Below are 113572 nucleotides of genomic sequence, written 5' to 3' on the forward strand. Positions count from 1 at the left end.
GCCGCGGCGCGGCTGAAGTTGCCCAGGCGCGAGGCCGCCTCGAAGGCTTGCAGGCAGAACAACGGGGGCAGGCGGTCTCGCATCGTGCGCAATCGGCAAAGGGGGTGTGCCAAGGCCTCGCTGGCGCCACGGGCGCGCGGGACCGACAGTGCGCACCTTACCGGAGACCCAGGAGGAACCGTCGATGCCACCGCTGCACCTGAACCACGCCGGCGCCTCGGTGATGTCCGCCGCCGCGCTGGCCGCGCTGCACGATCACCTGGCGCTGGAGTCGCGGCTGGGGCCGATGGCGGCGGCCGAGCAGGCGGCGCCGGCGCTGCAGCAGCTGCGCGTGGACGCCGCCCGGCTGCTGAACGCGAAGGTGGGCGAAGTGGCGATCCTGGGCAGCGGCTCGGCCGCCTTCGGCGCCGCGTGGTCGGCCTTCGTCCACGCGGCGCCGCTGCGCGCGGGCGATCGCATCCTGGTCGGGCGCCAGGAATGGGGTGGCAACCTGGCCAGCTACCGGCTGGCCGCGGCACGCGCCGGCGCCAGCGTCGAGGTGCTGCCCTGCCGCGACGATGGCAGCGTGGACGTCACGGCCAGCGCCGCGCTGATCGATGCGCGCGTGCGCTGGATCTCGCTCACCTGGCTGCCGGCCAATGGCGGGCTCATCAACGACGCGGCCGCGCTGGGCCGGCTGGCGCGGGCTGCCGGCGTGCCCTACTTCATCGACGCCGGGCAGGCCGTGGGCCAGCTGCCGGTGGACGTGCAGGCGCTGGGCTGCGACGTGCTGAAGAGCGCCGGCCGCAAGCACCTGCGCGGGCCGCGCGGCACCGCGCTGCTGTACGTGCGCCAGGACTTCGTCGACCGGCTGGAGCCGCCCTGGGTCGACGTGCAGTCCGCGCCCTGGGCCGGCGGCCTGCGTGCCGATGCGCGGCGCCTGGAAACCGCCGAGCAGCCGGTGGCGCTGCACCTGGCGCTGCAGGTGGCCGTGGCCGAGGCGCTGGCGCGGGGGCTCGAATCGATCGCGGCGCGCGTGCAGGCGCTGGCCCGCCTGGCGCGCGAGCGCCTGGCCGATCTGCCGAAGGTGCGCCTGCACGACCTGGGCGCGGGGCCGCGTTCCGGCCTGGTGAGCTTCACGGTCGACGGCGAGGCGCCTACGGCGACGCGGGCCCGGCTTGCGGCGCAGGACATCCACGTGGGCGCCAATGGCGTGCCCTACACGCCGCTGGACATGCAGGCCCGCGGGCTGGAAGCCATCGTGCGGGCCTCGTTCTCGTGCCTGAACGACGAGGCCGACGTCGAGCGGCTGGCCGCGGCCCTGCGCACCTGAGCCGCGGGCCGCGTGGCCCTATGGCGCCCGGCTCGCGGCGCGCGCAGCGGCGGGCTGCACGTCCGCCGCGACGGTGAAATAGAAGACCATCGCGTGGTGATCGCCGGCATGCACCGTGGTCACCGCCTCGTGCTGCTCGCCGCCGCTGGCCGCGCGCACCGTGTAGCGACCCGCCGCCAGGTCGACCATCAGCCACGGCCCGTCGAGCGCGCGATCGAACACCACGCGCTGGCGTGCATCGACGATCGTCAGCTGCACGTCCGACAGGTAAGCGCCGCTGCCCTTGGCCGCAGTCGTGACCCACAGGCTGTAGCGGGCGCGTTCGGCCTGCAGCGCATTCGCCTCGTCCTGGCCGATGCCACCGCTGACATAGGGGCGCTCGTCGCCGGTGCGGCCACGCTCCAGGGCCAGGGCCCCCATCGAGGCCATGAGCAGCACGAGGCCCAGCCCTGCTGCCGACAGGCGGGATGGCTTCATCGCGATCTCCATCCAGGGTGATGGCAGCACTCTAGGCCCCGCGCGTGGGCCGGCGTTGCGCCAGCGCAATGCCCGCCTCGGCGGTGCTGGCAATCTTGGCCAACGGACGCTGCGGCATAACGTCTGAAAGACGTGTCCTGCGGGGTCGTCCGCAGGTTCTGGATCTGCGGCCCGGGAGAGCACGATGAGCAAGAGGGCGGTTCGAATGGCGGCATGGCTGCTGGCGCTGGCGCCGCTCGCCGGTCTTGCGGCCGACGACGCCGAGCGTCGTGCCGGCGACGTGCTGAGCTATGCGCTGCCGCTGGGCACGCTGGGGGCCGAGCTGTGGCGCGGCGACCGCAGCGGCGCGCTGCAGCTGGCCCGCTCGTTCGCGGTGACGGTGGCCGCCAGCGAACTGCTCAAGCGCAGCACGCATGTCGAGCGACCCGACCACACCAACGACGAATCCTTTCCGTCGGGCCACGCCTCGCGCGCATTCGCCGCGGCGGCCTACGTGCACCGGCGCCATGGCATCGGCGAGGCCTGGCCCTTGTACGCGCTGGCCACCTATGTCGGCTACACCCGCGTGCAGGCGGGGCGCCATCGCTGGGCGGACGTCGCGGGCTCTGCCGGTCTGGCGCTGGCATCGAGCTGGTGGCTGGTGAGCCCGCAGCAGACCGGCCTGCAGGTGTCGGCCCACCGGGCCCGCGGGTTCTCGATCGGCTGGTCGGTGGCCTTGCCCTGAACCCGCCGGCCGCGTCTGCAGCGCTCAGCGCCGCGCCACCAGGCCGATCAGCGCGGAGCGGCCATGATGGCCCGCGCCTTCGTTCAAGTCGGCCTCGTAGCTGTCCAGCGCCAGGATCTCCAGGTCGGAGAACGCGCTGCGCAGCAGTTCCTCGGTGTACAGGTGCGCCGCGAAGGGCGGCCCGCCGGTCTTGTATTCCAGCTGCTTGGGCGTATAGCCCTGCAGCACCAGCACGCCGCCTGGCTTCAGGCTGGCGACCATGCGCTGGAACAGGCGGCTGCGCAGCGCCGGGTCGGCGAACTGGATGAAGATGGCGGCCACACCGTCGAAGGCGGCCTGCGGCCAGGCGTAGTCGTCACAGCCGGCCACCGTGTACCGCACCTCGACGCCGGCCTGGGCGGCCAGTTGGCGCGCCTTGGCCACGCCGGCCTCGGCGATGTCGAAGGCCTCGACGGCCAGGCCCTGGCGGGCCAGCCACACGCTGTTGCGGCCCTCGCCGTCGGCAACGCACAGCACGCGGCCGCCGCGCGGCCATACCGCCGCATGCTGCGCGAGCCAGCCATTGGGCTCGGTGCCGAACAGGTAGCCTTCGGCCGTGAAGCGGCGATTCCACACCGCGGCGGCATCGTCGAAGGGCGGCGAGCTGGGGTTCGTCATCGGCGGGTCGGTTGAACGCCTCTGGCGGAAGCGGTGAGATTCGAACTCACGGACGGGATGAACCGTCGCCGGTTTTCAAGACCGGTGCCTTAAACCGCTCGGCCACGCTTCCAGAAGGCGGTTGTCATTCTCTCAGATGCGCGCCTCGGCTCAGCTGAAGCCGATGCCGTGTTCCGCCAGGCCGGTCAGGCCGATGTTGGCGGCGTTCAGGTCGGTCTCGGCGGCCAGGATGCCGAGGCCGGCCTGGGTGACGGTGCCGCTGGTGATCAGGCCGACGAAGTAGTCGCGGTCGGCCGCGCCGGGCTGCACGCCGACGACGTTGCCGTACAGCAGGTTCACCACCGACACGTTGCTCGGGTTGGGGCCCAGGCGGGCCTCCAGCGCCAGCTGCATCAGGGCCGGGTAGCTCATGCCGGCGTCCAGCAGGTCGAGGCCGATGCCGACATAGGCCTCGTTGGCGACCGAGCTCTTGCCGAACACCGCGCCCAGGATCTTGGCGGTGGTGCCGGCGTTCCCGTCGATGTCGAGCGCCACGTGGCGGTCGGCGAAGTCCACGCGCTCCACGCCGTACAGCAGGTCGCGGCCTTCATTGCCGGCCAGCGCGGTGACGACCCAGCCGCCATCGACCGCGCCGATGGTGTAGGCCGCCTTGTTGCCGCTGAACACCGCGGTGTCCAGGCCGTCGTCGCCTTCGAGGATGTCGTCGCCCGCGCCGCCCCTGAGCCTGTCGTCGCCGTTGCCGCCGACCAAGGTGTCGCGGCCGCCGGTGCCGGTGAGCGTGTCCGCTGCGTTGGTGCCCGGGATCACCGTGCGGGTGAAGGCGGTGAGTTCGTAGCGGCCGGCGCCGACGTCGAAGTCAGACGCCGCCAGGTAGTAGTTGCCGGTGCTGGGCGCGGTGAAGGTGATCTGGGCGTTCAGGTCGCCGCCGGTGTCGTCGTCGTAGTCCAGCGGCTGGCCGGCGGCATCCAGCAGCACGAGGTAGGGGTCGTCCAATGCGCTGTCGGCGCCGCCCACGCGCTGGAGGTCGAAGGTGTACTGCCAGCCCGCGGTGAGCGAGACGCGGAACATGTCGATGTCGCTCGGCACGTTGATCGTGCCGCTGGTGCCGGCCTGGTTCACCGCCACCGTGCCCGAGGTGGCGGTGGCGCCGAGGAAGTCGTCGCTCTCGACGACGGCCTGCAGCGTGTAGCCGCCGGTGGCCTCGGCATAGTCGAAGGCGGCCAGATAGTACTCGCCATTGGCCGAGGGCGTGAAGTACAGCCGGGCGTCGTAGGGCAGCGGGCCGCTGTCGTCGTCGGAGCCGATCAGTATCACGTCCGGCTTGGGGCCGTACAGCGCCAGGAAGGGGTCCACCGCCTCGTCCTGCGGGGCCACCATGTCGAAGCGGTAGGTCACGCCGGCGGCCAGCGTCACCTTGAACAGGTCGCCGTCGTTGGGCCGGTCGATGCGGGCATGCACCAGCGGACCGTTCGGCGAGACCACGCCGGTGGTGCTGGTGGACAGCGGGTAGTCGTCGGTCACCGCCGGCAGCGCGGTGTGGAAGTTCCACGCGGTGTTGCTGGTGATGCCGGCGTAGGCGTTGCCAGAGGCATCGCGGAACGCATCGGCGTCGATGTGCACGACGATCTCGGTGTCGTCGGGCAGGTTGGCGCCGGGATTGATGGTGACCTTGCTGCCGTCGATGGTGACCGCGCTGGTGTCGTTGGCGCGGATCTCGCGGATCACCTGGTTGCTGGCATTGAGCAGCTGGATGCGGCCGTTGCCGGCGACGACGGTCTCGCTGAAAGTCATCACCAGGTCGGCGGCCGCGTTCACCTGCGTGGTGTCGTCGGCCGGCGAGCGTGTCAGCAGCGTCGGCGCCTGGGTGTCCTGCGTGGTGGCGCTGAGGGTGTAGCCGCCCTGGCCGAGCTCGGAATAGTCCAGCGCGGCGAGGTAGTGCGTGCCGCTGACTGCTGCGGTGAAGCTGATGCGCGAATTGCCGTTGCCGGCGCTGTCGTCGTCGTCGGCCACCAGGGCCAGCGAAGGGTTGAACAGCGCCAGGTAGGGGTCGGTCAGGCCGCCGGCGGTGCGCTGCAGCGTGAAGGTGTAGTGCACCCCGGCGACGAGTTCGACGCGGAACAGGTCCTGGTCGCCGGCCACCTCGATGCGGCCGCTGGCCGCCGGCCCGTTGACGACCACGATGCCCGGCGTCGACGGATCGAGCGGGTAGTCGTCGGTGCCCGCCGCGGCGGTGGTGAAGTTCCAGGCGGTACTGCCCAGCACGCCGGCGAAGTTGTTGCCCGCCGCGTCGCGGAAGGCGCCGGCATCCACCGTGACGCTGTAGCTGCCGTTGGCGCCCAGGTCGCTGCTGGGGTTGATGCGGACCTGGCTGCCGTCGATCGAGACCTGCGTGGTGTCGGTCACCGCGATGGTCCGCACCACCTGGCCACCGGAACGGATGACGATGCTGCCGCTGCCGACGCTGACGTTCTCGTTGAACGTCAGCACCAGGTCGGCACCAACGGCCACGGCGGTGGCGTCGTCGGCCGGCGAGAGTGCCAGCAGCTGCGGCGGCGTGGTGTCGCTGGTGGCGGTGTTGAAGTTCCAGGCGGCGTTGCCGGCGAGGCCCGCGAAGGCATTGCCGGCCAGGTCCACCAGCGCGCCGGGCTCGACGGTGACGTAGTAGCCGCGGCCGGCCAGCAGGTTGACGCTGGGGTCCACCGTCGCGCTGTTGCCGCTGAAGCGCACCTGCGCGGCGTCGTTGGCCGCGATGCTGCGGAACAGCGTGCCGTCGCTGTTGAAGATGTCGATGCTGCCGGCGCCGGCCTTGATCGGCTCGTTGAAGGTCAGCACCAGGTTCGCGCCGATCGGCGCATTGCCGCTGTTGTCCGACGGGCTCAGCGACTGCAGCTGCGGCGGGCTGGCGTCGGTGCCGGGCGAGAGCTGGCCGAGGGTGCGGCTGAGGTCGGCGAACTGGAAGTTCTCGACCCCGGTGATCGTGTCGGTGCCGCTGGCGTTGCCGCTGAGGGTGATGGTGCCGCCGTTGACGCTGATGGTGTAGCTGGCGAAGCTGCCTTCGAACACCGCGGTGTCGGTGCCGTCGCCACCGTCGAGCCGGTCATTGCCGGGGCCGCCGACCAAGGTGTCGTCGCCGGCGCTGCCGTAGAGCTCGTCGCTGCCGGCACCACCTTCGAGCCGGTTGGCGCCGTCGTTGCCGATGATCACGTCGTTGCCGCCGCCGCCGATGGCGTTCTCGATCGTCGTGTTGTAGGCGATCGCGATGTTGTTGGTCATGTCGTTGACCGACGAGAACGCGCCCGCATGCAGGTCGATGCGGCTGGGCGTGGACCAGCCGCTGACGTTGAGCGTGTCGGTGCCGCCCGAATCGAAGATCGTCAGGATCGGGTTGCGGTTGACCGTGAAGTCGTAGATCTGGCCGGTGGCACCGCCCACGGTCGACGAGAAGCCGTACACCGTGTTGTCCAGGCGCGTGGTGGTGGAGGCACCGTAGATCGTCTGGATCGCCATGATGTCGTTGAGCATCGGCGTCTGCGGCGAATGCGTCGTGCCACCGGCGTCCACCCAGTCGGCCTGCATCACCTCGGCCGAGTAGTTCGGCGCGGCATAGCGCGGGCCGAAGTAGGACATGATCGACAGCACCACGCTGTCCTGGAACGACGAGGGCGCCCAGTTGCCGTCGCCGTTGTAGTCACCCATGTGGTTCAGGCCCAGGGCATGGCCGATCTCGTGGATGAAGGTCTGGAAGCCGTATTCGCCGACGCTGGTGCGCACCAGCGTGTCCTCGGTCGCGTTGAACCAGGCGCTGCCGGTGGTGGGGTAGTAGGCGTGCGCGTAGCCGATGTTGGTGCTGGTGTAGCCGAACTCGATGTCGGTCTGGCCCGGCGTGCCCGGCACCATCGTTTGCGGGATCAGGTCGTCCCAGGTGGCCAGCGCCAGCGTCATCCACTGCTGCTGCGTGGCGTTCACCGCCCGGAAGCCGGTGGCTTCACCTTGCGAGAACAGCCCGCTGGCAGTGCCCGGGAACGCGTAGCTGATGGTGTTGCCGGACCACTTCTGGCCGCTGTCGAGCTGGTTCAGTACCTGGGCTTGGGTCCAGTTCGCGGCCATGGCGGGGTCCTCCGGTGGGGTCGTGGTGTGGTGTTCGGTGTGTCGAACCGGATTCAATCACCCATGGCGGTGCCGCGGTAGGCCCAAAAGAGCCATCCGGAGCCACGGCCCGGCACGGATCAGGCGGGCGCCTGGGCCTGTGCGCAGGCCACCTGCACCAGCTCGCGCCGGCCGCCGTCCACCCGCACCGCGCTGAGGTGGCCGCCCCAGACGCAGCCGGTGTCCAGCGCCAGCAGCGTGGGCTCGAGCCGCAGGCCCAGCGTGGACCAGTGGCCGAACGCGATCGGGGTGTCGCGGGTGCGGCGGCCGGGCGCCTCGAACCAGGGGAAGTGGCCGGGCGGCGCGGCGTCGGCGCCGTCCTTGGTCTTGAAGTCGAGCCGGCCTTCGGCGTCGCAGAAGCGGATGCGCGTGAGCACGTTGATCACGAAGCGCCAGCGGTCGGCGCCCTGCAGCGCGGGGTGCCACTGCGCGGGTTCGTTGCCGTACATCACGCGCAGGAAGCCGGCGAGGTCGGGGCCCGCCAGCAGCGCGTGCACCTCGTCGGCCAGCGCCAGCGTCTGCGCGGCGTCCCATTGCGGCACCACGCCGGCATGCACCAGCAGCCAGCCATGCGCCGTGTCGGCCAGCTTGCAGCGCTGGCGCAGCCAGTCCAGCCAGGCCTCGCGCTCGGGGCTGGCCAGGATCTCGCCCAGCGTGTCGCTGCGGTGCGGCGGGCGGATGCCCTCGGCCACCGCCAGCAGGTGCAGGTCGTGGTTGCCGAGCAGGCACTGCGCGGCATTGCCCAGGCCCTGCAGCCGCTGCAGCGTGCGCAGCGAGTCCGGGCCGCGGTTCACCAGGTCGCCCAGCACGTGCAGGCTGTCGCGCGAAGGGGAGAAGCCGATCTCGGCCAGCAGGCGGTCGAAGGCGTCGCAGCAGCCCTGCAGGTCGCCGATCAGGTAATGCACGGGCTGGGAGGAGGGCGGGACATGACCCGATTCTGCTACGCTCGCCGCCTCGTTATTCGCAGGGGGCGCCGCACGCGCGCGCCGCCACATGGACGTCGCGCTGCTGGTTTTTCTGATTGTCGTCAACGGGCTGTTCGCCATGTCCGAAATGGCCCTGACGGCCGCTCGCAAGGCCCGCCTGGCCGTGATGGTGGAAGCCGGCGAAGCCGGCGCCAGCGTGGCGATGGACCTGCACGAGCATCCCACGAAGTTCCTCTCGACGGTGCAGATCGGCATCACCTCGATCGGCGTGCTCAACGGCATCGTCGGCGATGCGGCCTTCTCGCAGCCGCTGGCGGCCTGGCTGATCGAGGCCTTCCACCTGCACGAAAAGGCGGCGCACATCACCGCCACCGCGCTGGTGGTGGTGATCATCACCTTCCTGACCATCATCTTCGGCGAGCTGGTGCCCAAGCGCCTGGGCCAGATGTACCCGGAGAACGTCGCTCGCCTGGCGGCGCGGCCGATGGAATGGCTGTCCACCGCCACGCGGCCCTTCGTCTGGCTGCTGTCGGCCTGCACCGAGGCCACGCTGCGCCTGCTGGGCATCCGCGAGGCGCCTTCGCGCACCGTGACCGAGGAGGAGATCGCCGCCAGCCTGGAAGAGGGCGTCGATGCCGGCGTGATCGAGGCGCAGGAGCACCAGATGGTGCGCAACGTGTTCCGGCTCGACGACCGGCAGATCGGCTCGATGATGATTCCGCGCGCCGAGATCGTCTGGCTCGACCTGAACGCGCCGCTGCCCGAGCTGCTGCAGCAGATGGCCGAGCACGGCCGCTCGCGCTACCCGGTGTGCCGCGGCGGGCTGGACGACGTGGTGGGCGTGGTCGAGGCGCAGACCATGCTGCAGGCGCTGGCCCGCGGCGGCCAGCCCGACATTGCCGCGCTGATGCTGCCGCCGGTGTTCGTGCCCGAGACACTGTCGGGCATGGAACTGCTCGACCACTTCCGCGGCACCAGCGCGGAGCTGGTCTTCGTCGTCGACGAGTACGGCGCGGTGCAGGGCGTGATCACGGTGCGCGACGTGCTGGAAGCCATCACCGGCGAGTTCAGCCCGCCCAGCGCCGACGATGCCTGGGCCGTGCGCCGCGCCGACGGCAGCTGGTTGATGGACGGGCTGATTCCGGTGCCCGAGCTGAAGGACCGGCTGGAGCTGAAGGCGCTGCCGGAGGAAGACCGTGGCCGCTACAACACGCTGGCCGGCATGGTGATGCTGCTGCTGGGCCGGCTGCCGCGCACGGCCGATGTGGTGGAATGGGAGGCTTGGCGTTTCGAGGTGGTGGACCTCGACGGCAAACGTGTCGACAAGGTGCTGGTGTCCCGCATCCCGACTTCCGAATCTGAAAGACAAGACGCATGATCAACGAAAGCCTCCACAAGAAGCCTGTCGCGCTGGACCGCCAGATGCACCGCGACCTGAGGCTCGACCGCAACGCGCGCGACATGACGCGCAACAAGTCCCTCAACGCCTTCTTCATCGCCGCCGGCGAGTTCGCCGATGCCTGCAAGGACTTTCCGGTGGTGTGGGTGCCGGCCGGCCAGGACGAGCAGGGCAAGCCGCAGGTGGCGCCGATCGCGGTGTTCGGCCTGCAGCAGGGCATCAACCTGTGCATCGACGCGGCCGACCGCTGGCGCGTGCGCTACGTGCCGGTGATGCTGCGCAGCTACCCGTTCGCCATGGCGCGCACCTCGGCCACCGAGATGGTGCTGTGCGTCGACGAAAGCTGGATCGGCTTCTCCAAGGAGACCGGCGAGCGCCTGTTCAACGACGATGGCACGCCGACCGAGCTGACCCTGGGCGTGCAGCGCCAGCTCGAGCAGCTGGAAATGGACGTCGAGCGCAGCCGGCTCTACGGCGCCAAGCTGCTGGAGCTGAACCTGCTGCGCGACATGCAGTTCGAAGCCACGCTGCCCGACGGCAGCAAGTTGCAGGTCAACGGCTTCCTGACCGTGGACGAGGACAAGCTCAACGCGCTGCCCGATGCGGCGATGCTGGACCTGGCGCGCAGCGGCCTGCTGGGCCTGATCCATGCGCACCAGATCTCGCTGTCCAACATGGCGCGCCTGGCCGAATGGCATGCCGAGCGTCTGGCCGCCGGCGGCGAGGCCGCCAACAGCTGATCGCGCCTGCCACCCGGCGGACCCGCAGCGGTCCGACCTGCAGCACAACGGGGCCTTCGGGCCCCGTTGGCGTTTCCGGGTTGCGGGTAAACCCTTGACTTCGACCGAGATCGGGAAGACAGAATACGTGCTGTATACATAGATCCTGGAAATCCTCACCATGGCCACCTTCCCGCTGAACGCTTGGTACGCCGCCGCCTACGATGTCGAGCTCGGCCGCAGCCTGCTGCCGCGCACCATCTGCAACCAGAAGATCGTGTTCTACCGCAGGGAAGACGGCACGCCCGTGGCGCTGGAAGACGCCTGCTGGCACCGTCTGCTGCCGCTGTCCATGGGCCGGCTGGAAGGCGACGAGGTGGTGTGCGGCTACCACGGTCTTGTATTCAATGGATCGGGTCGCTGCACGCACATGCCCTCGCAGGAGTCGGTCAACCCTTCGGCCTGCGTGCGCGCCTACCCGGTGCTGCAGAAGCACCGCTTCGTCTGGGTCTGGCCCGGTGACCCCGCGCTGGCCGACCCGGCGCTGGTGCCAGACCTGCACTGGAACGACTCACCCGGCTGGACCGGCGACGGCAAGCTGATCCACGTGAACTGCGACTACCGCCTGGTGATCGACAACCTGATGGACCTGACGCACGAGACCTTCGTGCACGGCGGCAGCATCGGCGACCGCGCGGTGGCCGAGGCGCCGTTCGTCGCGACGCACGGCGATCGCTTTGCCACCGTCACGCGCTGGATGGAAGGCATCCAGCCGCCGCCGTTCTGGGCCGGGCAGATCCGCCATGCGCGCGGCTACAGCGGTGCGGTGGACCGCTGGCAGATCATCCGCTTCGAGGCGCCGTGCACGGTGACCATCGACGTCGGCGTGGCCGAGGCCGGCACCGGCGCGCGCGGCAGCGAGGGCGTGCCCGGCGACCGCAGCCGCGGCGTCAACGGCTTCGTGCTGAACACCATCACGCCCGAGACCGACAAGACCTGCCACTACTTCTGGGCCTTCGCACGCAACTACTGCCTGCACGAGCAGCGCGTCACGCACGAGCTGCGCGAGGGCGTGGCGCGCATCTTCCGCGAGGACGAGTCGGTGCTCGAGGCGCAGCAGCGCGCGATCGACGACCATCCCGGCTACACCTTCTACAACCTCAACATCGATGCCGGCGCGATGTGGGCGCGCCGGTTGATCGACCGCCGCATCGCGGCCGAAGCCTCGCCTGCCGCGGCCGGCCGCGCGATCCCGATCCGCCCGGCCGCCTGATGGCCACCGCCGCCCTGCCGCGCGAGCCGGAGTCCGACGACAGCGGCGGCTCGCAGACGCTGCGCGCGCAGCTGCGCCTGCGCGAGCTGATCGTCAATGGCGAGATAACGCCCAATGTACGCATCCCGGAGCTGGCGCTGGTGGAGCGCCTGGGCGTCTCGCGCACGCCGGTGCGCGCCGCGCTGCACAAGCTGCAGGAAGAGGGCCTGCTGGAGGCGCTGCCCGGCGGCGGCTTCGTGGTGCGCGAGTTCGGCGAGACCGACATCCACGACGCGATCGAGCTGCGCGGCACGCTCGAAGGCCTGGCCGCGCGCCTGGCGGCCGAGCGCGGTGCCGGTGCGCTGGTGATGGCCGGCCTGCGCGACTGCCTGGCCCGCATCGATGAGCTGCTGCAGCCGCAGTCGCTCGATGACGCGTCCTTCAGCGCCTATGTCGAGCAGAACGGCCGCTTCCACCGCCTGCTGGCCGAAGCCTCCGGCAGCGCGCTGGTGCAGCGCCAGATCGAGCGCGCGGTGACGCTGCCCTTCGCCTCGCCCAACGGCTTCGTGCTGCTGCGCGCCAGCGGCCCGCATGCGCGCGACACGCTGGTGGTGGCGCAGCAGCAGCACCACTGCGTGGTCGAAGCCATCCAGCAGCGCGAAGGCGCGCGCGCCGAGAGCGTGATGCGCGAGCACGCCCGCATCGCCCACCGCAACCTGCGCGAGGCGCTGCAGTCCCACCAGGGCCTGCAGCAGCTGCCCGGCGCGCGGCTGATCCGCCGCGCCGACCGCTGAGCTTCCATTCATCTTCCGAGAAGGTTCCCGCCATGCGGCATTCGAACGACTGGACCGCGGCCGCCGTGCGCCGCGTCACCGCCCTGAGCCCCACCGTCCGCGAGATCGAACTCGAACCCGAGGGCGGCGCGCCGTCGTGGACCCCGGGCAGCCACCTGCAGGTGCGGGTGCGGCTGCAGGACGGCCGCATCGACACGCGCCACTACTCGCTGGTGGGTCGGCCCGATGGCCGCGGCTGCCGCATTGCCGTGAAGCGCACCGAGGCCAGCCGCGGCGGCTCGCGGTTCATGACCGGGCTGCAGGCGGGCGACCGCATCGAGGTGCTGCCACCGAACAACCACTTCGAGCTGCCGGCCGGCGCGGCCCCGACCCTGCTGCTGGCCGGCGGCATCGGCATCACGCCACTGGTGGGCATGGCGCAGGTGCTGGCCGAGCGCGGTGCCTGGCTGCGCCTGGCCTATGCCGCGCGCAGCACGGCCGAGCTGGTGTATGCCGACGAACTGCGCGCGCTGCTCGGCGACCGCCTCGCCACCTTCGCGGGCGATGCCGGCCAGCGCATCGACCTGGCGGCCGAAATCGCCGCGCTGCCGGCCGATGCGCAGGCGCTGGTCTGCGGGCCGCTGCCGCTGATGCAGGCCGCGCAGGCCGCCTGGGCCGCGGCCGGGCGCGCGGCCGAGCGGCTGCGCTTCGAAACCTTCGGCGCCGGCGGCGCGTTGCCGGCGCAGGCCTTCACCGCGCGGCTGCCGCGCCACGGGCTCGAGATCCAGGTGCCGGCCGACCGCTCGCTGCTGGAGGTGCTGGAGGCCAACGGCATCGAACTGCTGTCCGACTGCCGGCGCGGCGAATGCGGGCTGTGCGCGATCGACGTGCTGGCGGTGGAAGCCGGCCAGATCGACCACCGCGACGTGTTCTTCGACGCGCAGCAGCGCAGCGCGGGCCGCCAGCTCTGCGCCTGCGTTTCGCGCCTGTGCGGCCCGGGCGCGACGGTGGTGCTGGACAGCGCCTACCGGCCGGATTGATTTAGAACCTTAACCAATGCCACGGCGCGATAGCTGCTATGGGCCAGCAATGCCGCAGCCTGGGGCTATCGCGGGGGCGCCGGTGGAGGGGGCCATCGCACAATCAGCGCCATTCCAAACCCGGAGACTCGGCATGCTGAATCGTCGATTGCACCTGATGGCCCTTGCCGCTGCCACCCTGGCCGCCGGCGCGGCCCAGGCCCAGAGCGATACCGTGAAGATCGGCGTCATCCTGCCGATGACCGGCCCCTCTGCTTCCACCGGCAAGCAGATCGATGCGGCGATCAAGCTCTTCATGGCGCAGAGCGGTGGCAAGGCCGGCGGCAAGAAGGTCGAGGTGATCGTCAAGGACGACAACGGCACCGCCAACCTCACCGCGCGCATGGCGCAGGAGCTGATCGTCAACGACAAGGTCGTGGCCATTGCCGGCTTCGGCCTGACGCCGCTGGCGCTGACCGCCGCGCCGATCGCCACGCAGGGCAAGACGCCGATGGTGGTGATGGCCGCGGCCACCTCGGCCATCACCGAGGCTTCGCCCTACATCGTGCGCACCAGCTTCACGCTGCCGCAGGCCGCGGTGAGCATCGCCGAATGGGCGCCCAAGCACGGCATCAAGAAGGTGGCCACGCTGGTGGCCGACTACGGCCCCGGGAACGATGCCGAGAAGTTCTTCGTCGACCGCTTCCTGCTCAACGGTGGCCAGGTGCTCGAGAAGCTGCGCACCCCGCTGCGCGGTGCCGATTTCGCGCCGGTGCTCCAGAAGGTGCGCGACGCCAAGCCCGATGCGCTGTTCGTCTTCCTGCCCTCGGGCCAGGGCGCGCAGTTCATGAAGCAGTTCGGCGAGCGCGGCCTGGACAAGGCCGGCATCAAGCTGATCGCCACCGGCGACGTGACCGACGACGACCAGCTCAACGACATGGGCGACGTGGCGCTGGGCGTGGTGAACTCGCACCACTACTCCGCGGCCCACCCGAGCGCGATGAACAAGAAGTTCGTCGCCGACTTCGAGGCGATGAACAAGTTCCGGCCCAACTTCATGGCCGTCGGCGGCTATGACGGCATGCGCCTGATCTTCAAGGGCCTGGACGCCACCAAGGGCGCCGGCGGCGATGCGCTGCTCGCGGCGATGAAGGGCCAGCTCTTCGAAAGCCCGCGCGGCCAGATCCTGATCGATGCGCAGACGCGCGACATCGTGCAGGACATCTACATCCGCAAGGTCGAGAAGAAGGACGGCCAGCTCTGGAACATCGAGTTCGACGTCCAGAAGGCGGTCAAGGACCCCGGCAAGACGAAGTGATCCTCAGGCGATGCTGACGCTGCTTTTCGACGGCATCGCCTACGGCATGCTTCTGTTCGTGCTGGCCCTGGGGCTGGCCGTGACGATGGGCTTGATGAACTTCATCAACCTCGCGCACGGCGCGTTCGCGATGGTCGGCGGCTACCTGCTGATCGTGCTGATGCAGAAGGCGGGCTGGCCTTTCCTGGCCTGCCTGCCGGCGGCCTTCGTCGTCACCGCGCTGCTGGGCGCGCTGCTCGAACGCACGGTGTACCGGCCGATGTACGGCAAGCCGCACCTGGACCAGGTGCTGTTCTCGATCGGCCTCACGTTCATGGCGGTGGCCGCGGTCGACTATGTGATGGGCAGCTCGCAGTACAACATCCAGCTGCCCGACTGGCTGCGCCAGCGCTTCGAGTTCGGCTCCGGCGCGTGGACGCTGGGCATGGGTGCGTACCGCCTGTTCATCGTCGTCAGCTGCGTGGCGCTGGCCTTGGGGCTGCAGGCCGTGTTGGCCAGGACCCGCTTCGGTAGCCGCCTGCGCGCGGCGGTGGACGACTCGCGCGTCGCCGCCGGCCTGGGCATTCCGGTCAACCGCGTGTTCCTGCTGACCTTCGCGGTGGGCTCGGGCATGGCCGGCCTCGGTGGGGCGCTGGGCGCCGACATCCTCGGCATGGACCCGCAGTTCCCGCTGAAGATGATGGTGTATTTCCTGATCGTCTGCGCCGTCGGCGGCACCAGCTCGATCACCGGTCCGCTGGTCGCGGCGCTGGTGCTGGGCATCGCCGACGTGTTCGGCAAGTACTACGTGCCCAAGCTCGGCGCCTTCATCGTCTACGTGCTGATGATCGCCATCCTGCTGTGGCGCCCGCAGGGCCTGTTCACCCGCGAGGGCAAGGCATGAGCGGCGCGCCGGATCCGACGCCGCATGCGACGCCGACCGCCGCCGCCGCGCGCCTGCTCGCGCCGTCGAAGTGGCGTGCCTGGGAGCTGGTGGCCTGGGCGCTGATCTGGGCGGTGCCGCTGGTGTTCGGCCAGCATGCGGCGCTGATCAACGAGGTCGCGATCTTCGCGCTGTTCGCGCTGTCGCTGGACCTGATCCTGGGCTATGCCGGCATCGTCTCGCTGGGCCACGCGGCCTTCTTCGGCACCGGCGCCTACGTGGCCGGGCTGTTCGCCAAGCATGTGATGCCCGATCCGCTGGTGGGCCTGCTGGTCTCGGCCGCGGCCGGCGCGCTGCTGGGCGCCGTCACCAGCCCGATGATCGTGCGCGGCACCGACCTCACGCGGCTGATGGTGACGATGGGCGTGGCCCTGGTGCTGCTGGAGCTGGGCAACAAGTTCGACAGCATCACCGGCGGCACCGACGGCATGCAGGGCGTGATGATGGGTCCGCTGCTCGGGGCCTTCACCTTCGACCTCACCGCGCGCGTCGCGTCGTTCTACTCGCTGGCGGTGCTGTTCCTGGTCTTCCTGCTGCTGCGGCGCGTCGTGCACTCGCCGCTGGGCCTGTCGCTGCAGGCGCTGCGCGATAACCGCCTGCGGCTGATGGCCATCGGCCTGTCGGTGCAGGGCCGGCTGGCGGTGGTGTACACGCTGTCGGGGGCCATCGCCGCCGTGGCCGGCGCGCTGCTGACGCAGACCACCGGCTTCGTCTCGCTCGACGTGTTCGAATTCCACCGCTCGGCCGACCTGATGCTGGCGCTGGTGATCGGCGGCACCGGCTGGCTGTGGGGCGGGCCGATCGGCGCCATCGCCTTCAGCGTGATGCGCGACTGGCTCTCGGGCATCACCACGCAGTACTGGACCTTCTGGATCGGCCTGTTCCTGGTGGTGCTGATGCTGGTCGGCCGCGAACGCCTGTTCAAGCCCTGGACCTGGTTCCGCAAGGGGGCTGCATCGTGAGCCCGGTCGTGCTCGAGACCCAGGGCCTGGTGAAGCGCTTCGGCGGCATCACCGCCACCAACAACGTGTCGCTGAAGGTCACGCGTGGCGCCCGCCATGCGCTGATCGGGCCCAACGGCGCCGGCAAGACCACGTTGATCAACCAGCTCACCGGCGTGATGGCCCCCACCGAAGGCCGCGTGCTGCTGCGCGGCGAGGACATCACCACGCTGGCGCCGCACAAGCGCGTCGGCCTGGGACTGGTGCGCACCTTCCAGATCAACCAGCTGTTCGCCTCGCTCACGCCGCTGCAGAGCCTGGCGCTGGCGGTGTCCGGCCGGCTCGATGCGGCGCGCCGCTGGTGGCGGCCCGTCGGCAGCGACGGCGCCATTGCCGCCGAATGCGAACAGCTGCTGGCGCAGTTCCGCCTGACCGAGCATGCCGACCGGCCCACGCGCGAGCTGCCCTACGGCAAGCGGCGGCTGTTGGAGATCGGCCTGGCGGTGGCGCAGAAGCCCAGCGTGCTGCTGCTGGACGAGCCGGCGGCGGGCGTGCCGGCCGCCGAGCGGCAGGACATCCTGGACACCGTGGCGGCGCTGCCCGAGGATGTCTCGGTGGTGCTGATCGAACACGACATGGACCTGGTCTTCAGCTTCGCGAAATACCTCACCGTGCTGGTCAACGGCACCGTGCTGACCGAAGGCACGCCGCAGGCGATTGCCGCCGACCCGCAGGTGAGGGCCGTCTATCTCGGCGAAACGCAGGTGATGCATGGCTGACGCGCTGCTGCAAGTCGACGGCCTGCGCTGCGGCTACGGCGAAGCCGTGGTGCTGAGCGACGTGAGCTTCACGATCCCCGAAGGCCGCTCACTGGCCTTGTTAGGCCGCAACGGCACCGGCAAGACCACCTTGCTGGACACGCTGGTCGGCGTGACGCGGCGGCATGCCGGCACCATCGCGCTGAACGGGCGCGAGATCTCCCGGCTGCCGGTGTATGAGCGGGCCGGTGCCGCGAACTGGCAGGGATTGGGTTGGGTGCCGCAGGAGCGCAACATCTTCAAGTCGCTCACGGTGCACGAGAACCTCACCGCGGTGGCCCGGCCTGGCGCCTGGACGCCGAAGCGCGTGTACGAGCTGTTCCCCCGCCTGGCCGAGCGCCAGCGCAACCTGGGCCAGCAGCTCTCCGGGGGCGAGCAGCAGATGCTGGCCTTCGGCCGCGCGCTGGTGCTGAACCCCAAGTTGCTGCTGCTGGACGAGCCGCTCGAAGGGCTGGCGCCGATCATCGTCGAAGAGCTGCTGCGCGCGATCCGCCGCGTCGCGCGCGAAGAGGGCCTGAGCTCGATCGTCGTCGAACAGCATCCGCACATGGTGCTGGGCGTGACCGACGATGCCATCGTGCTCGACCGCGGCGGCATTGCGTACCGGGCGACCAGCGAAGCGCTGATCGCCGATCCCACGCCACTGGACACCTGGCTCGGCGTGGCCCAACACTGATCGCAGGAGATCCCGATGACCGTTCGCACCACCCCGCCATTCCGCGCCGACCACGTCGGCAGCTTCCTGCGCCCGAAATACCTGCTCGACGCGCGCGAGCAGTTCTTCGTGAAGAAGGAAATCACCGCCGAGCAGCTGCGCGCGGTGGAGGACCAGGCGATCACCGAGATCGTCAAGTTCCAGCAGGACGTGGGGCTGCAGAGCATCACCGACGGCGAGTTCCGCCGCACCTACTTCCACATCGATTTCCTCGAGCAGCTGGGCGGCGTGAAGACCGACATCCCGGTCACCATCCGCAAGCCCGACGGCACCGAGGAACTGGCGCCGCCGGTGATGCGCGTGATCGACAAGGTGCGCCATGCCAAGGACATCCAGCGCGCCGACTTCGAGTACCTGAAGTCGCAGGTCGCCGCGGGCCGCACGCCGAAGGTGACGATCCCGAGTCCGACGATGCTGCACTTCCGGGGCGGCCGCGCCGGCATCAGCAAGGAGGCCTACCCCGAGCTGGAGCCGGACTTCTACGACGACGTCGCCAAGGCCTATGGCGACGAGCTGCGCTCGCTGGCGGCGGCCGGCTGCACCTACGTGCAGATGGACGACACCAACATGGCCTACCTGTGCGACGAGAAGATGCGCGAGGCGGCGCGTCAGCGCGGTGACGACCCCAACGAGCTGCCGCACCGCTATGCCAAGTTCATCAACAAGGTGGTGGCGCACAAGCCCGCCGGCATGACGCTGGCCATGCACCTGTGCCGCGGCAACTTCAAGAGCACGCATGCCGCGGCCGGCAACTACGAGCCGGTGGCCGAGGCGCTGCTGTCGGAGATGAACCTGGACGCGTATTTCATGGAGTATGACGACGACCGTTCCGGCGACTTCCGCCCGCTGCGCTTCCTGCCCAAGGGCAAGATCGTCGTGCTGGGCCTGGTGACCACCAAGTTCGGCGAGATGGAGAGCAAGGACACGCTCAAGCGCCGCATCGACGAGGCCGCCAAGTACGCGCCGCTCGAGCAGTTGTGCCTGAGCCCGCAGTGCGGCTTCTCCAGCACCGTGCACGGCAACAACATCGCGGTGGAGGCGCAGCGCGCAAAGCTGCGGCTGGTGGTGGAAACGGCGCAAGAGGTCTGGGGGTAAGCCCCCCTGATCAACGCAGCGCGTCGACGATGCCGGCCACCAGCCGGTCGGTGTCCCAGGCGATGTGCTTCGCGCTGCGTTCCTGCGACGCGTCGAAGCGCACGATCACCAGGCGCTGCGAGGGGATCACGATGACGAACTGGCCGAAGAAGCCGCGCGCGAAGAAGGTGTCGCGCGGCGCGCTCGGCAGGCCCCAGGCCACGTGCACCTCGCCATGGCCCCAGCCCGGCACATTGCGGTCCACGGTGTTGAGGTACCAGCCGGCGCCGTAGCCGGTGTCCAGCGTCGGCGTCGTCGAGTAGCGCACCCAGCCCGCGGGCAGGATGCGGCGCGGGCCGGCCATGCCGTCGTCGAGGAACAGCTGGCCGAAGCGCGCCCAGTCGCGCGCGGTGGCGTAGGCATGCACCGCGCCGATCGGCGAGCCGCTGGGATCGATCTCCATCACCGCGCTGCGCATGCCCAGCGGGCCGAAGAACGATTCGCGCAGGAAGCGGCGCACCGCCAGCGCATCGGCGTCGGGCCGGTGCGGACCGGGCCCGGTGACCGCGTCGCGGATCACGCGGCCCACCAGCAGGTAGTTCGGGTCGGTGTAGTGCCACTGCGTGCCGGGCGGCACGGCCAGCGGCGTGCTGGCGATCGCGGCGGCCTTGTCCTGCGCGCTGTACAGGATCTGCGTGCTGCGGTCGAAGCCCGAGGTGTCGTAGTCCAGGTCCAGGCCCGAGGCCTGGCGCAGCAGGTGGTCCAGCGTGATCGCGTGGCGCGGGTCCTGCGGGTCCTGCCAGGCGGGGATCGGGGCTGGCTGGTGCACGTCGAGCCGGCCCTGCTGCACCAGCGCGCCGACCAGTGCGCTGCTCAGCGACTTGGTGGCCGAGAAGCCGTGCAGCGGCGTCTGCGCGGTGATGCCGGGGGCGTAGCGCTCGGCGATCAGCCGGCCATCGCGCAGCACGGCCACCGCCAAGGTGTGCTGGTCGGGGTCGCCGGAGGGCGGCACGAACGCGCGCTCGATCGCCGCGGCCAGCTGCGGGTTTGGTGCCGGCGCCGGGCTGACTGGCGCGGGCAGGATGTCGGGCTGGCTGGGCACGGGCCAGTCTTCGGTGTCCGGCACGCTGGCCGGGCTCCCTTTGGCATCGGGCTCGACCAGCGAGCAGCCGAGCCGGTCGCGGTAGACCGCGCGGCTCCTGAAGCCACCGGCGATCGAGCTGCGCACCTCGCGGTGCTCGCGGTCCACCTCGTAGTGCAGCGCCCAGTTCACCAGGCCCATGCCGGGCAGCGGGCGCAGCAGTTCGTCGCGGCTGATGGCGGCGTCGCGGCCGGAGATGAACACGCCGGCGCAGAGCCAGTGGCTGGTGGTGCTGCTGGCCACCTGCGCGGCCTTGTCGACGCGCCAGGCGGCGCAACCGGACAGCGCGGCGGCCGCCAGCGCAAGGGCGGCGAGGGTGGCAAGGGCGAGGGGTCGGCGCACGGTGGGGCTTTCGGTATGGTGGGGATGGGTGGCACGATGCCGGGTGGCCGCCGGTCCGTCCCGTCGGCTTCGAAGCGGGCTCGTCGATTTCGAAATCGGCGAAGATCGACGCTGGTTTTCGCAGGAGACACCCATGTCCGAACCCCTGGTGCTGGTGGCCACCCAAGGCCCGGTGCGCACGCTGACGCTGAACCGCCCGGCCGCGCTGAACAGCTTCACCGCCGCGATGCATGCAGAACTGCGCGCCGCGCTGGATGCCGCGGCGGCCGACGCCGCCGTGCGCTGCGTGGTGATCACCGGCGCCGGCCGCGGTTTCTGTGCCGGCCAGGACCTGAACGACGAGGCGATGGCCGGCGATGTCGGCGGCGTGGTCGAGCGGCTGTACAAGCCGCTGGCGCTGCAGATCCGCAGCTTCCCGGTGCCGGTGCTGGCGATGGTGAACGGCGTGGCCGCCGGCGCCGGCGCGAACCTGGCGCTGGGCTGCGACATGGTGATCGCGGCGCGCTCGGCCAGCTTCATCCAGGCCTTCAGCAAGATCGCGCTGGTGCCGGATTGCGGTGGCACCTGGCTGCTGCCGCGTCTGGTGGGCCGGGCGCGTGCCATCGGGCTGGCGATGACCGGCGACAAGCTCGGCGCCGAGGAGGCCGAGCGCATCGGCATGATCTGGCGCTGCGTGGACGATGCCGCGCTGCTGGACAGCACGATGGCGCTGGCCAACAAGCTGGCCGCGATGCCGGCGCGCGCGCTGGCGCAGACGCGCCAGATCATCGACGCCGCGATGCCGATGGACTATGCCGCGGCGCTGGGCCAGGAAGCGGTGGTGCAGGGCGAGATGGCGCGCGCGGGGGATTTCGCCGAAGGCGTGCAGGCCTTCCTGCAGAAGCGCGCGCCGGTGTTCAAGGACCGCTGACGCGGGCCCGCGTCAGCCCTCGGCCACCGGCAGCTTCAGCGCCGGCCCGATCTTGAAGATGCCGCTCACCCGCAGGCAGGGCACGCCGTCGGCCGTGGCGGTGCCCTGCGCGAACACCAGGCTGCGGGTCACGCGCAGCACCTCGCCTTCGCCCTGCACCCAGGCCCCCAGCGGCACCGCGGCCAGGTAGTCCAGCTGCAGGCTGATGGTGGGCAGGAAGCGCAGGCCCACCTCGGCGCTCTTGCGGTGCACGCTGATCGGCAGCAGCATGTCCGCGAAGCTGGCCAGCATGCCGCCGTGGCAGATCTCCAGCGGGTTGGTGTGGCGCGGCTCGACGCGGAAGCCCACCTGCACCAGCGGCCCTTCATGGCGCACGTACAGCGGGCCGACGTTGCTCATGAACGGGCCGCCCATCGGCAGCGGGTGGAAGCCGGCGGGGATGTCGGGAGCGGAGTCGGTCGTCATCGGGTCGAGGTCTCGCGCACCACGTCGGCCTGGAAGTCGGCCTGGCCGATGCCGTTGCGGTCCATCATGGCCGGCGGGTACAGGCGCTGGAAGTCGTCGGTCATCTGCTGCAGCGGCATCTCGTTGAAGCTGCCGCGCTGGTGCACGTATTCCATGTGGCGGTTGCCGGCGCGGTCGAACGGGTGGTAGATGGAATCGTCGCGGCCGTTGAACTCCAGCGGCAGCAGGCCGAAGCGTTCGCACAGCGAGAGGTTGAAGGCCGGCGTGGCCTTGCGCCATGCGCCCGCCAGCCACAGTTCGGTGTAGCCGTGCCAGTAGAACAGGTCGGTCTGCATCGTCTCGCGCATGCGGGCGGTGCTGAGGTGGTTGCGCACGTCGGCAAAGCCCAGACGCGCCGGGATGCCGATGCTGCGCGCCGCCGCGGCCAGCAGCGCGGCCTTGGTCACGCACCAGCCATGGCCGGCGGCCAGCACGCTGCTGGCGCGCATGCCCTCGGGCCGCAGGTCGAGCCGGTAGGGGTCGTAGCGGAAGCCGTCGCGCACCGCGTAGTACAGCGCGACGGCGCGGGCCGTGTCGTCGGCGCCCCGCCCCTGTTCGGCGGCGAAGGCCTGCACGGCGGGGTGGTCGCTGTCGACCAGCGGGGTGGGCTGCAGCGTGGCGGGCTCGGGTGTTTCCAGTCTCATCGGCGACTCCAGGCTTCGGAGTTTGCGGCTACGCTGGTCGACTTGCTGTCACCGGGGCGCCACCTTGATCGACTTGTACTACTGGCCCACGCCGAACGGCTGGAAGCTGACGATCGCGCTGGAGGAACTGGACCTGCCGTACACCGTGAAGCCGGTGAACATCGGCCGCGGCGAGCAGTACACGCCCGAGTTCCTGGCGATCAGCCCGAACAACCGCATCCCGGCCCTGGTGGACCATGACCCGCCCGGCGGCGGCGCGCCGCTGGTGAGCTTCGAGAGCGGCGCGATGCTGATCTACCTGGCCGAGAAGACCGGCCGGCTGATGCCCGCCGACCTGCAGGGCCGGCACGCGGTGCTGTCGTGGCTGATGTGGCAGATGGGCGGACTGGGCCCGATGCTCGGCCAGCATGGCCACTTCAAGCTCTACGCGACCGAGAAGATCCCCTACGCCATCGCGCGCTACGAGCAGGAGACGCGACGCCTGTACGGCGTGCTCGATGCGCAGCTGGCGCAGCACCGCTTCGTGGCCGGGGCCGAGTACAGCATCGCCGACATCGCGATCTTCCCGTGGACCATGACGCACAAGGCCCAGGGCCTGAGCCTGGACGACTGGCCGCAGGTCAAGCGCTGGTATGCCGAGTTGCGCGCGCGCGAGGCGTTGCAGCGTGGCCTGGCCGTCGGCAAGGAATGGCAGCGCAGCGGCCCGATGGACGAGCAGGCGCGCCGCGCGCTGTTCGGCGGCCGCGCGGCGGTGGCCGACGCGGCGGCGTCGAGCGAAGGAGCCCAACCGTGATCGAGTTCTTCTTCGACTGTTCCAGCCCCTGGACCTGGCTGGCCTTCCACAACATCCAGCCGATGATCGCCGAGCTGAAGGTGCCGGTGCAGTGGAAGCCGGTGCTGGTGGGCGGCATCTTCAACGCGGTGAACCCCAGCGTCTACGAGTTCCGCGAGAAGGGCGTGCCGGCCAAGCAGGCCTACCTGCGCAAGGACCTGCAGGACTGGGCGCGCCACTGCGGGCTGCACATCGTGTTTCCGCCGAAGGTGTTCCCGGTCAACAGCGTGAAGGCGATGCGCGGCTGCCTGTGGCTGGCGCCGCAGGGCCTGCTGGTGCCGTTCGCCAGCGCGGTGTTCGAGGCCTACTGGAGCCGCGAGCAGGACATCTCGCAGGACGCGGTGCTGGCACCGCTGGTGCGCGCGCTCGGCGTCGACGAGGCGGCGTTCTTCGCCGGCATCGCCCAACCCGAGATCAAGGCGCAGCTGAAGGCCAACACCGACGAGGTCATCGCCCGCGGCGGCTTCGGCTCGCCGACCATCTTCGTTGGCGGCGACGACATGTACTTCGGCAACGACCGCCTGCCGCTGGTGCGCGAGGCCGTCCTGCGGCGGATCGAGGCGGTCTGAGCCCCGGTCTGCGCGTCAGCGCATCGTGCGCAGGCCCGGCGGGATCGTCAGCTTGACGGTGGGCGCATCGGGCGGCGTGATGCTGGCGTACAGGCGCAGCTGGTCGGACATCGCGCGCAGCCGTTCGGACATGCGGTTGGACAGCGACACCATCAGCTTCGCGCCGGCCTTGGGGTGCCGCTCGATCAGCATCTCCAGCGCCTTGCGGGTCAGGCCGGCGGCCTGGATCGGGGTGGCGGCGGTGCAGGTGCTCGAGCGCGGCGAACCGTCCAGCAGGCCCATCTCGCCGATCATGTTGCCCGGGCCCAGCACCGACAGCGGCACGCCGTCGAGCACGCCGGCCTCCACCACCACCTCGCCGGTCAGCAGCAGCAGCATGTGGGCGTTGTCGGTCGTGTCGCCGTCGCGGAACACGATGGTGCCCTGCGGCATGTTCACCAGCTGCATGTAGCCGACCACGGTGCGGGTCTCGGCCTCGTCCATCGCCATCGGCGCGTTGGGCGTGCGCAGCAGCCTGCAGGCCAGATCGGCGAGCGCCGGGTTCTCGGTGAGGGGTCGGATGTTCATGGCCACACGCTACGCGCAGCCGCGCCCCGGGGCAAGTGGGAATTGCCGTTTTGCACCGGCCGGCCGCCCAGCCGAGGGGGGGCACGGAACCGGCGCGGCGCTTTCGTTACGCAGCGTGCTTCACACGCCATGGAAGCGGGCGAATTCCTCGAGCGGCGCGCGGCGCGATCGCAGGCCGTTCACCGGATGCGCCGGGTTGCGCAGCCCGATCGCCATGCCGCAGAACAGCATGCGCTCGGGCGGCAGCGCCAGCACCTCGCCGACGGTGCGCGCCATCGTCGCCCAGCATTCCTGCGCGCAGCTGTCGTAGCCCTCCGCCTGCAGCAGCAGCATCACCGTCTGCAGGAACATGCCCAGGTCGCTCCACTGCGGCGGGCCCATGCGCCGGTCCAGCGAGCAGAACAGCGCCATCGGCGCGCCGAAGAACTGGTAGTTGCGCGCGAACCAGCGCAGCCGCGCGGGCCTGTCCTCGCGCGCGATGCCCATCGTCGCGTACATGTCCTCGCCGACCTGGAAGCGCCAGTCGCGGTAGGGCGAGACCAGCTCCTTCGGGTAGATGCTGTAGTCCATCGGCTCGGGCGGGCGCTCGCCCCGTGCCTGCTGCGCCTGGCGCCCGGCCACCAGGTCCTTCAATGCCTGCAGCGGTTCGCCGGCCAGCACGTCGATGTGCCAGGGCTGCAGGTTGCCGCCCGAAGGCGCGCGCGCGGCGGTGGCCAGCACGCGGCGGATGACCTCGCCCGGCACCGGCGTGGGCAGGAAATCGCGGATCGACGATCGGCGCTCGACGGCCTCGGCCACGTTCATCAGACAGCTCCAGCGGATTGGGGATCGTGGCACGATAACCGCGAAGCCATGCCCGAGGCGGCGCGTCGGGATGCCGCGGTGGCCGGCGACGATCGCGTGGACGCGCTCATTTGGTGTTAGGTGCCGTGGCGCGTATCCTGCGCTGCCCCACGACACGAGGAGACCCCGACATGACCCCGACGCTCAAGGCAGTGGCCCTCATGGCCGTCATCACCTGGCTGGCGATCCTGCTGGCCAGCCTGATCCGTGCCAAGGCCTGGACGCCGTCCGGCCTGATGGTGGCCTTCGGCAACCGCGAAGGCCTGGCCGAAGCCTCCGGCTTTGCCGGCCGCGCGCAGCGGGCCGCGAACAACACGCTGGAGAACTTCGTGCTGTTCGCGGCGATTGCGCTGGTGGCCCATGCCAGCGGCAACACCAGCCCGAAGATCGCCGCCGGCGCCGAACTGTTCCTGTGGGCCCGCCTGGCCTACATCCCGATCTACTGGATCGGCATCCCGTTCCTGCGCACGGCGAGCTGGGCGGTGGGCATCGTCGGCATGGCGATGATGCTGCTGCCGCTGTTCTGAGGCCGCGCGCATGAGTTCCGGGCCGCTGCTGTTCCAGGCCGCCGGCTGCGTGGCGCGCGAGCTGCGCGAAGCCGACATACCCGCCCTGCAGGCCTTCTTCGAGGCCAACCCGCTGTACTTCGAGAAGGTCAACGGCCGGCCGCCGCGGCCCGACGAGGCTCGGGAGGAGTTCCACGACCTGCCGCCGCCGGGGCTGCCTTTCGAGCGTCGCTGGCTCGTCGGTTTCGACGATGCGGCCAGCGGCGCGCTGCTGGGCATGGCCTCGCTGCTGGGCGACTTCCTCGCGCCGCGGGTGTTCCACATCGGCCTGTTCATCGTCGCGAGCGATCGCCACGGCACGGGCCTCGCGGGCGCGCTGTACCAGGCGCTGGAGGAGTGGATGCGCGGCGAAGGGGCCGCCTGGATCCGGCTGGGCGCGGTGGTCGGCAACGAACGCGCCGAGGCCTTCTGGCCGAAGATGGGCTACCGCGACGTGCGGCTGCGCCACGATGTCGAGACCGGCCTGCGCCGCAGCACCCTGCATGTCATGGTCAAGTGCCTGACGAGCGAGGGCGTCGAGCCCTACCTGGCACGGGTGCCGCGCGACCGGCCCGATTCGGCGCTGCCCTGAAACCCGGCGCCGGCAGCGGCCACGGGTTCCCGTGTACCCTGTGCGCCCTGCGGCAGGGCTGCCGCACCGGGAGGCTGCGATGTGGACGATCGAGGCGATGCAGCAGTTGCTGGGCCCGCTGTTTCCGGGCCTGATGGGCGTGCGCATCACCGGGCTGGCACCCGACAAGGTGAGCGCCGAGCTCACCGTGCGCCCGGAGCTGTGCACCAGCGGCGGCATCCTGCATGGCGGCGCCTACATGGCCTTCGCCGACACGCTGGGCGCGGTGGGCACGGTGCTGAACCTGCCGCAGGGCAAGCGCACCACGACCACCGATTCGAGCACCAAGTTCATCGGCGGTGCCAAGGTCGGCAGCACCATCACCGCCGAGAGCATCGCGCTGCACCGGGGCCGCACGACGATGGTGTGGCAGACCAGCATCCATTCCGCCGAGGGCAAGCTGTGCGCGGTGGTCACGCAGACCCAGCTGGTGCTCGACTGATCCCGCTTCTCCTTCCTTCACCGGACGATCCATGCTCACGCTCTACTACGCTCCCAACACCTGCGCGCTGGCCTCGCACATCGCGCTCGAACAGGCCGGTGCCGACTACCGTGCCGTGCGCGTCGACTTCGCGCGCAACGAGCAGCGCTCGCCGGAGTACCTGAAGCTCAACCCCAAGGGCCGCGTGCCCGCGCTGGTGAGCGATCGCGGCGTCCTCACCGAGACGCCGGCCATCCTGCAGTACGTGGCGCAGACGCACCCTGCTGCCGCGCTGGCGCCGCTGGACGACGCCTTCGCGCTGGCGCAGTTGAACGCCTTCAACAGCTACCTGTGCTCGACCGTGCACGTGGCGCATGCGCACATGCGCCGCGGCTACCGGTGGGTCGACGATGAAGCCGCCATGGCCGCGATGAAGCAGAAGGTGCCGCAGAACATGGCCGACTGCTTCGCGCTGATCGAGCGCGACCACCTGCAGGGGCCCTGGGTGCTGGGCGAGCGCTACAGCATCGCCGACCCCTACCTGTTCACGATCGCGCAGTGGCTGGCTGGCGACGGCGTCGACATCGAGCGCTTCCCGAAGGTGGCCGCTCATCATCGGCGCATGCAGGCCGACGCCGCGGTGATGCGCGTGCTGGCTGTGGCACAGGCGCCGGCGTGAAGCGGCGCGCCTTCAACGCCGGCCTCGCGCCGGGCGCCGCACTGCCGCTGGTGGCGACCGCGCGGGCCCAGGCCCAGCCGCGGGCCGAGACCGGCTTCATCGACCACAGCCTGGTGCAGGGTGGCCAGACCTGGCGCTACCAGGTCTACGTGCCGGCCGACTACGCCAGCCGCAAGGACTGGCCGGTCACGCTGTTCCTGCATGGCTCGGGCGAGCGCGGCACCGATGGGCAACGCGCGTCGCTGGTCGGCCTGGGCGCGGCGATCCGCTGGAACCCGCAGCGGCACCCGGGGCTGGCGGTGTTTCCGCAGGCGCGGCCCGACACGTCCTGGAGCGGCGAGCAGGCCGAGATGGCGCTGGCCGCGCTGCGCCAGACCCTGGCCGACTACCACACCGACCCGCGCCGCGTGTACCTCACCGGCCTGTCGATGGGCGGCCACGGCAGCTGGTGGCTGGCCTACCGGCACCCACAGCTGTTCGCGGCGGTGCTGCCGGTGTGCGGCTGGCTGCTGCCGATGGCCGAGTGGCCCGCCCCGGTGGTGCCGCCGGCCGACGGGCCCGCGGCCGCCGCGGTGGCCCGGCGCCTGTCGGCGCTGCCGCTGTGGATCTTCCATGGCGAGATGGACGACGCGGTGCCGCCGGAGGACGATCGTGCCGCCTTCGCCGCGCTGCAGGCCGCCGGCGCCGCGGCGCGCTACACCGAGTACCTGGGCCTGGGCCACAACTGCTGGGACGCGACCTACGGCTCCGAGACCGTGCTGCGCTGGATGTTCGCGCAGCGGCGGCCGGCGTGATGGCCGCACCGGATGCAGGTTACTGTCCGGCGTCCAGCGCAAGCGGCAGCCAGGTGGCCATGGGCCCGAGGTCGGTGATCTGGTCGTTGAAGGCCGGGCCCAGCACGTACAGCCGGTCTCCGGCCGTGCCGATGTAGTTTTGCGTGGCCGGGTAGTAGCGGTAGTAGTAGGCCGCTGCGGTGCCGCTCGCCGCGTGGCCCGCGAACAGCTGCGGGTAGTAGCGCTCGGCGTAGTTGAACAGCCGGTCGCTGTCGGCGTTGGCGCCGGTCAGCGCGCCGCTGGTGCCACCGCCGCCCGGTGGGCGCGGCGCGCCGAGCCGGTCCTCGGCCGGCTGCAGCGCATGCGCCAGCGCCAGGCCGGCCAGCAGACTGCCGGCCCGCGGCCGCAAGGCCGTGACGATGCTGCTGGCCGCACGGCCCGGGCTGCTGATGTCGACTTCGCCACCGGCGATCGGCGAGGCGCTGGCGCCGCTGCCCGGCAGGCGCGAGCCGCTGCCTTCGGCCAGCACGCTGCAGCCACTGGTCGGCAGCGGGCTGCCGCCGTTCCACCAGACGTTGCCGTCCAGCACCGGCACGGCCGTGCCGTCGGCCGCGTTCAGCGGGCAGGGCACCACGCCGCCGGCGCCGCGCCCGAAGCTGCCGCCCTCGGCGCTGAACAGGTTGTTGATCACCGTGAGGTTCGCGCTGCGCAGCCCCTGGTTCACCGGCGCCGGCGCGTTGGCGCCGACGCCCCAGCAGGGGTCGACCGTCACGTAGTCCTGGGCCGCGGCATCCCACCACTGGCAGTCGCTGCCGGCGCCGTCGGCGGCGCCCAGCACGCGGCTGTCGTGCACGCGCAGGGCGTCGCCGCCGTAGATCACGCTGCCCTCGCTGGGCGCCTGGTAGCTGGCGGTGAAGACGATGCTGTTGTGCAGCGCCACGCAGTCGCGGCAGCCGGAGAATTCCAGCGCCGCCTCGCGCGCATCCACGATCAGGTTGTTGCGCGCCACCGTGCGCAGCGCCTCGTAGTCCCAGCGGCCGTCGGCCGAGAAGTAGTAGGTGGCGTCGGTGTCCTCGCCGCCGAGCTCGACCCGGCGCACGCGCCAGAAGGTGTTGCTGTCGTAGAGCACGTCGACCGAGCCGCCCTTGGCCTCGATGCCGAGCCCGCCGCCGGTCTGCGCCACCAGGTTGCGGCAGAAGGCCGCGCGGTGCACGCCGACGTTGTCGATGCCATGGCGCGTGGTCTGGCGCACGCGGCTGTCCAGCACCCACAGGTCCTCGACCTGGTTGAACTTCATGCCGTCCATGCTCTGGCTGTCGCTGCCTTCGGCATCGCGTTCCTGCCGGTCGAACAGGTTCTGCACCGTCACCCGCCGCACGACGATGTGGTGCGAAGGCTCATAACGGCCATAGACGGTGGCATCCAGCGCGCCGTTCTTCACGCCGCTGGCGCGGGCGTTCAGCGCCGCGCCGGCCACGTGGATGCCGGCCGCCGCCTGCAGCGGCTGCGGGTCGGCGTGGGTCGTGCCGTTCCAGGCCCCGACCTTTTCGGGGCCGATCGTCACGCCGTCGATCGCGATGTAGGAAACGCCCAGCAGGTTCAGGCCATGGTCCAGCACCGTGGCATTCGGCCGGCTGTCGGTGGCCACCAGCCACAGCGGGTTCGCGGCACCGCGCAGCAGCCGCTGCGCGTAGATCTCGGTGCCCAGCGTGTCGGCGTAGTGCCCGGGCGCCAGGCGGATGCGCACCGGCTGGCCGGCGTGCGCGCTCTGCGCCAGGCGCAACGCATCGCGGATGCCGCCGGTGCCCTGCGCCGGCTGCACGTCGAGGTTGACCCAGGCGGCCTCGGCGATCTGGTCGACGAACAGGGCGTCGTTGCAGCCCGCAGCACCGGCAGGTGCCGCCGCCAGGCCGGCCAGCGTGGCGGCGAGCAGGACCATCAAGGGGGCAAGGCGCATGGGGCACTCCGCGGGCGTGACGGGCGTCACCGGCTGCAACCGGGTGTAGCAGCCGGGCGCGAGCGCCCGCCGCATGTAAGCTCGGCGCTGCCGGCGCGCGCTGCGCGTGCCCATTGTCCAGGAAGGAGATCCCCTCATGTCAGCTCTCGATAACTACAGTCCCGCCGCCGTCTCGGTGGTGAAGATCTTTGCCTACTCCTTCCATGCGGCGCCCACGGCCGATATCGTGCTCTGGGGCCTGGGCAACTACAACGCCGGCATGTCGCAGGCGCAGTTGCTGAACACGCTGTACAACCTTGCGGTGCCGCAGTCGCCCTTCACGGTGTATGCCGGCGCCAGCACCAACACCGCGTTCCTGTCGGCCTTGGTCGACAACTTCTGCTACGGCACCGACATCAGCGCGGCCACGAAGACGGCCTGGGCCAATTCGCTGGTGTCGACCCTGGACGGCTCGGCCTCCCGCGGCGACTTCACGCTGGCGATCGCCGCGGCGGTCGAGTCCTACAGCGGCAACGATGCCGACCTGCTGACGCTGAAGGCGGCCATGGCCGGCCGCGCCGAGCAGGCCGCGGCCTTCGCCCAGTCGCCGGCCGGTGCGGTGTGGGACGGCAAGGGCTGGGCCCAGCTGCTGGCGCCGCTGGTGCCGGCGCCGGCGCCGACCTACGACCTGAGCACCGACGTCAGCGCGGTGGACGAGGGCGGCACCGTCACCTTCACGCTGCACACCACCCACGTCGACGCCGGCACCCAGTTCGCCTACACGCTCAGCGGCACGGGCCTCACGGCCGACGACGTGCTGGGCCTCACCGGCAATCCGCTGAGCGGTGTGATGACGGTGAACGCCCAGGGCGTGGCCACCGCGTCCGTCACGCTGCGCGCCGACCAGCTCACCGAAGGCGCCGAGACCTTGCGCATGGACCTGGCCAACAACCTGGCCCACGCGCAGGTGACGATCAACGACACCAGCATCACGCCGCCGCCGCAGGCCACCTACAAGCTGACGGCCGACGCCACGAGCCACGACGAAGGCACCACCGTCACCTACACGCTGACCACCACCAACCTGGCAGCCGGAACGCTGGTGAACTACACGCTCTCGGGCACCGGCATCACCACGGCGGACGTGGCCTCGGGCGTGCTGAGCGGCACCTTCATCACCAATGCCCAGGGCATTGCCACCGCCACCGTCGCGCTGGTGGCCGACGCGCTGACCGAGGGCAACGAGGTGATGCGCCTGTCGCTGGCCGGCGGCCTGGGCCAGCTGGACGTGACGATCAACGACACCAGCATCACGCCGCCGCCGGTGGGCTCGCCCGACACCGTGCTGGTGTCGGACACCATGAGCAACAGCAACGCCCACGCGCCGGGTTCGCCGGCCGAGGGCGAGATCCCGTTCGACACCTACCTGAACTTCGACCTGCTGAACCAGGCCGGCGTCGACGACGTGCGGATGTCCATCGCGGCGCTGAAGGCGACCAAGCCGACCGCGGGTGGCGTGCCCGACGACACCAACCAGAGCGCCGACCGCGCCAACATCCCGCAGGTCAGCAACCAGACGCTGTTCACCTTCGACCTCGGCCTGCAGACCGACCGCGTCGACTACAGCGCCGAGTCCGGCAAGATCGTCGCGGTGGTGAGCAACCAGGTGCCGTCGGACACGCAGTACGTGCTGGTCAACGACAACGGCACCGACAACGTCTTCAACAACGCCACCGACCGCATCGACCGCCTGATCAGCGTCGAGGAGGTGGTGGCCTCGGCCGGTGGCGGCGTGCTCGACCTGACCCCCTCGGGCCAGGACTGGGTGGTCACCTTCAGCCGCAATTTCAACCCCGACACCGACATCGGCACCAGCACCGACCGCGCGGTGCACCGCATCGAGCTGACGGACCCGGCCAGCGGCGCGCCCTACAGCCGCAGCTACTACGAGGTGCGCGACGGCGGCAAGGTGGCCGGCGTCACCCAGGTCACCGCGGCCTGGAGCAGCGTGCAGGGCAGCGACCACAACGAGACCCTCGTCTTCACCGGCTATGAATCGATGGACGCGCGCACCAACGTGCTGCGCGGCGGCACCAACGCCGTCAAGTTCAACGACCTGACCCGCAGCATCCTGGTCGACATCTCGATGACGCCCTGGGTGCCCAGCACCAACCTGGCGGACAACACCAACAGCACCGGCCAGATCGTCGCCACCACCACCTTCACCACGGGTGACGGCATCACGCCGCTGTCGGGCAACACCAACGTCATCAGCTCGAACACCCCGGACAACGGCGTGGCTTCCGGCATGCTGAAGTTCGCCGCCACGCAGGATGCCGAGGACACGGTCAGCTTCAACAGCACCACGGTGCCCAAGGTGCTGGTGATCGGCCAGACCGTCAACGGCAACGACTACGTCAGCGTGCGCCTGGGCTCGGCCAGCAGCCCCGATGCGATGCAGCTCAGCGGCTTCGAGTACCTGAAGGACAACGGGGCCACCGACGACCTGTACATCGCCGACAACATCTTCAAGGCCACGCAGGCGAACCCCAAGCTGGTCGACGGCGGCGGCAACGACCACGATGCCATCCGCATCGGCAACGAGGCCCAGGGCTCGGCCGCCGTGGGCGGCGCGATCGGTGCGGTCAGCCTGGTGGCGCTGAACACCGCGGCCCAGGGCTTCGCCTTCGACTTCGACGTGCTCGACCTGACCGCGATCGACATTACCTCGACGCTGCAGCTCACCGGCACGGCCGGCACCGACGACGAACTGGTGCTGGGCAAGCTGGCCACCGTGGGGCAGGTGACCGGCTTCGAATCGCTGGTGCTCACCAATGCGTCCACCGACAAGGGCAACAGCCTGACGCTGGACCTGGACAACGGCCTGGTGAAGGCCGGGTCCACCACGCTGTTCGCCTACGCCGGCTCGGTCATCAGCGGCGGCGGGCTGGTGTTCGGCACGCCGGGCCAGACCAGCCTGATCGCGCCGATGACCAGCGGCATGAACATCACGGTGGTCGATTCCACCGCCGGCGCCGGCGCCACGCTGTGGGGCGGCACCGCCGCCGACCTGTTCACCGGCGGCGCGGGCAACGACGTGTTCCGCGGCGGCGGCGGCAACGACACGCTCGACGGCGGCCGGCCCGCCACCGGCGGCTTTGCCGAGACCTGGACCTTCACGCTCGCCGGCGCGCTGGACAACAACGCCTTGCCGGCCAACCGCATCAGCATCGCGATGACGATCGACGGCAAGGCGCTGACGCTGACCGAAGCCGCCGCGCCCGACACCGACTACAGCGATGGCAACGGCGCGGTGGCGGATGGCGCACCGCTGGCCACCATCGGCTCGGCGATGGCCGCGCTGATCACCGCCAACATCGCCGGCATCAACGCCGGCCCCGGCACCGGCGTGCTGACCAGCGCCACCTACAACACCACCAGCAACCAGCTGACGCTGAACTTCGGCGCCGGCATCGATGCCAACGACGTCGTCACCTTCGTGCTCACCGGCAACAGCGATGCCGGCAACTTCACGCTGTCCTCGGGCGTCAACGTCAACGGCGGCAGCGGCGGCAGCGACACCTTCGTGTTCGAGAAGACCGCGGCGCTGAACGGCACCGACACGATCCTGAACTTCACGCCCGCCTCCGACAAGCTCGACGTCAAGGCCTTCGCCGGCGCACCGATCTCGGCCGCCTCGCCATCGATCAACGGGGCGGTGGGCGGCACGCTGGCCGGCGTGCCCACGACGGCCGAGTTCCTCTACAACAAGACCCAGGGCAGCCTGTCGCCGAGCGACTTCGATACCACCGCCGGTCCCGGCAAGCTGCTGCTGGCCGACGGCGGCCGCTGCGTGGTGGCGGTGACGATGGACCCCACCGGCGCGCGCGGCGACGCGGCCAACACGCAGGTGACGCTGTACTTCGTCGAGAACGGCGCCGCGCCCGGCCTGGCCGATCTCAGCGTCTCGCTGGTGGGCATCATCAGCGGCCCGGTGGAACTGACGATGGGCGACATCTACACCGCGCTCAGCTGATCGCCGCGGGCGCAGCGTGCCCTCATCAGGCCGCAGGGTGTTCGCCCCTGCGGCTTGATGCACACTGCGCGCACGGCGGCACCGTGCGCCGCACCCACCGAGCAACGCCTTCGATGCGCCAGGAACAGACACTGTCGCCCGCCGCCTGGCTGGCCCGCGGGCCGATGGCGGTCAATCCGGCCGAGGTGCTGCCGAACTTCCGCGTCGGCAGCGCGAAGGTGGTCCGCTTCATCGGTCCGCACCGCTTCTACCGCGCGGCCGGCTGGGATGCCACGCGCGTGCGCCTGGCCTCGGCCTTCGGCAGCTGGTGGGCCGACGAGCAGGCGCTGGTGGCCATCGGCAGCCGCATCGACCAGTTCGAAGGCTTCCTGCCACCCGAGCTGCTGCGCCGCGCCTGGCCCGCGCAGTACCGTGGCCTGGCGGCGTTGTGCGAGGACTGGAACGACATGCGCGAGATGTTCCGCCTGGACCTGCCGCCGCGCGAGGAGTTGACCGGCGTGGTCGGCCTGGCCAGCGAACAGCCGCTGCGTTCGACGCTGGACCCGCGCCAGCGCCGCACGCCGATGCTGCCCGGCGGCGGCGAGCAGGTGTACTTCAAGCGCACGCCCACGCTTAGCGCGATCAACCCGCTGTGGGTGCACGCCGAGCCGCCGTGGTGAGCCGCGGCTGGCGCATCGCCTGGCGGGTGCTGCTCGGCCTGGGGGTGCTGCTGCTGGCGCTTGCCGGCTGGGTGGCCTGGCAGGCGCACCGCCGGCCCAGCCTGGCGCCGTATGCCGCGCAGCAGCTGCCGGCGCTGCCGGCCTCGGCGGTGGCACAGGTGCCGGTGCGCATGATGTTCCTCGGCGTGGCCACCGTGCTGCTGGACGATGGCCGCACGCCGATCCTGATCGACGGCTTCTTCACCCGCCCGCCGCTGCGCCGCGTGGTGTTCGGCCGCATCGCGCCCGACCCGGCCCTGATCCGCCAGTCGCTGGCGCGCGCCGGCATCACGCGGCTGGCCGCGGTGATCACCGTGCACTCGCACTACGACCACGCGATGGACACGCCCGAGGTCGCCCGACAGACCGGCGCGCTGGTGGTCGGCAGCGCCTCCACGGCCAACATCGCGCGCGGCTGGGGCCTGGCCGAAGACCGCATCCGCACCGTGGCCGATGGCGACGAGCTGCAGTTCGGCGACTGGCGACTCACGGTGATCGGTTCGCGCCATGCGCCGACCGCGGTGACCGGCGGCACGATCGACGCGCCGCTGAAGCCCCCGGTGCGCGCCCCGCAGTACGCCGAGGGCGGCAGCCTGTCCCTGCTGCTGCGGCATGGCGACCATGCGCTGCTGGTGCAGGGCTCGGCCGGCTTCGTGCCCGGCAAGCTCGCCGGCCGCCGGGCCGAGGTGGTGCTGCTGGGCATTGGCGCGCTGGGCCAGCAGAGCGACGCCTACCTGGCCGACTACTGGCGCGAGCTGGTCAGCGGCACCGGCGCCCGTCGCGTCGTGCCGATCCACTGGGACGACTTCACGCTGCCGCTGGCCGAGCCCTTGCAGGCCGCCCCCGCGCTGATCGACGATGTCGACCACTCGATGCGCTGGCTGCTGGCCCGTGGCCAGGCCGATCGCGTCGACGTCAGGCTCGCGCCCGCCTGGGGCTGGGTCGATCCGTTCGCGGGCCTGTGAACGGCTGCCGATGAACACCTGGTTCTGGTCCACGGCGTTCTTTGCCATCACCGCGCTCGTCATCGCGCTGGTGGCCTGGCGCCTGCGCGCCGAGGCCCTGCGCGCGCGGCGCGAGCAGGCCATCCGCGGCCATGTGTTCAGCGGCAGCCTGTTCGACAAGCTCTGCGCCAGGCACCCGCAGCTGACCTTGAAGGACTGCCACCTGGTGGCCCGTGCGCTGCGCACCTTCTTCCTGGCCTACCTGAAGAGCGGCCGGCGCGGCAGCGTGGGCATGCCCTCGCGCGTGGTCGATGACCTGTGGCACGAGTTCATCCTCGACACCCGTGGCTACGCCCGTTTCTGCCAGCGGGCCTTCGGCCGCTATTTCCACCATGTGCCGGCGGCGAAGGGCGGGCGCGGCGGCACCGACGACGGCCTGCGCGCCACCTGGCGCTGGGCCTGCCTGGAAGAGAACATCAACCCGCAGCGGCCGACGCGCATGCCGCTGCTGTTCGCGCTGGACGACAAGCTGCGCATCGCCGGCGGCCAGCACTTCAGCCTGCCGCAGCAGGTGGCGCTGGCCGCGGGTGGGGCGCGTGAGTCGCACCACGGCGGCACCAGCAGCAGCAGCGACACGATCGTGGCCTGCTCGGGCGGCGGCCTGATCAGCGAAGCGGCCAGCAGCGGCCACGGCAGTCATGGCGGCCACGGCGGCCACGGCGGCCACGGTGGCCATGACGGCGGCGGCCACGCCAGCAGCGACAGCAGCAGCGATGGCGGCGGCAGTTCCTGCAGCGGCGGCAGCAGCTGCGGCGGGGGCTGTGGCGGCGGCGGCGGGGACTGATCCAGCCCCCTGAAACGGCGTCCCTCACTCGCGTGGCCACTCGGGGCTTTCCCCGGTCCACAGCGCGCCGATTAACCCGCAGCATCCGCGTTCGAGGCGGCCTTCTGCTGCAAAGGTGACCCCTTGGCCTTGGTCCAGTTGCTGATCTCCGGCGTTGCGCTGGGCTGCATCTATGCCTTGATCGCGCTTGGCTTCGTGCTGATCTACAAGGCCACCGAGACGGTCAACTTCGCGCAGGGCGAGCTGATGATGCTGGGCGCCTTCGGCGGCCTGGTGCTGATGCAGCTGGTCGGGTTGTCGTTCTGGCTGGCCGCGCCGCTGGCCGTGGTCGGCATGATGGCGCTGGGCTTCGCGCTCGAACGGCTGGTGATCCGGCCCATCCTCGGCCAGCCGCAGTTCACGATCGTGATGCTGACCATCGGCGTCGGCTACATGGCGCGCGGGCTGATCGCGATGGTGCCGGACATCGGCTCCACCACCTCGACCCTGCCGGTGCCCTACAAGGACCAGGTGTGGCAGCTGGGCGGCGCGGTGATCAGCGTCGAGCAGGTGGCGGTGATCGGCATGACGGCGTTGCTGTGCGGCGGGCTCTACCTGATGTTCCGCTACAGCAAGCTCGGCATCGCGATGCAGGCCGCGTCGCAGAACCAGCTGGCGGCCTACTACATGGGCATTCCGGTGCGGCGGCTGAACGGGCTGGTCTGGGGCCTGTCGGCCGGCGTCGCGGCCATGGCCGGTCTGCTGCTGGCGCCGATCACCTTCGTGCACGCGAACATGGGCTTCATCGGGCTGAAGGCGTTTCCGGCCGCGGTGGTCGGCGGCTTCGGCAGCCTGCCCGGCGCGGTGGTCGGCGGGCTGATCATCGGTTTGGTCGAGGCGCTGTCCGGCTTCTACCTGCCCGAGGGCTTCAAGGACATCGCGGCGTATGTGGTGGTGCTGGTGATGCTGGTGGTCAAGCCGACGGGGCTGTTCGGCGGTGCCATGCGCAAGAAGGTCTGAGCCCATGCGCTACATCTTCAAGACGCACTACGCGCAGGACATCCAGCTGGTGCGCCATGGCGGCCAGGTGTTCTGGTACAGCCTGCTGATGGCCGCGATGCTGGCCGCGCCGATGTGGTCCGGCGACTATGGCCTGTCGCAGCTGAGCTTCGTGCTGGTGTATGCCATCGCCGGGCTGGGGCTGATGGTGCTGGCGGGCTACACCGGGCTGGCCTCCATCGGGCATGCGGCCTTCCTCGGCGTCGGGGCCTATGTCGAGACCTGGTGCGCGGTGCGGGGCTGGCCGTTTCCGCTGTCGATGGGCTTTGCCGCAGCGCTGTCGGCCGCGGTGGGCGTGCTGGTCGGGCTGCCGGCGCTGCGGGTCAAGGGCATCTACCTGGCGATTGCCACGCTCTCGTTCGGCTTCATCGTCGAAGAGGTGCTGGCACGCTGGGAAAGCGTGACCGGCGGCAATGCCGGCGTCAACGTCAAGCCGCTGCAGTTCTTCGGCACCGAACTCGGTTCGGAGGAGGCCTTCTACTACGTGGCGCTAGTCACCTGCGTGCTGGTGACGCTGGGCGTGATGAACCTGCTGCGCTCGGCCACCGGTCGCGCCTTCATCGCGATCCGCGACTCGGAGATCTCGGCGCAGAGCATGGGCATCCACCTCGCAGGCTACAAGACGCTGGCCTTCGCGGTATCGGCCGCGATCGTCGGCATTGCGGGCGCGCTGTATGCGCACAAGCTGCGCTTCATCTCGCCGGACCAGTTCGGCATCGTGCAGTCGATCGACCTGCTGCTGATGGTGGTGGTCGGCGGGCTGGGCTCGATCCACGGCGCCTTCCTCGGCGCCATCTTCCTGATCACGATGCCGCAGCTGATCGCCATGGCGAAGGACTGGCTGCCGCCGGCCATCGGCCAGGCCACCGGCCTGCAGGCGGTGGTGTATGGCGCGGTGCTGATGGGCTTCGTGCTGTTCGAGCCGATGGGCCTGTACGGCCGCTGGCTGAAGGTGCGCACCTGGCTGGAGCTGTTCCCGTTCTACCGGCGCGGCATGTTCAAGCGGCAGAAGTCTTACACGCGATCGGAGCGGCTCAAGTGACGGGCTCTCAATGGATCGATGAACATGTCTTGGCGCGATTGTCTCCGCACGAACACTTGCTGGCCGTCGCCTGCGGAGGTTGGCGCGCGATCAGGCCGCCGGGGCGCTCCACTCCGCTCATGTCCCCCGGGGCGGGCTGCGCCCACCCCTCCTCCTTTACTTCGCTCCGTGAAGCGCCCCACTGTCCTGATCCGAACCACTGTTGGCATGCGCCTGCCAGAGCGCCACGCGAGCCAAGGGCGTCGGGTGTCCGGTGGAGCGAAGTAAAGGAGGAGGGCCAGGCGCAGCCTGGGCCGGGGGACATGAGCGGAACCGGACACCCGGCGGCCTTGGCCTGCTCGGTACATGCAAGCAGAGACCGCCACGGGCCGACAGCCGACCTGCGTTTGCCGCTGCGAGCGCCAGGACGGTTACCTTTTCCCACGAACCGCTGTTCAGCCCGGGAGTCGCTGAAGTGATGCTGGACGCCCAGACTCTGCTGATAGCGCGCGACCTGAGCGTCCAGTTCGGCGGCGTGCGAGCCGTCAACCAGGTGAGCTTCGAGGTCCGGCGCGGCGAGGTGTTCACGCTGATCGGCCCCAACGGCGCCGGCAAGACCACGGTGTTCAACCTGATCAGCCGCATCTACACGCCCACCGGCGGCGAGCTGGTGTTCGAAGGCCGGCGCCTGGCCGAGGTGCCGCCGCACGGCATCGCGCAGCTGGGCATCGCGCGCACCTTCCAGAACATCGAGCTGTTCGAGCATGCCACCGTGCTGCAGAACCTGCTGATCGGCCACCACATCCACCGCGGCGCCGGCTTCTGGAGCAACCTGTTCTTCACGCCGGCCTCGCGCCAGGCCGAACTGGCCGCGCGCCGCCGCGCCGAGGAGGTGATCGACTTCCTCGACCTGCAGCACCACCGCGACGCGATGGTGGCGGGGCTGCCCTACGGCGTGCGCAAGGTGGTGGAACTGGGCCGCGCGCTGTGCACCGGCCCGAAGCTGCTGCTGCTGGACGAGCCCTCGTCGGGCCTCAATGTCGAGGAGACCGAGGACATGGCGTTCTGGATCCAGGACATCCGCAACGAGCTCGGCATCACGGTGCTGATGGTCGAGCACGACATGAGCCTGGTCTCGCGCGTGTCCGACCGCGTCCTGGCGATGAACCAGGGCGAGGTGCTGGCGCTGGGCACGCCGGCAGAGGTGCAGGCGCACCCGGGCGTGATCGAGGCCTACCTGGGCTCGGTGGACGACGTGTCCTCGCTGCGGCGCCAGGCTGCCTGACGCACAAAGAGAGCGGCCATGAGCGACACCTTCCAGCTGATGCTCGCCAATGTCGAGAGCGCCTACGGCCCGATCAAGGCCATCCGCGGCGTGAGCCTGAAGGTGCGGCCGGGCGAGATCGTCACCGTGCTCGGCAGCAACGGCGCCGGCAAGAGCACGATCCTGAAGACCATCTCCGGCGTGCTCGACCCCACGCGCGGCAGCGTCACCTTCAAGGGCGAGGACATCACCGCGAAGGACCCGGCCGAGATCGTGCGCCGCGGCCTGGTGCACGTGCCCGAGGGGCGCGAGGTGTTCCCGCTGCTCTCGGTGCACGACAACCTGATGATGGGTGCCTACACCCGGCGCGACCGCGACGGCGTGGCGCGCGACCTGGAGCAGGTGTACCGCTACTTCCCGATCCTGCGCGAACGGCAGCGGCAGGATGCCGGGCTGCTCTCGGGCGGTCAGCAGCAGATGCTGGCGATCAGCCGCGCGCTGATGGGCGCGCCCGCGCTGATGCTGCTGGACGAGCCCAGCCTGGGCCTGAGCCCGAAGCTGACCAAGGAGATCTTCGAGATCGTCGTGCGCATCAACCGCGAGCGCGGCACGACGATCCTGCTGGTCGAGCAGAACGCCAACATGGCGCTGAACGCGGCCGACTATGGCTACGTGCTCGAGAACGGTCGCATCGTGATGGAAGACGCCTGCGACAAGCTGCGCGAGAAGGACGACATCCGCGAGTTCTACCTCGGCATGAAGGACGAGGGCGTGCGCGGTGAGCGGCGCTGGAAGAAGAAGAAGACCTGGAGGTGAGCGCGATGGATCAACCCGTCCGCGGCAGCGCGATCATCAAGACCCAGCGCCCTGGCTGGGAACCAGTGGCGCTGCCTTTCGACACCTTGCCCAAGATGTTCTGGCAGCGCGTGCGCGAGCAGGGCGACGCGGTGATGATGCGCCAGAAGGACTTGGGGCTCTGGCGCGCCTACAGCTGGCGCGAGGTGGCGCAGGTCGTGCGCGAGATCGGCGCCGGGCTGGTCTCGCTGGGCTTTGCGCCGGGCGAGGTGGTCTCGGTGCTGGCCAACACCTGCCGCGAATGGGTCTGGGCCGACCTGGCCGGCCTGAGCATGGGCGGCATCGTCAACGGCGTGTACCCCACCGATGCGGCCGCGCAGCTCGAATACTTGTGCAGCGATTCGGCCAGCGTGTTCCTGTTCGTCGAGGACGACGAGCAGCTCGACAAGTTCCTCGAGGTGCGCGAACGCCTGCCGTTGCTGCGCAAGGTGATCGTGTTCGACATGGAAGGCCTGTCGCGGCTGGACGATCCGCAGGTGATGAGCCTGGACGCGCTGCGCGCGCAGGGCCGCGAGTACCTGGCGCTGCACCCGCAGCTGCTGGACGAGCGCCTGGCCAGCCGCGGCCCGGCCGACGTGGCGGTGCTGGTCTACACCTCGGGCACCACCGGCAAGCCCAAGGGCGCGATGCTGACGCACCGCAACCTGCTGTCCACGCTGGCGGCGGCGCCGAACGGGCTGTTCGAGGGCCTGCCCGAGGGCGGCGAGCGCGTCGCCTTCCTGCCGCTGTGCCACATCGCCGAGCGCAATTTCGGCGAGTACCTGGCCATCCTGCGCCGCTCGGTCATCAACTTCGTCGAGAACCCCGAGACGGTGTTCGAAAACCTGCGCGAGGTGCAGCCGCATGCCTTCCTCGCGGTGCCGCGGGTCTGGGAGAAGCTGTACTCGGGCGTCGCGATCACCGTGAAGGAAGCCGGCCGGCTGCAGCAGCTGGCCTATGCCTGGGCCATCGGCACCGGGCTGAAGCGGGTGAAGCACGAGGAGGCCGGCACCCCACCGGGCCTGGGCCTGCGCCTGCAGTACCGCCTGGCGCGCTGGCTGGTGCTGAACAACGTGCGCCGCATGGTGGGCCTGAGCCGCGTGCAGCTGGCGCTGACCGGTGCGGCGCCGATCTCGCCCGAGCTGATCCGCTGGTACCGCGCGCTCGGCGTGCCGATGCGCGAGGTCTGGGGCATGACCGAGACCGCCGGCACCGGCACGATTGCGCCACGCAACGCGGTGAAGATCGGCAGCATCGGCCTGCCGGGGCCGGGCGTCGAGATGAAGATCTCGCCCGAAGGCGAGATCCTGCTGCGCTCGCCCAGCGTCTTCGCGGGTTATCTGAACCTGCCGCAGAAGACCGCCGAGGCCATCGACGACGAGGGCTGGCTGCACACCGGCGACGTCGGCCGCGTCGACGCCGACGGCTACTTCTACATCACCGACCGGATGAAGGACATCATCATCACCGCCGGCGGCAAGAACATCACGCCCTCGGAATGGGAGAACCAGCTGAAGTTCAGCCCCTACGTCACCGACGCGGTGGTGATCGGCGACAAGCGGCCGTTCCTGAGCTGCCTGGTGATGATCGACCAGGACAATGTCGAGCGCTGGGCGCTCGACCGCAACGTGGCTTTCTCCGACTACAGGAGCCTGACGCGCGCGCCCGAGGTCATCGCGCTGATCTCTTCGGAGATAGACAGGGTCAACCAGCAGTTCGCCCGCGTCGAGCAGATCAAGCAGTTCCGGCTGATCGAGAACCGCCTGACCGCCGAGGACGAGGAACTGACACCGACGATGAAGCTCAAGCGCGCGCTGGTCAACCGCAAGTACGCCGAGCTGATCGACAGCATGTACCGCAGCCAGGCTGCGGCCTGAGCCGGCGTCGCTGCCCGAGCGGCGCCGCGGGTCGTCGCCTGGGTGTCAGGCGCGGCGCGGGACCGGGCGGCACAATCGGTGCCCATGTCCCGCGCAGTTCCCACGCCCGATGGCCGTCCCGACACGGCACCGTCCGATGGCCCGTATGGCCTGAGCTACCCCTGCGGGGAGCCCCCGGCCCCGGGCGAGGCCAGGGAGGTGGCCCCTGGCGTGCTGTGGATCCGCATGCCGCTGCCCTTCGCGCTGAACCACATCAACCTGTGGGCGCTGGCCGACGAGGACGAGCAGGGTCCCGGCTGGGCCATCGTCGACACCGGCACCAAGACGCCCGAGGCGCTGGCCGCCTGGCGCCAGCTGACCGGGCCGGACGGGCCGCTGGCCACCAGCGCGCAGGGCGCCCGGCTGACCCGCATCTTCGTCACCCACATGCACCCGGACCATGTCGGCATGGCCGGCTGGCTGACGCGCAAGTTCCAGTGCCGTCTGTGGATGACCCGGCTCGAATACCTGACCTGCCGCACGCTGGCCGCCGACACCGGGCGCGAGGCGCCGGACGAGGCGATCCGCTTCTACCGCCACTGCGGCTGGCCCGAGGAGGCGCTGGACGTCTACCGAGCGCGCTTCGGCGGTTTCGGCAAGTTCCTGCACGCGCTGCCCGACAGCTTCCGCCGGCTCAGCGACAACGAAGTGCTGTCCATCGGCGGCCGCCGCTGGCGCGTGGTGGTCGGCCGCGGCCATTCGCCCGAGCATGCCTGCCTGGTCTGCGACGAGTCGGGCGTGATGATTTCGGGCGACCAGGTGCTGCCGCGCATCTCGTCGAATGTCTCGGTGTTCCCGACCGAGCCCGATGCCGATCCGCTGGGCGACTGGATCGCCTCGATCGAGAAGCTGCGCGCGGAGCTTGGCGACGACCTGCTGGTGCTGCCGGCCCATGGCGAGCCATTTCGCGGCCTGCATGCGCGGCTGGACCGCCTGGCGGGCGGCCACGAACGCGGGCTCGATCGCCTGCGCCGCAGCCTGGCCGAGCCGAAGCGGGCAATCGACGTGTTCGGCGCGCTGTTCGCGCGACCGATCGACAACCAGGGCGAACTGCTGGGCATGGCCACCGGCGAAAGCCTGGCGCACCTGAACCACCTGCTCGCACGCGGCGAGGCGGTCAAGCAGACCGACGCGGACGGCGTGTGGCGCTATCGCATGAAGTGAGCGTGACCCGATGAGTGATCTCCTCTTCGAAGTGCAGGACGGCGTCGCGACGCTGACGATGAACCGGCCGCAGGCGCGCAATGCCCTGTCGGCCGCGATGAAGGCGGCCTTTGCCGACGCGGTGCCGCGGATCGTGTCCGACGACGCGATCCGCGCGCTGGTGATCACCGGCGCCGGCGGTGCTTTTTGCGCCGGCGGCGACCTGCGCGGCATGGCCGAGGCCCGGCCGCAGATGGACCACGAGCGCTGGCGCCAGCGCATGCTGGAGGTCCAGCCCTGGATGACGCAGCTGATCGAATGCCCGAAGCCGGTGATCGCCGCCGTCGACGGCCCGGCCTTCGGTGCCGGCTTCGGCCTGGCGCTGACGGCCGATTTCGTGCTGGCCAGTCCGCGCGCGCGCTTCTGCCTGTCGTTCATGCGCGTCGGCCTGGGGCCGGACTTCGGGCTGGTCTACACCTTGCCGCGGGTGGTGGGCGTGCAGCGGGCAAAGGAACTGATGCTGTCGGCCCGCGAAGTGGCGGCCGACGAGGCGCTGCGCCTGGGCCTGGCGATGGAAGTGCTGCCAGCCGGCGCATTGCTGCCGCGCGCCCACGCCCTGGCGCGCAGCTTTGCCGGCGCCTCGGCGCTGGCCACTCGCCTGATCAAGGAGGACGTGGCCCTTTCCTTGCGCAGCGACCTGGCCGGGATGTTTGCCCGCGAGGCCGAGCACCAGGCCCAGTGCTTCGGCAGCGACTACCAGGCCGAGGCGGTGCAACGCTTCCTGGACAAGCAGCCCGCGGCGTTCCAGTGGCCGGCCGCGCCCGCGGGCGAGCAGCGTTAGCACAAACCCGCCCCGCCCCCGAGGGGAGGCCAGGGCGGATATCGAGAACTTTGCCGCTTTCGTTCACGAAGTTACAAGTCGATCGGGGCTATCATCGCCCACAGAGCTCTTCGGGCCCATTGCACCGGGGAGGCAAGGCGAACTTGAAATCCAGCACCCTCATTGCCGCATCGCTGATGTGGCGCCGCAATTCCGGCAGCATGCTGGTCGAGAGCCCGCGCATCGACCTGCTGCCCGACGGCGCCCCCGGCCCGCGGCGCTTCAAGATCAAGGTGGCCGACCAGAAGGGCCGGCGCGGCCTGGTCGACAGCCTGCTCAAGACCCGCTATGCCTGGCGCGGCTACACCGGCGCGGGCCTGCCCACCGATCCGGCGGTCCACAAGTTCACGCTGGCGGCGATGGAGAACGACCAGTCGATCGGCACCATCACGGTCTCGTTCGACAGCCCGCAGAAGCTGGCGAGCGACGATTCGTTCAGCGAAGAGGTCAACGCGCTGCGGGCCCAGGGCAAGCGCCTGTGCGAGTTCACGAAGCTGGCGGTCGACCCCACCACCGCCACCAAGCGCGTGCTGGCCGCGCTGTTCCACGTGGCCTTCATCGTGGCGCACCGCATCCGCGGCTACGACACGCTGCTGATCGAGGTCAATCCTCGGCACGTTCGCTACTACGAGCGCATGCTGGGCCTCAAGGTGATCGGCAGCGAGCGGCTCAATCGCTCGGTGCGCGCGCCGGCGGTGCTGCTGTCGGTCGATTTCTCCTACATCCTGCAGCAGATCGGCGAATTCGGCGGCCAGCCCGAGCGCGCGGCCTCCGAGCGCTCGCTGTTCCCGTTCGCGTTCTCGCTCAGCGAAGAGGCCAGCATCATGGCCCGCATGAAGTCGGTGCAGGAGATGCGCGACGCGCAGGACAGCAAGTCCGGCGAGCGCGAGGAAGAGCATCTCCCCTCGGACCTCATGCCAGGCTGACCTGGCAGGCGGCGCGGCGCGACATCAACGCGCCGTATCGACGATCGTCCGGCCGCGTACCTGGCCGGCCAGCAGCTTCGGCGCGTACGCCATCGCCTCGCTCAGGCCGATCTCGGTGCTCATCGCTTCGAGCTTGGCCAGGTCCAGGTGCTGCGCCATCAGTGCCCAGGCTTGCGTGCGCTGGTCGTTCGGCACCAGCACGCTGTTGATGCCGTACAGCGTCACGCCGCGCAGGATGAACGGCATCACCGTGCCCGGCAGGTCGCCGCCCTGGGCCAGGCCACAGGCGGCCACGGCGCCCCACTGGCGCGTCATCGCACAGGCGTTCACCAGCGTGTGGCTGCCCACCGTGTCGACCACGCCGGCCCAGGTCTCCTTCTGCAGCGGCTTGCCGGGTTGGGTGAACTCGTTGCGGTCGACGACGCGGGCGGCGCCCAGGTTCTTCAGGTAGTCGGCCTCCTGCGGGCGGCCGGTCGAGGCCACCACGCGGTAGCCCAGCGAGGCCAGCAGCACGACCGCGATCGAGCCCACGCCGCCAGCGGCACCGGTGACCAGCACTTCGCCGTCGCCTGGCTGCAGGCCATGGCGCTGCAGCGCACGCACGCACAGTGCGGCGGTGAAGCCGGCGGTACCCACCGCCATCGCGCTGCGCGGCGTGAACGGCGCCGGGATCTTCAGCAGCCAGCCGGCGTCGACGCGCTGGCGCTGCGTCAGGCCGCCCCAGAAGTTCTCGCCCAGGCCCCAGCCGGTGACGACCACCGCATCGCCGGGTTGCCAGTCCGGATGGCGGCTCTCGGCCACCGTGCCGGCCAGGTCGATGCCCGGCACCAGCGGCCAGCTGCGCACCACCGCGCCGCGGCCGGTGATCGCCAGCGCGTCCTTGAAGTTCAAGGTCGAGTGGCTCACGTTCACCGTCACGTCGCGGTCCGGCAGCCGGGCATCGTCCATCGTCACCAGTTCGGCCTGGGTCTTGCGGTCTTCGGTCTGGCTCAGCAGCAGGGCTTTGAAGGACATGGTCGGAACCTCGTGTCGGGTGGTGTTCGGAGGAAGGGGTTCACGCGGCGTGGCGCCGCGCCCAGCCGGCAATGATGCCTTGCAGTGCCGCCAGCCCGTCGGTCAGGGCCGCGGGGCCCGGCTGCAGGATCAGCGGCGACTTGATCTCGTGCAATTCACCGTGGCGCACCGCCGGCACGTCCTGCCAGCCGGGGCGGGCGGCGACGTGTTCGGGCCTGAACTTCTTGCCGCACCAGGAGCCGATGATGATGTCCGGCGCGGCGCGCGGCACCTCCAGCGGGTCGGCGATGATGCGGTCGCGGCCCAGGCCGGCCCGGGCGCGCTCGGGAAAGATGTCGTCGCCGCCCGCCAGCCCGATCAGTTCGCTGACCCAGCGGATCGCGCTGATCTGCGGCGTGTCCCATTCCTCGAAGTAGACGCGGGGCCGGCGCGGCAGCGCGGCGCTGGCGCGGCGCACCTCGTCGAGCCGCTGGCCGAGCGTCGCCGCATAGGCCGCGGCCGCATCGCCGGCGCCCACCAGCGCGCCCAGGCGCTGCACATAGCCCAGGATCTGCTCGACCGAGCGATGGTTGCTGATCCACACCTCGACGCCGGCCTTGATCAACGCGGCCGCGATGTCGGCCTGCATGTCGGAGAAGCCGATCGCGAGGTCGGGCTGCAGCGCCAGGATGCGGTCGAGCTTGGCGCTGGTGAACGCGCTGACGCGTGGCTTCTCCTGTCGCGCCTGGGGCGGCCGCACCGTGAAGCCGGAGATGCCGACGATGCGGTGCTGCTGCCCGAGGGCGTACAGCACCTCGGTGGGTTCCTCGGTGAGGCAGACGATGCGCTCGGGCAGGCTGGGCATGACGCGCGCATTCTGCCGATGCCCAGGTCGCACTTTTCCCATTGGGGGCACCGCGGTCCGCGGGTAGGATGGGTCAGGAGCCTTGTGCGTGACGCTGCCGCTGGTCTTGATCGTCGATGACAACCCCGAGAACCTGACGGTGATCGGCGAACTGCTGCAGCCCAGCCATGCGGTGCGCGCAGCCAACAGCGGTCCGCGGGCGCTGAAGCTGGCGGCCATGACGCCGCGGCCCGAGCTGATCCTGCTGGACGTGATGATGCCGGAGATGGACGGCTACGAGGTGCTCGAGCGCCTGCGCGCCGATCCCGCCACCGCGGACATCCCGGTGATGTTCCTGACCGCGCTGGACGACCAGGCCGACGAGGAGCGCGGCCTCAAGCTCGGCGCGGTCGACTACGTCACCAAGCCGATCCACCCGCCGATCCTGCTGGCGCGGGTGCACACCCAGCTCGAGCTGCAGCAGGCCCGCCAGCTGATGCGCGACCGCAATGCCTGGCTGGAAGCCGAGGTGGCGCGCCGCATGCGCGAGAACCAGCTGGTTCAGGACGTGAGCATCCACGCGCTGGCCCGCCTGGCCGAGATCCGAGATCCCGAGACCGGCAACCACCTGCTGCGGACCCAGGGCTACGTGCGCACGCTGGCGCGGCGGCTGCAGCAGCACCCGCGCTTCGCCGAGGCGCTGAACGACCAGGCGATCGAACTGCTGGCCAAGTCGGCACCGCTGCACGACATCGGCAAGGTCGGCATCCCCGACCACATCCTGCTCAAGCCCGGCAAGCTCGATGCGGCGGAGTGGGCGGTGATGCAGACGCATGCCAGCCTCGGTGCCGAAGCCATCGAGCATGCCGAGTCCGACGTCGCGCGGCCGGTGGCCTTTCTGGCCATGGCCAAGCAGATCGCGCGCAGTCACCACGAGCGCTGGGACGGCAAGGGCTACCCCGATGGGCTGGCCGGCGACGCGATTCCGATCCCGGCGCGGCTGATGGCGCTGGCCGACGTGTTCGACGCGCTGATCTCGCGCCGGGTCTACAAGCCCGCGTTCCCGCACGAGCAGGCCTACCAGATGATCGTCAAGGAGCGTGGCCTGCAGTTCGACCCGGACGTGGTGCAGGCCTTCATCGACGTCTACGGCGAACTGCGGGCGATCGCCGAGGCGCATGCCGATTCCGAAGCGCATGTCGCGGCCAAGGTGGCCAGCGTCGGTGGCCAGCGCACCGACCCTCGCCATGCAGGCTGAGTGGCAGGGCGCTCTGGTGCTCGGGCTGGTGGCGGCCTCCTCCGGACTGGGACTGCGCCAGTGGATGAGGCGCCGGGCGCGGCGCCAGCGCGATGCCGATGCCCGCGAGGCCGAGGCCGAGCGCCACACCTTCTTCTTCGAGCATTCGCGCGACGCGGTCTTCGTCGTCGACATGCAGGCGGCGGTGGTCGAGGCCAACCCGGCCTTCTGTGCCTTGCTGGGCTGCAGCCCGCAGGAAGCGACGACGCTGCACATCTGGGACTTCGACCTCGACCATCCGCAGCCGCATGCGCTGGACGCGGTGTCGCGCGAGCTCCCGAAGCTGCAGTCCTTCGAGGCGCGCTGGCAGCGGCGCGACGGCCGGCCGCTGCGGGTGGAGATCAGCATCAACCGCATCCAGATCGGCGGGCGGCGGCTGATCCTGTGCGGCGCACGCGACATCACCGCGCGCACCCAGGCCGAGCAGATGCTACGCAAGCTCTCGCTGGCGGTGGAGCAGAACCCGAGTGCCATCGTCGTGATGGACACCAGCGGCCGCATCGAATACGTCAACGCGGCGTACGAGCGCCTCAGCGGCTACCGCCGCGAGGACGTGCTCGGCCGCAACCCACGGCTGGATGCCGCGCGCGAGCGCGAGCCTGGTTTCCATGCCGCGATGCTCGGCCTGGCCGGCCGCGGCGAGGGCTGGACCGGCGAACGCATCGAGCGTCGCAAGGACGGCAGCCCGTATCACGAGCAGCTCACCGTGCTGCCGCTGCGCGAGCCCGACGGCAGCATCACGCACTTCGTCGCGATCGAGGAGGACATCAGCGAGCGCAAGCGCATCGAGGCCGAGCTGGTGCGGCACCGCGACCACCTCGAGGACGCGGTGGTCGAGCGCACGCAGGAGCTGCAGCAGGCGTTGCGCGCACACACCGAGAGCGAGCTGCGACTGCAGGCGCTGAACGACCAGCTGGTGGCCGCGCGCGACCGGGCCGAGGCCGCCAACCGTGCGAAGACCGCCTTTCTGGCCAACATGAGCCACGAGATCCGCACGCCGATGAACGCCATCCTCGGCCTGACGCACCTGATGCAGCGCGAGCCGCGCAGCAGCGCCGATGCCGAGCGCCTGGGCCGGATCAGCGAGGCAGGCCACCACCTGCTCGAGGTGATCAACGACGTGCTCGATCTCTCGAAGATCGAATCCGGCAAGCTGCAGCTGGAGGCCATGCGCTTTCAACTCGACAGCGTGGTGGCGCGCTGCTGCGCGCTGATGGCCGACCGCGCGCGGGCCAAGGGCCTGGCGCTGACCGCGGACGGCGCTGACGACGTGCCGCGCGTCCTGATCGGAGACCCCACGCGCCTGTCGCAGGCGCTGCTGAACCTGCTGAGCAATGCCGTGAAGTTCACCGAGCACGGCGCGGTGCAACTGCACTACGAGTGCGTGCCCGCACCGGCAGGGCCCGCCGACTCGGTGATGCTGCGCTTCTCGGTGCGCGACAGCGGCATCGGCGTGCCGGCCGACAAGCTGGCGCTGCTGTTCGATTCCTTCGAGCAGGCCGACAGTTCCACCACCCGCCGCTTCGGCGGCACCGGGCTCGGCCTGGCGATCACGCGACGGCTGGCCTGGATGATGGGCGGCGAGGTCGGCGTCGAGAGCGAGGAAGGCGTCGGCAGCTGCTTCTGGTTCAGCGCGCGCTTCGTGCGCGACGATGCGGCCGCGCCCGACGAAGCCGCACCGGCCGTGCCGGCCGGCACCCGGCCGGCGGTGCAGCGACCGCAGTTCGGCGGCCTGCGCGTGCTACTGGCCGAGGACAACGACGTCAATCAGGAGGTCGCCTGCGAACTGCTGCAGGCCGTGGGCCTGACCGTCGACGTCACGGCCAACGGGTTCGAGGCCGTCGCCCGCGCGGCCGAGCACGACTACGCGATGATCCTGATGGACGTGCAGATGCCCGGGCTCGACGGGCTGCAGGCCACGCAGCGCATCCGGGCCCTGCCGGGGCGGGCGCACACGCCGATCCTGGCGATGACGGCCAATGCCTTCGGCGACGATCGGGACGCCTGCCTCGCCGCCGGCATGGACGACCACATCGCCAAGCCGGTCGATCCGCGCGTGCTCTACGCCGCGCTGTCGCGCTGGCTGCGCAGCCCCACGCCGATGCCGGTCCTCGCGCCGGCGCCCGCCCCGACGTCAGCCACCGAGGTGGCCATTCCCGGCATCACGATGACGCGTGCGCTGCTGTACCTGCCCGGGCGCGACGCGGTGTTCAAGCGCGTGCTGCAGCAGTTTGCCGAAGGCCATGCCGAGGGCCTGCCCACCTTGCTGTCGCTGCTGTCCGAAGGCGAAGTGACGGCGGCGCGGCAGCTGGTGCATGCCCTGCGCGGCGCCTGCGGCGCGGTGGGCGCCACCGCCGTGATGGCGCGCGCCCAGCGCCTGGAGCAGCAGCTGGCCGGGCTGCCGGAAGGCCAGCCGGCGGAGGTGGCGCTGGAGGCGGCCCGAGCGCTGCAGCATGAGCTGCAGACCCTGGTGCGCGACATCCGCCGGCAGTCTCCCGGCACGGGCGCAGCGCCGCTGGCCGGCTTGCCGCCCGCCGCCCCGTCGGCCGAGCTGGCCGGCGCCTGTGCCCAGCTGGCGGACCTGCTGGAAACGGCGGACTTCAGTGCCAATGCGCGGTGGCGCGAACTCGCGCCCCTGCTGCGCCGCGGCTTCGGCGACACGGCGGTGCAGCCCATCGACGACGCGCTGCGCCGCTACGATCATGAGGCGGCCCTGGCCGCGCTGCGCGCGCTGCAGGCGCCCGTTGAGCTGCCGTCGGCGGCCCCGGGCCGGGACCCGGTTCAGTAGCGGTACACGCCGCGGCCGGTCTTGCGGCCCAGCCAGCCGGCGGCCACCATCTCCTTCAGCAGCGGGGCGGGGCGGTACTTCGAATCGGCGAACTGTTCGAAGTACACGTTCATCACCGCCAGGCACACGTCGAGGCCGATCATATCGGCCAAAGCGAGCGGCCCGATCGGCTGGTTGCAGCCCAGCTTCATGCCGGCATCGATGTCCTCGGCGCTGGCCAGGCCTTCGGCCAGTACGAAGAAGGCCTCGTTGATCATCGGCACCAGGATGCGGTTGACGACGAAGCCGGGCGCGTTCTTCACCGTGATCGGCGTCTTGCCCAGTCGCACGGCCAGCGCCTTCACCGCGTCGTGCGTGGCGTCGCTGGTCTGCAGGCCGCGGATGATCTCCACCAGCGCCATCATCGGCACCGGGTTGAAGAAGTGCATGCCGATGAAGCGGTCCGGCCGCTGCGTGGCCGCGGCCAGCCGGGTGATCGAGATCGAGCTGGTGTTGGTGGCGATGATCGTCTCGGCCGGCAGCTGGCTGTCGAGCTGCCCCAGGATCTTCAGCTTCAGCGGCTCGTTTTCGGTGGCCGCCTCGATCACCAGCTGGGCGGCCTTCAGGTCCTCGTAGTGCGTCGTGCCCTTGATGCGGGCCAGCGCGGCGTCCTTGTCGGCGGCAGTGAGCTTGTCCTTCTTGATCAGCCGGTCCAGGCTGGCCGAGATGGTGCCCACGCCGCGCAGCACCGCCGCGTCGTTGATGTCGACCATCACGACGCCCAGGCCGCTGACCGCGCAGGCCTGCGCGATGCCATTGCCCATGGTGCCGGCGCCGACGATGCCGATGGTGGTGATGCTCATGATGGAAATCCTCCGTGCGGGAACTGCAGAATCGAGAAGCAGTGGATTATCCGACCCGGGTCGTGCCGGCCCGGGCCGCATCCGACCCGCCGCCGCGGCCGTAGATCACCCGATGACGCTGAAGCAATCGCTCCTGGCCGCCGCCGTGCTGCTGGCCGCCTGTGTCGCCTTCGTGCTGGCGGCGCCGGCGCGCGCACTGAACCTGGTGGCTGCCGTCGGCAGCCTGCGCGTGGCCGAGGGCCAGCCCTATGGGCACCTGCCGCGCCAGCGCTACGACCTGTACCGCCCGCCGGCCGAGACGCGCCCGCTCGGCGGCTGGCCGCTGGTGGTGTTTTTCTACGGTGGGGCGTGGAACCGTGGCGAGCGGGCCGACTACCGCTTCGTCGGCGAGACGCTGGCGCGCCGCGGCATGCTGGTGATGGTGGCCGACTACCGGCTGCACCCCCAGGTGCACTACCCCGACTTCCTGCGCGACTGCGCCAGTGCCACCGCCTTCGCGCTGAAGCAGGCGACGGCCTGGGGCGCCGATGCGCAGCGCGTGTACCTGATGGGCCACAGCGCCGGCGCCTACAACGCGGCGATGCTGGCGCTGGACGAACGCTGGCTGGGCGCCACCGAGCACCGCCCGCGCGAGCTGGCCGGCTGGATCGGCCTGGCCGGCCCCTACGACTTCCTGCCGATCAAGACGCCGGAGGTGCAGGCGGCGTTCCACCATCCGAACGTGCCGCTGGATTCGCAACCGATCCGCCATGTGCAGGCCGATGGCGGGGTGCCTGGCGTGCCCGCCCTGCTGGTGGCGGGCGCGCAGGACAGCCGGATCGACCCGGTGCGCAACACGCGTGGCCTGGCCATCGCCTTGCGCCAGGCCGGCACGCCGGTGCGCCTGCGCGAATACGGGCGCCTGACGCACGAGACCGCCGTGGCAGCGCTGGCCTGGCCGTTGCAGGGCCTGGCGCCCGTGCTCGACGAGGTGGCCGATTTCGTGCGGGCCTCCGAGCCTGTGAAGGCGCTGGCCGCGCGCTGATCAGGCGCCGCCGGCCGCGCCGCCGGCGCGGCGGATCTCGCGCACCCCGCGGCCCAGCCGCTTGCGCAGCAGCGCGCGCAGCGTCACGCCATCGGCATAGCCCACCTGGGCGGCAATGGCCTCGATGTCGGCGCGGCTGGTCTTCAGCAGGTGCACCGCGCGCTCGACGCGCAGGTCCTGGAAGTACGACAGCGGCGACTTGCCCAGCACCGCCTCGATGCGCCGCTGCAGCGTGCGGCGGCTGGTGGCCAGCGCCGCCGCCGCCTCGTCCAGCGAGAACGGCTCGCCCAGGCGCCGGCGCGCCCAGCGCTCGAAGCGTTCGACCAGCGGATCGGCGTGCGCCAGGTGGTCCGGGATCACGTAGGGCGCCTGCGAGGGCCGGGCATCGACGATCAGATAACGTGCAACGACAGCGGCCAGCTCCGGGCTGGCCTGGCGCACCAGCCACAGCGCCAGGTCCATGTGGCCGATGGCGGCGCCGGCGGTGGCGAAGTCGCCGCTGGGCACCAGCATGCGCGTCTCGTCCAGCTTCACCGCCGGGTAGCGCTGGCGGAACAGCGGGCCCAGCCACCACGAGGTGGTGGCCTGCTCGCCGGCCAGCAGGCCCGATTCGGCGAGCAGGAAGCTGCCGATGCAGGCCGCCGCGACATGCGCGCCGCCGGCATGGCGCTCGCGCAGCCAGGCCCCGGCATCGCGCACGTCGGCGCGGGCGAGGGCGGCCGTCAGCTGCTCGGGCATCTTGGCGCCGATGGCGGGCACGTAGACCCAGTCCGGCCGGCCGCGGGCGTCGCCGGCCGGCTGCACCGGCACGCCCAGGCCGAGCGCGGTGCGCACGCGCCGGCGCAGGCCGACCACGCTGACGTCGAAGTGCAGCGACCGCAGGCCCTGCGCGGCCGCCAGCTCGTTGGCGGTGGCAAAGCTGTCGAGCGCGGTGGCCAGGCCGGTATCGAACACGCCATCGAGGGCAAGCACATGGATCCTCATGGCGTAAACGATATCAAGAATGTCATTCCCGACAATGGGCGAAGACCCGGGCGCTGCCTAGAGTGCGCCTGTCGCGGATCGCATCGCGACGCTGCCACTCCCCCCGTCCATCCCCCCAGGAGATCACGATGATCACGCTCGCCCTGTTCGCCCGCCTCGAAGCCAAGCCCGGCAAGGAGGCTGACGTCGCCCGCTTCCTGCAGGCCGGCCTCGCCATGGCCAACGACGAGCCGCGCACGCCGATCTGGTTTGCGCTGCGCCTGTCGCCCACCACCTTCGGCGTGTTCGACGCCTTCCATGACGAGGAAGGCCGCCAGGCCCACCTGAGCGGCCCGATCGCGCAGGCGCTGATGGCCCAGGCGCCCGAGCTGTTCGCCGGCCCGCCCTCGATCGAGCCGATCGAGGTGCTGGGGCTGAAGAACAAGGCCTGACCGGGCCGCGGGGGCCGGGCCGTGCCCGACCCCCGCGGGCTCAGGCGCTGGCGGCCGTCAGCGCCTGCAGCGCCCCGTCGTCCAGCACCAGGTGCACTGCCGGCACCAGCTCGGCCAGCTGGCGCACCGAGGTGGCGCTGGCGATCGGCGCGCAGATGCCGGGCTGGCGCATCTGCCAGGCCAGCGCCAGCTGCGCCGGCGTGGCGCGCAGGCGTTCTGCCTGCGCGTCCAGCGCGGCCAGGATGCGCCAGCCGCGCTCGTTGAAGTAGGCGGCCTTGATGCCGGCGCCGCGCGGGCTCTTGCCCAGATCGGCCTCGCTGCGGTACTTGCCGGTGAGAAAGCCGCGGGCCAAGCCGTAGAAGTTGATCACGCCGACCTGCTGCGCCACGCACAGCGCCTGCAGCTCGGCCTCGTAGGGGGCGCGGTCGCACAGGTTGTACAGCGGCTGCAGGCTCTCGTAGCGCGGCAGGCCGAGGCGCTCGCTCACCGCCAGGGCCTCGGCCAGGCGCGGTGCGCTGTAGTTCGAGGCGCCGATCGCGCGCACCTTGCCCTCGGCGATCAGCTCGCCGAAGGCGGCGAGCGTCTCCTCCAGCGGCGTGCCGCTGTCGTCGTCGTGCGACTGGTACAGGTCGATGTGGTCGGTCTGCAGCCGGCGCAGCGAGGCCTCCACCGCCTCGCGGATGTAGCGGCGCGACAGGCCGATGCGGCCGTCGCCCATGTCCTTGCCGACCTTGGTGGCCAGCACGATGCGCTCGCGCTTGCCGCTGGCCTTGAGCCACTTGCCGATCACCGTTTCGGATTCGCCGCCGGTGTGGCCCGGTGCCCAGCGCGAATACACGTCCGCCGTGTCGACCAGGTTCAGGCCGGCGTCGACGAAGGCGTCGAGCACGGCGAACGATTGCGCCTCGTCGGCGGTCCAGCCGAACACGTTGCCGCCCAGCGCGAGCGGGGCGATCTGCAGGCCCGAGCGCCCGAGCGGACGGCGGGGCGGGTATTGGTCTTGCATGGCGACTCCTGCGAATGAGGGTGGATGGAACTCGGGATTGACAACATGTCCGGCGGGTAAAGAATCCATCGCGCCTTCACCCTGGCAAGCACAGGCGCGGCCGGAGATCCCGGTGTCGCCTTTTCCATTCCATCCTTGGAGCATCGCATGAAGACATCGCACGCGTCCCAGCACGCGGCACGGAGGGTCCTCTCGGCTGCGGCCGCACTGCTGCTGGTCACGGGCCTGGCGCCCGCGCAGGCGGCTGACAACGCCACTGCCGTGGCCCGCGCGCTCGCGCACATCCAGGCCTTCCCGCAGCGCACGCAGCATGGCGCGGGCCACACCTACGAGTCGCGCGATGTCATCGTCGACGCCGATGGCAGCGAACATGTGCGCTTCGAGCGCCGCGTGCGCGGCCTGCGCGTGCTGGGCGGCGACCTGGTGGTGCACAGCAACCGCTCGGGCGCCTTCGTCGATGCTTCGCACACCCTGTCGCGCGAACCCCGGGTGGATGGCGCCGCCCGCATCGCGGCGGTCGATGCACTGCGCGCCGCCGTCGCGGCCTACCGTGGCTCGCCCAATGGCACGGCGCCGGAGCTGCTGGTCTATGCCCGCGGCGACCGGCCGCAGCTGGCCTACGACGTGCGCCTGTTCGGCGAGCAGGACGACGGCACGCCCAGCGAACTGCATGTGATCGTCGATGCCGGCAGCGCTGCCGTGCTCGACGCCTGGGACGACGTCCACACCGCGCCGGCCAACGGCACCGGCAAGGGCTTCTTCAATGGCACGGTGGCGCTGACCACCGATTCGGTGACCGGCGGCTTCGCGCTGCGCGACCCGAGCCGCGGCAGCCAGTACACGGTCGACATGAAGAACCGCCAGATCGGCAAGGGCACGATCTTCACCGACACCGACAACCAGTGGGGTGACGGCACGCTCAACGACCGCGCCACCGTCGGTGTCGACGCCCAGTACGGCACCGCGATGACCTGGGACTACTACAAGAACGTCCACGGGCGCAACGGCATCGCCAACGATGGCAAGGGTGCCTACAACCGCGTGCACTACGGCAAGAAGTACAACAACGCCTACTGGTCCGACAGCTGCTTCTGCATGACCTACGGCGACGGCGACGGCACGACCTTCAACCCCTTCGATTCGCTGGACGTGGCCGGCCACGAGATGAGCCACGGCGTCACCAGCCGCACTGCGGGCCTGGTGTACTCGGGCGAATCGGGTGGCCTCAACGAAGGCACCAGCGACATCTTCGGCACGATGGTCGAGTTCTACGCGAACAATCCGAACGACACGCCGGACTACCTGATCGGCGAGGAGCTGTACAAGAACGGCTCCAGCGCGCTGCGCTCGATGATCAAGCCCAGCAGCGACGGCAAGTCGGCCGACTGCTGGTACTCCGGCGTCGGCAGCCTGGACGTGCACTACAGCTCCGGCGTGGCCAACCACTTCTACTACCTGCTGGCGCAGGGCACCACCGGCGGCAGCCCCAGCCCGACCTGCGTGGCCGGCAACACCCGTGTGGGCACCGGCACCGGCACCGTGGCCGGCATTGGCCGGCAGAAGGCCGAGAAGATCTGGTACCGCGCGCTGACGGTGTACATGACCTCCAACACCGACTATGCCGGCGCGCGCGCGGCCAGCATCAGCGCGGCCAACGACCTCTATGGCGCCGGCTCACCCGAATCGATCGCGGTGGCGGCGGCCTGGACGGCGGTGGGTCGCAACTGATCGGACGGCCAGGTTCTGCGGGTTGCGCCCGCCTCCCGCCCAAGGCCGGCACCCGCCGGCCTTTTTCTCGTGCTGCAGGTACCTGTGGGTACCACGAAAACCCCCTGTTCAGGGTGGTATGTCGCCATCGAGCCACAAGGATTGACCTTGGTTCACCTTGCTTGACAGTGGCGATACATTTTTAAGACAAGCCGTCGCTGTGTCCCGACACCGCCGCAGGTCACGAGCCAGGCGGGGGGACGCAGCGTTCTATTTGTTCGGAGTCAATTAGCGAAGGACTGATGTTGAACAAGCACAAGCTCCATGCCGTCGCCGCCGCGATCGCGGTCGTGGCCTGCACTTTCGGCGCAGCCGCCCAGGCCCAGGAGGCCCAGCGCGTCGAGATCACCGGTTCCAGTATCAAGCGCATTGCCAGCGAAGGCGCGCTGCCCGTGCAGGTGATCACTGCCGAGCAGATCAACCGCTCCGGCGCCACCTCGGTGGCTGAACTGGTGCAGAAGCTGCCTGCGATGCAGGGCTTCACGATCGCCGACATCGCCATCGGCACGAACTCCGGCGGCATCGTCACGGCCAGCCTGCACGACATCGGCGAGAGCTACACGCTGGTGCTGCTGAATGGTCGCCGCGTGGCGCCCACCGGCTCGGGCACCCGCATCAACCTGAACGCGATCCCGATGGCGGCGATCGACCGCATCGAAGTGCTGACCGACGGCGCCTCGGCGCTGTACGGCTCGGACGCGATCGCCGGTGTCGTCAACTTCATCCTGAAGAGCAGCATGCAGGGCGGCACCGTCACCGCCCGCACCGACGTGCCGCTGGAAGGCGGCGGCAAGTCGGCCAATGCCAGCATCACCTACGGCTTCGGCGACCTCGACAAGGACCGTTTCAGCCTGGTGGCCAGCTACCGCCGCGACGAGCAGAAGCAGCTGAAGTCGGTGGACCGCGACTTCGCGAAGTCGGCCTACCTGCCGTTCGAGTTCAACGGCACCAAGTACATCTACGACCGCACCAGCACGTCGGCGATTCCCGCCAACGCCACCGTGACGTTCAAGCGCCTGACCGGCGAGACGTCGACGCTGCCGTCCTACGCGTTCAACCCGTACCAGAAGAAGAACGGGCAGTGCGCGGCAGACAACTTCTACAGCCTGAACAACGCCACCAGCGCCACCTCGGTGACCGAGATGTGCGCGTTCGACTTCGTCAGCACGATCGACGTGGTGCCCGAGAGCACCCGCGATTCGCTGTTCCTGTCGGGCAAGTTCAAGGTCAACGACAAGTTCAACCTGTTCTCCGACCTGGCCTACAGCCGGCTGGATCTGACGGCGCGTATCGCGCCGAACCCGGTGCCGGTGTCGATCTCGACCAGCTCGAGCTACTACCAGACCTACGTGCTGCCGTACCTGACGGCCGCGCAGGCCGCGCACGTCAACACCGTGACGGCCAACTACCGCGCCAGCGACTTCGGCACGCGTGATTCGCAGACGATCACCGACTCGAAGCACTTCGTGTTCGGCGTCGACGGCGAGGTTGGCGGCTGGAGCATCAACTCCGCTGTCACCTGGTCGCAGAACAAGATCGACGAGCGCTATGTCGGCGGCTACTTCAAGGACACCGAGTTCCGCAGCATGGTGTCCAAGCTGCAGTTCGACCCCTTCCTGGAGGCCGGCAAGCAAAGCGCCGCCGCGTCGCAGCTGATCGCCAACTCGATCTTCAACGGCACGGTGCGCGACGAGTCGACCACGCTCAAGGGTATCGACTTCCGCGCCTCGGGCGAAGTGGCCAAGCTGCCGGCCGGCCCGCTGCAGCTCGGCTTCGGTGCCGACTACCGCACGATGAACTTCAAGCGCGACCCGTCCGCGGCCGCGCTGAACGGCGAGATCTACAACTACGCGCCGGTCGCCCACTACGACATGGACCGCAGCCTGGGCGGTGCCTTCGCCGAGTTGCTGGTGCCCGTGATCAAGAACCTGGACCTGACCGCCTCGCTGCGCTATGACCGCGTCAGCGCGATCAAGAGCGACGGCGTCACGGTGGGCGAAAGCAGCAACGCCACCACCTACAAGCTGGCCGGCCGCTACCAGGTGATGCCTTCGCTGCTGCTGCGCGCTTCGTACGGCACCGGCTTCAAGGTCGCCGACATGCTGGACATCGCCAACCCGCTGACCCCCAACGGCGTCACCGCGGCCAGCTATGACTGCCCGTTCCCGGGCACCGACTACTGCAAGCCCGGCAAGCAGCAGTACAGCTCGATGCTGGGTGGCAATGCGGCGATCAAGCCGGAGAAGTCCAAGCAGGCCACGATCGGCGTTCGCTTCGAGCCCAGCGGCGACTTCAACATCGGCGCCGACTACTGGGAAGTGAAGATCCGCGACGCGGTCAGTGGCGTCAGCGCCAACCAGGCCTTCGCCGATCCGCAGAAGTACAAGGACCTGTTCATCCTGTACAAGACGCCGGCCGAGCCGCAGCAGTACTGGACCTTCATCAACGCGTCGACCAACATCGGCCAGGCCATCAACAAGGGCATCGACTGGGACATGACCGGCCGCGTGAAGACCGGCATCGGCCGGCTCACGCTGGGCCTGTCGGGCACCTACCTGATCGAGTCGAAGTACACCCGTGCCGGCACGAAGGACGACTTCACCGACAGCATGAACCACTACGGCGAAAACGCCAACGTGTCGTTCCGCAACATCTGGCGCGGCACCGCCTCGCTGGACACCGGGCCGTTCACCAACACGCTGTCGGTCAAGTGGCGCAATGGCTACACCGACCAGAACCAGCTGGTGCGCAACGTGGCCACCAACAAGAACGAGCGTGTCTCGCTGGAGATCGGCGACTACATGACGATCGACTGGCAGGGCGTGTACAGCTTCAACAAGGCGCTCGAGTTCCGCCTGGGTGTGAAGAACCTGATGAACAAGAAGCCGCCGCTGACGCTGCGCGATTCGTCGGGCCACCAGGTCGGCTACGACCCGCGCTACGCCGATCCGTTCCTGCGCACGGTCTACGTGACGGCCAGCTACAACTTCTGATCCCGCGAGGCCTGCTGAAGCGACAAGGGCCACCTTCGGGTGGCCCTTTTTCATGGGTGCGCGGCAAGTCGTGGCCGCGCCCTTCGCTCGCCAGAGGCGTGCGCTAGCAGCGCTCGAAGATCGCCGCGATGCCCTGGCCGCCGCCGATGCACATGGTCACCAGCGCGTAGCGGCCGCCGGTGCGCTGCAGCTCGTACAGCGCCTTGGTGGTGATGATGGCGCCGGTGGCGCCCACCGGGTGGCCGAGCGAGATGCCCGAGCCGTTCGGGTTGACCTTGGCCGGGTCCAGGTCGAGCCCCTTGCTCACCGCGCAGGCCTGGGCCGCGAAGGCCTCGTTGGCTTCGATCACGTCGAGGTCACCGACCTTCAGGCCGGTGCGCTTCAACACCAGCTGCGTGGCCGGCACCGGGCCGATGCCCATGATCTTCGGATCGACGCCGGCATGGGCATAGCCCACCAGCCGCGCCAGCGGCTTCAGCTGCTGCGCCTTCACCGCCTCGGCGGAGGCCAGCACCACCGCGCCGGCACCGTCGTTCAGGCCCGAGGCATTGCCCGCGGTCACCAGGCCGTCCTTCTTGAAGGCCGGCTTCATCTTGGCCAGCGTCTCCAGCGTGGTGTCGGCCTTCACATGCTCGTCGGTGGTGAACTGGATCGTCGCCTTGCGGGTGACGATCTCGACTGGCGCGATCTGCTCGGTGAAGCGGCCGGCGGCGATGGCCGCGGCGGCGCGGCGGTGGCTTTCGACCGCCAGCTCGTCCATCTGCTGCCGGCTGATGCCGAACTGCTCGGCCACGTTCTCGGCGGTGATGCCCATGTGGATGGTGTGGAACGGGTCGTGCAGGATGCCGATCATGTAGTCCAGCACCTGGGCGTCGCCCATGCGCTGGCCCCAGCGCGCGGCCGGCAACAGGTAGGGCGAGCGCGACATCGACTCGGCGCCGGCGCCCAGCGCGATCTCGCAGTCGCCCAGCATCACCGCCTGCGCGGCCGAGACGATGGCCTGCAGGCCCGAGCCGCAGAGGCGGTTGACGTTGAAGGCCGGCGTCTCCTTCGGCACGCCGGCCTGCACCGCGGCCACGCGGCCGAGGTAGGCATCACGCGGCTCGGTGGGGATCACGTTGCCCATCGCGACATGGCCGATCTGGTCGGCCGCCAGGCCGGAGCGGGCGATGGCCGCCTTGATCGCGGTGGTGGCCAGCTCGATCGGCGGCGTGTCCTTCAGGCTGCCGCCAAAGGTGCCAATGGCGGTGCGTGCGGCGCCGACGACGTAGACCTCGCGGGGGGTGCTCATGCTGTGCTCCTGCAGTCGAACAAAGAAACTTCGATGATCGCGCAGTGTCGCGGCCCAGCTTGTCATCGGGCTGACAAGCCGGGGCCTCTTTGGAAGCCTGCGGCATGATCGCGGCTTCTCGACCTTTTTCCTGTCTGCTTCCCATGGCTACTTCCGTCATCCTGATCACCGGCGCCTTCGGCGCGCTGGGCCAGGCCGTGGCCCGCCACCTGGCGGCCCAGGGTCACCAGCTGGGCCTGCTGGACGCCGCGCCCGCGGTGCCGCCGGCTCTGGCCGCCGAATTCGCGGCCCATCTGCAACTGCCGGCGCTGGACCTGAGCCAGCCGGCCGCCACCCAGCAGGCGGTGGCCGCGGCGCAGGCGCGCTTCGGCCGCGTCGATGGCCTGGTCAACATCGCCGGCGGCTTCCGCTGGGAAACGCTGGAGGCCGGCAGCGCGGCCACCTGGCAGGCGATGTTCACGATCAACCTGCTGACCGCGGTGAACACCTGCCAGGCCGTGCTGCCGGCGATGCTGGCGCAGGGCAGCGGCCGCATCGTCAACATCGGCGCCGGCGCGGCGGCCAAGGCCGGGGCCGGCATGGGCGCCTACGCGGCGTCGAAGTCCGGCGTGCAGCGCCTGACCGAAGCGCTGGCCGAGGAGACCAAGCTGCGCGGCATCACCGTCAACGCGATCCTGCCGTCGATCATCGACACGCCGGCGAACCGGCGCGACATGCCCGATGCCGACTTCTCGCGCTGGGTGACCCCCGAGGCGCTGGCCGAGGTGGTGGGCTTCCTGCTGTCCGACGGCGCGCGGGCCATCACCGGTGCCGGCATTCCGGTGACCGGGCGGGTCTGAACCGCCACCCGGTCAGAGGTCCCTGGCCACCAGCGCCAGCTGCCCGACCATGAAGTCCCAGTAGGGCACCACGCATTCGAGGTGCCCGGCCGGCACCGCCGGGCAGTCGGTGAGCGTGACGTCGGGCGCGCCACGCGACTTCATCTCCGCCAGCGTGACGGTGGCGCTGGCATACGGCACCGTCCTGTCGTCGCGGCCGTGGTACAGGCGCACCGGCAGCTCGGGCTTCCAGGCGTGCACATTGCTCATGCGCTCGATCGCGGCGGTGTCGTCGGCCAGGTAGTTGTCGATGAAAGTGGGATCGAACACCACGTCGGCGTCGTCCGGCAGCGCCTTCTTCAGCAGCTGGTCGCGCACCTCGCGGCGCAGGGCGCCGCCCAGGTTCTTCAGCAGGCCCGGGTTCAGCAGCGCGGCGATCAGCGGGTTGTCCTCGCGCACCAGGTGCAGCAGCGCATCGAGCGTCGCTTCCAGCTGGTAGGGGCCGGCGCCGGGCACCGAGCCCAGCAGCTGCGCCTTCTGCGCGTGGTTGCCGGCCTGCAGTGCGCGGTGCGCGGCCATCGTCACGTAGCCGCCTTCGGAGTAGCCCACCAGCATCAGCTGCTTGTTGTCCGGCACCTTGTTCTTCTGGCGCCAGTATTTCGCCGCGGTCAGCAGGTCCAGCACGGCCGAGGCCGACGGCGCCGACAGCAGGTAGGGATGCGGCGCGCCCTGCGAGCTGCCATAACCCACGTAGTCAGCGGCCACGACGATGTAGCCGAGCGAGGCCATGATCACCGCCGCCTCGTCGGGCGTGGCGTGGTTGCTCGGCGCCTCGTCGTTGCGGAACAACGTGCCATGCTGGTAGCTCAGCACCGGGCTCTTCGCACCGGTGGCCTTCACCGGCACGCTCACCAGCGCCGAGGCCAGGATCTCCCTGGCATTGCTGTCGAGCGTCAGGTATTCCAGCTTGTAGGTGTTCACCGCATAGCGTGGCGTGATCTGCGGCGCGCGGTTGCCGGCGCTGCGGATCGCCTCGGCGATCTGCGCGGTGCTGATCGTCTTCAGCGCGGCGGCGGACTTGAACTGCCCGGGGCCGACGGTCTCGATGATCGGCTCTTCGGGCTCGGGGGGCGGGCTGGCGCTGCCGCCGCCGCCGCAACCGGCGAGCAGCAAGCCCAGCGCACAGGCGGCAGGCAACAGGAATCGATGGAAGGCGCGCATCAGTCAGGCCACGGGCAGCAAGGGTTCCCGAGCACTCTACGCGAAGGCAAGCCCGGTGTGCGCGAGCCCGACCAGGTCGATGTGCGCCTGGTTCAGGTCGGTGTCGGCGGCCAGCACCGCCAATGCGCCGGGCGTGAAGGTCTGGGCCTCGAGCAGGCCGACATAGAAGGCCAGGTCCGCCGGGCCGGGCGCGACACCGACCACGTTGGTGTACAGCAACGTGACCACGGCCTGCGCGCTGGCATTCGGGCCCAGCTGCGCATCGAGCGCCAGCTGTCCCAGCGCTTCGTAGGACGTGCCGCCGTCGGCCAGCTGCAGGCCAATGCCCACGTAGGCCGGGTTGGCCACCGCTTCGGCGCCGAACACCGCACCGAGCAGCTTGGCCACCTGGCCGGCGTGGCCGTCGAGGTCCAGCGCCAGCTGGACATCGTTGAAGCGCAGGCGCTCGACGTTGGCGAGTTCGTAGCGCAGGCTGCCGGTGCTGACCACGTCGGCGCCCGTCGACAGCGCCAGCGCATAGGCCGCGCGCGGCTGCGCGAAGACCACGGTGTCGATGCCGCCACTGCCGTCGTAGTTCTGGCTCGCCGCGGGGGCGCTGAAGCTGTCGTTGCCGGCCCCGCCGACGATCATGGCCGGCCCGAAGAAGGTGCTCAGGTCGATCACGTCGCGACCGCTGTCCAGCACCAGCCGCTCGACGTTGTACAGCGTGATGTGCAGCGAGGCGCTGGCGCCGGAGATCGCGTCGATCTCGACCGCGCCATCGCCGCCCTGCGTGAGGGTGTAGGCCGCTCGCGTCGAGGTGCCGAGCGAGACGGTGTCGGTGCCGCCCAGCCCGTCGATCAGGTAGGAGCCGGGGTTGATGATGGTCCAGCTGTCGTTGCCGGCGGTGCCGATCGTCATGGCGTCGACCCCGTCACGCCGGGCTGCGCCGCCGCTGGCGTGGCCGCGTCCTTCAGGTGGATGTGGCCTTGCTGGTCGACGGCCAGGTAGTCCATGCCGCTGGCCTCCAGGAAGCGCAGGCCTTCGGCCTGCAGCAGCATCGCCACCGTGCTGCAGTGGCCGGCCACCAGCGCCAGCGGCGCCAGCACGCTGACGGTCTGCCACTGCGTCACCGGCATGCCGCTGCGCGGGTCGAGGATGTGGCAGTAGCGCCGGCCGTCGAGTTCGAAGAAGCGCTCGTAGTCGCCGCTGGTGGCCAGGCCACCCTGGCTGACCGGAATCGTCGCCACCAGCGCGCCGCGCTGGCGCGGGTGCTGGATACCCATCATCCACGGGCTGCCGTCGGGCTTGGGGCCGATCACGCGGAAATCGCCGCCCAGGTTGACGTAGCCATGTCGCAGGCCCTGCGTGGCCAGCAGCGCCCCGGCGCGGTCGGCCGCGTATTCCTTGCCGAAGCCGCCGAAGTCGAGCTCCATGCCGGCGCGCGGCAGGCGCAGCAGCGCACCGTCGCGCTGCACCTCGGGCCAGCCGATCAGCGCGCGCAGTGGCGCCAGTTCGGCCTCGGTCGGCACGCGCGGCTGCTTGAAGTTCCAGGCCCGGCGCAGCACGCCCGAGGTGATGTCGAACAGTCCGCCGCTGGACTGGTGCATCGAGTTCGCATAGTCCAGCAGCGACAGCGTTTCGTCGTCGCAGGCCACCGGATCGCCGCCGGCCGCGGCGTTGATGCGCGAGACGATGCTGTCGGCACGGTAGCGCGAATACTTGGTCTCGATGCGCCGGACCTCGGCAATCGCCTGCGCGGCCAGCGCGCGGCTGCTGGCTTCGTCCGGCAGGCCGGCGAGCGCGATCTCGCAGTGGCAGGCCATCGCCTCGAAGGGAACGTGCAGGACCGGGTTCATGGCAGGGGGCGATTCAGAACAGGCAGCTGACGCCAAATTGCAGCGTCCGCGCGTTGAAGGGTGCCAGGTCCGGGCTGCCGCTGCCGAACAGGCGCCAGCGGCCGCGCTGGCGGTACTGCTCGAACTTCGCGTCGAGGGTCCACTCGGCATGCGGCTGCCAGGCCACTTTCAGGCCCAGCGTCGCGGCGCCGAAGGCGGACAGGCGCTGGTCCTGCGAGTAGTACAGGGCATCGGCCGGCGGCTGCGGCACGAAGGGCGCCGCGCTCGGGTCGGCATCCAGGTAGAAGCGCGCGGCGCTCTGCGTGTACAGCCGCAGCAGCGGCGTGACGCTGAAGCCCGCGGGCAGGGGCTGCACGTATTCCAGTGTCAGCGTGTGAGCGCGGATGCCGAAACTGTCGTCGTAATAGCGCCATGCCATGCGCGCGCTGCCGTTCAGCGCCTCGACGTGGTGGTTCCAGCGCAGCAGCAGGGTGCTTTGCCGGCGTTCGCGCGGGCGCCTGTCGAAGATCTTGTACGGGTCGGAGAAGTAGCCGCGACCCTGCTTGTGGCCCAGGTTCAGCTGCACGAGGTCGACCGGGCTCAGCACCTGCGTGAGGCCCAGGAAGAGATCGGTGCTGCGCTTGCGCTCGTCCACCACCACGCGGTTGACCGGATCGATGCGGTCGCTGGAAGCGCTGAGTCCGCCGGCCCAGCGGGTGTTGCGGTCTTCGCTGGACCAGTCGGCCTGCAGCGACAGGCCGCGCGAGAAGTAGTCCGATTCGCTGGACACGTTGCCGGCCACCGTCACGGTCCAGTCGTCGAAATAGTGCGTCAGCCCCAGGTCGCCGGCGCGGCGGTGGTCGTGCAGCGGCTTCAGGCCGGACGTGTGGTACGTGGGCGATGCGCCGGAAATCGCATCGGACACGGCGCCGGCCTGCAGCGACCAGCGGCTGCCGATTGGCAGCAGCAGCGACAGCGCTGGCGCGCGCACCCGCACGCGTTCGGCGTCGGGCTGGCTATCCACGTAGTCGAGCTGCCGCAAGCTCAGGCTGGCGCGCTCGGGCGGCGTGTCGGCGCGCGCCGGCTGCACCGCCGGCAGCGCCAGCGCGGCGGCCAGCAGCCCCAGGCCCAGCGGCGTGAAGCCGGCGGGGGGCGCGCCGGGCATGTCGGGCGGTGGCGGCAGCGCGGCAGTCATCGGCAATGGCGGGCGTCGGCGGGCGTCGGGGGGGGGCGATCAATTGCAGCCGCAGCCGCCGCCCCCGACCCCGGTGCCGCCCGAGGCAGCTTCCTTGCTGCTGTAGACATGCTCGCCGAAGGCCGCCTCGAGCCGGTCGGCCTCGAAGCTCATCGCCGGCTTGGCCAGCGCGCCCTTCTGCCAGGGCGCGACCGGCTGCACCAGGGCGCAGCCGGCGCAGGGCAGCATCGAGGCGCTGAGCAGCGTCAGCACCCGGCGCTGCCACGATCGATCCGTCATCGGCCACCTCCTCGCCATCACCGGCCACGCCGCACCAGCGGAGCATCGCACGGCGACAAGGCTCGATGCGTGCCATCGTCGCGCGGGTGTGTGTCGGCCTTGTTGCCGGCGCTACCGGCTGTCCAGAGGCGGCCGCGATGCTCAGCCGGACCAGGGCAGGTACTCGATGCCGGTGTCGGACAGTCCCGCAAGGTCGATGTGTTGGGCGTTCATGTCGGACTCCGCGGCCATCACGGCCAGCGAAGCCTGCGTGAACTCACCGCTGTCCAGCAGGCCGACGTAACGCTGAAGGGTCACGGCATCGGGCGCTACGCCGACCACGTTGCCGTACAGGCAGCGCACCACGTCCGTGTTGCTGCGCGAGCCTGCCAGCGCGGCAAAGGCCTCGCTGCCGATCGCCAGCGCCGCGATGCTCGCGCTGTCCATGCCGCTGTCAACCAGGCCGATGCCGAGGCCGACGATGGCAGGGTCGTGCAGCTGGCTCGGTCCGAGCAGCGCGCCGATCAAGCGCACCGCCGTGCCGGCATGGCCATCGAGGTCCAGCGCGAGCTGTGTCTTGTCGTCGTCGAAGTGCAGGCGCTCGATGTCGGTCAGCGTGTCCAGCCCGCTGATGCCGTTCTTGCCGGCGACGATCCAGTTGGCGCCCTTGTGCAACACCCAATAGTCGGACCGCGACGAGAAGATGTAGTTCGCCGTGTCGATGCCATCGCCGCCATCGAGGCTGTCCGTGCCGACACCGCCGATCAGGGTGTCGTCGCCAGCGCCACCGCGGAGGCTGTCGTCGCCCGGGCTGCCGCCGATCCGGTCGTTGCCGGGGCCGCCAGTCCTGTAGCTGGGCGGTGCGAGCGTCATCTGCGAAGAGACGGTCAGGCGGGCCTCCTGCGCCATCGCATTTCCGGCCAGGTCGACGACGGCGGAGCCCGGTATGCGTATCTCGTAGGACACGGCTGCATACCGGAACAGGCCCGACGGCAGTGTGAGCGTGGAACCGAGGAACTGCAGCGCGTGCGTGTCGGCGATGTCCAGGCTGGCCACCGGGACGCCGCTGGTGGTGCGTATCTCGATGCGGCCGCTGCCCGGGCGGACCAGCTCGTCAAAGTAGAGCAGCACTGCCATGTCGGCGGTGAGCTTCACGCCCGAGGCCTTGGCCGAATCGTCCAGCAGGCGGGGCCCGGTCAGGTCGCCGGCCGCCGGTCCGGCCGGATGAGCCAGGGTCGACAGGCCCTGGGCCGAGCCGGCACCCCAGGTGCCCCCCAGGCCATCGCCGCCGTACAGCCAGTTCAAGGCCTGCAGGTCATAGTCCTGGAAGACCGACTTGAGGTCACCAGCGTCGTGGTAGGACATCACCGTGTGATTGGTGTCGTCCTCGCTGGCCGGCAGCCGCACGCTGCCTTCGAAGGGGTGCTGCAGGCCGAGCGCGTGGCCGATCTCGTGCAGCAGCGTCTCGTAGCCCCTGCCACCCTTCCGGAGGGTGGTGGTGGTCCGCTGCCACTCGGCATCATCGAGAAAAACGTAGGCGTCGCCGCTCAGGTCCAGCAAGGTGTTGCCGGCCGTGCCGATCAGCCAGCCGAGCTGCGTGAGGCCGATGGTGTCGGCGCCAGCCAGGTTCTCGTTGGCGAAGTGGAGGTCGGCCAGCGCGGCATCGGACGTCTCGACGAAGACGATGCCGGTCACGCTGCTGCAGTAGCTCAGCAGCGTGCGCGCGGCCGTCTGCTGGTCGGTGCTGAAGGCCAGCGGTGTGCCGGCCGGGGCGGCCGCGATCACGCCTGCATCGATCTTGAAGCTGAAGTAAAGGGCGCCGGGTGCGTGCCCGTCGACCGGCGTCAGCAGGTTCCAGTTGATCAGCTCACCCAGCAGGGCGTCGATGTGCGGGTTGGCGCTGGCGGCGACATGGGTGGCGTCGTAGACGGTACTCATCCTGGCGGGTCGGCGAGTGGCGCAAGTTCCGATATCGGCCAAAACCGATGGAACCTGAGGCGCCGGCGTTTTCGTCAGTTAGCTGGCAGCAGGCTCTTCAACGCCACGGCAGGATCGCAGGCCTGGGCCGGCGCCGGGCTCAGGCCCGCTTCGAGCAGCTTGCGCGCGGCCATGTGGTCCAGCGGCGCGTTGGCGCTCTCCACGCACACCAGCTTGTCGCCCACGTAGTGCAGGATCGAGAAGCTGGCCGGCGTGGCGCCCGGGCGGCGGTGGCGGCTGCCCTCGGCGGGCACCAGGCCGGCCATCTGCAGCCTCAGGCCGCCCTGGTCGGACCAGAACCAGGGCAGTGCGCGGTAAGGCGCTTCTCGCCCCAGCAGCGTGGCCGCCGCCGTGCGGGCCTGGTCGTTGGCGTTCTGCACCGATTCCAGCCGCAGCCGGCGGCCGGTGCCGGCCTCGGGGAAATTGCAGCAGTCGCCGACGGCCAGGATCGCCGGGTCGCTGGTGTGCATCAGGCTGTCGACGACGATGCCGTTGTCCACCGCCAGGCCGGCCGCGGCGGCCAGCGTGGTTTCCGGCGCCGCGCCGATGCCCAGCACCAGCAGGTCCACCGGCAGACGCTCGCCATCGACCTGCAGCGCCTGCAGCCGCGTGCCGTCGTGCTCGAAGCCGCCGACGCGCACGCCCAGGCGCAGCACGAGGCCGTTGCCGCGGTGGGTGGCCAGCACATGCTCGGCCATCTCGGCCGAGAGGCCGCGGCTCAGCAGCCGTGGCATCGATTCGAGCAGGGTCACCGGCTTGCCCAGCGCGCGCGCGGTGGCGGCGATCTCCAGGCCGATGAAGCCGCCGCCCAGCACCGTGACGCTGGCCGCGGCATGGAGCTGGTCGCGCAGGCGCAGCGCGTCGGCGGCCGTGCGCAGCGCGGCGACATTGGCCAGCTCCGCCGGCAGGCCGGGCAGGTGGCGCGGGCGCGCGCCGGTGGCCAGCACCAGGCGGCCGTAGGGCAGCTCGGCGCCGGAGCGCAGGCGCACGCGGCGCGCCGCGCGGTCGATGGCCAGCGCCGGGTCGGCGCGGTGCAGCGTGATGCCGGCATCCGCATACCAGGCCTCGGGGCGGTGGATCGCCAGGGTCTCCTGCGCCGACTTCAGGAAGGACTTGGACAGCGGCGGGCGCTGGTAGGGCAGTTCGGCTTCCTCGCAGACGAGGTGCACGCCGCGTGCCTGGCCGGCCTCGTGGAGGGCCGCGCACAGCTGGGCCGCGGCATGGCCGCCGCCGATGATGACGAGGGGGTCGGTCGAAAGTTCACTCATGGTCGCGGGGCGGTTTCATTGCTGGAATTCAGGAACATGCAGCACCAGCCCCTGCAGGCCGGCATCAAGCCGGATCTGGCACGCGAGCCGGCTGGTCGGTCGGCGCTCGGCCGCGGTGCAGTCGAGCATCGCCAGTTCGTCGGCGGCAGGGGCGGGCAGGCGGGCGGCCCAGGCCGGGTCCACGTAGACATGGCAGGTGGCGCAGATGGCCTGGCCGCCGCAATCGGCCACGATGCCCGGCACGCCGAAGCCGGTGGCGGCCTGCATCGCGCTGATGCCCTCGGGCGCTTCGAAGCCCTGTTCGCTGCCATCGGGCTGGATGAAGACGAGGTCGGGCATCGGCGGGGTCTCGAAGGCGGCGTGAAACGCGCATTGTCGGGCCGCTGCGGACACCCCCCTGATCGAGGGGGTGCGCCGCCCGTAACTATTCCGCTTCGCCCTTCTGGCGGGCGGCATCGCGGCCTACGCTGCGGGCTCGGCTGTCTAACGCCGTAAATCAGGGGGTTCCATCATGCAAGTGAAGTACGCGCGAAGCGCATTCCTGGCCGCTGCCATGCTCGTTGGCAGCAGCGCCTGGGCGGTGCCAATTTCCAGCAGCCTGTCGATCACCGGCAGCGTCACGCTGGACACCGTCAATTCGCTCACTCCGGTCGGCTCGGCCCACCAGAGCGGCACGCTGCAACGGGTGACCGGCGGGGTCGTGACCTCGGCCAGCTTCACCGACACGCCGTCCAGCATCGGCAGCGGCGTGGCCTCGGGCAGCCTGACCGACATCAACGACGGCATCGGTGCGCACTTCAGCATGAACGGCACGTCCACCGGCGGCACCAGCCAGACCGACGGCATCTTTGCCGACTTCCTGCTGAACCTGACCAACAACTCGCTGACCGACACCTTCACGATCACCTTCCGCGCGCTGATCACCAACACGGTGGCGGCCAGCGGTGCCGATGCGTTCGCCTACTCCGACATCAGCGTGCGCGACCCGTCGAACGTCGAGGTGCTGTTCTCGGACCATCGGGTCGACACCGTGAACGTCAGCAGCAACTTCACGATGGACAGCGCGAACGACACCTTCGCGATCACGCTGGCGCCGGGCCAGAGCAGCAGCTTCAGCGCGCTGCAGCGCCAGCGCGGCGGCACCTTCCAGGCCGGCAGCTACTCGGCCGACCTGAATGCGTTCCTGCGGATCGACAGCGTGACCGGCGGCAACGACAACCCCAACACCGTGCCGCTGCCCGGCAGCCTGCCGCTGGCGCTGCTGGGACTGGTGTCGCTGGTGGCCTCGCGGCCGGTGTCGCGCCGCCGCGGCCAGCGGGATACCGCTGCCGAAGCCGCAGGGCAGGGAGCATGACCATGAAGCGCAGCACCTCCCTCCTGGCGCGCGCCACCGGCGTGCTGGCAGCGTCCCTGCTGGCCAGCGCCGCCCATGCCACCTGCAGCGCCGAGCCGTACATGGCTTCCATCTGCATCACCGCCGCCACGTACTGCCCGCGCGGTTACCTGGAGACCAACGGCCAGGTCATGAGCATCGCGCAGAACAGCGCGCTGTTCTCGCTGGTGGGCACCACCTACGGCGGCAACGGCACCACCACCTTCAACCTGCCTAACATCCAAAGCCGTGTGCCAGTGCACATCGGCCAGGGGGCCGGGCTGGCGCCGGTGGTGCTGGGCGAGATGGCCGGGGTCGAGAACGTCACGATCACCCAGCAGCAGATGCCGCCGCACACCCACCCGGCCACGCTGAACGGCCTGGCCGCGGCGGGCAATACCGACATGCCCACCGGCGCCGTGCCGGCCCAGCTGGCGCGGTCGAACGTCTACAGCAACCAGCCGGCCAACGTGGCGATGGGCGCCAGCGCCATCACGGTGGGCCAGGCCGGCAACGGCCAGCCGATGCCGATTCGCAACCCGTACATCGGGCTGCGTTACTGCATCGCGGTGCAGGGGCTGTACCCCCCGCGGGATTGACGCGCTACGCCGCGGCGCGTGCCTGGCCGCCCAGGATCTGCGTCAGGGCCTTGTCCAGGTTGGCGACGGCGCGGTCGACATGGCCGAGCTTCTCCAGCCCGAACAGGCCGAGGCGGAAGGTCTTGAAGTCGGCCGGCTCGTCGCACTGCAGCGGCACGCCGGCAGCGGCCTGCACGCCCACGCCGAGGAAGGCCTTGCCGGTCGACAGCGCATCGTCGTCGGTGTAGCTCACCACCACGCCGGGGGCCTGGAAGCCCTCGGCCGCCACGCTGCGCAGCCCGTGCGAGGCCAGCAGCGCGCGCACGCGCCGGCCCAGCTCCCACTGCTCGGCGCACAGCTTGTCGAAGCCGTAGGCGCGGGTCTCCAGCATCACGTCGCGGGTGCGGGTCAGCGCATCGGTGGGCATCGTGGTGTGGTACGCGTGGCCGCCGCCTTCGTAGGTTTCCATGATCTGCAGCCACTTCTTCAGGTCGGCCGCAAAGCTGGTGCTGGTGGTGGCGTCGATCGCCGCTCGGGCGCGCTCGCTCAGCATCACGAACGCACAGCAGGGCGAACCGCTCCAGCCCTTCTGCGGCGCGCTGACCAGCACGTCGACGCCGGTGGCCTGCATGTCGACCCACACCGCGCCGGAGGCGATGCAGTCCAGCACGAACAGCCCGCCGACCTCGTGCACCGCATCGGCCACGGCCTTGAGATACGCATCGGGCAGCAGCATGCCGGAGGAAGTCTCGACATGCGGTGCGAACACCGCGGCCGGTTTCTGCGTGCGGATGGTGGCCACCACCTCGTCGATGGGCGCCGGCGCGAACGGCGACTGGCGCGCGGCCGCCACCGGCTTGGCCTTCAGCACCTGCTGCTCGGCCGGGATGCGGCCCATGTCGAAGATCTGCGTCCAGCGGTAGCTGAACCAGCCATTGCGCAGCACCAGCACGCGCTGGTCGGTGGCGAACTGGCGCGCCACCGCTTCCATGCCGAAGGTGCCGCTGCCGGGCACGATGACGGCCGAGCGCGCGTGGTAGACCTCCTTGAGCACGCCGGAGATGTCGCGCATGACGCGCTGGAACTTCTGCGACATGTGGTTGAGCGCGCGGTCGGTGTAGACCACCGAGTATTCCAGCAGGCCATCGGGGTCGATATCGGGCAGCAGACCGGGCATGGAGGTCTCCTCGGTTGTGGTGGTCGGACGGGCGGGGGAGCTTATCACCGGGCTTCCGATCGGGCAGATGACCGCGGACAAGCCCTGGTGATAGGTTCCCCCCGGGGCGCCTGCGGCGCCTCCCCCCAAGGGGGCCACGCCGGCGGACCGGCGACAGCCGGATCCGCGGCGTGCGCTTGGGAAAACCCCGCTGCGGCCTGACCTGTCTTGCGGCGATGCTCGCGGCTACTCCAGCCGCTGCGAGGTCTCGACGCCATGGCCATCCTCACCTCCGAATTCCCGATCGCCACGCGCGAGGACATCGCACGCTTCGAGGCCGAGATGCCGCTCGACCAGCGCCTGCCCGAGCGCAGCGTGCTCGACGTCTTCATCGGCAGTGCCGCGCGCCATCCCGATCACACCGCCATCACGATGCTGCACACCGGCGCGCCGGACGAGGTACCGCGCCGTGTCAGCTACCGCGAGCTGCTGGGCCTGGTGCGCCGCGCCGCCAACGCCTTCGCCGCGCTGGGCGGCGAGCGACCTGGCGTGGCCTACATGCTGCCCAGCCTGGTCGAGACCCATGCCACGCTGTGGGGCGCCGAATGCGCGGGCTACGCGGTGCCGATCAACTTCCTGCTGCAGCCCGAGCACATCGCCGGGCTGCTGAAGGCCTCCGGCGCGCGCATCCTGGTCGCGCTGGGGCCGCACCCGGTGCTGGACATCTGGCAGAAGGCGCTGGCGTTGCGCGAGCAGGTGCCGGGCCTGGTGCTGGTGCGGGTGGCCGCACCCGGCACGCCGCTGGAAGAGGGGGTCGTCGACTTCCATGCCGCGCTGATGGCGCAGCCCGACGACCGCCTCACGTTCGGCGAGCCGGGGCGCGACGGCGACGTGGCGGCCTACTTCCACACCGGCGGCACCACCGGCGTGCCCAAGCTGGTGGCGCACACGCACCGCAGCCAGCTGGTCGCGGCCCTCGGCGGCGCGGTGCTGGCCGACATGAAGCCGACCGACACGCTGACCGCCACCTTGCCGCTGTTCCATGTCGGCGGCACGATCTTCTGCGCGCTCAGCGCCTTCATGGCCGGCATCGGCCTGGTGATCCTGTCGCCTGGCGGCCTGCGCAACCCGGCCATGGTGCAGGGCTTCTGGCGCATCGCCGCGCAATACCGGGCCACGCTGGTCGGCGCGGTGCCCACCTCGATCGGCGCGGTGCTCGAGTCGCCGATGGACGGGCTGGACCTGAGCGCGGTGCGCGCCGGCTTCACCGGCGCAGCCTCGCTGCCGCCGGCGGTGCGCGAGCGCTTCGTGGCGCGGACCGGTCACCAGCTGTCCGAGGTGTACGGCATGACCGAGGCTTCGGGCCTGATCGCCATCGACCCGGTGGCCGGCACCGGCGGGCCGGGCTCGGTGGGCTGGCCGCTGCCGTACACGCGGGTGGAGGTGCGCAAGCTCGAAGCCAGCGGGCGGCTCGGCGAGGTGTGCGCGCCGCTGGAGATCGGCGTCATCACCGTGCGCGGGCCGCATGTGTCGCCCGGCTACCGCAATCCGGAGCACAACGAAGGCATCTTCAGCGACGGCATGCTCAACAGCGGCGACTTAGGGTTCACCGACGAGCAGGGCCGCGTGCACATCGCCGGCCGCGCGAAGGACCTGATCATCCGCAGCGGCCACAACATCGACCCGCTGATGATCGAGAACGCGATGGCCACGCACCCGGCCGTGGCGCTGGCCGCCGCGGTGGGCATGCCCGACGCCTATGCCGGCGAGCTGCCGGTGTGCTACGTGGCGCTGAAGCCCGGCGCCAGCGCCAGCGAGCACGAATTGCAGGACCATGCGCAGCAGACCATCGGCGAGCGGCCGGCCTGGCCCAAGCGCATCCACGTCGTCGATGCGATTCCGCTCACTTCGGTGGGCAAGATCTACAAGCCCAGCCTGCGTTGCGACGCGGCCGCACGTCGCGTGCAGGACCTGCTGGCGCAGGACTTCGCGCTGGCCGATGCCACGGTGGTCGCGCGCGAAGGCGGGCGCCGCGGCATGAAGCTGGCGATCACGCTGCCGGCCCGCGCGCGCGACGCGGTGCCGGCCATCGAGCAGGCGCTGGCCGGCTATCTCTTCGAAAGCGAAGTCCGCGTCGCCTGACTCAGCGCTGCGCGAACACGCCGGTGTGCAGCTCGCGCAGCTGGCGCTTCAGCAGCTTGCCGCTGGGGTTCTTCGGCAGCGCGTCGGCGAACACCACCGCCTTCGGCGTCTTGAAGCCGGCGATGTGGGCCTGGCAATGCGCCAGCACCTGGGCCTCGTCCAGTTGCTGGCCGGCCTTGACGACGATCACCGCCACCACCGCTTCCACCCAGCGCGGGTGCGGCACGCCGATCACCGCCACCTCGCTCACCTGCGGCAGCTTGTAGATCGCTTCCTCGACCTCGCGGCTGGCCACGTTCTCGCCGCCGGTCTTGATCATGTCCTTCTTGCGGTCGACCACCGTGATGTAGCCCTCGGCATCGATGGTGGCCAGGTCGCCGGAATGGAACCAGCCGCCCTCGAAGGCCGCGGCCGTGCGCTCGTCGTCGTGGAAGTAGCCCAGCATCAGGTGCGGCGAGCGGTGCACGATCTCGCCCACCTCGCCAGGCGCCACGTCGCGCATCGCATCGTCGACGACGCGGGTCTCGACGTTCAGCACCGCGCGGCCGCAGGAGCCCGGCTTGCGCAGCTGGTCCTCGGGGCCGAGCATCGTGGCCAGCGGCGCGATCTCGGTCTGGCCGTACAGGTTCCACAGCCGTACCTGCGGCAGCCGGGCGGCCAGTTCGCGCAGCACCTCCACCGGCATGATCGACGCGCCGTAGTAGCCCTTGCGCAGGCTGGAGAGGTCGGTGCGCTCGAACAGCGGCGAGCGCAGCAGCGCGATCCACACCGTGGGCGGCGCGAAGAACGAGGTGATGCGGTGCTTCTCGATCAGCGGCAGCAGGTTGTCCGGCACCGGCTTCGACGTGACGATGTTCGAGCCGCCGGCGTAGAGGGCCGGGCCGAAGAACACGTCCAACTGCGCGCAGTGGTACAGCGGCAATGCATGCAGCGTGAGGTCGTCGCCCGAGATGCCGGCATCGACCAGGCAGCTGACGTACTGCCACAGCACCGCGTCGTGCGTCAGCATCGCGCCCTTCGGCGACGATTCGGTGCCGCTGGTGTAGACGATCTGCAGCAGGTCGTCGGGCCGCAGCTCGACGCGCGGCGGTGCGTCGGTGCACGCGGCCAGCGTGCGGAAATCGAGCATGCCGGCTTCCGCTTCGCTCGGGTCCTCGGCCGGCAGCCACAGCAGCTGCTTGACCTGCGTGTCCAGTGCCGCCGCGGAACGGGCCAGCGCGGCCAGGCCGCTGTCGGTGCCCAGCAGCGTGGCGCCGGCGTGGCGCAGGATGTAGGCCACCTCTTCGGCCTTGAGCATGAAGTTGATCGGCACCAGCACCGCGCCCAGCCGCGCCAGCGCGAAGCGCATCGCCGCGAAGCCATGCGAGTTGCGCGCCAGCAGCGCCACCCGCGTGCCCTTGGCCACACCCTGCGCGGCCAGGCCGGCGGCCAGGCGGCTGGTGATGGCATCGAACTCGGCATAGGTCCAGCGCGTGTCGCCGCAGGCCACGGCCAGCTTGTGCGGATGGCGCGCGGCGCTGCGGCGCAGCAGGTCGCTGAGGGTCTGGCGTCGCACGATGCTGTCCATGCGGGTGTCTCCTGCCATGCGGATGGGGCGGGCCAGCTTAGCATCGAGTCGCCCCTTCAAAAGTTCATCGGCAGGAGACCCGCATGTACGCCGGACACCGCTTCGCGCAGCATCCCGACCGCCCCGCCTTCATCATGGCCAGCAGCGGCGAGACGGTGACCTATGCCGAATACGAAGCCCGCACCAACCGCCTGGCCCACCTGCTGCGCGCCGAAGGCCTGCAGCGGCTGGACCACTACGCGGTGTTCATGGAGAACAACCACCGCTACCTGGAAAGCTGCGGGGCGGGCGAGCGATCGGGGCTGTACTGCACCTGCATCAACTCCTACCTCACCGCCGAGGAACTGGCCTACATCCTGGACAACAGCCAGTCGCGGCTGCTGATCACCTCGGCATCGAAGCTGACGGTGGCGCGCGCGGCACTGGCGCTGTGCCCGCGCATCCAGCGCTGCCTGGTCGTCGACGGCGGCGACGCCGTGCGCGCGCTGGACGACGAGCGCCTGGTCGACTTCGCCGCGGCCACCGCGGCGTATCCCGCCACGCCGATCGCCGATGAATGGCTGGGCACGGCGATGCTGTATTCGTCCGGCACCACCGGCCGGCCCAAGGGCATCCTGCGGCCGCTGCCGGAGAACCCCCCTTCGCAGCCGCTGCCGCTGTTCCACTTCCTGAGCAAGCTGTGGCAGTGCGAAGAGGGCATGCGCTACCTCTCGCCGGCGCCGCTGTACCACTCGGCGCCGCAGGCCAATGTCGGCGTGACCATCCGGCACGGCGGCACCGTGGTGATCATGGAGCACTTCGACCCCCAGCAGTACCTTGCGCTGGTCGAGCGCCACCGCATCACCCACACCCAGCTGGTGCCGACGATGTTCAGCCGCATGCTCAAGCTGCCCGGCGAGCTGCGCGGACACTACGACCTGTCGTCGCTGAAGATCGCGGTGCACGCCGCCGCGCCCTGCCCGGTACCGGTGAAGGAGCAGATGATCGCCTGGTGGGGGCCGATCATCCACGAGTACTACGGCGCCACCGAAGGCCTGGGCTTCACCGCCTGCAACAGCGGCGAATGGCTGACCCACCGCGGCACGGTCGGCCGGGTGCTATTGGGCGAACTGAGCGTCCTGGGCGAGGACATGCAGCCGCTGCCGCAGGGCCAGCCCGGCGAGCTGTGGTTCAAGACCGCCACGCCCTTCGTCTACTTCAACGACCCCGAGCGCACGCAGGCCACGCGCAGCGCCGACGGCACGATGACGACGGTGGGCGACGTCGGCTACCTCGACGAGGACGGCTTCCTGTACCTCACCGACCGCTCGACCTTCATGATCATCTGCGGTGGCGTCAACATCTACCCGCAGGAATGCGAGAACCTGCTGATCACCCACCCGCAGGTGGCCGACGCCGCGGTGTTCGGCGTGCCGAACGAGGACCTGGGCGAAGAGGTCAAGGCCGTGGTGCAGGCCATGCCCGGCGTGGTGGCCGACGAGGCCCTCGCGCAGCAGCTGATCGCGTTCTGCCGCGAGCACCTGGCGCCGCTGAAGTGCCCGAAGTCGGTCGACTTCATCGACGAGATGCCGCGGCTGCCCACCGGCAAGCTCTACAAGAAGGGCCTGCGCGACAAGTACTGGGCCGGCCACGGGCGCAACCGCATCGTGTAGCCACCGCGCGGCGCCGGCCTCGGTGCGAGGCCCGGCGCCGGTGGGACCTCAAGGCTGGACGGTGATCGCCTTGGCCGTGGCCGAAGCGTCGAACAGCAGCTGCGCCGGCCAGGTCGGCCAGGTGACGCCCAGCGCGCCGGTGTTCGGGTCGCCGCTGCGCGCGAAGGCGCCCAGGCTCTTCATCATCGCGTCCGACAGTGCCAGGCGCCCGGCCTGGTTGGCGGTGCTGTTGGCCACGTTCGAGAACAGCGAAGGCCCGAAGTTGCCGAACATGAAGGGCAGGTCGAAGGCGTGCGCCGCGCCGTAGATGTCGTTCCAGGGCGCCGGCTCCTCGTCCCAGTCGAAGCGGTAGTACCAGACGCTGGCGGGCTGCTGCGCCTTCAGTGCCGCCATCACGTTGTTGCGGCTGGCGATGAAGAAGATGGTGTTCAGCAGGTCGGTGCGGGCATTGAAACCCGTGACCGGCGTGGTCACCGGCAGGTACTGCGTCGGGATCCACTGCTGCACGGTGGTGGTGGGCGCGGCGTTCGGGTTGTAGCCGAAGTGGTTGCTGAACAGCGTGGCGTCGCTGACCAGCCGGCCGCTGACGCCGCCGAGTGCCGGGGACAGCGCCAGGAAGGTCGGGAACAGCTTGGCCTCGTCACGCGTGTTGCTGGCAATGAAGGGCACCTTCAGGTAGTTGCCGGCATTGATGCTGGCCACCGGGTCGACCGGCAGCACCGTGCCTTCGGGGATCGGGCCCGATCCGGCCAGCCCCAGCGCGGCCAGCCTGCCCAGCAGCGTACCCAGCAGCGCGGCGGGACTCTTGCTCCGCAAGTAAGCGGCCAGCTGCGCCTTGGTCTGCGTGGCGATGTAGGCATTGGCCGAGGCCACGTCGGTGGCCAGGCCGTCGGCAATCAGCTGCTGCTGCAGCAGTGCGTTGCCCTGGGCCAGCGCCGTGGTTGCGGGGTTCAGCGTCGGCAGGCTGCCGGGCGGCAGGTTGCTGGCCAGCGAGATGCCGCCGCTCATCGCCACTGCGCGGTGCATCAGCTTCGGGCTGGCATTGACCATCAGCGGCGAGGTCATCAGCGCATAGACGTTGATCGCGCCGGCCGACTGGCCGGTGACCGTCACGTTGCCGGGGTCGCCGCCGAAGTTGGCGATGTTGCGGTTAATGAAGCGCAGTGCCTGGATGGTGTCCAGCGTCGCGAAATTGCCCGAGTCGTCGTTGGCGCTGCTGCCATCCTTGAGCTGCGGCAGGTTCAGCCAGCCGAAGATGCCGAGGCGGTAGTTGACGCTCACCACCACCGCGTTGGCGGTCTTGGCCAGCGTCGCGCCGTCGTACACCGGATCGGCGGTGTAGCCCGAGACATTGCTGCCGCCGTGGATGAACACGATCACCGGCAGCTTGTCGTCGCCGGTGGCCGGGCGCCAGATGTTCAGGTACAGGCAGTCCTCGCTGCCGACGGCCTGGTTCAGCGTGGTGCCGATGGTCGCGTCGTAGGTGTTGTTCGCGCCGGGGCCGTAGATGCGGCCGTACTGCACGCAGGCATTGCCGAACTGCGTGGCGGGACGGATCGTGCCGTTCCAGCTGTCGGGCTCCACCGGCGCCTTCCAGCGCAGCGCGCCGACCGGCGCCTTGGCATAGGGCAGGCCTTTCCAGGCCCACGTACCGGTGCTCAGCTCGCTGCCCTGCACCATGCCGTAGGCGGTGTCACGCAACGTGGGCGATGCCGCATCGCCGTTGCCGCCGCAGCCGCCGAGGGCTGCGGCGCAGGCCGTGAGCGTGGCGAGAAAAAGGCGTCCCAACCCCGGGCGCAAGGCCATGGTGTGTCTCCTGATCGAATGGCGGGTGTTTCCCCTCTGCGAAGGGGGCGAATTTCATTCTAGAAATCGGCCTGGGTGGACACAGTGGCCGAAGACGGCCACAACGCTGGCGTTGCAGTACCAGTGCAGGAGCGAATCGGGTGATCGAGCGGACCAGTTCTTCGGCCTGGGTGCGGGGCGTGATCGACATGTTCGTGGCCGAGGGCCTGGACATCGGCGCGCTGTTTGCAGAGGCGGGACTCGACCCGCGGCTGCTGGAGGACCCGGCCGGCCGCTTCACGATCGATGACGTGAGCCTGCTGTGGACGCTGGCGGTGCAGCGTTCGGGCAAGCCCACGCTGGGCCTGAGCCGCGAACGGGCGGCCACCTACGGCAAGCTTGGCGTGGTGGGCTACGCGATGATGGCCTGCCCCACGCTGCTGCAGGCCCTGCAGCGCCTGCAGCGCTACATGGACGTGGTGAGCAATGCCGCCACCTTCGCGCTGACCGAAGAAGCGCAGGGCTGCTGGTTCGTGCTGGGCCACCTGGGCGGCGAGCGGCCGGTGCCGCGGCAGCGGGTGGAGTTCGGCATGTTGACGATGCTGAGCTTCTGCAGCTGGATCACCGGGCGCGAGTTCAACGCCGCAGTGGTGGAGTTCGTGGATCCGCCGTCGCCGCATGCCGCGCTGCACGAAGCCGTGTTCGGCTGCCCGGTGCGCTACGGCTGCGCGGCCAATCGCGCGCTGCTGCGCTGGGCCGACCTGGCGTTGCCGCTGCCGGCGCGCGACGCCGCCATCGCCGCGCTGCATGAGCGCCTGGTGGAGCAGGAGCTCGAACGCCTGTCCGGCGCCAGCACCAGCCAGCGCGTGCGCCACTACCTGGCCACGCGGCTGAGCCAGGCCGAACCGCGGCGCGAGCAGGCCGCCGTGGCGCTGAAGCTGAGCGACCGCACGCTGCAGCGCCGCCTGCACGAGGAAGGCACCTCGTTCCAGCAGCTGCTGGATGACACCCGGCGCGAGCTGGCGCAGGTGTACCTGAAGCGGCCTCGCAACTCCTTGAAGCAGGTGGCGCAGCAGCTCGGGTTCGAGGATCCGAGCAACTTCTTCCGCGCCTGCAAGCGCTGGTTCGGCGAATCGCCCGGTGCCTACCGCGCCCGCTACGGCGAGCCCGCCGAGTTCAGAGACCCAGCGCGCTGAGCCCCGGGTGCTCGTCCGGCCGCCGGCCCTGCGGCCAGTGGAACAGCCGCTCGCTTTCGGCGATAGGCTTGTCGTTGATGCTGGCGTGGCGCCGTGCCATCAGGCCATTGCCATCGAATTCCCAGTTCTCGTTGCCGTAGCTGCGGAACCAGTTGCCGGCATCGTCACGCCATTCGTAGGCGAAGCGCACCGCGATGCGGTGGCCGTCGTGCGCCCACAGCTCCTTGATCAGCCGGTAGTCCAGCTCGCGCGCCCATTTGCGTTCGAGAAAGGCCACGATCTGCTCGCGGCCCACCGGGAATTCCGCGCGGTTGCGCCACTGGCTGTCCGGCGTGTAGGCCAGCGACACGCGTTTCGGGTCGCGCGAGTTCCAGGCGTCTTCGGCCAGGCGCACCTTCTGGACCGCGGTCTCGCGGGTGAAGGGCGGCAGCGGCGGGCGGGCTTCGGTGGTCATGGCATCGGGAGGGTGCGGCGGAAGCCCGCACTGTGCGGCACCGGCGGCCCGCCGTGAAGCGCCATGCGGTGGAAGCCGGCATTCCGCCGGCTGCAATGGTCGTAATCAGCCGCCGCGCGCTGGCTGCGCGGCCTTCGCCATCGGCCGGCGCCGGCTCAGCGCCAGCAGTGCCACGCCGACCAGGGCCAGCGAGGCCGGCTCCGGCACGGACTGCGCCTGTACGCTGAGTGAAGTGCTGCCGTGTTCGAACTCGCCGGCATAGACGTAGTAGTTCGCCGCGCTGAAGTCGCAAGGGGCGGCAGCCGTGCCGTCGAAGCAGACTGCGTGGTGCGAGGTCCACCACTGGTCGCCGCGCAGGTCGATCGAGTCGCCGAGGTTCGCGAACGAGCTGCCGAAGCTGGCCAGGAACTGGAAGCCGGCCACCGCGCCGCTGGCGTCGGTCTGCAGCCAGAAGTCCCAGTTCGTCAGGTCGTCGCTGCCGAAGCTGATGTTGCCGAACTGGATCGCGAACGCGCTGACGTCGCCCTTGTGCAGGGCCTGGTTGGGGCCGATGGCGGCGGGGCCGAGGTCGAAGCTGGCGGACACCGCGCCGCCCGCCGACAGGCCGAGCTGGTCGCAGCTGGTGTCGCACACGCCACCCAGGGTGACGACAGCGGCACTGGCGCCGGCAGCCCACAGCGTGGCCGCGGCGAGCAAGGTGTGGCGAAGCAGGGTTTTCATGACGGTATTCCGGGTGGATGAAGGGATGACCGAACTGTCGCGGCCACCCCGGTGTGGCGTCCTCAAGCAGGTCCAAAACATCGCCAAAAGAGTCCCACCAGGGGCCGTGTAAGCTCGGCGGCAGGAACGCCCTGCCTTGCCGAACACCGAACCTTCACTGCCTGCCGCCAGCGCAACGCTGCGCTTCGGCCCGTCGTTGCGCTTCGAGCTGCAGCCCGCCGAGCACCGCCTGCTGGTCGACGGCCAGCCTGCCGCGCTGGGCCGGCGTGCGCTCGACCTGCTGATCGTGCTGGCCGAGCGGCCCGACCACCTGCTGAGCAAGAACGAACTGCTCGACCGCGTCTGGCCCGGGCTGGTCGTCGAGGAGGCGAACCTGCAGATGCAGATCAGCAACCTGCGCAAGGTGCTGGGCAGCGAGCTGATCGCCACGGTGCCGGGGCGCGGCTACCGTTTCGCGGCGGCGGTGGACGATGGCGCGGCGCCTGCGGCCGCCGCGCCGTCGTCCGCGCCGTCGTCCGCGCCTGCGCCTGCGCCGGCGCCGGCGCTGACGGAGCCCGCGACCAAGGGGGCGTCCTCGCGCCCGCACCATCGCCTGATCGGCCGCGACTCGGACCTCGCGCAGCTCGAAGCCCTGCTGTCAGGCGAAGGCTGCGTCACGCTGGTCGGCAGCGCGGGCGTCGGCAAGACCAGCCTGGCGCGCGCCGCCGTGGCGCGCTGGCGTGGCCGCAGCGTGTGGGTCGACCTGGCCGCGCTGGCGCAGGGCCGCCAGGTGGCCGCTGCGCTGGCGCGTGCGCTGGACCTGCAACTCAGCGGCGGCGACGCCGATGCACCGGCGCAGCTGGTGGCCGCGCTGCGCACGCAGTCGCTGCTGCTGGTGCTGGACAACGCCGAGCACCTGATCGACACCTGCGCCGAGCTGGCCGCGCTGATGCGCCCACTGGCCGGCGTGCAGCTGCTGGTGACCAGCCAGGCGCCGCTGGCGATTGCCGGCGAGCGCGTGCTGCGCCTGCAGCCTCTGGCCCTGCCGGACGTCGACACCCATCTCGGTGACGGCGCGCTGGCGCTGCTGGTCGAGCGCATCGTCGCGGCCGACCATCGCTTCACGGTGACGCCGGCCGCGCTGCCGCAACTGCGCGCGTTGTGCGCCCAGCTCGATGGCCTGCCGCTGGCGCTGGAGATGGCCGCGGCGCGCGTGCCGCTGCTCGGCCTGCAGGGCGTGCACGATGCGCTGGCGGAGCGCTTCGCCCTGCTCACGCGCGGCCACCGCGATGCGGCCGCGCGTCATCGCACCTTGCACAACGCGCTCGAATGGAGCTACGGCCTGCTCGGCGACGACGAGCAGCGCCTGTTCCGCCACCTCGGCGTGTTCGCAGGGGGCTTCACGCTCGAGCTGGCGGTGGCCTTGATGGCCGACGCGGGCGACGCGCGCTGGGACGTCATCGACGGCCTCGCGGCGCTGGCCGACCGCTCGCTGCTGGTCGTGGGCGACGGGGATCTGCCGCGTTATCAGCTGCTGGAGTCGATGCGGGCCTTCGCGCTCGAGCAGCTGGCGCGCGCCGGTGAGCTGGCCGACGCACGCCGGCACCATGCGGCGGCGGTGCTGGGCCTGTTCGGCCGCTTTGCCATCGGCAACGCGCCGGTGCAGGCCCTGTGCCTGGCCGAGATGGAGAACGCGCGCGATGCCATCGCCTGGGCGCGCGACCATGACCTCGGCAGTGCCGCGCAGCTGTGCACGCAGGGCACGCTTGTCTCCACCTTCAGCGTGTGGCGCCATGAAGCGGGCAACTGGCTGCTGGCGCTGGCGCCGTTGATGGAGGCGCCCGCCGGCCAGGCGCTGCCGGCGCCGCTGCAGGCCGCGTGGTGGACCGAGCGCGCGCGCACCGCCTCGATGCGCCGCGACCCCGACGCGCGGCTGGCCGCGCGCCGCGCGATGGCGCTGTGGCAGCCGCTGCAGCAGCCGCGCCAGCTGCTGCGCGCAACGCTGATCTGGGTGCGCAGCATCACGGCCGCCGACGCCGAGCTGGCCGAGGCCTGCGCCGCGCTGCAGGCCCAGGCGGCCGCCCTGCCGGACCTGCCGCCCTTCGAATGCCTGAGCGTGCAGGGGGCCCTGGCCCGTGCCGCGCTGATGCGCGGCGACCTCGCCACCATGCTGGCCTGCCGCGAGTCCGAAGTCGTGCTGGCGCGGCAGCTCGGCATGCAGGACACGATCGATGCCGCCGAGTCCAGCATCGTCAATGTCCTGAGCGGCCTGGGCCGGCATGCCGAGGCGGTCGAGCGCGGCTGGGCCCTGCTCGCGCGCCTGGACTTCGACGGCAGCGGCCGCAATGGCAACCTGCCGTGGACGCTCGGGGCCTTGTCTTCGGCGCTGCTGGCGCTGGGCCGGGTCGGCGAGGCGAAGGCGCTGCTGCCGCGGCAGTTCGCGGCCGCGCGCCGCTTCGCCACGCTGCCGCTGCTGATGCCCGTGCTGAGCCAGCTGGCCGCGGCCGAGCAGCGCTTTGCCGCGGCGGCGCTGCTGCAGGGCTACGCGCGGCAGAGCTACGAATCGCGCGGGCTGCGCTTCGAGCACCAGGAAGCAGCGGGACTCGAGCGCGTGCTGGCGGCCGCCTCGGCAGCGCTGGGGGCCGGCCAGGCCCAGGCCCTGGTCGAGCAGGGCCGCTCGCTCACCGACGACGCGGCCGAGGCGCTGGTCATGGGTGATGCGCATGTCGGCCCCGGCGCCTAGCACGTTCAGTACGTGGCCTTGAGGCTGACGCCCGAGTACACGTTCGAGCCAAAGACCAGGATGTAGTAGACGCCGGACTTGGTCGGGCTCAGCGTGCAGCTCTGGTTGTTGCCGCCGCCCCAGGACGTGCAGTCGTAGGCGTGGGTCGTGGGCTTGGCGCCGAAGCCGACGTAGAGGTCGGCATCGCCGGTGCCGCCGGAGATCTGCACGGTCAGCGCCTTGTTGGGCGGCACGCTGATCTTCCAGAACTGCTGGCTGTAGCGGGCACCGGCGATGTTGCCGACGGCCTGGCCGCTGACGAGCACCGGCACGCCGTCGTTGCTGGAGTCGATCGGCGTCGCGATCGGCACGCCCACCGCCTGCCAGGCCTGGGCCACCGACACCTGGTCGGCCAGGCTGTAGCGCAGGTTGGCCGCGGCCTGCACCGTGGCCTGCGCAGCCTGCAGGAAGGTGGCGGTGGAGTGCAGCAGGTTGACGTTGGCCTCGTAGAAGATGCGGATGGCCTTGTCCATGCCCAGGCCGGTGACCTGGATCGTGGACTTGCCGCGCGGATGCTTGCCGCCCTGCGACAGCAGGTAGAAGGCCAGGTTCGAGATGCCCGCGCTGTCGTGCACGTCGGCGTTCTTGGCCGAAGAGGTCCAGAAGTCGAGCGAGTGGCCGTCGGCGACCGGGTCGTTGAGGCTGCGCACCATGCCCTGCGGCAGGATGCCTTCGCCTATCTTCCAGGTGTTGGCCGAGACCGTCAGCGCGCCGGTCTTGCCGCCGGCCACCCAGGCCTCGACGAAGGCGCCGAACATGTCCGACAGGCTCTCGTTCAAGCCGCCCGATTCGCTGCCGTTCTGCAGGGCCGATTCCCATGCGGTGACGCCATGGGTGTACTCGTGGGCGCTGATGTCCAGGCTGCGGTCCAGTGGCAGGCAGCCGGTGCTGGTGTTGCCGCCGCCGAAGGCGAGCTGCTTGCCGTTCCAGAAGGCATTGCAGTAGTTCTGGCTGTAGTGCACCGACGCGACGATCTGTCCGCCGTAGTTGTCGAACGAATCGCGATTCCAGAAGGACTTGTAGGCAGCGTAGGTGTTGCCCAGCGCGTCGTACTCGGCGTTCACGTCGGTGTCGGAGCTCGCGGCCTGTCCCTCGTTGCGCATCCGGATGCCGGGCAGGGTGGTGCCGCCGCCGGTGCTGTACACCGACCGGTACATCGAGAAGTGGATTTGCGGGTAGGCGGCCAGCAAGGCGCCGGTGCCGGCGTCGATGTAGACCTTGTCGTGCACCGGGTCCAGGCCGCGCTGGCCGGTGACCTCGGTCTCGTAGGCCAGGCGGGTGGGGCCGTCGGCCTGCGCCAGGTACACCAGGCGCGGCGGCGTGGTCGACATGCCGGCGTAGCGCGGCTCGGCCGCCACGCGCGGATGCACGGCGCTCGCGCCGACGTCGGGCGCGCCGAGCCGGTCGGGCAGGTCGCCGCGCGCCGAGCCGTTCAGCGCGAACACCCGGCCGCTGCTGTCGATGTGCACGATCAGGTCGCCGCCCACGACGTCGAGGCCTTGATGGGTCTGCAGGTAGCGCAGGTGCTGGTTGCCGTCGGTGCCGGCGTTGACGCGGCGCAGCCGCAGGTCGTCGGCGCGCAGGCGCAGCGCGGCCAGCGCGGGTGCCAGCACCGGGCGCATCGCGCGTTCGGTGGCGGGCAGGTTGGCCGCATCGAAGCGCGGCGCCTGGCCCAGTTCGCCGCGCAGGAAGGTGGGCATCCCGTCGGCGGCGGCATACACCACCTCGGCCTGGCGCAGCGCGCCCAGCGCCTGCGCCACGTCGGCCGGCGTGTTGATCGGTGCCGCCGCGGCGGCACCGAAGGCCAGGGCCGATGCCGTCCAGGCCAGCGCCCGGGTGCTGCGAATCAGTGTGTCCATCGTGACCTCGCTCGAGGATGTTGTCGATGGCGTCACTGTCGCCGGCGGGGCCCTGCGCCGTCCCCAAGCGGGGCCAAAACTTTCCCAAAGCCCGCGTCGGCGCAGGCCCGGATCGGGCAGGTGGCATCAGCCCGGCAGCGGTGCCCCGGCCTGGCCGAAGAAGTAGCGCCACCCGCCCGGCGTGCGGACATAGGTGTCGCTGAACCAGACCTTGTAGTCGAAGGCCTCGCCGTTCGGCCGCCAGCCCTTGAGCCAGAGCTTGGCGGTGACGACGGCGGTGTCGTTCAACACCCGCACGGTGCGCGAGTCGTCCACCACGACCTGCTGCTCGAAGCGCCAGGTGTTCTCGCGCGCCCGCTGCTCGATCTGGGTGCCGGGCACGACACTGCCGTTGGACAGCACCAGCGTCATGTCCGGGTGGTGGATGCGCGCGATCGTCGCGGCGTCGTTGCGCTCGACGGCCGCCTGGTACTGCACGTCCAGCGCGTAGACGGCCTGGTGGTCAGCCTCGGTGTCGGCGGCCATGCAGCCCCCCGCGCTGATGCCCAGGGCCATCATGCCGCCGAGCGCCCTGCAAGCCATGGTGTTCCACATCCGTTGCCTCCTTGCTGGGAGGCGACTCTAGGCGGCCGCGGCCATCCGCGCTGTCACGATCTTGCGCAGGCTGGCCACCTGCGCGCCGCGTGCGGACCGGCGCAGCGCATCGGGCGTGATGCCGAAGCAGGCGCGAAAGCGGGCCGTGAAATGGCTGTGGCTCGCGAACCCGGCGTCCAGCGCGATCGAGGTGATGTCCAGCCTGGCGTCGAGCACGGCTTGCAGCGCCTGCGCCAGGCGCGCGTGCATCGCATAGCGATGGACCGAGGTGCCGACCTCGCGCTGGAACACATGCGCCAGGTGGAACGGCGACACGCCGGCAAGCGCGGCCAGCTCGGCCAGCGTCCACTTGCGGCCGGGCTCGACGCAGATAGCCTCCTTCACGCGCTCGACGTGGCGGGCCTGCGGCCGAGGTCGGTCGAGCGGGCGCACCGCGCCCAGCGCCGAACGCAGCAGGCCGATGCCCAGTTCCTCGATCTCGAGCGGGTCGACCGCCACGCCCGTCACACGACGCTCGAGCAGGCTGCGCGCGAGCACCGCCGCCGGAGACAGCAGCGCGCGGGCGAACGGCGTGGCCTCCTCGAAGCCATCGCCCGCCATGGCCTCGGGCAGCAGGCGGTCCAGGCCCTCGGGCGTCAGCCGCAGCGTGATGCATTCGTCGCCGATGCAGCCGGGAAAGCTCACCCGGTAGGGCCGGCCGCAGGACAGGAAGACGGCGTGGCCGGGCGTCGCCAGGACCGGGTGCCGTTCCGTCGGGTGCAGTGCGAACAGGCCGGCGGTGGGCAGGGCGATGACATTGCTCGTCGCGTGCTCGACCGGATGGCGCTGCCCCGGCACCGGGCGGCAGCGGATGTGCACGAGGCTGAACAGCGACCCATCGAACAGCGCGCGGCGCGTGATCCAGCCATCTGGCGCGGGCGGCGGTGGGACATGGTGCGGGCCTCAGATCCTGCGGGCCGGCGAGCCCAGGCGCTGCGACCCATGGCCGGCCAGCGCCGACCCGATCGCCACCATGAAGGCCCCCACCCAGAAAGTGAGCGTCAGCGGCGTGCGCAGCAGCACGGACGCAAACAGCGCGGCCAGCACCGGCGTGCCGTTGGCCGCCAGGGCCAGCAGGTGGATGTTGCCGTGCAGCAGCCCGTGGTTCCAGAACGAGTAGGCCAGCGCGACCGATGCGCTGGACAGCACGACCAGCCAGACCGCCGCCACGGACCAGCGCATCGCGCCGCGATCCGCCTGCAGGGCGTGCAGCACCCAGAAGGCCGCGGCGCTGAGCGCGACATACAGCCACAGCGCGCTCTGGCCGCCGGCCAGGTACCGGGTGCAGGTGCTGTACAGCGCCCACACCACCGCGGCGCCCAGGGCCAGCCCGTAGCTCAGCGGGTGGGCGGCCGCATGCGCGAAGAAGCGGGTCAGGGACAGGCCCTCGGCCGGCGACGCGGTGGTGACGATGCCGGCGAAGGCGAGGCCCAGGCCCAGCAGCATCGGCGCGTTGGGACGCCGACCGCCGGCGAGCGTGGCGGACAGCACCGTCAGGCTGGGCCAGAGGTAGTTGACCATGCCCACCTCGATGGCCTCGCTCCGGGTTCGCGCCAGCGCCAGCGCCAGCACGAAGCACAGCTGGTAGCCGACGAACAGCAGGCCGCCCAGCCACAGGTAGGTGCGCGGCACCGCGCCCAGCGCGCTGCGCCCGGGCCACAGCAGCAGGGCCGACACGGTGAACAGCACCGCGGGCGCACCGGTGGCACCCAGCAGCTCGGTGGTGTTGCGGGTGATGCCGACCGAGGTGCTCCACAGCAGCACGGCCGCCAGGCCCAGCGCCGTGGCGCGGGCGGCGCTGCGGGCTACTCGTGTCCCAGCCACGGCGGGCGGGTGAGGTCGGCATCGATGTTCATCGCGATGCTCGCGGCTTCGATGGCCCGCCACAGGTGCGGTGGCATGGCCATGATGGCCTCGGGCGTGCGGGCGCTGCGCATCCAGGACGCGATGGCCCGGTGCTGCTGCGCACTCAGCAGGTCGAGGCTGAGCATCTCGTCGATGATCTTCACGACCCGAGTATGCCGGCTGCCGATGACCGGCCGGCATGGGCTGCCGCTGGTGCGCCGGCCGCTACCGCGTCGTCACCGATGATGGACATGAAATCCAATATCGTGGATCATGCGGCGATGAAGCTGATCGACTGCACCGAAGCCCGCCACGCGGCCGCGATCCTCGAGATCTTCAACGAGGCGATCGTGAATTCCACCGCGCTGTACGACTACCGGCCGCGCGCCCCCGAGACCATGGTGGGCTGGTTCGCCACCAAGCGCAGCAACGGCTTCCCGGTGATCGGCGCCGAGGACGACGACGGCACGCTGCTCGGCTTTGCCAGCTACGGCACCTTCCGGGCGTGGCCGGCCTACAAGTACAGCGTCGAGCATTCGATCTACATCCACCGCGACCACCGCGGCCGCGGCCTGGGCCGCCTGCTGCTGCAGGCGCTGGTGGACGCCGCGCGCCAGCGCGAGGTGCACACGATGATCGGCGGCATCGATGCCAGCAACGCGGCCAGCATCGCGCTGCACCAGCGCCTGGGCTTCGAGCCGGCCGGCATCATCCGCCAGGCCGGCTTCAAGTTCGGCCGCTGGCTGGACCTGGCATTCTACCAGCGCATCCTCGATACGCCGGCGCAGCCCGTCGACGGCTGAAGCAGCTTCATCGAAAGGGCTTTGCTCGATCACTCACTGTTGACGCTCTTTTTGACTGATAGCACTCCAAAGGAACGAAGAGAAGGCACGCATTCCTGGCGGTGAAAACCCCCGAGACACTTGATTTCTTGAAGTATTGGTCAGCTCACTAGAGTCAGATTGGTAGTTGCTCGCAGCCCGCTGGGCAAGGAGATATCAATGCACTCTGGATGGGACTAACGCACGCGGCTGGCGAGTCTGGCTGCAGGGGCGCCTCTTCTGGCCTTCATGCTCGCGTCGTGCGGCGGAGACGGTGGCGGGGCCGAGACCCCGACACCGGGTGTCACTTTGATCGAGAAGGTGAGCGACACACCCGTTGACGGAGGCATGACGAACTCTGTCTACCAGGTGCAAGTGACGAACGGTGCCACCGCCATCGCTTCGGCATCGGCGCGGATCGCGAACGCCGCGTCTGGCGTCACCGTTGTGGACGGCATCGCTCGCGCGGGGACGCTTGCAGCGATGCAGACCTTGAGGCCGAGCGACGCCATCACACCGCGGCACGGCCACATGCTGTCCACCGAACTTGCTCGGCGTGCTCGGATGGAGCCGACCCGGACTTCACGAACCGTCACGAGCTTGGGCAGCAAGGCATTGGCGTCCCGCATGCCGCTACCCAGTGACCGGCGATGCCTGCAGATCGAGCCCACGGTGCGCGCTCGCGCCATTCTTGACTCCTTGTATCCCGTCGTCACGGCGCTCGATGCGCACCTGACGAGTGCCATCACCGAGTCCGACCGCGCGCACCTCGATCGCATCTTCGCCAAGCTCGAGTCGGCGGCCGAGGTCATGGCAGCGGGTCCCGATCTGCCGCACGCCAACCGTCGGCGCCGTCGCACGACCGGCGCCTGAAGGCGATCCGGACGCTGTCCGCCCGGACTGCGGTTCGGCCGCCGCGCTGGTAGCCCGCCATCGCGACGGGACTGTTGCAGCGTTCCTCTGCCTGAACGGCACGCACAGCCTCATGCCACGCGCAAACCCTAGGGGCTCTTGATTTCAACAACAAAGGGTCGCCGCCCTAAAGTCTTCTGCAGCAGCAAGCGCTGGAACGACTCTGGTGTGAACCGTCTGCAGGGGTCCTGGCTGGGGCTGAGGTGGCTCGCGTGACGCCACGCTGATTCGAAATGCGATAAGACGATGAAGCCCGGGGCACAAGACTTCAATCTGCTGGCAGCGTGTTGTGTGTTGCTGGTGTTCTCGTGTGCGATCGTCCCAGGCTCGGCGGCGCGAATTCCCACTGCAGATGATCCGACAGTTGCTTGCCTGCGCTCCCGCGGCCTGCCCGAGGGATTCGCACCGCGGACGAAGTCCGGCATGACGCTGGTGCCTGCCGGCAGTGTGGTGCTGGGGTCCCAGGGCGGGTATGCAGACGAGGCGCCGAGCGGCGAGCGGATTGTCATTGCCGCGTTCTGGATCGACCGGACAGAAGTGACCAATGCCCAGTTCTCCGAATTTGTGAAGGCCACGGGGTACGTGACCGATGCAGAGCGGGAAGGGGCCAGTGCCGTCTTCAAGGCCCCGAAGAAATCAGATCGCAGCAGACGCGATGGGGATTGGTGGCAGTGGATCCAGGGCGCCAATTGGCGGATGCCCGAGGGCCCTTCCAGCGCAGCGCGCGCCCAGCCCAACGAGCCGGTCGTCCAGGTCACGCAGCACGACGCGCTTGCCTATGCGAAGTGGATGGGGCGCGACCTGCCTTCCGAAGCGGAGTGGGAGTACGCCGCTGCTGGCGGTGGTCGGCAGGAGTTGGTCGATAGGCAGCCACGCGATCCCAAGGGCAGGCCCGTGGCCAACTATTGGCAAGGCATCTTCCCCGACGTGAACACGAAGGAGGATGGCTTCGTGGCATTGGCGCCGGTGGGCTGCTTCCCGAAGAACGGCTATGGCCTCGCCGACATGATTGGCAACGCCTGGGAGCTGACGCGCGACCGCTATACCGGTGGCCATCAAGCCCATGGGAACGGTGACCCTTGGCAGACCGCCAAGAGCGCGGGGGCCAAGACGCACGACAGCGAGCGGCTCGTCATCAAGGGCGGATCCTTCCTGTGCGCCGAAAACTATTGCATGCGCTACCGCGTCACGGCGCGCGAGGCGCAGGAGGCGGACCTGGCGACCTCGCACGTGGGATTTCGTACCGTGCTTCGCGTGGGTGCCGCGCCGTCAGCAAGGTGAACCGCCATCCGAGGCCATTGGCGCCATTGCATCAATCTTCAAATCATGGAGACAGCGTGAGCATGAAAAGCATCGTCCTGCATCGAGCCATTCCCGCCGCCGCGGTTGTCGCGGCGCTTGCCGGGTCCCTTGCCGCATGCGGCGGATCCGACGACGCAGAACAGGCGCGCCCGAACATCCTGGTCCTCGTCGCGGATGACATGGGCTACTCCGACATTGGCGCCTTCGGCAGCGAGATCTCGACGCCGAACCTCGATGCCCTGGTGCGGGAGGGGCGTGTCCTGACCCGGTTCTACACGGCGCCGGCGTGCTCGCCCACACGAGGCATGCTGATGTCCGGCACGGACAGCCACAGGGCTGGCGTGTCGCTGCTGGAGAACAACACCTTGGCGCTGCTGAACTCCAAGAATGCGCCGTTTGGGGTCGATTTCGGCTTTGACAACGTGCCGGAAGCTTATGCGGGACACATGCCCGACAACGTGGTGACGATGCCCCAGCTGTTGAAGGACGCTGGCTATCACACCTACATGGCGGGCAAGTGGCATCTGGCGTACGAATTCAAGTCCACGCCGACACCGGGTTCCTACTTCCTGCCGTCCCACTATCCCAACAAGAAGGGATTCGAGCATTCCTATGCCTTGCTCAGTGGCGCCGGCGCGCACTTTGCGCCCGTTCCTGGGAAGCCCCTGTCGACCTATGACCGCGTCACCTACACCGAGGACGACGTAGAGTTCCCGGCCACGAGTCTTCCGGCCAATTTCTACTCGAGCATCTCCTACACCGACAAGCTGCTGTCCTACATCGAGCGCGATCGCGCCGACGGCAAGCCCTTCTTCGCCTACGCCGCCTTCACCGCACCGCACTGGCCGCTGCAGGCACCGGACGCCGACATTGCGGCGCAGAAGGGTCGCTATGACGAAGGCTACGACGTCATTCGCGCACGCCGGATTGCTCGCATGAAGCAGCTGGGCATCATCCCCGCCAACTTCGCCGAGAACCCGGGGCTTGCGAGTGTCGCGGCGGGAGGAACGGGCAAGAAGCGCTGGTCGGAGCTGACCGATCAGGAGAAGGCCGTCCAAGCACGGACGATGGAGGTTTACGCCGCCATGGTGTCGAACATGGATGCGAACATCGGTCGCATCGTTCAATACCTGAAGGACAAGGGGATGTACGACAACACCGTCATCTTCTTCATGTCCGACAACGGATCAGACAGTGGCCCGGCGGCCGGCGCTGCTGCGACGGCGGCGTCCCCATTGGCCGACATCGGCCGGGCCGGCTCGACCTACTCCTACGGCGAGCGCTGGGCGGAAGTCAGTGCGTCTCCCTTCAGGCTGTGGAAGACGTTCACCGGGGCGGAAGGCTCGGTGAGCGTACCGGCACTCATCAAGATGCCGCGTCAGCGCGACGCGCGGCCGCAACTGCAGGCTGCTGTGGAAGTCAAGGATCTGCTGCCCACCTTCCTGGATCTGGCGGGCGTCAAGAAGCCGGATGGCAGCTACCAGGGAAAGACCATCAAGCCCATCACCGGCATTTCGGTGCGCGCCGCACTGGAATCGACTTCCGCCACGCCCCCGGCCGTCCGGCCTGCCAATTCGGTGCTTGCGCTGGAGTACCTGGGTCAGGGCTACCTGATCCGTGACGGCTGGAAGCTGAGCTCTGTCGTGCCACCGGGCCAGGCGCCGACCAGCTTTGCGAACGTGCCCTGGCAGCTCTACAACATCGACAGCGACCGAGGCGAGACCCAGAACCTGGCAGGGGCTCACCCAGAAGTCGTGACCGACCTGCTGGCGCAGTACAACAGGTACCTTGCCGACAATGCGGTCATCACCCCCGCACGTCCCATTGCGGGCAAGCGCGATGCCAGTGCGCTGTAGCCAACGCTGAAGAACGCGCAGCAGACGTACGTGCGCTGGTTCCGCTGGCTGCGGTCACCACGGCAGTTGCACGCTGAACTGCAGCCTGGTGTTGTCCGCGCTGCGCTCGGGCGGCGTCAGCTTGATCATCGGGCTCGACGGTGCGCTGCCGGATGACGCGCTGTAGGTCTGGCCGGTGAAGGCCTTGAGCTGCAGCTCATAACCCATGCGATCAGCGGCCAGCTCGCCGACGTAGGCACGGCCGAGCTCGAGCGCGTCCACCTCGGCCGGCGCTTCACCGGGCTTGTCGGGGCGCAGGGGCTTGAGCTTGCGCTCGGTGACCTTGCGGTCGCCATTGACCGGGTTGTAGCGCACGTCGAAACTGACGGTGCGCGCGACATTCGGCGACTGCTGCTTGAACACCGCGCAGAAGCCGGTGGGCATCGCCATCACCGCGCTGGTCCAGCCGCCGTTGGGGTCGGCCACCATGCTGTCGCTGAAGTTGATGGCCTCCACCGGCTTGGCGCCGGCGGGCACCTCGTTGCACACGTTGTGGTCGTGCACGCAGCGCGGCGCGCCGCAGCCTGGCACCAGCACCGGCTTGCCCTTGGCCACCAGTGTGCGGCCGGGGTCGACCTCGGTCGGGTGCGTGCTGTCCTTCAGCGTGTAGCTGAAGGGCTTGCGTGGCAGCAGCTCCAGGCTGAACGGAAAGCTCAGCGCGATGGTGTTGGACTGCCAGAACTTCCATGAGCGACTGGGGAACACGCCGCTCACTTCAACCGGTAGGTGCACCAGGTTGCGGTCGCCGAAGTTGTCGGCCAGTGCCGCGGCCGGAATGGTCAGCTGCAGGATGCCGGGCGGCGTCACCTGCAGCCACTGTGGCGGCGCCGGTTGGCCGGCGATGGTGACGGCATAGCTCATCGCGCCGGCGGCCGCGAGGTTGCTGTGGATCGTGACGCGGTAACTGCCTTTGTCGCGGTGCCAGGCCTGCGTGGCGCCTTCCACCTTGCGCAGGCTGGGCTTGTCCTCGCTGAAGGGCGGCCGGGTCACCTGCGCGGCCACGTCCAGTTGCACCGGGTCTTCGATGCGGCCGTGGTCGGCCTTGGGGTCGGGCGTGACGGCTGCGGCCTTGTCCAGGCTGCGCAGCAGCGCCTGCTCGTCGGCGCCCAGCTTGTCCCAGCGCTCGTCGGCCTGGTCGCGCAGCGCGGCGCGGGCATTGCCGATCATCAGCTGCAGTTCGCGTGCGGTTTTCGATGCGGTGAGCGAGCCTTCGCCAGTGGCCTTGGCCGCCAGGAAGGCGGCGCGCGCGTTGAGCTTGTCCAGCACGAAGGCGGTGGGAAAGCCCGGGGCGGCGACCGTGAGCGGTTCGGTGGCCGCATGGGCCGGTGCGGGGCTGGTGGCCAGCGCGGCGGCCAGCGACAGCAGCGCGACAGGTGCGGCGACCCACGCTGCCGGCCCGGTCCGCACCGTGGCGGGCGAATGGCTGCCGAACCAGCCTTCGGCCAGGGCCGCGTTCAGCCGCGCCTGCAGGTAGTCCCACAGCGCCGGGCAGCCTTCGCGGATGGGCGGGCCGATGCGCGCCACCACCTGGGCATGGCGCACGCCGTTCTCGCGCCAGCTCTGGCCCTGGTTGGCCAGGTTCAGCAGCACCGGCATCGCCCGGTCGGCCGCATGGGCGAAGCGTGCCTCGGGCGTCTGGGCTTCGTCGAACTCCTGCCACAGCGCGAGAAAGCGCTCGGCCTGCACGCCGGGCAACAGGCCGAAGATGCGCTGCACCGCGGCAAACTCCTCGGCCTTGCGCGCGGCCGGGTCGTGGTCGGCATAGACCAGCACATCGCCGGTGTCGATCTCGCCGATGTCGTGCACCAGCAGCATCTCGATCACGCGCGGCATCTGCACCGGCTGCGGCGCATACGGCGCCAGCGACGCGGCCAGCAGCGCGATCTGCCAGCTGTGCTCGGCGCTGTTCTCGTAGCGCGCCTGCCCCAGCGGGCGGGTCTTGCGCGTCACCGCCTTGAGCTTGTCCAGCTCGAGGATGAAGTCGACGATCTGCTGCATGCGGCGATTGTGGCGCCCGGGTTTGGCGCGCGCAAAGGGCCTGTTCCCGAATTGCGAATTGCCGCCACCGGGCCTTGCGGGCACAGTGGCGCCATGGCCTTCCCGGACCCTTCGACCACCGCCGCTGCCGACCCTGCGCTGGACGGGTTGCGTGAATGGATCGGCCGCAGCGAGCGGCGCAGCGACCTGGTCACCGCAGCGCCGCTGGCCGCGCTGTCGGCCACGCTCGACCGCGAAGACGGCGAGCCGCTGCCCGGCAGCGACGTGCCACCGCTGTGGCACTGGCTGTACTTCACGCCGCAGTCGCTGGCGCGCGACCTCGGGCCCGACGGCCATGCGCGGCGCGGCGGCTTCCTGCCGCCGGTGCCGCTGCCGCGCCGCATGTGGGCCGGCGGCCGGCTCGAGTTCCACCATCCGCTGCAGGTGGGCGACGAGCTCACGCGCGTCTCGCGCGTCACCGACGTGCAGGTCAAGCGCGGCCGCAGCGGCACGCTGGTGTTCGTCACCGTGCGGCACGAGATCTCCAATGCGCGCGGCCTCGCCATCGAGGAAGAGCACGACATCGTCTACCGCGACATGCCGCAGGCCGGCGCGCCCGGTCCCGCGCCGCTGGCTGCACCGGCGGACGCCGCATTCAGCCGCGCCATCGTGCCCGACCCGGTGCTGCTGTTCCGCTATTCGGCGCTCACCTTCAACGGCCACCGCATCCACTACGACCGCCGCTACGTCACCGAGGTAGAGGGCTACCCTGGCCTCATCGTTCATGGCCCTTTGATCGCCACCTTGCTGCTGGACGCGCTGCGCCGCCAGCAGCCGCAGACCCGCGTCAGGCGCTTTGCGTTCAAGGCGCTGCGGCCTCTCTTCGACATCCACCCCTTCAGCGTCTGCGGCCGGCCCGAGGGCGAGCGCCGCGTCGGCTTGTGGGCGCGCGACCACGAAGGCTGGCTGGCGATGCAGGCCCAGGCCGAGCTGGGCTGAACCATCCACCACTGATCGACATGGCCGAATCCACCGACCGCCGCTACCCCGACATCCGCGACGCCGTGCGCGCGCTGTGCGCCGAATTCCCGGACGAGTACCACCGCCGCATCGATGCCGAGCGCGGCTACCCCGAAGCCTTCGTCGACGCGCTGACCAAGGCCGGCTGGCTGGCCGCGATGATCCCGCAGGACTACGGCGGCTCGGGCCTGGGCCTCTGCGAAGCCAGCGTGATCATGGAAGAAATCAACGCCAGCGGCGGCAATGCCGGCGCCTGCCACGGCCAGATGTACAACATGGGCACGCTGCTGCGGCATGGGTCGGTCGCTCAGAAAGAACGTTATCTGCCGAAGATCGCGACGGGCGAACTGCGCCTGCAGAGCATGGGCGTCACCGAGCCCAGCACCGGCACCGACACCACCAAGATCAAGACCACCGCGGTGAAGCGCGGCGACCGCTACGTGGTGAACGGCCAGAAGGTGTGGATCTCGCGCATCCAGCATTCCGACCTGATGATCCTGCTGGCGCGCACCACGCCGCTGGCCGAGGTGCAGAAGAAGAGCGAGGGCATGTCGATCTTCATCGTCGACCTGCACCAGGCCATCGGCCACGGCCTGGCGGTGCGGCCGATCCCGAACATGGTCAACCACGAGACCAACGAGCTGTTCTTCGAGAACCTCGAGATCCCGGCCGAGAACCTGATCGGCCAGGAAGGGCAGGGCTTCAAGTACATCCTGGACGGGCTGAACGCCGAGCGCACGCTGATCGCCGCCGAATGCATCGGCGACGGCCGCTGGTTCATCGACCGCGTCAGCCGCTACGTGAAGGACCGCGTGGTGTTCGGCCGACCGATCGGCCAGAACCAGGGCGTGCAGTTCCCGATCGCCGAAGCGCACATCGAGGTGGAAGCCGCCGACCTGATGCGCTGGGAAGCCTGCCGCCTGTTCGACGCCCACCAGCCCTGCGGCGCCCAGGCCAACATGGCGAAGTACCTGGCCGCCAAGGCCTCGTGGGAAGCCGCCAACGCCTGCCTGCAGCTCCACGGCGGCTTCGGCTTCGCCTGCGAATACGACGTCGAACGCAAGTTCCGCGAGACCCGGCTGTACCAGGTGGCGCCGATCTCGACCAACCTGGTGCTGTCGTACGTGGCCGAGCACCTGCTTGGGCTGCCGCGGAGTTTTTGATGTTCTTCGTTGGCTTCCTGGACCGAGCGGCAAAGCCGGTGGCCGGTGCGCCGGCCGGGCGGAGACCGCGCCCAGCCCAGCGGGCTGGGTACCCTGCGCTGCTCGCGGACGCGGGATGGGCGGGCAACTCGGCCCTGAGTACAGGGCCTCAGACACTCCCGCCCAGCTCCCTTCGGTCGCCGACCCGCGCCCGCTGCGCTGCTCGGCGCTGGTCTCCTGATCGCCCGGCCAGCGCACCGGCCACCGGCTTTGCGAGGCACCGAGCACTGCGCCTATCCGCATGCCACCACTGGTTCTGCGAAGCCGGGCGCGGCTGTGCGGCCAGGGCAATCAGACATCAGCGCAGGGCAGTCGGCTCGCCAGAGCCGACCGCCATGTAGCCCTGGCCGCACAGCCCACGCCCGGCTTTGCCGCGCCAGCCCCATCAAGCCAACGACAGCCAATCATGACGCTCGCTTTGGAAGGTATCACCGTCGTCGCACTGGAACATGCCATCGCCGCGCCGTTCTGCACGCGGCAACTGGCCGACCTGGGCGCACGCGTGATCAAGGTCGAGCGGCCCGGCGTCGGCGACTTCGCGCGCGGCTACGACCAGCGGGTGCAGGGCCTGTCTTCGCACTTCGTGTGGACCAATCGCTCGAAGGAAAGCCTGGCGCTGGACTTGAAGCACCCGCAGGCCGGCGAGGTGCTGGACCGGCTGCTGCAGGAGGCCGACGTGCTGGTGCAGAACCTCGCGCCCGGCGCCGCCGCGCGGCTGGGCCTGTCCTACGAAGCGCTGTGCGAGCGCCATCCGAAGCTGATCGTCTGCGACATCTCGGGCTACGGTGACGACCCCGCGCGCCCCGGTCCCTACCGCGACAGGAAGGCCTACGACCTGCTGATCCAGAGCGAATCGGGCTTCGTGTCGATCACCGGCAGCCCGGATGAACCCGCGAAAGCCGGCTGCTCGATCGCCGACATCGCCGCCGGCATGTATGCCTACACCAACATCCTGGCGGCGCTGATCGAGCGCGGCCGCACCGGCCGCGGCAAGCGCATCGACGTGTCGATGCTCGAAGCCATGGTCGAATGGATGGGCTACCCGCTGTACTACGCCTACGACGGTGCCGCGCCGCCGCCGCGCGCCGGCGCCGCGCACGCCACCATCTACCCCTACGGCCCGTTCCCCACCGGTGACGGCCGCACCGTGATGTTGGGCCTGCAAAACGAGCGCGAATGGCGCAGCTTCTGCGAGCGCGTGCTCGAACGCCCGGCGCTGGCCACCGACCCGCGCTACGACCGGAACGCCAAGCGCAGCGCCGCGCGGGCCGAACTGCGCGCGCTCATCGTCGAGGCCTTCGCGGGGCTGACGGCCGACCAGGTGGCGCAGCGGCTGGACGAAGCCGGCATCGCCAACGCGCAGGTCAACGACATGGCCCAGGTCTGGGCCCATGCGCAGCTGCGCGCGCGCGAACGCTGGGTGCAGGTGGCCACGCCCGCCGGCCCGGTACCGGCCACCCTGCCGCCGGGCGTTCCTGACGCCGAAAGTGCGCGCATGGACGCCGTGCCCGCGCTGGGCCAGCACACCACCGCGATCCTGGCCGAACTGGGCTACAGCGCCGAGCAGATCGGCGCCTTGCAGGACACCGCTTCATCATGAGCACCGACGCCACCAACGACCCCGGCCGCACGCTGGCCACCTTCGCTTCCACCTTGCGCTTCGAGGACATTCCGCCGCCGGTGCTGCGCCGCACCGAAGACCTGTTCCTCGACTGGTTCGGCTCGGCGCTGGCCGGCAAGGGCGCGCGGCCGGTGGAAACCATCGCACGCTTCATGGCCAGCATGGGCCCGGCGGACGGCCCCAGCGAGGTCTTGATCCACCGCCGCGGCTCCAGCCCGCTGGTGGCCGCGGCGATCAATGCCGCCGCTTCGCACTTCGCCGAACAGGATGACGTGCACAACGGCTCGGTGTTCCATCCGGCCGCGGTGGTGTTTCCGCCGGCGCTGGCGGTGGCGCAGGCCCTGGGCCTCGGCGGCCGCGCGCTGCTGTGCGCCAGCGTGGTGGGCTACGAGGTCGGCATCCGGGTCGGCGAGTTCCTGGGACGCTCGCATTACAAGGTATTCCACACCACCGGCACGGCCGGCGGCGTGGCGGCCGCGGCCGCGGTCGGCAGCCTGCTGGGATTGACGCCAGAGCAGATGCTGCATGCCTTCGGCTCGGCCGGCACCCAGGCCGCGGGGCTGTGGGAGTTCCTGCGCGACGCGGCCGATTCGAAGCAGTTGCACACCGCGCATGCCGCGGCCACCGGCCTGACCGCCGCCTATCTCGCGCGCGACGGTTTCACCGGCGCGCAGCGCATCTTCGACGGGCCGCGCGGCATGGCCGCCGGCATGTCGAGCGATGCCGATCCGGCGCGCCTGGCCGACCGGTTGGGCACGCGCTGGGCCACCGCCGAGACCTCATTCAAGTACCACGCCTCCTGCCGCCACACCCACCCGGCCGCCGATGCGCTGCAGGCGCTGATGCGCGAGCACCACCTGGCCGCGGATGCGGTGCAGCAGGTGGTGGCCCAGGTGCACCAGGGCGCCATCGACGTGCTGGGCCCGGTGGTCGACCCGCAGACGGTGCACCAGGCCAAGTTCTCGATGGGCACGGTGCTGGGCCTGATCGCCACCCGCGGCAGCGCGGGCCTGGGCGAGTTCGATGCCGACTACCGCGCGCCGGCGGTGCAGGCCTTCCGCGACAAGGTGAGCATGGTGCTCGATGCCGAGGTCGACACTGCGTATCCTTCGCGCTGGATCGGCAAGGTGCAGGTGCAGACCACCGATGGCCGCCGCTTCGAGGCCCGCGTCGACGAACCCAAGGGCGACCCGGGCAACACGCTGAGCCGGCCCGAGCTGGAAGACAAGGCCGTGCGCTTGGCGCGTTATGCCGATGGTGCGAGCGAAGCCGAGATGCGCGGCGTGATCGGTCGCGTCTGGTCCCTGGCGGAAGCCCGGAACCTGCCGCCGTTCCTCGGCTGAAGCGGCCGGATCGACGATGCGCCTGTGCTCGCTGCTGTTCGTGCCCGGCCACCGCGCCGACCGCTTCGACAAGGCCTTGGCCGCCGGGCCCGATGCCGTGATCGTCGACCTCGAAGACGCGGTGGCACCGGCCGACAAGCCGGCGGCGCGCGAGGCGCTGCGCGCGTGGCTCGCGCCGCAGCGGCCGGTGATCGTGCGGATCAATGCCGCCGGCACGCCGTGGTTCGACGACGACCTGGCGCTGTGCGGCCACCCCGGTGTCGCCGCGGTGATGCTGCCCAAGGCCGAGCGGGCCGACACGGTCGGGCAGCTGCGGCAGGCCGGCGGACTGGCGGTGCTGCCGCTGATCGAGTCGGCCGCGGGCTTTGCCGCGCTCGACGCCATCGCCCGCGCGCCCGGTGTGCAGGCGCTGGCCTTCGGCTCGATCGACTTCCAGGTCGACCTCGGCATGCGCGATGCGCTGGAGGATGAGCTGCTGTACTTCCGTCAGCGCATCGTGCTGGCGTCGCGGCTGGCGAACATCGGCGCGCCGATCGATGGCGTCAGCACCGCGATCGACGATGCGGCTGTGCTGGACGCGGACGTGCAGCGCGCCCGGCGCCTGGGCTTCGGCGGCAAGCTGTGCATCCACCCGCGCCAGGTGGCCGCGGTGAACACGGGCTTCGCGCCGAGCGAGGCCGAACGGCGCTGGGCGCGGCGCATCGTCGCCGCGGTGCAGGCCTCGGGCGGCGCGGCGGTGGCGGTCGACGGCAAGATGGTCGACCTGCCGGTGTTGAAGCGCGCCGAAGCCATCCTGCGCGAGGCCGGCTGACGGGGGCGACCGGATCAGCGCCGCCGGATCAGCGCGGCAGGATGCGCACGGCCACCTGCTTGGTGGCGAAGCTGGCGCTGAGGTATTCGTAGGCCCAGCCCTCGCTTGCCGATGTATTCGTCGAACACCAGCACGGTGCCGGGGCCGACGCGGCCGGCCAGCAGGCTGAGCACCGTGGCGGTGGAGCTGTAGAGGTCGCAGTCGATGTTGGCCAGGCGCAGCGGGCCGGGCTGCGACAGCAGGAAGGGCGGCAGCGATTCGTTGAACCAGCCGCGGTGCAGCGTGACGTTGGGCGGCACCTCGGGCAGCTGGCCGCCGGTGGAGTAGCTGCCGCGCGGCTCGTGGTGCCAGGCCTCGGGCAGGCCCTCGAAGCTGTCGAAGCCATGCACCGGGCCGGGCACCAGCGCGGCCAGTTGGCGGATCGACTTGCCCCAGCGCACGCCGAACTCCAGCACCAGGCCGTCGGGCCGCGCCGCGCCCAGCGCCAGCTGGAAGGTCTGGATCGCGCTGCCGCACAAAGTGAGCGGCCTTGGATGGTGCCTGGCATCGCGCAGCATCTGCCAGGCATCCAGCCAGGCCAGGCCCAGCGGCGGGCCGTGGCGCACCTGGTCGAACAGCGGCAGCGCCTCGGTGCCGCGGCCGGCATGGTCCAGCAGCAGGCCCAGGAAGAAGGCGTGGCGCGGCTCGTGGGGCTCGCGCGCGTGGGCCGCGCGCAGCGCGTCGATCGCGGCGTCGGTGCGGCCGGCGGCCAGCTGCCGCGCATGCAGGTTGAAGTGCGGCGTGGCCCAGTCGGGCTTGATCTGCGCGGCGCGGCGGTAGGCGGCCTCGGCCTCGGCCAGCAGGCCCAGCTCGAGGCAGGTGTTGCCCAGGTTCAGGCTGGCCTCGGCGTGGTCGGGGGCTATGCGCAGCGCCAGCTGGTAGCCGCGCCGGGCCTCGTCCAGCCGGCCGGTGTCGCGCAGCACGTTGGCCAGGCTGTAATGGCTCTTGGCGTGGTCGGGCTGCAGCGCCAGCGCGCGGCGGTAGTGCTCGGCGGCCTCGTCCGGCCGGCCGGCGCGGCGCAGCGCATTGCCCAGGTTGTACTGCAGGCCCACGTCGGTGGGCGCCAGCGTGACGGCATGGCGCAGCGGCGCCAGCGCTTCGTCGTGCCGGCCCTGGCGCTGCAGCAGCGTGGCCAGCACGGCCCAGCCGGCGGCATGCTGCGGCCGGCGCTCGGTCCAGGCGCGCGCCTGGGCCTCGGCCGCGGCCAGGTCGGTGGATGTCAGCAGCGCGGCCAATTGGCGCGCGTCGTCGGGCTTGGGCGGCGGGGCAGGGGAGCGACTCACGGGCGCGAGCTTAGCGCCCGCCGGGGGTCAGCGTTCCATCGAGCGCGCGATCAGCTCCTTCATCACCTCGTTGCTGCCGCCGTAGATGCGGCCCACCCGCGCATCGGCATACATCCGGGCGATCGGGTATTCGGTCATGTAGCCGTAGCCGCCGTGCAGCTGCACGCATTCGTCGACCACCTGGCCGACCGCTTCGGTGACCCACAGCTTGGCCATCGCGGCGGTGGCCAGGTCGAGCTCGTTGCGCAAGGCGCGGCCAATGCAGTCGTCGACGAAGCTCTTCGCGATGGTCGCCTTGGTCTGGCACTCGGCCAGCTTGAAGCGGGTGTTCTGCATTGCCAGCAGCGGCTGGCCGAAGATCTGGCGCTGGCGCGTGTAGGCCAGCGTTTCGTCGATGGCGCGCTGCAGCGTGGCCACGCCGCCCACCGCGATGATCAGCCGCTCGCGCGGCAGCTGCTCCATCAGCTGGCGGAAGCCCTGGCCTTCCTCGCTGCCCAGCAGCTGGTGCGCCGGCACGCGCATGTCGTCGAAGAACAGCTCGGCGGTGTCGATGCTGTGCTGGCCCACCTTGTCGAGCAGCCGGCCGCGGCGGAAGCCGGGCTGGCCCTGCGTCTCGACCATGATCAGCGACAGGCCCTTGCCGCCGGCCTCTGCGCCGGTGCGGGCCACCACGCACACCAGGTCGGCATGCCAGCCGTTGGTGATGAAGGTCTTGGCGCCGTTGATCACGTAATGCTCGCCGTCGCGCACCGCCTTGGTCCGCACCGCCTGCAGGTCGGTGCCGGCGCCGGGCTCGGTCATCGCGATGGCGGCCACCATCTCGCCGCTGGCCATCTTGGGCAGCCAGCGCTGCTTCTGCGCCTCGGTGCCGTAGCGCAGGATGTAGTGCGCGACGATGCCCGAGTGCACGCCGTTGGAGAAGCCGCCGGTCAGCGAGCGCGCGTGCGCCTGGGTGATCACCACCTCGTGGCCGAAGTGGCCGCCGCCGCCGCCGTAGGCCTCGGGAATGCTGATGCACAGCAGCCCGGCCGCGCCGGCCTTGTGCCAGATCTCGCGGTCGCCGTGGTGCTGGGCGCGCCAGCGCGCCTCGTGCGGCACACATTCGCGTTCGAAGAAGCGCGCGGCATTGTCGGCCAGCAGCACCAGGTCTTCGCTCATCCACGGGGGCGTGGGTTGCGGAATCGCCATCGGCTCGTCTCCTGCGGGGCTCTCTTGCAGCGATGCTAACCAGTGCGCCCGGCCTGCCGCTTTGGCAATGCCGAAGGCTTCCCTTGCCAATGCCGAATGGCGCCGGCCGGCGCTTGCGGGCATGCTCGCGGCCATTGGTGGAGACAACGCGAAAGGCAGGGCCCATGGCAGGCATGGTCGACGGCAAGGTGGTGGTGGTGACCGGCGCGGGCGGCGGCATTGGCCGCGAGATCGCGCTGGCGCTGGCGGCCGAGGGCGCGAAGGTGGTGGTCAACGACATCGGCACCTCCACCAGCGGCGAGGGCACCGACGCAGGCCCGGCGCAGCGGGTGGTCGACGAGATCCGCGCCGCCGGCGGCCAGGCCGCGGCCAACACCGACAGCGTGGCCGAGAGCGTGCCGGCCAACCGCATCATCCAGTGCGCGCTGGACCACTTCGGCCGTATCGATGGGGTGGTGAACAACGCCGGCATCCTGCGCGACCGCTTCTTCCACAAGATGAGCGACGACGAGTTCGACGCGGTGGTGAAGGTGCACCTGTACGGCAGCTACCACGTCAGCCGTGCCGCGGCCAACCACTTCAAGGAGCAGGGCAGCGGCGCCTACGTGCACATGACCAGCACCTCGGGCCTGGTGGGCAACTTCGGCCAGGCCAACTACTCGGCGGCCAAGCTGGGGCTGGTGGCGCTGAGCAAGAGCATCGCGCTGGACATGCAGAAGTTCGGCGTGCGCTCGAACTGCATCGCGCCCTTCGCGTGGAGCCGCATGATCGGCTCGATCCCGACCGACACGCCGGAGCAGCAGGCGCGCGTGGCCAAGATCAGGCAGATGACGCCGAACAAGATCGCGCCGCTGGCGGTCTACCTGCTGAGTGACGCGGCCAGTGCGGTGAACGCGCAGGTCTTCGCGGTGCGCAACAACGAGATCTTCCTGATGAGCCAGCCGCGGCCGCTGCGCTCGGTGCAGCGCGGCGAAGGCTGGACGGCGCAGCAGATCGCCGAGCATGCGATGCCGGCGCTGCGGGCGTCGTTCGTGCCGATGGACCGCTCCGCGGACGTGTTCAGCTGGGATCCCGTTTGACGATGGCCGCTTCAGAACTCCGGAGACACACGATGACCATGACCTTGCCTGTACGCCGCGCCTTCATTGCCAGCCTGCTGCTCGGGGCCGGCGCCGCCTGGTCCCAGCCCACCCCACCCGTGCGCCTGCTGGTGGGCTATGCGGCCGGCGGGCCGGTGGATGCGGCGGCGCGGCTGATGGCGCCGGCGCTGTCCAAGGAGCTTGGGCAGCCGGTGGTGGTGGAGAACAAGCCGGGCGCGAACGCCACGCTGGCCGGTGACATCGTCTCCAAGGGCCCGACCGACGGCAGCCTGCTGTGGTTTGCGGCCAGCCCCACGGTGACGATCAGTCCGAACGTGATGAAGAAGATGCCCTTCGACCCGGGCAAGGACCTGACGCCGGTGGCGCCGGTGCTCAGCTACTACAACGTGCTGGTGATCAACAAGGACCTGCCGTTCAAGAATCTGAAGGACCTGATCGACCACGCCCGCGCCAACCCCGAGAAGCTGAGCTACGGCTCGGCCGGCATCGGCGGCTCCAACCACCTGAGCGGCGAGTTGCTGGCTGCCAAGGCCGGCGTCAAGCTCACGCACGTGCCGTACAAGGGCAACGCGCCGGCGATGACCGATGTCATCGGCGGACAGATCGCGATGATGTTCGACATCGTCGGCAGCGCGCGCAACTACATCGCCAGCGGCAAGGTGCGGGCACTCGCGGTGACCTCGCCGGCGCGCAACCCTTCGCTGCCCGATGTGCCGACGATGGGCGAGGCCGGCGTGGCGGGCTTCGACGTCGGCGGCTGGTACGGCGTGTACGGCGCGGCCAACACGCCGGCGCCGGTGGTCGCGAAACTGAACCAGGCGGTGACCAAGGCGCTGGCGCAGCCCGAATTGAAGGCGCGGCTGGAAGAGATGGGCTACGAACTGTGGACCGGCGCGCCGAAACTGGTGGCCGAGCGCGCGCAGAAGGAACGGGCGCTGTGGGCCAGCGTGACCAAGGGCATCGAGATCGAATGAGCCCGCCCGCGACCGGCACGCGCCTGCACACGCTGTTCGACACCTGGCTCGTGCGCGACCCGCAGCGCGTGCTGCTGCGCTGTGCTGACGGCGACGTGACGATCGCCGCGCTCGGCGCGATGGTCGACGTGCTGCAGGCCGAGTTGCGCGCCGACGGCGTCGGCCCCGGCGACCGCGTGCTGATCATCGCCGAGAACTGTCCCGCGCATGTGGCGCTGATCCTGGCCATCAGCCGGCTCGGCGCCTGGTCCTGCGGTGTCAATGCGCGCATGGCGCCGGGCGAGCTGGCCGCGTTCCTGGCCAAGGCCGATGCGCGGGTGGCCTACTTCACCAGCGGTGTCTCGGCGGCGGCGGCCGCTCATGCTGAACGCCATCACCCACGAAGCTCGGTGCTGCCCGATCTGCAGCGCAGCGCCGCCCGGCCCGAGGCCGTGGCCGAGACCGGCGTGCTGGCCGCGCAGGTGGCGGCCATCATCTTCACCTCCGGCACCACCGGCACGCCCAAGGGGGTGCTGATGACGCACGACGGCGTCACCCACTTCGCGCGCGTCTCGGCGCAGTCGCGCGCGCTGGGGCCGGACGACCGGGTCTACGCCTACCTGCCGATGACGCACATCTTCGGCCTGGGCACGGTGCTGATGGCCTCGCTGCACGCCGGCGCGAGCCTGGTGATGCGCAGCCAGTTCGACCCCGACGACCTGCTGCAGTCGCTGGCCACGCAGGGCGTCACGCAGCTGCAAGGGCCGCCGACCTTGTTCGCGCGGCTGCTGGCGCACCTGGAGCAGCAGGGTCGCAGCCGGGTGGACGCACCGCATCTGCGTTATCTCTACACCGGCGCCGGCCCGCTGGACCTGGCCTTGAAGCGGCGCATCGAGGCGGCGTTCGGCCAGCCGCTGCAGCATGGCTACGGCCTGTCGGAGTACGCCGGCTCCACCGCGTTGACCCGCCGCGGCGAATGGCGCGAGGACACCGCGGCCGGCTTCGTCGTCGACGGGGCCGAGCTGCGGGTGGTCGATCCCGCCACCGGCGGCACGCTGCCGGCGGGTGAACGCGGCGAGATCTGGATGCGCGGCCGCGGCCTGATGCCCGGCTACTTCCGCGACCCCGAGGCCACCGCCGCGGTGATGCGCGAGGGCGGCTGGTACGCCAGCGGCGACCTGGGCGAATGGGCGCCCGATGGGGCGATCCGCGTCGTCGGGCGCCTGAAGGAAATGATCATCCGCTCGGGCTTCAACGTCTACCCGGGCGAGGTGGAGGCGGCGCTGAACGCCTGGCCCGCCATCGCGCGCTCGGCGGTGGTCGGCCGACCCGAGGGCGATGGCAACGAGGAAGTGCTGGCCTTCGTCGAACTGCGTCACGGCGCGGTGCTGGACGAGGCCGCGCTGCGTGCACACCTGCGCGACGCGCTGGCGCCGTACAAGCGCCCGGCGCGCGTGCAGGTGATGGCCGAGCTGCCGATGACGGCCAGCGGCAAGATCCTCAAGCGCGCGTTGCTGCGCGGCCTGGACGCCTGAGCGGGCCGGGGTCCGGTCGGTCGGCAGGCCACGCATAGCGCCCCGGCGCGATCAGGTCCTGCGGATCGAACGCGCGGCGCAGGGTGTGCAGCCACTCGGCGCGGCCGGCCAGCGCGGCATCGAGCAGCCCGAACTGGTCGCTGCCCAGGCGGTAGGGCAGGTAGCCGCGCTGGCGGCCCTGCTCGAACAGCGATTGATAACACGCTTGTGCAGCGGCCACGGCGGCGGCGTCGTGGCGCGCGAACAGCAGCGGCACGGTGCAGTCCAGCGTGTGCGTGTCGGCCGCGGTGAAAGTGATCAGCGGCTCGATGCCGTGGCGCGGCGTGGTGGCGCGCACCAGCGCGGCGGCGGCCTCGGCCTCCGCGCCCAGCAGTGGCAGCTTGGGTGCGTACCAGATCAGGCCGCAGCCGTCGCGCGCGGGGTCGCCACTGCGCTCGGCCGCGCTGCCGGCCGGGTGGCGCCAGTAGGCCAGGCGAAGCGCAGTGCGGTTGGGCCGCCCGGCCACCAGCTCGGTGGCGCTGCGCAGGGTCTGCAGCATCGGCTGCAGGCGCTGGCCGGCACGGCCCGGCACCCAGCGCGCCACGGCCTGCAGCCGCTGTACCCCCGGCCCTGAGAAGAACAGCAGCCGATGCGCGATGCCGCGCAGGCCTGCGCGCAGCTCGGCACGGGCCGCAGCCACCGTGCGCCGCGTGCCGTACAGCGTGACGAAGCCGGTCCAGGGCGGCACATGGTGTTCGCGGCCGAGCGCAGCGATCAGCGCGGCCGGCAGCACGCCATCGGGCCCCACCTGCGCGGCCGGGTAGGGCGCGGTCATCGCCAGCACCCGGTGCCGGTTCATCAGGTTGATGCCGCCGACGATGCCCGACAGGTGCGCCAGCAGCTCGCGCACGCGCTCGATGGCCGGGCCCAGCCGCGCGTCGTCCGGCAGCTGGAACAGCCCGATCTGGCAGCAGGGCGGGCGCCGCGCCAGCCGCAAGGTGGCGCGGGTGACGATGCCGAAGGCCGATTGCGAGAAGAGCCCGTTGACCGCCGGCCCCAGGCCCCAGCGCGAGACCCGCGCCAGCGCTTCGGCGCCGGCCTCGCGCAGCACGCTGCGGAAGGGCGTGCCGTCGGCGAGCACCGCTTCGAGCTCGGTGACGGCGCCGAAGTGGTCGGTGAACGGCGTCAGGCCGTAGCCGCGCTCCAGCGCATTGCCCACCAGGCTGCCCCAGGGGCCGGCGCCGGTCACCGGCACCAGGAAGGGGTGCCCGCGGGCGGCGAGGAACTCGGCCAGCTGGCCCTGCGTGACACCGGGCTCCACCGTCACGGTGCCCAGCGTGGCATCGATGTGCAGGATGCGGTTCAGGCGCGAGAGGTCGACGATCGCGCAATCGTCGCGCGGCGGCAGCGCGGTGCCGTAGCCCCAGTTGCGGCCGGTGCTGATGGGGTACAGCGGCACGCCGTGGCGGCGTGCGGTCGCCAGCACGGCCGGCAGCTGGCCAGCCGCCGTGATGCGCAGCGCGCCCGCCAGGCGGCGGCGGATGCCGTTGGTGTCTTCGCCGTAGGCGGCCCAGGCGGCCGGGCCGTCGAGCACGGCCTCGGGGCCGAGCAGGCTGCGCCAGGCGTGCAGCGCGGCCTGGATGTCGGCGCCGGCCATGTGTTGTCTCCCTGATAACGCCTTGCAGGCGTGTCCAGGGAGCATAGCCGCGCCGTGCCGGCGCCGTCAGCCGCGGCAACCGGGCGTTACGTCTGCGCGCCCGTTCAGCCTGCGTCGAAGCTGGCCAGGCGCTGCGTGATGATCGCGTGCGCCTCGGCCATGATGCGGTCGATCAGTTCCTGGCAGCTGGGGATGTCGTGGATGAGGCCGGCCACCATGCCGCAGGACCAGGCGCCGGCGTCCATGTCGCCGTCCTTCATGATGCGCGGGTAGACGCCCGCCACTTCCTGGATGATGTCCTCGAACTTCAGCCCGGCGCCCAGGCTGCGTTCCTTCTCGATCAGCCGCTCCACTGCGGCGTTATTCAGCACGCGCTCGGTGTTGCGCAGCGGGCGCATCACCAGGCGGGTGTCGAGCTCGCTGGCGGCGACGATGGCCTGCTTGACCTTCTCGTGCACCGGCGCTTCCTTCGTCGCGATGAAGCGCGTGCCCATGTTCATGCCTTCGGCGCCCAGGGCCAGCGCGGCCACCAGCGAGCGGCCGTCGGCCATGCCGCCGGAGGCGACGAAGGGGATCTTCAGCTCCTCGGCCGCGCGCGGCAGCAGGATGAAGTTGGGCACGTCGTCCTCGCCCGGATGGCCGCCGCATTCGAATCCGTCGACGCTGACCGCGTCGCAGCCGATGGCCTGGGCCTTCAGCGAGTGGCGCACCGAGGTGCACTTGTGGATCACCTTGACGCCGGCCTCGTGCAGCGCGGGCAGCCACTTCTGCGGGTTGTTGCCGGCGGTCTCGACCACCTTGATGCCGCCGTCGATGATGGCCTTGATGTAGCCGGGGTAGTCCGGCGAGGTGACGGTGGGCAGGAAGGTGAGGTTCACGCCGAAGGGCTTGTCGGTCATCTCGCGGCAGCGGCGGATCTCGTTGGCCAGCAGCTCGGGCGTCTTCTGCGTCAGGCCGGTGATGATGCCCAGGCCCCCGGCATTGGAGACGGCCGCGGCCAGTTCGGCAAAGCCGACGTAGTGCATGCCGCCCTGGATGATGGGGTGCTGGATGCCGAACAGTTCGGTGATGCGGGTCTTCATGGGCGCGGTCTCCGGATGTCGTGGGGATCGCCGCAGTGTCGCGGAGGCGACCCCGGCCGACAGTCGCCTAGGTGTCTCCCGGCGCTGCGCGCCGGGTCAGTCGCCGTCGCCGTCGCCGCGCCGGGCCTCGGCCGCCGCAACCTTGCGCGCATCGAAGTCGGCCAGCTCGCGTGCCATCTGCTCGTACAGCGCCTTGGCGCGCGGGTCCCAGGCGCTGGGCAGCACCACCTGCAGCCGCAGTTCCAGGTCGCCCGGCTCGCGGCCCGGCAGCCCGTGGCCGCGTACGCGCAGCACGCGGCCGGACTGGGCGTCCGCGGGCACCCGCACCTTCAGCGTGCTGCCATCGGGCATCTCCACCGGCACCACGGCCCCGAGCGCGGCTTCCCAGGGGGCCACCGGCAGGTCGGCCGACAGCGTCGGCCCTTCGACGCGGAAGCGCGGGTGCGGCGCGAAGGCCACCTCGAGCAGCAGGTCGCCCGCCGGGGCGCCACCGCTGCCGGCGCCGCCCTGGCCGGCCAGCCGGATCATCTGGCCGGGCCGCACGCCGCGCGGAATGCGCACCGACAGCGTCCGCGGCTTCAGCACCACGCGGCCTTCGTCGTCGAGCTGCGGGTTGCGCAGCGTGAGCTCGCGCGTCGCGCCGCTGAACGCGTCTGCCAGGTCCAGCACGATGCGGGCGTGGTGGTCCTCGCCGGCCATGGCGGCGGCGGTCGTGCGGCGGCGGCTGCGTGGCCCCGCGCCGGCGCCGCGGGCGGCACCACGCGGCGACTGCGGCGGCGGGTGGCCCATGCGGCCGAACAGCTCGGCGAAGAAGTCGCTGAAGGCTTCGTCGTCGAAGCTGCCGCCGCCCGGGAAGCCGCGGCCGCTGAACTCGAAGCCGGCGTCCCAGTCTGGCGGGGGCGTGAAGGCCTCGCCCGCGCGGTGGCCACGGCCCAGCGCGTCGTAGGCGGCGCGACGCTCGGGGTCGGACAGCACCGCGTAGGCCTCGTTGACCTCGCTCATGCGCGCGGCGGCGTCGGCTTCCTTGCTGACGTCGGGGTGGTACTTGCGCGCCAGCCGGCGGAAGGCCTTCTTGATGTCCTCCGCGGTGGCGTCGCGGGCCACGCCCAGCAGCTGGTAATAGTCCTTGTACTCCACGGTAGTCTCGCCTCTTGCCGGTGCATCTGGTGCTGGCGGTCCGGCGTTTCAAGAGCTTCGGGCGGGCGCCGGCGAGCGGCCTTGATCCAGCGCAGCCGATCGTCGCGA

The 113572-nt window shown here is 70.4% G+C and carries 98 protein-coding genes and 1 tRNA gene; 58 read left to right on the plus strand and 41 right to left on the minus strand.

Annotation, left to right across the window (positions count from 1 at the left end; all coding sequences use genetic code 11):
- Nucleotides 1–184: 184 nt before the first annotated feature.
- Entirely contained in the window at nt 185–1312 is a 1128-nt protein-coding gene (locus ACILR4_RS04755; RefSeq protein WP_395699686.1) for an aminotransferase class V-fold PLP-dependent enzyme, read from the plus strand.
- Between the two features lie 18 nt (nt 1313–1330).
- On the opposite strand, the gene ACILR4_RS04760 is transcribed toward ACILR4_RS04755, so the two are convergent.
- On the minus strand, nt 1331–1789 hold the full coding sequence (locus ACILR4_RS04760) for a hypothetical protein (protein WP_395699687.1): 459 nt from the start codon (nt 1787–1789) through the stop codon (nt 1331–1333).
- A gap of 184 nt (nt 1790–1973) precedes the next feature.
- Here ACILR4_RS04760 and ACILR4_RS04765 point away from each other — a divergent pair, with 184 nt between their 5' ends.
- Nucleotides 1974–2513, plus strand: a complete 540-nt coding sequence (locus ACILR4_RS04765) for a phosphatase PAP2 family protein (RefSeq protein ID WP_395699688.1) — start codon at nt 1974–1976, stop codon at nt 2511–2513.
- 24 nt (nt 2514–2537) lie between these two features.
- Here ACILR4_RS04765 and ACILR4_RS04770 read toward each other — a convergent pair whose 3' ends face one another.
- The 4 genes from ACILR4_RS04770 to ACILR4_RS04785 form a co-directional block, all read right to left on the minus strand.
- Nucleotides 2538–3170: a class I SAM-dependent methyltransferase gene (locus ACILR4_RS04770; protein ID WP_395699689.1), complete on the minus strand. Its 633-nt coding sequence runs from the start codon at nt 3168–3170 to the stop codon at nt 2538–2540.
- Nucleotides 3171–3192: 22 nt separating this feature from the next.
- Nucleotides 3193–3282, minus strand: a tRNA-Ser gene (locus tag ACILR4_RS04775).
- A 38-nt stretch (nt 3283–3320) separates the two neighbouring features.
- Nucleotides 3321–7277 carry an Ig-like domain-containing protein gene (locus ACILR4_RS04780; protein ID WP_395699690.1) on the minus strand — a complete coding sequence of 1319 codons (3957 nt, stop codon included), beginning with the start codon at nt 7275–7277 and terminating at the stop codon, nt 3321–3323.
- A 119-nt stretch (nt 7278–7396) separates the two neighbouring features.
- On the minus strand, nt 7397–8221 hold the full coding sequence (locus tag ACILR4_RS04785; RefSeq protein ID WP_395699691.1) for a symmetrical bis(5'-nucleosyl)-tetraphosphatase: 825 nt from the start codon (nt 8219–8221) through the stop codon (nt 7397–7399).
- Nucleotides 8222–8309: 88 nt separating this feature from the next.
- On the opposite strand from ACILR4_RS04785, the gene ACILR4_RS04790 reads away from it, so the two are divergent.
- From ACILR4_RS04790 to ACILR4_RS04840, 11 genes are all read left to right on the plus strand, one after another.
- A complete protein-coding gene (locus ACILR4_RS04790; RefSeq protein WP_395699692.1) occupies nt 8310–9620 on the plus strand; it encodes a hemolysin family protein in 1311 nt (436 codons plus the stop codon).
- On the plus strand, nt 9617–10381 hold the full coding sequence (locus ACILR4_RS04795; RefSeq protein WP_395699693.1) for a SapC family protein: 765 nt from the start codon (nt 9617–9619) through the stop codon (nt 10379–10381). Before ACILR4_RS04790 ends, ACILR4_RS04795 begins: the two co-directional genes overlap by 4 nt.
- Nucleotides 10382–10541: 160 nt before the next feature.
- Nucleotides 10542–11633, plus strand: coding sequence for a Rieske 2Fe-2S domain-containing protein (locus ACILR4_RS04800; protein ID WP_395699694.1), 1092 nt, complete (start codon nt 10542–10544; stop codon nt 11631–11633).
- On the plus strand, nt 11633–12406 hold the full coding sequence (locus ACILR4_RS04805; protein ID WP_395699695.1) for a GntR family transcriptional regulator: 774 nt from the start codon (nt 11633–11635) through the stop codon (nt 12404–12406). The genes ACILR4_RS04800 and ACILR4_RS04805 overlap by 1 nt, the downstream gene beginning before the upstream one ends.
- A 32-nt stretch (nt 12407–12438) precedes the next feature.
- A complete protein-coding gene (locus tag ACILR4_RS04810; protein ID WP_395699696.1) occupies nt 12439–13425 on the plus strand; it encodes a PDR/VanB family oxidoreductase in 987 nt (328 codons plus the stop codon).
- A gap of 133 nt (nt 13426–13558) precedes the next feature.
- Complete coding sequence (locus ACILR4_RS04815; RefSeq protein ID WP_395699697.1) at nt 13559–14722, plus strand: ABC transporter substrate-binding protein; 1164 nt, start codon at nt 13559–13561, stop codon at nt 14720–14722.
- A gap of 10 nt (nt 14723–14732) precedes the next feature.
- A complete protein-coding gene (locus ACILR4_RS04820; protein ID WP_395699698.1) occupies nt 14733–15605 on the plus strand; it encodes a branched-chain amino acid ABC transporter permease in 873 nt (290 codons plus the stop codon).
- On the plus strand, nt 15602–16606 hold the full coding sequence (locus ACILR4_RS04825; RefSeq protein WP_395699699.1) for a branched-chain amino acid ABC transporter permease: 1005 nt from the start codon (nt 15602–15604) through the stop codon (nt 16604–16606). Before ACILR4_RS04820 ends, ACILR4_RS04825 begins: the two co-directional genes overlap by 4 nt.
- Entirely contained in the window at nt 16603–17364 is a 762-nt protein-coding gene (locus ACILR4_RS04830) for an ABC transporter ATP-binding protein (protein WP_395699700.1), read from the plus strand. Before ACILR4_RS04825 ends, ACILR4_RS04830 begins: the two co-directional genes overlap by 4 nt.
- Nucleotides 17357–18079 carry an ABC transporter ATP-binding protein gene (locus ACILR4_RS04835; RefSeq protein WP_395699701.1) on the plus strand — a complete coding sequence of 241 codons (723 nt, stop codon included), beginning with the start codon at nt 17357–17359 and terminating at the stop codon, nt 18077–18079. The genes ACILR4_RS04830 and ACILR4_RS04835 overlap by 8 nt, the downstream gene beginning before the upstream one ends.
- A gap of 15 nt (nt 18080–18094) precedes the next feature.
- Nucleotides 18095–19213, plus strand: coding sequence for a 5-methyltetrahydropteroyltriglutamate--homocysteine S-methyltransferase (locus ACILR4_RS04840; RefSeq protein WP_395699702.1), 1119 nt, complete (start codon nt 18095–18097; stop codon nt 19211–19213).
- A 10-nt stretch (nt 19214–19223) separates the two neighbouring features.
- On the opposite strand, the gene ACILR4_RS04845 is transcribed toward ACILR4_RS04840, so the two are convergent.
- Nucleotides 19224–20675: a serine hydrolase domain-containing protein gene (locus ACILR4_RS04845; protein ID WP_395699703.1), complete on the minus strand. Its 1452-nt coding sequence runs from the start codon at nt 20673–20675 to the stop codon at nt 19224–19226.
- 133 nt (nt 20676–20808) lie between these two features.
- Here ACILR4_RS04845 and ACILR4_RS04850 point away from each other — a divergent pair, with 133 nt between their 5' ends.
- A complete protein-coding gene (locus ACILR4_RS04850) occupies nt 20809–21585 on the plus strand; it encodes an enoyl-CoA hydratase-related protein (RefSeq protein WP_395699704.1) in 777 nt (258 codons plus the stop codon).
- 12 nt (nt 21586–21597) lie between these two features.
- Here the strand turns inward: ACILR4_RS04850 and ACILR4_RS04855 are convergent, their stop codons facing one another.
- Both ACILR4_RS04855 and ACILR4_RS04860 read right to left on the minus strand, forming a co-directional pair.
- Complete coding sequence (locus tag ACILR4_RS04855) at nt 21598–22050, minus strand: PaaI family thioesterase (protein WP_395699705.1); 453 nt, start codon at nt 22048–22050, stop codon at nt 21598–21600.
- Nucleotides 22047–22733: a transglutaminase family protein gene (locus ACILR4_RS04860; RefSeq protein WP_395699706.1), complete on the minus strand. Its 687-nt coding sequence runs from the start codon at nt 22731–22733 to the stop codon at nt 22047–22049. Before ACILR4_RS04860 ends, ACILR4_RS04855 begins: the two co-directional genes overlap by 4 nt.
- A 64-nt stretch (nt 22734–22797) precedes the next feature.
- Here ACILR4_RS04860 and ACILR4_RS04865 point away from each other — a divergent pair, with 64 nt between their 5' ends.
- Together ACILR4_RS04865 and ACILR4_RS04870 are read left to right on the plus strand one after the other, a co-directional pair.
- Complete coding sequence (locus tag ACILR4_RS04865; RefSeq protein WP_395699707.1) at nt 22798–23526, plus strand: glutathione binding-like protein; 729 nt, start codon at nt 22798–22800, stop codon at nt 23524–23526.
- A complete protein-coding gene (locus tag ACILR4_RS04870) occupies nt 23523–24134 on the plus strand; it encodes a 2-hydroxychromene-2-carboxylate isomerase (protein WP_395699708.1) in 612 nt (203 codons plus the stop codon). The genes ACILR4_RS04865 and ACILR4_RS04870 overlap by 4 nt, the downstream gene beginning before the upstream one ends.
- Before the next feature lie 15 nt (nt 24135–24149).
- Here ACILR4_RS04870 and ACILR4_RS04875 read toward each other — a convergent pair whose 3' ends face one another.
- Together ACILR4_RS04875 and ACILR4_RS04880 are read right to left on the minus strand one after the other, a co-directional pair.
- Entirely contained in the window at nt 24150–24701 is a 552-nt protein-coding gene (locus ACILR4_RS04875; protein WP_395699709.1) for a Crp/Fnr family transcriptional regulator, read from the minus strand.
- A 120-nt stretch (nt 24702–24821) separates the two neighbouring features.
- Nucleotides 24822–25505 carry a nitroreductase gene (locus ACILR4_RS04880; RefSeq protein ID WP_395699710.1) on the minus strand — a complete coding sequence of 228 codons (684 nt, stop codon included), beginning with the start codon at nt 25503–25505 and terminating at the stop codon, nt 24822–24824.
- Between the two features lie 170 nt (nt 25506–25675).
- On the opposite strand from ACILR4_RS04880, the gene ACILR4_RS04885 reads away from it, so the two are divergent.
- The 5 genes from ACILR4_RS04885 to ACILR4_RS04905 all read left to right on the plus strand — a co-directional run bounded on the left by ACILR4_RS04885 (nt 25676) and on the right by ACILR4_RS04905 (nt 28614).
- Nucleotides 25676–26071: an MAPEG family protein gene (locus ACILR4_RS04885; protein WP_395699711.1), complete on the plus strand. Its 396-nt coding sequence runs from the start codon at nt 25676–25678 to the stop codon at nt 26069–26071.
- Between the two features lie 10 nt (nt 26072–26081).
- Nucleotides 26082–26681 (plus strand): GNAT family N-acetyltransferase, encoded by a 600-nt coding sequence (locus ACILR4_RS04890; RefSeq protein WP_395699712.1) that lies wholly within the window; start codon nt 26082–26084, stop codon nt 26679–26681.
- A gap of 79 nt (nt 26682–26760) precedes the next feature.
- Nucleotides 26761–27162: a PaaI family thioesterase gene (locus ACILR4_RS04895; protein WP_395699713.1), complete on the plus strand. Its 402-nt coding sequence runs from the start codon at nt 26761–26763 to the stop codon at nt 27160–27162.
- A gap of 31 nt (nt 27163–27193) precedes the next feature.
- Complete coding sequence (locus tag ACILR4_RS04900) at nt 27194–27820, plus strand: glutathione S-transferase family protein (protein ID WP_395699714.1); 627 nt, start codon at nt 27194–27196, stop codon at nt 27818–27820.
- Complete coding sequence (locus ACILR4_RS04905; RefSeq protein WP_395699715.1) at nt 27817–28614, plus strand: prolyl oligopeptidase family serine peptidase; 798 nt, start codon at nt 27817–27819, stop codon at nt 28612–28614. Before ACILR4_RS04900 ends, ACILR4_RS04905 begins: the two co-directional genes overlap by 4 nt.
- Nucleotides 28615–28633: 19 nt before the next feature.
- On the opposite strand, the gene ACILR4_RS04910 is transcribed toward ACILR4_RS04905, so the two are convergent.
- Nucleotides 28634–30550, minus strand: coding sequence for a hypothetical protein (locus ACILR4_RS04910; RefSeq protein ID WP_395699716.1), 1917 nt, complete (start codon nt 30548–30550; stop codon nt 28634–28636).
- Nucleotides 30551–30686: 136 nt separating this feature from the next.
- On the opposite strand from ACILR4_RS04910, the gene ACILR4_RS04915 reads away from it, so the two are divergent.
- The 12 genes from ACILR4_RS04915 (at nt 30687) to ACILR4_RS04970 (ending at nt 46073) form a co-directional block, all read left to right on the plus strand.
- Nucleotides 30687–34565, plus strand: a complete 3879-nt coding sequence (locus ACILR4_RS04915) for a beta strand repeat-containing protein (protein ID WP_395699717.1) — start codon at nt 30687–30689, stop codon at nt 34563–34565.
- A gap of 113 nt (nt 34566–34678) precedes the next feature.
- The gene (locus ACILR4_RS04920) at nt 34679–35224 is read left to right on the plus strand and encodes a hypothetical protein (RefSeq protein WP_395699718.1); all 546 of its coding nucleotides are present in this window, start codon (nt 34679–34681) and stop codon (nt 35222–35224) included.
- Complete coding sequence (locus ACILR4_RS04925) at nt 35221–36228, plus strand: MBL fold metallo-hydrolase (RefSeq protein ID WP_395699719.1); 1008 nt, start codon at nt 35221–35223, stop codon at nt 36226–36228. The genes ACILR4_RS04920 and ACILR4_RS04925 overlap by 4 nt, the downstream gene beginning before the upstream one ends.
- Nucleotides 36229–36238: 10 nt before the next feature.
- Nucleotides 36239–37051, plus strand: a complete 813-nt coding sequence (locus tag ACILR4_RS04930; RefSeq protein ID WP_395699720.1) for a glycine-rich domain-containing protein — start codon at nt 36239–36241, stop codon at nt 37049–37051.
- Between the two features lie 123 nt (nt 37052–37174).
- Complete coding sequence (locus tag ACILR4_RS04935) at nt 37175–38050, plus strand: branched-chain amino acid ABC transporter permease (protein ID WP_395699721.1); 876 nt, start codon at nt 37175–37177, stop codon at nt 38048–38050.
- Between the two features lie 4 nt (nt 38051–38054).
- Entirely contained in the window at nt 38055–39131 is a 1077-nt protein-coding gene (locus ACILR4_RS04940) for a branched-chain amino acid ABC transporter permease (protein ID WP_395699722.1), read from the plus strand.
- Between the two features lie 457 nt (nt 39132–39588).
- On the plus strand, nt 39589–40395 hold the full coding sequence (locus ACILR4_RS04945; RefSeq protein WP_395699723.1) for an ABC transporter ATP-binding protein: 807 nt from the start codon (nt 39589–39591) through the stop codon (nt 40393–40395).
- Between the two features lie 18 nt (nt 40396–40413).
- A complete protein-coding gene (locus ACILR4_RS04950) occupies nt 40414–41190 on the plus strand; it encodes an ABC transporter ATP-binding protein (RefSeq protein ID WP_395699724.1) in 777 nt (258 codons plus the stop codon).
- 5 nt (nt 41191–41195) lie between these two features.
- A complete protein-coding gene (locus ACILR4_RS04955; RefSeq protein ID WP_395699725.1) occupies nt 41196–43085 on the plus strand; it encodes an AMP-dependent synthetase/ligase in 1890 nt (629 codons plus the stop codon).
- A gap of 84 nt (nt 43086–43169) precedes the next feature.
- Nucleotides 43170–44288, plus strand: coding sequence for an MBL fold metallo-hydrolase (locus tag ACILR4_RS04960; RefSeq protein WP_395699726.1), 1119 nt, complete (start codon nt 43170–43172; stop codon nt 44286–44288).
- A gap of 10 nt (nt 44289–44298) precedes the next feature.
- On the plus strand, nt 44299–45108 hold the full coding sequence (locus ACILR4_RS04965; protein WP_395699727.1) for an enoyl-CoA hydratase/isomerase family protein: 810 nt from the start codon (nt 44299–44301) through the stop codon (nt 45106–45108).
- A gap of 143 nt (nt 45109–45251) precedes the next feature.
- Nucleotides 45252–46073, plus strand: a complete 822-nt coding sequence (locus ACILR4_RS04970) for an N-acyl amino acid synthase FeeM domain-containing protein (RefSeq protein WP_395699728.1) — start codon at nt 45252–45254, stop codon at nt 46071–46073.
- A 24-nt stretch (nt 46074–46097) separates the two neighbouring features.
- Here the strand turns inward: ACILR4_RS04970 and ACILR4_RS04975 are convergent, their stop codons facing one another.
- Both ACILR4_RS04975 and ACILR4_RS04980 read right to left on the minus strand, forming a co-directional pair.
- The gene (locus ACILR4_RS04975) at nt 46098–47087 is read right to left on the minus strand and encodes an MDR family oxidoreductase (RefSeq protein WP_395699729.1); all 990 of its coding nucleotides are present in this window, start codon (nt 47085–47087) and stop codon (nt 46098–46100) included.
- 40 nt (nt 47088–47127) lie between these two features.
- Nucleotides 47128–47931: an ABC transporter substrate-binding protein gene (locus ACILR4_RS04980; RefSeq protein WP_395699730.1), complete on the minus strand. Its 804-nt coding sequence runs from the start codon at nt 47929–47931 to the stop codon at nt 47128–47130.
- Between the two features lie 88 nt (nt 47932–48019).
- On the opposite strand from ACILR4_RS04980, the gene ACILR4_RS04985 reads away from it, so the two are divergent.
- Nucleotides 48020–49168 carry an HD domain-containing phosphohydrolase gene (locus tag ACILR4_RS04985; protein ID WP_395699731.1) on the plus strand — a complete coding sequence of 383 codons (1149 nt, stop codon included), beginning with the start codon at nt 48020–48022 and terminating at the stop codon, nt 49166–49168.
- Nucleotides 49158–51995 carry a PAS domain S-box protein gene (locus ACILR4_RS04990; RefSeq protein ID WP_395699732.1) on the plus strand — a complete coding sequence of 946 codons (2838 nt, stop codon included), beginning with the start codon at nt 49158–49160 and terminating at the stop codon, nt 51993–51995. The genes ACILR4_RS04985 and ACILR4_RS04990 overlap by 11 nt, the downstream gene beginning before the upstream one ends.
- Here the strand turns inward: ACILR4_RS04990 and ACILR4_RS04995 are convergent.
- Complete coding sequence (locus ACILR4_RS04995; protein ID WP_395699733.1) at nt 51989–52837, minus strand: 3-hydroxybutyryl-CoA dehydrogenase; 849 nt, start codon at nt 52835–52837, stop codon at nt 51989–51991. The two genes, ACILR4_RS04990 and ACILR4_RS04995, sit on opposite strands and share 7 nt — an antisense overlap.
- 112 nt (nt 52838–52949) lie before the next feature.
- On the opposite strand from ACILR4_RS04995, the gene ACILR4_RS05000 reads away from it, so the two are divergent.
- Nucleotides 52950–53861 (plus strand): alpha/beta hydrolase, encoded by a 912-nt coding sequence (locus ACILR4_RS05000; protein WP_395699734.1) that lies wholly within the window; start codon nt 52950–52952, stop codon nt 53859–53861.
- On the opposite strand, the gene ACILR4_RS05005 is transcribed toward ACILR4_RS05000, so the two are convergent.
- Complete coding sequence (locus tag ACILR4_RS05005) at nt 53862–54845, minus strand: GlxA family transcriptional regulator (protein ID WP_395699735.1); 984 nt, start codon at nt 54843–54845, stop codon at nt 53862–53864.
- A gap of 128 nt (nt 54846–54973) precedes the next feature.
- On the opposite strand from ACILR4_RS05005, the gene ACILR4_RS05010 reads away from it, so the two are divergent.
- Nucleotides 54974–55276 (plus strand): putative quinol monooxygenase, encoded by a 303-nt coding sequence (locus ACILR4_RS05010; protein WP_395699736.1) that lies wholly within the window; start codon nt 54974–54976, stop codon nt 55274–55276.
- Nucleotides 55277–55316: 40 nt separating this feature from the next.
- Here the strand turns inward: ACILR4_RS05010 and ACILR4_RS05015 are convergent, their stop codons facing one another.
- On the minus strand, nt 55317–56282 hold the full coding sequence (locus ACILR4_RS05015) for an aldo/keto reductase (RefSeq protein WP_395699737.1): 966 nt from the start codon (nt 56280–56282) through the stop codon (nt 55317–55319).
- A 147-nt stretch (nt 56283–56429) separates the two neighbouring features.
- Here ACILR4_RS05015 and ACILR4_RS05020 point away from each other — a divergent pair, with 147 nt between their 5' ends.
- Both ACILR4_RS05020 and ACILR4_RS05025 read left to right on the plus strand, forming a co-directional pair.
- A complete protein-coding gene (locus ACILR4_RS05020) occupies nt 56430–58010 on the plus strand; it encodes a M4 family metallopeptidase (RefSeq protein WP_395699738.1) in 1581 nt (526 codons plus the stop codon).
- Nucleotides 58011–58291: 281 nt separating this feature from the next.
- Nucleotides 58292–61042: a TonB-dependent receptor gene (locus ACILR4_RS05025; protein ID WP_395699739.1), complete on the plus strand. Its 2751-nt coding sequence runs from the start codon at nt 58292–58294 to the stop codon at nt 61040–61042.
- A gap of 103 nt (nt 61043–61145) precedes the next feature.
- On the opposite strand, the gene ACILR4_RS05030 is transcribed toward ACILR4_RS05025, so the two are convergent.
- Entirely contained in the window at nt 61146–62333 is a 1188-nt protein-coding gene (locus tag ACILR4_RS05030) for an acetyl-CoA C-acyltransferase family protein (protein ID WP_395699740.1), read from the minus strand.
- A gap of 143 nt (nt 62334–62476) precedes the next feature.
- Here ACILR4_RS05030 and ACILR4_RS05035 point away from each other — a divergent pair, with 143 nt between their 5' ends.
- Nucleotides 62477–63172 (plus strand): SDR family NAD(P)-dependent oxidoreductase, encoded by a 696-nt coding sequence (locus ACILR4_RS05035; protein WP_395699741.1) that lies wholly within the window; start codon nt 62477–62479, stop codon nt 63170–63172.
- A 12-nt stretch (nt 63173–63184) separates the two neighbouring features.
- Here the strand turns inward: ACILR4_RS05035 and ACILR4_RS05040 are convergent, their stop codons facing one another.
- The 8 genes from ACILR4_RS05040 to ACILR4_RS05075 all read right to left on the minus strand — a co-directional run bounded on the left by ACILR4_RS05040 (nt 63185) and on the right by ACILR4_RS05075 (nt 71226).
- On the minus strand, nt 63185–64348 hold the full coding sequence (locus tag ACILR4_RS05040; protein WP_395699742.1) for a lipase family protein: 1164 nt from the start codon (nt 64346–64348) through the stop codon (nt 63185–63187).
- A gap of 60 nt (nt 64349–64408) precedes the next feature.
- Entirely contained in the window at nt 64409–65272 is an 864-nt protein-coding gene (locus tag ACILR4_RS05045; RefSeq protein ID WP_395699743.1) for a hypothetical protein, read from the minus strand.
- The gene (locus tag ACILR4_RS05050) at nt 65269–66210 is read right to left on the minus strand and encodes an FAD:protein FMN transferase (protein ID WP_395699744.1); all 942 of its coding nucleotides are present in this window, start codon (nt 66208–66210) and stop codon (nt 65269–65271) included. The genes ACILR4_RS05045 and ACILR4_RS05050 overlap by 4 nt, the downstream gene beginning before the upstream one ends.
- A 13-nt stretch (nt 66211–66223) precedes the next feature.
- Nucleotides 66224–67384 carry a DUF3570 domain-containing protein gene (locus tag ACILR4_RS05055; protein WP_395699745.1) on the minus strand — a complete coding sequence of 387 codons (1161 nt, stop codon included), beginning with the start codon at nt 67382–67384 and terminating at the stop codon, nt 66224–66226.
- A 39-nt stretch (nt 67385–67423) separates the two neighbouring features.
- Nucleotides 67424–67663 carry a DUF4266 domain-containing protein gene (locus tag ACILR4_RS05060; protein ID WP_395699746.1) on the minus strand — a complete coding sequence of 80 codons (240 nt, stop codon included), beginning with the start codon at nt 67661–67663 and terminating at the stop codon, nt 67424–67426.
- A gap of 141 nt (nt 67664–67804) precedes the next feature.
- On the minus strand, nt 67805–69580 hold the full coding sequence (locus ACILR4_RS05065) for a matrixin family metalloprotease (protein ID WP_395699747.1): 1776 nt from the start codon (nt 69578–69580) through the stop codon (nt 67805–67807).
- A gap of 74 nt (nt 69581–69654) precedes the next feature.
- Nucleotides 69655–70887, minus strand: a complete 1233-nt coding sequence (locus ACILR4_RS05070; RefSeq protein WP_395699748.1) for an NAD(P)/FAD-dependent oxidoreductase — start codon at nt 70885–70887, stop codon at nt 69655–69657.
- 15 nt (nt 70888–70902) lie between these two features.
- Nucleotides 70903–71226 (minus strand): 2Fe-2S iron-sulfur cluster-binding protein, encoded by a 324-nt coding sequence (locus ACILR4_RS05075; RefSeq protein ID WP_395699749.1) that lies wholly within the window; start codon nt 71224–71226, stop codon nt 70903–70905.
- A gap of 214 nt (nt 71227–71440) precedes the next feature.
- Here ACILR4_RS05075 and ACILR4_RS05080 point away from each other — a divergent pair, with 214 nt between their 5' ends.
- Complete coding sequence (locus ACILR4_RS05080) at nt 71441–72241, plus strand: hypothetical protein (protein WP_395699750.1); 801 nt, start codon at nt 71441–71443, stop codon at nt 72239–72241.
- A 2-nt stretch (nt 72242–72243) separates the two neighbouring features.
- Complete coding sequence (locus tag ACILR4_RS05085) at nt 72244–72858, plus strand: phage tail protein (protein WP_395699751.1); 615 nt, start codon at nt 72244–72246, stop codon at nt 72856–72858.
- Between the two features lie 4 nt (nt 72859–72862).
- On the opposite strand, the gene ACILR4_RS05090 is transcribed toward ACILR4_RS05085, so the two are convergent.
- A complete protein-coding gene (locus ACILR4_RS05090; RefSeq protein WP_395699752.1) occupies nt 72863–74014 on the minus strand; it encodes an aminotransferase class V-fold PLP-dependent enzyme in 1152 nt (383 codons plus the stop codon).
- Between the two features lie 255 nt (nt 74015–74269).
- On the opposite strand from ACILR4_RS05090, the gene ACILR4_RS05095 reads away from it, so the two are divergent.
- Nucleotides 74270–76135: an AMP-binding protein gene (locus ACILR4_RS05095; RefSeq protein WP_395699753.1), complete on the plus strand. Its 1866-nt coding sequence runs from the start codon at nt 74270–74272 to the stop codon at nt 76133–76135.
- A gap of 1 nt (nt 76136) precedes the next feature.
- Here ACILR4_RS05095 and ACILR4_RS05100 read toward each other — a convergent pair whose 3' ends face one another.
- Complete coding sequence (locus ACILR4_RS05100) at nt 76137–77702, minus strand: acyl-CoA synthetase (protein ID WP_395699754.1); 1566 nt, start codon at nt 77700–77702, stop codon at nt 76137–76139.
- Nucleotides 77703–77785: 83 nt separating this feature from the next.
- Between ACILR4_RS05100 and ACILR4_RS05105 the strand changes: the two genes are divergently transcribed.
- Nucleotides 77786–79354 carry an AMP-binding protein gene (locus ACILR4_RS05105; protein ID WP_395699755.1) on the plus strand — a complete coding sequence of 523 codons (1569 nt, stop codon included), beginning with the start codon at nt 77786–77788 and terminating at the stop codon, nt 79352–79354.
- A 48-nt stretch (nt 79355–79402) separates the two neighbouring features.
- Here the strand turns inward: ACILR4_RS05105 and ACILR4_RS05110 are convergent, their stop codons facing one another.
- Nucleotides 79403–81160 (minus strand): carboxylesterase/lipase family protein, encoded by a 1758-nt coding sequence (locus tag ACILR4_RS05110; protein WP_395699756.1) that lies wholly within the window; start codon nt 81158–81160, stop codon nt 79403–79405.
- Nucleotides 81161–81300: 140 nt separating this feature from the next.
- Between ACILR4_RS05110 and ACILR4_RS05115 the strand changes: the two genes are divergently transcribed.
- On the plus strand, nt 81301–82335 hold the full coding sequence (locus ACILR4_RS05115; RefSeq protein WP_395699757.1) for an AraC family transcriptional regulator: 1035 nt from the start codon (nt 81301–81303) through the stop codon (nt 82333–82335).
- Here ACILR4_RS05115 and ACILR4_RS05120 read toward each other — a convergent pair.
- Complete coding sequence (locus tag ACILR4_RS05120; RefSeq protein ID WP_395699758.1) at nt 82316–82789, minus strand: DUF1348 family protein; 474 nt, start codon at nt 82787–82789, stop codon at nt 82316–82318. The two genes, ACILR4_RS05115 and ACILR4_RS05120, sit on opposite strands and share 20 nt — an antisense overlap.
- A gap of 105 nt (nt 82790–82894) precedes the next feature.
- A complete protein-coding gene (locus ACILR4_RS05125) occupies nt 82895–83509 on the minus strand; it encodes a PEP-CTERM sorting domain-containing protein (protein ID WP_395699759.1) in 615 nt (204 codons plus the stop codon).
- A gap of 136 nt (nt 83510–83645) precedes the next feature.
- Between ACILR4_RS05125 and ACILR4_RS05130 the strand changes: the two genes are divergently transcribed.
- Nucleotides 83646–86231, plus strand: a complete 2586-nt coding sequence (locus tag ACILR4_RS05130) for an ATP-binding protein (protein WP_395699760.1) — start codon at nt 83646–83648, stop codon at nt 86229–86231.
- 5 nt (nt 86232–86236) lie between these two features.
- Here ACILR4_RS05130 and ACILR4_RS05135 read toward each other — a convergent pair whose 3' ends face one another.
- The 5 genes from ACILR4_RS05135 to ACILR4_RS05155 form a co-directional block, all read right to left on the minus strand.
- Nucleotides 86237–88129 (minus strand): M4 family metallopeptidase, encoded by a 1893-nt coding sequence (locus ACILR4_RS05135; RefSeq protein WP_395699761.1) that lies wholly within the window; start codon nt 88127–88129, stop codon nt 86237–86239.
- Nucleotides 88130–88255: 126 nt separating this feature from the next.
- On the minus strand, nt 88256–88723 hold the full coding sequence (locus ACILR4_RS05140; protein WP_395699762.1) for a nuclear transport factor 2 family protein: 468 nt from the start codon (nt 88721–88723) through the stop codon (nt 88256–88258).
- Between the two features lie 27 nt (nt 88724–88750).
- On the minus strand, nt 88751–89581 hold the full coding sequence (locus ACILR4_RS05145) for a helix-turn-helix transcriptional regulator (RefSeq protein WP_395699763.1): 831 nt from the start codon (nt 89579–89581) through the stop codon (nt 88751–88753).
- 84 nt (nt 89582–89665) lie between these two features.
- Nucleotides 89666–90586, minus strand: coding sequence for an aromatic amino acid DMT transporter YddG (gene yddG / locus ACILR4_RS05150; protein WP_395699764.1), 921 nt, complete (start codon nt 90584–90586; stop codon nt 89666–89668).
- Nucleotides 90568–90771: a hypothetical protein gene (locus ACILR4_RS05155; RefSeq protein WP_395699765.1), complete on the minus strand. Its 204-nt coding sequence runs from the start codon at nt 90769–90771 to the stop codon at nt 90568–90570. Before ACILR4_RS05155 ends, yddG begins: the two co-directional genes overlap by 19 nt.
- 117 nt (nt 90772–90888) lie before the next feature.
- On the opposite strand from ACILR4_RS05155, the gene ACILR4_RS05160 reads away from it, so the two are divergent.
- The 4 genes from ACILR4_RS05160 (at nt 90889) to ACILR4_RS05175 (ending at nt 95498) form a co-directional block, all read left to right on the plus strand.
- A complete protein-coding gene (locus tag ACILR4_RS05160) occupies nt 90889–91410 on the plus strand; it encodes a GNAT family N-acetyltransferase (RefSeq protein ID WP_395699791.1) in 522 nt (173 codons plus the stop codon).
- 327 nt (nt 91411–91737) lie between these two features.
- Nucleotides 91738–92301, plus strand: a complete 564-nt coding sequence (locus ACILR4_RS05165; protein WP_395699766.1) for a MarR family winged helix-turn-helix transcriptional regulator — start codon at nt 91738–91740, stop codon at nt 92299–92301.
- A gap of 285 nt (nt 92302–92586) precedes the next feature.
- Entirely contained in the window at nt 92587–93621 is a 1035-nt protein-coding gene (locus ACILR4_RS05170) for a formylglycine-generating enzyme family protein (protein ID WP_407062679.1), read from the plus strand.
- A 62-nt stretch (nt 93622–93683) separates the two neighbouring features.
- On the plus strand, nt 93684–95498 hold the full coding sequence (locus tag ACILR4_RS05175; RefSeq protein ID WP_395699768.1) for an arylsulfatase: 1815 nt from the start codon (nt 93684–93686) through the stop codon (nt 95496–95498).
- 54 nt (nt 95499–95552) lie between these two features.
- Here ACILR4_RS05175 and ACILR4_RS05180 read toward each other — a convergent pair whose 3' ends face one another.
- Entirely contained in the window at nt 95553–97535 is a 1983-nt protein-coding gene (locus ACILR4_RS05180) for an HD domain-containing protein (protein WP_395699769.1), read from the minus strand.
- A 93-nt stretch (nt 97536–97628) separates the two neighbouring features.
- On the opposite strand from ACILR4_RS05180, the gene ACILR4_RS05185 reads away from it, so the two are divergent.
- From ACILR4_RS05185 to ACILR4_RS05205, 5 genes are all read left to right on the plus strand, one after another.
- A complete protein-coding gene (locus ACILR4_RS05185) occupies nt 97629–98513 on the plus strand; it encodes a MaoC family dehydratase N-terminal domain-containing protein (RefSeq protein WP_395699770.1) in 885 nt (294 codons plus the stop codon).
- 20 nt (nt 98514–98533) lie between these two features.
- The gene (locus tag ACILR4_RS05190) at nt 98534–99697 is read left to right on the plus strand and encodes an acyl-CoA dehydrogenase family protein (RefSeq protein ID WP_395699771.1); all 1164 of its coding nucleotides are present in this window, start codon (nt 98534–98536) and stop codon (nt 99695–99697) included.
- 445 nt (nt 99698–100142) lie between these two features.
- Nucleotides 100143–101336 carry a CaiB/BaiF CoA transferase family protein gene (locus ACILR4_RS05195; protein WP_395699772.1) on the plus strand — a complete coding sequence of 398 codons (1194 nt, stop codon included), beginning with the start codon at nt 100143–100145 and terminating at the stop codon, nt 101334–101336.
- Nucleotides 101333–102700 (plus strand): MmgE/PrpD family protein, encoded by a 1368-nt coding sequence (locus tag ACILR4_RS05200; protein WP_395699773.1) that lies wholly within the window; start codon nt 101333–101335, stop codon nt 102698–102700. The genes ACILR4_RS05195 and ACILR4_RS05200 overlap by 4 nt, the downstream gene beginning before the upstream one ends.
- A gap of 16 nt (nt 102701–102716) precedes the next feature.
- Complete coding sequence (locus ACILR4_RS05205) at nt 102717–103511, plus strand: HpcH/HpaI aldolase/citrate lyase family protein (protein WP_395699774.1); 795 nt, start codon at nt 102717–102719, stop codon at nt 103509–103511.
- 14 nt (nt 103512–103525) lie between these two features.
- Here the strand turns inward: ACILR4_RS05205 and ACILR4_RS05210 are convergent, their stop codons facing one another.
- Both ACILR4_RS05210 and ACILR4_RS05215 read right to left on the minus strand, forming a co-directional pair.
- Nucleotides 103526–104833, minus strand: coding sequence for a tetratricopeptide repeat protein (locus ACILR4_RS05210; protein WP_395699775.1), 1308 nt, complete (start codon nt 104831–104833; stop codon nt 103526–103528).
- 27 nt (nt 104834–104860) lie between these two features.
- Nucleotides 104861–106021: an acyl-CoA dehydrogenase family protein gene (locus ACILR4_RS05215; protein ID WP_395699776.1), complete on the minus strand. Its 1161-nt coding sequence runs from the start codon at nt 106019–106021 to the stop codon at nt 104861–104863.
- Nucleotides 106022–106194: 173 nt separating this feature from the next.
- On the opposite strand from ACILR4_RS05215, the gene ACILR4_RS05220 reads away from it, so the two are divergent.
- Genes ACILR4_RS05220 through ACILR4_RS05230 form a run of 3 tightly spaced genes read left to right on the plus strand, consistent with a single transcriptional unit; the run spans nt 106195 to nt 109609 of the window.
- Nucleotides 106195–107100 carry an SDR family NAD(P)-dependent oxidoreductase gene (locus tag ACILR4_RS05220; RefSeq protein ID WP_395699792.1) on the plus strand — a complete coding sequence of 302 codons (906 nt, stop codon included), beginning with the start codon at nt 106195–106197 and terminating at the stop codon, nt 107098–107100.
- 38 nt (nt 107101–107138) lie between these two features.
- Nucleotides 107139–108095 carry a Bug family tripartite tricarboxylate transporter substrate binding protein gene (locus tag ACILR4_RS05225; RefSeq protein ID WP_395699793.1) on the plus strand — a complete coding sequence of 319 codons (957 nt, stop codon included), beginning with the start codon at nt 107139–107141 and terminating at the stop codon, nt 108093–108095.
- Nucleotides 108092–109609 (plus strand): class I adenylate-forming enzyme family protein, encoded by a 1518-nt coding sequence (locus ACILR4_RS05230; RefSeq protein ID WP_395699777.1) that lies wholly within the window; start codon nt 108092–108094, stop codon nt 109607–109609. Before ACILR4_RS05225 ends, ACILR4_RS05230 begins: the two co-directional genes overlap by 4 nt.
- On the opposite strand, the gene ACILR4_RS05235 is transcribed toward ACILR4_RS05230, so the two are convergent.
- The 3 genes from ACILR4_RS05235 to ACILR4_RS05245 all read right to left on the minus strand — a co-directional run bounded on the left by ACILR4_RS05235 (nt 109575) and on the right by ACILR4_RS05245 (nt 113464).
- Complete coding sequence (locus ACILR4_RS05235; RefSeq protein ID WP_395699778.1) at nt 109575–111245, minus strand: FAD-binding oxidoreductase; 1671 nt, start codon at nt 111243–111245, stop codon at nt 109575–109577. The two genes, ACILR4_RS05230 and ACILR4_RS05235, sit on opposite strands and share 35 nt — an antisense overlap.
- Nucleotides 111246–111349: 104 nt before the next feature.
- Nucleotides 111350–112327: an NAD(P)H-dependent flavin oxidoreductase gene (locus tag ACILR4_RS05240; protein ID WP_395699779.1), complete on the minus strand. Its 978-nt coding sequence runs from the start codon at nt 112325–112327 to the stop codon at nt 111350–111352.
- 96 nt (nt 112328–112423) lie between these two features.
- On the minus strand, nt 112424–113464 hold the full coding sequence (locus tag ACILR4_RS05245; protein ID WP_395699780.1) for a DnaJ C-terminal domain-containing protein: 1041 nt from the start codon (nt 113462–113464) through the stop codon (nt 112424–112426).
- Nucleotides 113465–113572 lie beyond the last annotated feature (108 nt).

It is taken from the genome of Aquabacterium sp. (genome assembly GCF_044226965.1).
Taxonomy (GTDB): Bacteria; Pseudomonadota; Gammaproteobacteria; order Burkholderiales; family Burkholderiaceae_C; genus Pseudaquabacterium.

Coding starts and splice junctions, on each gene's coding strand:
- ACILR4_RS04755 (WP_395699686.1), top strand. CDS start 185: ATGCCACCGCTGCACCTGAACCACGCCGGCGCCTCGGTGATGTCCGCC.
- ACILR4_RS04760 (WP_395699687.1), bottom strand. CDS start 1,789: ATGAAGCCATCCCGCCTGTCGGCAGCAGGGCTGGGCCTCGTGCTGCTC.
- ACILR4_RS04765 (WP_395699688.1), top strand. CDS start 1,974: ATGAGCAAGAGGGCGGTTCGAATGGCGGCATGGCTGCTGGCGCTGGCG.
- ACILR4_RS04770 (WP_395699689.1), bottom strand. CDS start 3,170: ATGACGAACCCCAGCTCGCCGCCCTTCGACGATGCCGCCGCGGTGTGG.
- ACILR4_RS04780 (WP_395699690.1), bottom strand. CDS start 7,277: ATGGCCGCGAACTGGACCCAAGCCCAGGTACTGAACCAGCTCGACAGC.
- ACILR4_RS04790 (WP_395699692.1), top strand. CDS start 8,310: ATGGACGTCGCGCTGCTGGTTTTTCTGATTGTCGTCAACGGGCTGTTC.
- ACILR4_RS04795 (WP_395699693.1), top strand. CDS start 9,617: ATGATCAACGAAAGCCTCCACAAGAAGCCTGTCGCGCTGGACCGCCAG.
- ACILR4_RS04800 (WP_395699694.1), top strand. CDS start 10,542: ATGGCCACCTTCCCGCTGAACGCTTGGTACGCCGCCGCCTACGATGTC.
- ACILR4_RS04805 (WP_395699695.1), top strand. CDS start 11,633: ATGGCCACCGCCGCCCTGCCGCGCGAGCCGGAGTCCGACGACAGCGGC.
- ACILR4_RS04810 (WP_395699696.1), top strand. CDS start 12,439: ATGCGGCATTCGAACGACTGGACCGCGGCCGCCGTGCGCCGCGTCACC.
- ACILR4_RS04815 (WP_395699697.1), top strand. CDS start 13,559: ATGCTGAATCGTCGATTGCACCTGATGGCCCTTGCCGCTGCCACCCTG.
- ACILR4_RS04820 (WP_395699698.1), top strand. CDS start 14,733: ATGCTGACGCTGCTTTTCGACGGCATCGCCTACGGCATGCTTCTGTTC.
- ACILR4_RS04825 (WP_395699699.1), top strand. CDS start 15,602: ATGAGCGGCGCGCCGGATCCGACGCCGCATGCGACGCCGACCGCCGCC.
- ACILR4_RS04835 (WP_395699701.1), top strand. CDS start 17,357: ATGGCTGACGCGCTGCTGCAAGTCGACGGCCTGCGCTGCGGCTACGGC.
- ACILR4_RS04840 (WP_395699702.1), top strand. CDS start 18,095: ATGACCGTTCGCACCACCCCGCCATTCCGCGCCGACCACGTCGGCAGC.
- ACILR4_RS04850 (WP_395699704.1), top strand. CDS start 20,809: ATGTCCGAACCCCTGGTGCTGGTGGCCACCCAAGGCCCGGTGCGCACG.
- ACILR4_RS04855 (WP_395699705.1), bottom strand. CDS start 22,050: ATGACGACCGACTCCGCTCCCGACATCCCCGCCGGCTTCCACCCGCTG.
- ACILR4_RS04860 (WP_395699706.1), bottom strand. CDS start 22,733: ATGAGACTGGAAACACCCGAGCCCGCCACGCTGCAGCCCACCCCGCTG.
- ACILR4_RS04875 (WP_395699709.1), bottom strand. CDS start 24,701: ATGAACATCCGACCCCTCACCGAGAACCCGGCGCTCGCCGATCTGGCC.
- ACILR4_RS04880 (WP_395699710.1), bottom strand. CDS start 25,505: ATGAACGTGGCCGAGGCCGTCGAGCGCCGATCGTCGATCCGCGATTTC.
- ACILR4_RS04885 (WP_395699711.1), top strand. CDS start 25,676: ATGACCCCGACGCTCAAGGCAGTGGCCCTCATGGCCGTCATCACCTGG.
- ACILR4_RS04890 (WP_395699712.1), top strand. CDS start 26,082: ATGAGTTCCGGGCCGCTGCTGTTCCAGGCCGCCGGCTGCGTGGCGCGC.
- ACILR4_RS04895 (WP_395699713.1), top strand. CDS start 26,761: ATGTGGACGATCGAGGCGATGCAGCAGTTGCTGGGCCCGCTGTTTCCG.
- ACILR4_RS04900 (WP_395699714.1), top strand. CDS start 27,194: ATGCTCACGCTCTACTACGCTCCCAACACCTGCGCGCTGGCCTCGCAC.
- ACILR4_RS04910 (WP_395699716.1), bottom strand. CDS start 30,550: ATGCGCCTTGCCCCCTTGATGGTCCTGCTCGCCGCCACGCTGGCCGGC.
- ACILR4_RS04915 (WP_395699717.1), top strand. CDS start 30,687: ATGTCAGCTCTCGATAACTACAGTCCCGCCGCCGTCTCGGTGGTGAAG.
- ACILR4_RS04920 (WP_395699718.1), top strand. CDS start 34,679: ATGCGCCAGGAACAGACACTGTCGCCCGCCGCCTGGCTGGCCCGCGGG.
- ACILR4_RS04930 (WP_395699720.1), top strand. CDS start 36,239: ATGAACACCTGGTTCTGGTCCACGGCGTTCTTTGCCATCACCGCGCTC.
- ACILR4_RS04940 (WP_395699722.1), top strand. CDS start 38,055: ATGCGCTACATCTTCAAGACGCACTACGCGCAGGACATCCAGCTGGTG.
- ACILR4_RS04945 (WP_395699723.1), top strand. CDS start 39,589: ATGCTGGACGCCCAGACTCTGCTGATAGCGCGCGACCTGAGCGTCCAG.
- ACILR4_RS04950 (WP_395699724.1), top strand. CDS start 40,414: ATGAGCGACACCTTCCAGCTGATGCTCGCCAATGTCGAGAGCGCCTAC.
- ACILR4_RS04955 (WP_395699725.1), top strand. CDS start 41,196: ATGGATCAACCCGTCCGCGGCAGCGCGATCATCAAGACCCAGCGCCCT.
- ACILR4_RS04960 (WP_395699726.1), top strand. CDS start 43,170: ATGTCCCGCGCAGTTCCCACGCCCGATGGCCGTCCCGACACGGCACCG.
- ACILR4_RS04965 (WP_395699727.1), top strand. CDS start 44,299: ATGAGTGATCTCCTCTTCGAAGTGCAGGACGGCGTCGCGACGCTGACG.
- ACILR4_RS04975 (WP_395699729.1), bottom strand. CDS start 47,087: ATGTCCTTCAAAGCCCTGCTGCTGAGCCAGACCGAAGACCGCAAGACC.
- ACILR4_RS04980 (WP_395699730.1), bottom strand. CDS start 47,931: ATGCCCAGCCTGCCCGAGCGCATCGTCTGCCTCACCGAGGAACCCACC.
- ACILR4_RS04990 (WP_395699732.1), top strand. CDS start 49,158: ATGCAGGCTGAGTGGCAGGGCGCTCTGGTGCTCGGGCTGGTGGCGGCC.
- ACILR4_RS04995 (WP_395699733.1), bottom strand. CDS start 52,837: ATGAGCATCACCACCATCGGCATCGTCGGCGCCGGCACCATGGGCAAT.
- ACILR4_RS05000 (WP_395699734.1), top strand. CDS start 52,950: ATGACGCTGAAGCAATCGCTCCTGGCCGCCGCCGTGCTGCTGGCCGCC.
- ACILR4_RS05005 (WP_395699735.1), bottom strand. CDS start 54,845: ATGAGGATCCATGTGCTTGCCCTCGATGGCGTGTTCGATACCGGCCTG.
- ACILR4_RS05010 (WP_395699736.1), top strand. CDS start 54,974: ATGATCACGCTCGCCCTGTTCGCCCGCCTCGAAGCCAAGCCCGGCAAG.
- ACILR4_RS05015 (WP_395699737.1), bottom strand. CDS start 56,282: ATGCAAGACCAATACCCGCCCCGCCGTCCGCTCGGGCGCTCGGGCCTG.
- ACILR4_RS05020 (WP_395699738.1), top strand. CDS start 56,430: ATGAAGACATCGCACGCGTCCCAGCACGCGGCACGGAGGGTCCTCTCG.
- ACILR4_RS05025 (WP_395699739.1), top strand. CDS start 58,292: ATGTTGAACAAGCACAAGCTCCATGCCGTCGCCGCCGCGATCGCGGTC.
- ACILR4_RS05030 (WP_395699740.1), bottom strand. CDS start 62,333: ATGAGCACCCCCCGCGAGGTCTACGTCGTCGGCGCCGCACGCACCGCC.
- ACILR4_RS05035 (WP_395699741.1), top strand. CDS start 62,477: ATGGCTACTTCCGTCATCCTGATCACCGGCGCCTTCGGCGCGCTGGGC.
- ACILR4_RS05045 (WP_395699743.1), bottom strand. CDS start 65,272: ATGACGATCGGCACCGCCGGCAACGACAGCTGGACCATCATCAACCCC.
- ACILR4_RS05050 (WP_395699744.1), bottom strand. CDS start 66,210: ATGAACCCGGTCCTGCACGTTCCCTTCGAGGCGATGGCCTGCCACTGC.
- ACILR4_RS05055 (WP_395699745.1), bottom strand. CDS start 67,384: ATGACTGCCGCGCTGCCGCCACCGCCCGACATGCCCGGCGCGCCCCCC.
- ACILR4_RS05060 (WP_395699746.1), bottom strand. CDS start 67,663: ATGACGGATCGATCGTGGCAGCGCCGGGTGCTGACGCTGCTCAGCGCC.
- ACILR4_RS05065 (WP_395699747.1), bottom strand. CDS start 69,580: ATGAGTACCGTCTACGACGCCACCCATGTCGCCGCCAGCGCCAACCCG.
- ACILR4_RS05070 (WP_395699748.1), bottom strand. CDS start 70,887: ATGAGTGAACTTTCGACCGACCCCCTCGTCATCATCGGCGGCGGCCAT.
- ACILR4_RS05075 (WP_395699749.1), bottom strand. CDS start 71,226: ATGCCCGACCTCGTCTTCATCCAGCCCGATGGCAGCGAACAGGGCTTC.
- ACILR4_RS05080 (WP_395699750.1), top strand. CDS start 71,441: ATGCTCGTTGGCAGCAGCGCCTGGGCGGTGCCAATTTCCAGCAGCCTG.
- ACILR4_RS05085 (WP_395699751.1), top strand. CDS start 72,244: ATGAAGCGCAGCACCTCCCTCCTGGCGCGCGCCACCGGCGTGCTGGCA.
- ACILR4_RS05090 (WP_395699752.1), bottom strand. CDS start 74,014: ATGCCCGGTCTGCTGCCCGATATCGACCCCGATGGCCTGCTGGAATAC.
- ACILR4_RS05095 (WP_395699753.1), top strand. CDS start 74,270: ATGGCCATCCTCACCTCCGAATTCCCGATCGCCACGCGCGAGGACATC.
- ACILR4_RS05100 (WP_395699754.1), bottom strand. CDS start 77,702: ATGGACAGCATCGTGCGACGCCAGACCCTCAGCGACCTGCTGCGCCGC.
- ACILR4_RS05105 (WP_395699755.1), top strand. CDS start 77,786: ATGTACGCCGGACACCGCTTCGCGCAGCATCCCGACCGCCCCGCCTTC.
- ACILR4_RS05110 (WP_395699756.1), bottom strand. CDS start 81,160: ATGGCCTTGCGCCCGGGGTTGGGACGCCTTTTTCTCGCCACGCTCACG.
- ACILR4_RS05120 (WP_395699758.1), bottom strand. CDS start 82,789: ATGACCACCGAAGCCCGCCCGCCGCTGCCGCCCTTCACCCGCGAGACC.
- ACILR4_RS05125 (WP_395699759.1), bottom strand. CDS start 83,509: ATGAAAACCCTGCTTCGCCACACCTTGCTCGCCGCGGCCACGCTGTGG.
- ACILR4_RS05135 (WP_395699761.1), bottom strand. CDS start 88,129: ATGGACACACTGATTCGCAGCACCCGGGCGCTGGCCTGGACGGCATCG.
- ACILR4_RS05140 (WP_395699762.1), bottom strand. CDS start 88,723: ATGTGGAACACCATGGCTTGCAGGGCGCTCGGCGGCATGATGGCCCTG.
- ACILR4_RS05160 (WP_395699791.1), top strand. CDS start 90,889: ATGAAGCTGATCGACTGCACCGAAGCCCGCCACGCGGCCGCGATCCTC.
- ACILR4_RS05170 (WP_407062679.1), top strand. CDS start 92,587: ATGAAGCCCGGGGCACAAGACTTCAATCTGCTGGCAGCGTGTTGTGTG.
- ACILR4_RS05175 (WP_395699768.1), top strand. CDS start 93,684: ATGAAAAGCATCGTCCTGCATCGAGCCATTCCCGCCGCCGCGGTTGTC.
- ACILR4_RS05180 (WP_395699769.1), bottom strand. CDS start 97,535: ATGCAGCAGATCGTCGACTTCATCCTCGAGCTGGACAAGCTCAAGGCG.
- ACILR4_RS05185 (WP_395699770.1), top strand. CDS start 97,629: ATGGCCTTCCCGGACCCTTCGACCACCGCCGCTGCCGACCCTGCGCTG.
- ACILR4_RS05190 (WP_395699771.1), top strand. CDS start 98,534: ATGGCCGAATCCACCGACCGCCGCTACCCCGACATCCGCGACGCCGTG.
- ACILR4_RS05195 (WP_395699772.1), top strand. CDS start 100,143: ATGACGCTCGCTTTGGAAGGTATCACCGTCGTCGCACTGGAACATGCC.
- ACILR4_RS05200 (WP_395699773.1), top strand. CDS start 101,333: ATGAGCACCGACGCCACCAACGACCCCGGCCGCACGCTGGCCACCTTC.
- ACILR4_RS05205 (WP_395699774.1), top strand. CDS start 102,717: ATGCGCCTGTGCTCGCTGCTGTTCGTGCCCGGCCACCGCGCCGACCGC.
- ACILR4_RS05215 (WP_395699776.1), bottom strand. CDS start 106,021: ATGGCGATTCCGCAACCCACGCCCCCGTGGATGAGCGAAGACCTGGTG.
- ACILR4_RS05220 (WP_395699792.1), top strand. CDS start 106,195: ATGGTCGACGGCAAGGTGGTGGTGGTGACCGGCGCGGGCGGCGGCATT.
- ACILR4_RS05225 (WP_395699793.1), top strand. CDS start 107,139: ATGACCTTGCCTGTACGCCGCGCCTTCATTGCCAGCCTGCTGCTCGGG.
- ACILR4_RS05230 (WP_395699777.1), top strand. CDS start 108,092: ATGAGCCCGCCCGCGACCGGCACGCGCCTGCACACGCTGTTCGACACC.
- ACILR4_RS05235 (WP_395699778.1), bottom strand. CDS start 111,245: ATGGCCGGCGCCGACATCCAGGCCGCGCTGCACGCCTGGCGCAGCCTG.
- ACILR4_RS05240 (WP_395699779.1), bottom strand. CDS start 112,327: ATGAAGACCCGCATCACCGAACTGTTCGGCATCCAGCACCCCATCATC.